Here is a 115,343-nt window from a genome sequence, read left to right as displayed (position 1 = left end):
CGGCTGCTTTTATGAAGTACGAAGATTTCTTTAACAATGGCACCGAAGAAGAGTTACGCGAAATATTAAATACGCTGTTAAAAAATAAAATAAATTCTGGCGAAATGTATTACGATTGTTGGGCAATTTCTGCCGACGATTTCTTTAACGCAAAAAACAACTTTGTTATTAACGACGATGTGGTAGAATACTATTTCGACGATTGTATTATCTGTCCTTCCTACACGGGTACGTATTCTATTCAAATTCCGTTGGAAATGTTGATGCCTGTTTTAAGAAAATATAAAAAGAACCCACTTCTTGGCTAAAACCTATTATTATGAAAAGCAATTTTAAAGAAATAATAAACTCCGAAACCCCAGTGTTAGTAGATTTCTTCGCAGATTGGTGCGGCCCGTGTAAAATGCTGGCGCCGATTCTAAAACAAGTAAAAGAAGAATTAGGCGAAAATGTGAAAATCGTAAAAATAGACGTTGATAAAAACCAACCGTTATCGGCGCAATATCAAGTGCGCGGTGTTCCTACAATGATTTTGTTTAAAGACGGAAAACAGCTTTGGCGACAGAGTGGTGTTCTGCAAAAAAACGAAATAGTTGCTATCATTAATCAACACAAAAATTGACGAAACTTAGTAGCTATATCGACCACACTTTATTAAAAGCTACTGCTACACCCGAGGACATTATAAAGCTTTGCAACGAAGCGAAAGAATATAACTTTTATGCGGTTTGCGTAAATAGCTGCTACGTTTTATTGGCTGCAAATGAATTAAAAAACAACGCTGTAAAAGTTGCAGCGGTTGTTGGTTTTCCACTTGGAGCAAACAGTTCTAACGCCAAAGTTTGCGAAGCAAAACAGTGCGTAAAAGACGGCGCAGACGAAATAGACATGGTGCTAAACATAGGTTTGCTAAAGGCAAAATCGTACAAATTAGTACGCGATGAAATTGCTGCGGTTAAAGCAGCAATAGGCAGCCGAACTTTAAAAGTAATTCTCGAAACCTGCTATTTAACCGACGTCGAAATAAAACTAGCCTGCCAAATAGCCGAAGATGCGGGCGCAGATTTTGTAAAAACCTCCACTGGTTTTGGAACAAACGGCGCTACGGCACACGCAGTAAAAATAATGGTTGACGAAGTAGGCAACACTTTAAAGATAAAAGCCTCCGGCGGAATAAAAGATACCGAAACTGCTAAAAAATATATTGAAATGGGCGTTAGCAGAATTGGCACTTCTTCAGGAATTGAGATTGTAACTTCCACAAAAAAAGATACAGATGAGCACACATATTGAAGCCAAAGCTGGAGAAATTGCAGAATCGGTTCTCCTTCCTGGCGACCCAATGCGCGCCAAGTGGATTGCAGAAACTTTTCTTGAAAACGCAAAATGTTATAACGACGTTCGCGGTATGTTGGGCTATACGGGCACTTTCCAAGGAAAACAAATCTCGGTGCAGGGAACTGGAATGGGCATTCCTTCGGCTCTAATTTATTGTCACGAGCTTATAAAGGATTATGGGGTAAAAAACCTAATTCGTGTGGGTTCTGCGGGTAGCTATCAAAAAGATATAAACTTGCGCGATATTGTTATTGCAATGGCAGCCTCCTCTACTTCGGGAATTAATAATACACGCTTTGTAAATTGCGACTACTCGCCTACTGCAGATTTTGATTTATTTATGAAAGCTTCAATGTATGCGAAGGAAAATAACATTCCTATAAAAGCTGGCAACGTACTTTCCAGCGATCAGTTTTATGAAGATGATTTCAATAGTTATAAAAAATGGGCAGATTTTGGCGTGCTTTGCGTAGAAATGGAAGCCGCTGGACTTTACACGATTGCAGCAAAATTTAATGTGAAAGCGTTAGCTATTTTAACTATTTCAGATTCTTTAGTAACTGGTGAAACCACTACTGCCGATGAACGTGAAGGAAGTTTTTCAAAAATGATTGAAATTGCGCTAAACACAGTAGTTTAGAAATAAAAAAGCAGGAACTCAAAATTGAAGCTCCTGCCTTTACGTTAATTGATGTCGATAGCAATTAACTATACTTTAAATGTGATTACTGGCAAATCTGAGTGGTTTACCACATCTTCCCCAATACTTCCACTGAAGAAATGAGCTAAGCCCTGACGCCCTTGTGTAGGCAACGAAATAATATCTGCATTGCTTACTTGGCTATAACCGAAAATTCCAGCTTCAACAGAATATTCATTGTATTGAACAACTTTGTTCAAGCATTCCAACGGATTTACTTCACCTGCGATTTTCAAGAAGTTGAGAATTCGTTTTTCAATTTCGCGTGTACTACGGAAATCGCCAGCAAGATTTATATAGAGCATTTGCATGTTAATACCCAAAGCAGCAAACAATTTTTGCGCGCGTCTGTACGGCCCAACTGAGTTCTCTAAAAAGTCGCAAGCAAAAACTCCAAATTCTGGATTAAATTTTTCGTGACGATGCTTAATTACTAGCACAGGAATTTCAGAAGTACGCACTACTTTTTCAGTGTTACTACCTACAAATACTTCCTTTAGGCCAGAACTTCCGTGAGATCCCATTACAATCAAATCTGCTTTAAAATCGATTGCTAAGTCGTTAATTTCACTGAAAATTTTATAATTGTGCACAGTTTCGGTAATCTTAATTCCCTCCAAATAATCTTTGTCTAGGAATTCCGCAAAACGTTTTTCTGCCAATCGCATATAAAACATTGCCTCAAAAACCTCTTTGCTTTCATCTCGAGTTACAACAGAATCTGTTAGACCCATCATGTGTACCGCAATTATTTCGGCATTTTGCTTTTTGGCAATCGATGCGGCTACTTCTAAAGCGTATTCAGAATGTTCGGAAAAATCTACGGGTACTAATATTTTTTTCATCATTTTTTAATTTTAATGAGTTGTGAATTTTGCTTTGCGTTTTTTAAGCTGCTTTTCTAAATCGGAAACAGTTTCTTTTGCTGCCGCTTCAAAGGTTGCTTCTGTAGAAGTTGCAAAAATTTTGGGCCCGGGAAGGCTTAGTTCCATTTCGCAAATGTTGCCTTTTCCGTAAACATTATTCTCCATTTTAAAGCTAACATCGGCTCTAATTAGCCACTCATATTTTTCAGCAATTTTCTGAAGTTTTTGCTCCACATATTCATTCATCGCCTCACTCGTAGGCATCTTCACGTATTGAATGTTTATAGTCATAATACTTTTGATTGGTTAATAATTCAAATATATCCAGAATTTGTGAAATTTAAAATGATTAAAGTCATATTGCAATAGTATTGCAAGCATCGTTGTTTTAAACGCACAAAAAATCCCGCTTACAATTATTTGTAGCGGGATTTTTTTTAATTAATATGAAGTTAGTCAGCAGTTATGCACAACAACTCTCTCCTTCGTCTTTTACGCCAAGCTTTTTTAATATCTTCTCCATCAAACACCATTTTGTAAATGATGATTGTAGTAAGTTGACACCCACAAAACCTGTGAACCACAACCAATTTATATTTACATAAACAGCCAAAATAAGACTGATTATAATAAAAATTCCGGCAATTGCTCTAATATATCTGTTAATCATAATTTTTAATTTTTTGAATTATATACTTCGTTCTATTGGCACCACAACCGCATGAATGGGATTGTTAGTTTCTATTTCTTTATTAAATTTCGTAACCAAGTCGAAAAACACATCTATCTTTTCGTCTTCAGTGAAAGAGAAGAACATAATGCTTTCTGCTCCACTTTTTTGTGATGGAAACCAACTGGTATCCATCATAAATGAAGAAGTTCCGTTTTTATAGCCCTCAATTTCAGAACCACTAAAACTTTCAATTTCGGACTTTTTAAAAAGCTGCAGCATGTCCTTCTGAAATTCGTCTACAACAGTTACAATTAATAGTTTCATTGGGATATTTTTTAATGGTTATTATTATTTTTTATTGGCTCCTAATTATTCCTTTTTCAGTCTCAGATTCTTCCTCACATCTCACGTCTAAAATCATAAGTCTACTTAAAATTCTTCTTTTCTATCATATAATAAACCAACGGCACCACAAGCAATGTAAGTACTGTGGAAACAATAGTTCCGCCCATTAGCGAAATTGCCAATCCTTGGAAAATTGGATCGAAAAGAATTACGAAAGCACCAATTACAACCGTTCCTGCTGTTAACAAAATTGGGGTTGTTCGCACTGCTCCCGCTTCAATAACAGCTTGTTTTAATGGTACACCTTCATCGGTTCTAATGTTTACAAAATCAATTAAAAGCACTGAGTTTCGCACCATAATTCCCGCTAAAGCAATCATTCCAATAAATGAAGTTGCAGTAAAAAACGCACCCATAATCCAGTGACCGAGTACAATACCAATCAATGAAAGTGGAATTGCAACCATCATTACGATTGGCGCTCTAAAGTTCTGGAACCAGCCGACAATTAAGATGTATATGATTATAATTACTCCTAAAAATGCAATTCCCAAATCGCGGAATACTTCCAGCGTAATCTGCCATTCTCCATCCCATTTCACTGTAAAATCGTCTTCAAATTCTGGCTGCTGTAAATACAGTTCGTTCATTTCATATCCTGCTGGCAACTTAATTTCATTAAGCTTTTCTGTCATACCCAAAATAGCATAAACAGGGCTTTCAAGTTCTCCAGCCATATCTGCCAAAACATAAACCACCCGTTTTTGATTTTTGCGATAGATGCTTTTGGCGCTCGTACTTTCTTTAATATTCACCAAATCGCCTACCGATACCATATTGCCTTGTTTAGAGGCAATTTTCAATTGTGAAATATCTTGAATTGTAGATTTCTCCTTTTCATCTAAAGCAAGTAATATGCCTACTTGTACGGCTGCATTTTCATCGTAAAGATGTGTTACTGGTTTATCTGAAAGTGCCATATTCATTGTGTAAACAATCTGCTGCGGGGCTACTCCGTAACGCATCGCTTTCTCTTTGTCTATTACAAATTCATATTCCTTTTGGTCAGCTTCTACCATCCAATCTACATCTACAACATCTTGAGTTTCATTGAGAATATTTTCAACTTGTTTTGCTACAGCAATCTGTTGATCATAATCTGGTCCGTAAACTTCAGCTACAATGGTTGAAAGAACTGGGGGGCCTGGTGGAACTTCAACCAGTTTTATATTAGCTCCAAACTTCTTTCCAATTTCTTGAATATGCGGACGCATTTGTTTTGCTATGTCGTGACTTTGTGCGTCTCGATTTTCCTTGCCAACAAAATTCACTTGAATATCGGCCATATTGCTCCCTCCTCGAAGATCGTAATGGCGTACTAAACCGTTAAAAGTTATCGGTGCTGAAGTACCCACATAATTTTGATAATTCACTACGAGTGGTTGTGTAGAAAGATATTGCCCAACTTCACGGGCAACTACGGCTGTACGCTCCAAGGTTGTTCCTTCGGGCATATCGATCACCACTTGCATTTCGTTTTTATTATCGAAAGGAAGCATTTTTACTGCAACCGAGTTTGTGAAAAACAACATTACAGAACCTAAAAGCAATACTATGGTAGTTCCTAAGAACAACCAACGTGTTCTTTTGTTTTCAATTAAAGGAGTTTCAAATTTTGAATAAATTCGATAGATTAAAGTACTTTCCAAAGGCTTTTCGGGCTTCGGTGCTTTTCCTTTTTTATCTTTTTCACGCAAAAATATATAACCCAAATAAGGGGTAATTGTCAACGCTACGAACAATGATAATATCATCGCAATAGAAGCACCAATTGGCATTGGCGACATATATGGCCCCATCAATCCAGAAACAAATGCCATTGGCAATACGGAGGCAATTACAGTAAGAGTAGCCAAAATTGTTGGGTTACCCACTTCGTTTATTGCGTAAATAGCAGCTTGCTTAAACGGCAAACGTTTCATCTTGAAATGCCGGTGCATGTTTTCGGCAATAATAATGGAGTCATCGACGACAATTCCTGTAACAAAAACCAAAGCGAAAAGTGTGATTCTGTTCAACGTATAATCGAGCAGGTAGTAACTTAATAGCGTTAATGCAAAGGTAATTGGCACTGAAAGAAATACTACCAAGCCACCTCTCCAGCCCATTGCGAGCATTACAACTAAGGTTACCGCAATGATAGCACCCATAAGGTGCATTAATAATTCGGCAACTTTGTGAGAAGCGGTTTCGCCGTAATTACGAGTAATTTCCACGTGAACATCATCAGGAATAAGATTGCTTCTTAAATGATCTACTTTGTCGATAATTACATCTGCGATTTTCATTGCATCGGCACCTTTTCTTTTTGCTACTGAAATGGTAACTGCAGGATATTCGGAAGGGTAATTAGACACATTTTCACTAGCGCCTCCAAAGCCGAAAGACACATAATTACGTGGAATTTCGGGACCGTCAAAAATACTGGCAATCTGCTTTAAGTAAATGGGTTGATTTTGCTGAATGCCTACTACCAAGTTTTCAACATCGGCTGCAGATTTTAAGAAATTTCCAGTGGTAACCAAAAACTCGGTATCATTTTTATCAAAACTTCCAGAATTGAGCTGTTTGTTATTTGCCTTTATCATTTCGGCAACACTCAAAAAGTCCAATCCACTTGCAGCTAATTTGTTTTTATCTAATACAATGCGAACTTGTCTATTTCGCCCTCCAACTTTTTGTGTGGTGGAAACTTGATTCACCTTTTCAATTTCTTGGGTGAGTTCGTCTGCAATTTGTTTTAGTTGAAAATCATTATAAGTTTCGCTCCAAAGTGTAACACCCAACATCGGCACATCGTCGATAGCTCGCGGTTTAACAAGCGGCATGGTAACACCCGGAGGCATTTTGTCCATGTTCTTGTTCATTTCATTATAAAGTTTTACGAAAGAACGCTCAATGTCCTCACCCACATAAAACTGAACAATTACCATTGCACCTTCATTGGAAGAAGTAGAATACACATATTCCACCCCTGGAATGTTTGAAACTATCTTTTCCAAAGGTTTTACAACTCGCGATTCAACTTCGGTTGGGGAAGCGCCGGGGTAACCCACAAATATGTCGGCCATAGCCACATCAATTTGCGGTTCTTCCTCGCGCGGTATTAAAAAAGAGCTCCACACACCTACGACCATAAACACGATCATCAACAGTACTGTAAGCTTTGAGCCTATAAATAACTTGGCAATTTTGCCTGCTAATCCGTCCTTCATGTTTATTGTTTAATGGTTATTTTCGCACCGTTGAAAAGTTTTTCATCGGCAGAAATAATATAATTTTCATCTGCATTTAAGCCAGAGAGCACTTCCACATTTTCGCCGAAAGTACGACCCAATCGCAACCAACGAAGTATTGCAGTATTACTTTCACTTACGGTGTAAATTCCGGTTAATTGTCCGCGTTTAACTAAAGCGTCTTGCGGCACCAAAACTGTAGTAGCATCAGTTGTTTTTTCTATCGGAAACTGCACCGTGGCATACATTCCCGAAAGAATGCTAGCATCAGTTTTATCTAAAACCACTTTTACCAAAAATTGGCCGCCAGTAGTATTCGCTGAAGTACTAACTTCGGTAACTGTTCCAGGCAATATTTTATCAGACGATTTTACAACTACTTGCACTTCTGTGCCCGATTTTATTTTCGAAATTTCACCTTCCGGAACTGATGCAACCACTTCAAAATTTCCAGGGCCTTCCACAGAAATTAATGGCACACCGGGATTAGCCATATCACCTGCATCAATATTTTTACTGGTTATAACGCCATTAAAAGGCGCACGAAGATTTACATACGCAAATTGCGATTGCACTTCGTTTTTCATTTGTCGTGCGCCTTCTAATCTGGCTTTAGCCATTTCGAAACGGGCACGCTGATCGTCAAGTTCTTTTTGACTTGCACTGTTTTCTGCAAATAGATTTTGAAAACGTTGGTAATCTTTTTCCGCATTATTGAAAGCAGCTTGGGCTTCAGTAATTCCAGCAGTTGTCTGCGCTTGTTTTGCAGAAAGATCAGCATTGTTGATGCTTATTAAGAGTTGACCTTTTGAAACTTTATCGCCCACATTAACGTGAACTTTATCTACAAAGCCCATCATTCGGGTGCTGAGAGTCGCGCTATTTGCGGCTTCTATTTTTCCGCTTGCGGTTAAATAAGGCGTGTTGTTTTCCGCAGCTACAGAACTTACGGTAACAGAAACTGGTGGCGTTTTATCTATGATTTTTTCTTCGGAAGAATTATTACAGGCGGTAAAACTTAGAACTGCCGATAAAAGAAGAAGGGTATATATTTTTTTCATTACTGATTAGTTTTTTGTTAAAAATTGTAAGTAAGCCAAAGCGTAATTATGTTGAAAAATAGTATTGAAATATTCCAACTGCTTTTGCGAATATTGAGTCTCGGCCATTAGCAAATCGGTGGTTTTTTCTAAACCTTCCGTAAATCTGTTGATGCGAATTCTAAGCGCTTCTTTGGATTGTTCGAGTGATAATTTTGTTAAGTTCAAATTATTTTTCGCATCTTGAAGCATACGTTTCGCCTTGTTCAATTCTAACTGACTTTCGGCTTTGTATTGCTCTAATTCAAGATTCGCTTTGTTGAATTCTGCTTTGCTTTTTTGTGTTTTCCCGAAGCGTTTTGAACCTTCAAAAAGACTCCATGATAATGATGCTCCCACCAAATATCCGCTCGCATCAGCCTGAAAAATTTGATCGTCGTAAAGTTCGTAGCTTCCGAAAGCGTTCAAACGCGGCAAAAACGTCATTTTATCTGCTTTGTAATTTTGTTTGTAAGCTTCCGCAGCAAACTCCATTGCTTGAATATCTGCTCTTGAATTTGAAAGGTTTTCAAATGAATTTAATTCTGATAAAACCATAAGTGAATCCGTTGGCTTCAAAACCCCAGAAACCTCTTCGTTCATAAGCAAGGCAAGATATTCCGAAGCATTTATAATATTACTTTTTGCGTATTGCAACTGATTTTCAACTTCGGTAACGCGCACTTTCACTGCCAAAACATCGCTTTGCTGCAGATAACCTTGTTTAAAACTATTATTCGCCAAACGCAGATTTTCATTAGCAGATTTGTAGGCAGTTTCAATAACCTCAACACTTTTATAAGCTAATTGCAATTGCATATATGCTTTTTCAGTTTCAAGGCCAAGATAGTCGCCCGTGCGCGCCAATTGCATCTGAGATGCGTTCCACTTTGCTCTCGCAGCTTTTCGCTGAAAAATTCCATCGACGTTTATAATTGGTTGCTGCACTTCAATTTTTGTAGTGAACATTTGAATCTGTGAAGGGTTATTCAGATTATTTGGGTCAAAATCTGCTTGGGTAACTATTTCTTCATTCAATTTAAAACCAAAAGCCATCAACGGATTGGTGGTCGTCATTCCGGTATGCGAAGCAGTAATGTTCGGCAGAAAGACGGCATTTGTTTGGTTAAAATCACCTTTTGCAGAAAGTACTTGCTGCTCGCCAATCTTTAATTTATTATTTTGTTGAATCACCTTTTCCAGCACTTCTGCTTTGGTAATAGGTACCGTTTGCTGCGCAAATACCATTGCGGGCAACAATCCAATAAGTGTAAGTATGTTTTTAATCTTCATTGCTACATTAAATTTGATGCAAAAATACATTAGATAATAAGGCTAGTCAGTAACTAATGTTACCAAAGCCACGCTTATAAGTTACTTAAAAAAAAGCACCTCTTTCGAGATGCTTTTTACTAACCAAATAAATCGGCAACCTTTAGGAGCATACCAACCAAGAAACGCTCCTAAATACTTTAAAACCCTTGGTCACATTTTTATATATCGCTATGTTTCCTTTAAAAATTAATCATTGGAACCACGTACTATTCTTGAAATTATCCCTTTATCATTTGTGAATTCTGCAATTAATATTCCTCCTATATGCAATACAATAAATGCTATTAGATAATAAATACCAAGTACATGAATTTCCTCCATTGGTTCTTTCAAAGTTTTTGGTCCCCAAACTATTATAAGTCCTGTAACCAAAGAAACTACAACACATACATAAAAAATGATGTACGTCCATTTCTGGAATTTTTGTTTTATAGTTAAGTCTTTTGTTAATGGATTTTGAAATTTCATACTTCCGAAAAAAGGAAGCAGAAAACGTAAACTGAATAAACCAGTTAAAACATATCCCAAATAAATATGCCAGTCCCACATGGGCTTTCTAATCTGTTTAGCTAAAACGATGAGTTCTTCGCGAGTTAACGATTGATCAGTCCCTGCTAGATAAGTTTGGATAATATCTGCCATATTATTTTTATTCATCCAAGTTAATCTCAGAAAAATAGTAATCAATAAAAGCAGGAAACTAACCGCAATTGCCCAGTGGATAATTCTATAGATTTTGGAATAGTTTACAATTTCCATGGTGTATCTATAAACTATTAATAACCTTAGTCAATTGCTTTTTAACATCTTTTGCAATTTCTCCTAAGGAATCATTTTCCACTGCTCCCATTGAAGCTGTTGGATCTACTGCCGAAACCTCAATCATCCCTGGTTCGCGTTCCTGAACAATTACGTTGCAGGGTAACATGGTTCCAATTTTGTTTTCAGCTTGTAGCGCTTGGTGCGCCATATGCGGGTTGCAGGCACCAAGAATAGTGTAATTGTAAAAATCTGCGTCCAACTTCTTTTTCAAGGTTGCTTTAATATCAATTTCGGTTAATACGCCAAAACCTTCTTCTTTTAAAGCCGCTGTTGTTTTTTCAATAGCATCTTGAAAAGTTGTGTTTTTTAATGTAGTGCTGATATAGTATTTCATAACTTCTTTATTTTTGGATGAATAACTTGAAACAAATTTAAGAATGTTAATTGAATACTACTGTAACATAGATTACATATAGCATAAATTATCGACTGCGTTTTTCACCTATTTAGTCTCTTTGTAACTTATGTTACATTCTAATGCTACAATTTTATTAAATTTGCCTTCAATGAACTCGAAGAACCTAATAGTCTTTTTTCTGACTGGCCTTTTTGTGATGAATCTTATGGCAGCCCAATCTGGTGCGCTGTTACAAGTTTTAACAGGAAAAGAGGTTACTGTTGTTCATCCTTTTTGTAAAAAATCAAAAAGTAATTCTAAAACAGGCGATGCACTAAAAATTGACAACACTTCTGTAAATTCTGCTCAAATTCAAGCAATTTGCTCAACTGTTTTCGACATTAAAACCGCTTCCTTTTCATTTATTTCTGTTGAAGACAACTATAAGGTTTACACTTTTTCAGAAATTCTGCATTCAAATCTTTTTGCAGAACGCTTAGAAATTCCTCCTCGGGTTTAACATTTCTCTTTAGTTAAATCGAAATTGGTCAATTCAATAGAATTCAAGGGTGAATTCGGTTGTTTTAGACTAGTAAATCACACACTATTTTTTAAATTTTTAAATTATGACACCAAATATAACGGTGAGCAAGCGTTCTGTACAGCTGCTCCGTATTATGGTGAGCGCAATTTTTTTGACTGCCGGATTTAGTCATCTGGTAAATGTTGAAAAAACCGTTCAACGAATTGAAATGGCACAATTTAAAGGGTTTGCGAACTTTTTCGGAAATCTTGAATTACTAGTAATCCTTTCCGGTATTATAATGCTAACAGCTGGTTTTAGCTTTTTAATAGGTTTTAAAACCCGTTGGTCTGCCATTGTATTACTTCTTATTCTTTTACCAATTACAATCACTATTCAAGTTGGGCAAATAGCAAGTCTAGGCCCATTATTTAAAAATATCGCCATCGCTGGAGGGCTGTTATTTTTTATTCTAAACGATATAAAAACCTTTAAAAACGAAACATTATGAAAGCAATCATTTCAACCTTAGTATTATCAATTTTATTAATTGTGGGAAATTCACAACAATCATTTTCACAAGAAAACACTACGCAAAACTACGTGGTGCTTACAAAAAAAGTAGCTCAATTAAAACCAATATTACTAGCTGCAAAAGCACTTGCAGAAGAGGACGGAACAAACTTCGGTAAGTTTGAAATTATAGTTTGTGGCAAGGAAATTGGCGACTTATCCGATATTGAAAAATTACAACCACACCTTGCCGAAGCTGAAAAAATAGGCGCAACTATTATCGCCTGCGGCTTCTCATTAAAGAAGTTTAAAGTGGAGCAAAATAAACTTCCAAAGGACGTGAAAGTTGTTGATAATGGAATTTTATACAATTACCAACTTCAGAAAAAGGGGTATATAAGTTTGGCACTTTAAAAATAAATGATGAAAAAAATATCCAAATATATACTACCAATTTTGAGCCTTATTGCAATCTTGGCGTGGAAAATCCCAACGATTGCAAGCAGTTATGAAAGCGGTAAGACAACAAACGACACTTTGAAAATTACAATTCTCCAGACAGCCGATATACATGGGCAAATGGACCCGCATCCCGAACTGTTTTGGGAAAATGGAAAAATTGTGTTTAAAGAACGGGGCGGGCTGGCGCATATAAAAACTTTGTTTGATAAAGAACGTGCCAAAAACCCCGGAAAAACTGTAATCGTTGATGGAGGCGATTTAATACAAGGCAGCGGCTATGTAGCTTTTTCAGAAGGTGAAGTCATGACAGATGTTATAAAAAACATGAATTACGACCTGTTGGTTCCCGGCAATTGGGAAGTAATTTATGGAAAAAAGCGAATGCTGGAAGTCTATAAAAAATTTGAAACGCCAATAATTGTTCAAAATATGTTGGACGATAAAACTGATGAAAATCTGTATCCATCATATATGGTTAAGGAAATTAATGGCGTTCGCCTTGGTTTTGTTGGCATTAATGATCCAGACGTGCCCATAAGGCAAAACCCTATTTTCAGCAAAGGAATAAATTTCACCCCAATAGACGAGGCAGTGAAAAACCTGATTGATAAAATCAAGATGCAGGAAAAGATAGATGTAATGTTCCTGATAACCCATTTAGGAATTTATAAGCAAGTAACCTTGGCCAACAGTCCCATTGCCGAAAATGTGGATTATATTTTAGGAAACGACACCCATGAAAGGGTGCGCCAACCTATACAAGGAAAATACGCTAAGGTTACCGAACCAGGAGCTTTTGGTTCTTTTGTGGGGAAGCTGAACCTTTATTTTGTAAATAATAAATTGGTAAAGGACGATTATGAATTAATGGATGTAGATCCACAGGTTTATGCCGCCGATCCAAAAATTCAGGCTATTATAGATAAGAACAAAGCTCCCTACAAAGAAAATTTGGAAACCATTGTTGGCTACACCAATACGCCCATGTATAGATATCTTACTGTGGAAAACCCGATGGACAATCTAATTACTGACGCGGCCCGTTGGAAAACAGGTGCCGATATTTCCATATCGAATGGGTTTCGATTCGGGAATCCCATAGTGCCCGAGAATGGAAAACCAGCGCCAATTACCCGCGCAAATCTCTGGAATTTAATGCCTGTAAACGAGCCTGTAAAAACAGGAAAAGCTACCGGAATACAAATATTGCTCTGGCTGGAAAAAGAAATGCACAATGCATTTGCACAAAATGCCACAGAACGTTTTGGTGGCTGGCTCGTTCGTTTCTCCGGGATGAAAGTTGAATTTAATAGTCAGAATAAAAAAAACCAACGTATAAAATCTATTGAAATAAATGGCAAGCCCTTAGACGAAAACCGCTATTATACAATTTCGGCCTGTGAGCGCCCGGGCGATCCGGAAGATCTGCTTTGCAGAATGCCAAATGTGATAGATGTAGAAACAAAGGAATACACAATTCACGAAGTGGTAGAAGAATATTTAAAACTGCATTCGCCTATAAGTCCAACAACAGATAAGCGTGCTTACTGCGATTATTTAGGTGAAAATTCCTTTTCCACCGTACCTGGGACAGAATATATTTTCGAATAGAAAAACTTAAAATATAGTATTATGAATAAAAAACTCAAAAAACATATAATTGAATACGGCGTCTTTTTCGTTATAATTCTCGGAGTGTATTTCTCTGGCTTGCATACCGAAATCATTAGTTTTGCGCAACGCGGACTTTTAGCAACTGGCGCAATGAATCCAGATGTGGAACAAATTCAAGAAAATTCCGAAGCAGAAGACATTGCTACAACAAAAGCAGATTTCAGTATGAAATTGATGAACTCTAAAGGCGAAAAGGTTTCTATGGAACAGTATCGCGGAAAAGTAATATTTATAAACTTTTGGGCTACTTGGTGTCCGCCTTGTGTTGCCGAAATGCCTGGAATAAACGATATGTACAACGATATTGATAAAGATAAAATTGAAGTGCTAATGGTTTCTTTCGACCAAAAATTTGATAAAGCAATTCAATATAAAACCAAAAACAATTTCGATTTTGAAGTTTATGCTCCAGCGGCTGCAATTCCAGCTATGTACGAATCGCAGAGCATTCCGACTACGTATGTAATAAATTCCAATGGCGAATTGGTTTTTACACACAAAGGTATGGCCGATTATAACCGACAAGATTTTAAAGATTTTTTGAAAAGTCTTTAAAATTTAATCACGTTGTAAATTGAAAAAACCATCTTCTATTTTGAAGATGGTTTTTTAGTTTTAGAATAACTGTGCAGTAATTAACGTATTTTACATATCATAAATACATTCTGCAGTTACAAAAATCATGGTAGACCATTTAGACCAGCCATTTAAAGCCCTTGTGTAATCTGAATCTAAATCTGATTTATTCAAGGTAATTGTTCTTTTAATGATGCCGCCATCATTAAATTCTGAATTCGATAAATTAAGTTGTTCACCTCCTCTGAAATTAATCTTAATTCCGTTGTAAGCCTTTACTCTTGTATCAATACCTCCATTTATAGGTTCAACTTGAGCTTCTACCGTTATAGTCGTATCGTTTTCAGATATTCTACAAATGCGCGTTCTTATTGCAGCTTCAGATGAGCCTGTTCCGTCAGAAACATTGCTGAGACATTCGGTTTTATAATAATCCCACTCTGTACAATCGCTTGTTTGTTGCGATGTCGCGGTATAGCTAGCTGTTATTAATAGTACTACTAAAAGTAATTTTTCCATAATTTATTATTTAAAGGTTAATTCAAAAATAAATTATATAGAAACTCGCGCCAATACCCACAATTAGGTATATATCACTTTTTAATTTGCTAACTGTACCGAAAACTGCAACTGCCTATTAATTTTCTGGTGTAATCATAATATGCGAACGATGTGTGCCAGCATCCATTAACCACGGCATTCCGGGAGCTTGGGGTTTTGTTGGCAGTCCTGTGCTTTCGCCAGTCATATACGGTTTGTAGATTACGTAACGTATTTTGCTGTTTTGGAGTTCGCCAGTTTCAGGGTTGTAGTCTGATTCTTCGCCAGCCAAAATGTAAACCATCGATGGTTCTGCAGGCATTGTTAAAGTACCAGTCTTTATTTCGTTTTTTCTAACCTCACGCTTTGCTTCATTAGATTTCCCTTCAGCAGCCAAAGCTCTACCTCGTGCCATAAAAGGTTCTAATTCGGCGCCGTAACAGGCTACGCTTATTCCTTCTTTGTTAGGGTCGTCTGCCAAACAAACCATGCTATTGGTACCTTCTCTTAAAGTAATAAGTTTTCCTTCGGGATTATAACCTAGAACGGTTGCATCATCGCGGTACATCTCGGGTGCTGCTAGCATTGCAGTTTTAATCTGTATGTTTTTTGGTAAAATTTTACTTTGTGAAAATGCTGAAAACGCAAATGCAAAAACGAAGACAAATAGTAATTTTTTCATAGTTAAGCTTTTTTAAAATTGGAAGTTTAAGATACGTAATTTTGGGAGATTGCAAGTGCGTTTTGGGAGTCGTGAAATTGTATTCAACAAATCATTAACAAACGGTGTTGTCCATTATTTTCTTTTGGGGCACGATGAAGGCAAGGAAGAACTTTGCTTTCAGGATGATCAATCGCTAACCTCCATAAATGACCGATGCCTAAACTAATTGGTTGCGCTTGCGGTAAAGCTTGATAGTGAAGATCAAAGAAATATTCACTTAAAAAAGCTTCAAAACCATCGTCTGCGCCGTCATATAATTTTTTGAGTTCTTCGCGTATTTCGGGAATATGCACTTTTTGCTTGCCTTGTGCGTTGGGCAATATATCGCTCGGTTCACCATAATAAGTGCATAAATAGGTGTCGGTTGGTACGGGAGAGCGATCTACATGAAACGAATAAACATCTGTTGGAAAGAACGGGAAGGCATCATCTCTGTCATAGTATTTAATCACATTTAGCGTTGGAGATGCCCCGTGATCTTTCAATATTTTCAAGTCATTTAGAAGTATTTCACGAGCCAACTGCCCTTGTTCACTCAACTGTAACGCACGCAGCTCTTCTTGATCAAGTGTTGCTATATTTTCGTTTAGTGCTACTTGTTTAACAATCTCAGAAAAGTCGCCCGTTAGTTTTCGCTTCCAACAAATTGCATTTATTTCTCCTTTAAAAGGCGTAGAAACCAAGTCGTAAAAATTTGTAACCTGATGAATTTGATTTGAAGTTTTAGAGAAATCTAGCATGCGGCAAAGATAGCGTAATTGGGTAATGGTTTTTAATAGCTAATCTAGCAATTTGCAACGATAACGCGCGGATTTCGCGGATGCCTTAAATGTTTTGAAACTAGCTTTTGGCGGGACACGGGCAAGACGCCCCGCACCCGCTTGGATTTACAGCCTATTAAGCCACTTTAAATTCATCGAAGTATTTTTGAATTAAACTATATAATACTTCCCTGTTTATTGGTTTGGAAATAAAATCGTTACATCCCTCTTCAATTATCTTTAATTTATCGTCTGAGAGCACAGAAGCTGTTTGGGCTATTATAATAACGTCTTTGTTAAATTGACGGATTTGTCGAGTTGCATCAAACCCGTTTAGCTTAGGCATTTGGATGTCCATAAAAATTAAATCGATGTCAGGATTATTTTTAGCTAAAGCTACAGCCTCAACGCCTGTTTTTGCAACAAGAATTTTCGAGCTGTAATCTTTTACTAGAGCAGATAAAAGCATTGATGATATTTTGTCGTCTTCGGCAATTAATATTTTAAGTCTATACGATTTAGGACTTTGATTATTTGCAGCCTTATTTGAATAGACTAAATTTTTAACTTGGAAATTTTCTAATTGATCAAACTTATAATACGGAATGGTAAAATAAAATATTGCGCCTTTCCCTTCTTCACTTTCTACCCAAATTTTGCCACCAAGCATTTTCACATATGCTTTAGAAATGGCCAAACCCAGCCCTGCTCCTTCATTGGCTAGCACTTCTGAATTATCAGCCTGCACAAAACGTTGAAATATTGCATGATGTTTACTTTTGGCGATCCCAACACCGGTATCCTTCACATAAAATTCCAATTCACTTGGCTCGCTTTCTGTTTTTACAACATAGCCCAGTTCAATAGTACCTTTTTCAGTATATTTTATAGCGTTCTTAACAAGATTTGTAAGTATGGAATAGATTTTTTCGCTGTCAGATTTTATAAAAGCGTCATTCCCTAATAAGGCAGTTTTAATTGAAAACAGCATACCTTTCTTTTTAACTTCGGGAGTAAAAAAGGTTTGAATAAACTCCACTTGCCTATTGATATTAGTTTCCTTTATACTAAGATCTATCAGTCCCGATTCAATTTTTGAAATGCTTATTATATCGTTGATGATATTGAGCATGCGTTTACCACTTGTAGTAATAATACCTATATATTTTTGCTGCAGTTCACCTTTAAGTTCGGGTTCTTTCAGCAAATCGGCAAAACCGAGAATACCGTTCATAGGTGTTCTTATTTCGTGACTCATATTGGCTAAAAAGGCTGTTTTTAACAAGTCGCTGTGCTCTGCCTTTTCCTTTGCCAGGATTAATTCTTCGGCACGTTTTTCTTTCTCATGATTTTGAAAGATAAGTTCTCTGTTTGCTATTATTAACTCTGCGGCGCGTTTGGCCTTTTCTTCGTTTTGATAAACAAGTTCTTTATTGGCGATAATTAATTCGGCGGCGCGTTCTGATTTTTCCCTATTTTGGAAGACAAGCTCAATATTTGCTACAACCAACTCTGCGGCGCGCTTAGCTTTTTCTTGGTTTTGAAAAACGAGTTCTTTGTTTGCTATAATCAATTCGGCGGCACGTTTGGCCTTTTCTTCATTTTGATAAATATGTTCTTTATTGGCGATAATCAATTCGGCGGCGCGTTTTGATTTTTCCTTATTTTGGAAGACAAGTTCAATATTTGCAACCACTAACTCGGCCGCGCGTTTGGCCTTTTCTTCATTTTGAAAAACGAGTTCTTTATTGGCGATAATCAATTCGGCTGCGCGTTTCGATTTTTCATTATTTTGAAAAACAAGTTCAATATTTGCTATAACCAGCTCTGCTGCGCGCTGGGCTTTTTCTTCATTTAAGAATTTAAGCTCCAAATTGGCTATTATTAATTGGGCGGCTCGTTTTGCCTTTTCTTCGTTTTGCAAAGAAACGCCTTGAATAGCAATTTTTAATTCTTGCTCGAGACGCGTACGCCTTTTAGGTTCAATGTCTTTTATAGAACTTAAGAACTCTTGCTGTAATTCCACTAACTCCTTCCTAATTTCCTTTCTCGACTTATCCTGCTCGCTCATAACTATATTATTTTTTGGGGAGCTATTTTTAATAGTATAATTTGATTATGAAATGCTCTATTCTTTTTAACCATTTTTATTCTGTGCTATTGAAAATTATAGATTTGTTTTATGAGCTGAATTTTCTAAATCAGCACTAATAGTTGTAATTATTGATATAAAACCACTCTTTTAGAAGTAATTTATACGGGATGTATTTAATTGATATTTAAGCTATTGTCGCGCTTAATCTGAAGGCAAATTGTGCAGTGACAATTGGTCTGCAACCCATTCCATTTATTAAATTTAACCGAAGGTCTCACGGTTTATATAGCTGACAAAGATGTAGAAGCAGTCTTTGCCTGTCCTGAAGTGAACAAGAGAATTCTAATAATTTTTTGAACCTTAATAATTATAATACTATCCATATTGAATTTTAAAACCTGACCCCAATAAATCAAAAATATGGGCCAATATACTCTAACAGATGTATTTCGGGTAACGCAAATACTTATATTTTTAACAAAATACGTTATTTTTCAGACACTTAGAAAGTAATTATAATTAATTAACAGGAAAATTGATATTTAAAGTGCTTTTCTGAATTCTTGGTGATATTCTGAAAATAACCCCACAGGTTTTGAAAACCTATGGGGTTATATAACATATTTGGACGTGACATAAGCTCAGGGTGAATAGTGTATTTATAAAGTTTCACAAACATTTAATATATACTTTGAAATAAGCCGTATTAAAATGATTAAATTTTCATTCAAAAAAATAAATGTTATGATAACTCCAAAAGAACAAGCACCAGAATTAGAAATTAATTTAGTAGGCGGAGACACTTGGAAACTTTCAAGTCAAAAACCAGAAAACTTCACGATGATGGTTTTTTACAGGGGATTACACTGCCCTGTTTGTAAAAGTTATACTGAAGAATTACAAAACCTAACGACAAAATTTGAAGCAATTGGCGTGAACATTATTGCTTTAAGTATGGATACGGAGAAGCGCGCTAAAATATCGAAAATCGAATGGGATGTTGACGATATTCCTATTGGTTATGGACTTTCTGAGGCAGAAGCCAAAGCTTGGGGTTTATATCTAAGCAAAGGCGTAAAAGATGGCGAACCCGAACTGTTTTCGGAACCTGGCCTGTTTTTAATTCGACCAAATAATGAGGTCTATTATGTAGCTCTTAATTCTGAACCTTTTGGGCGCCCTCATTTGCGTTCTTTTATTAAATCTATAGAATATATTATAGATAACAAATATCCTGCGAGAGGGGAAGTAAATTATAGAAAGTAAAAATAAACTTCAGGAGTCATTAGTGTTTATTTACTTGTCCTGAGTATAGACGAAGGGAGTTGTTATTGCGAGCAAAGTGAGGCAACTTCATGAGGCTACTTTGTCCCAGGTTTAAACTTATTCTTGTTTTGGAGCTGGGTTTATTGCTGGGGTGAATTATTGAATGGACACGGGTGAGACGCCTAAGCCATTGGGATTGCAAAACATTTAGCCTGTTTGCGCTAGTTATTGAATCTTTTCATCATCTCAAGTTCAGTAGTTGCCATATTTGCAATTAAAGAATATCCTTTTGGAATGGACACACTATTACTTAATAGTTCCTTAAGTTTGTCAAGTGCTTCTTGTGCCTTTATCAGGTCATTATTCAAAAGCCAATATTCCCCTAAATATAAATAACCGTAAAGTTTCTCTATGTCGTCCTTATCGGAGGCGAGTAATTCATCTAATAGTGGTTTAACTTTCTCATCATTTTCGAAATTGTCATCAAAAAGATACATTCCTATTAAGGAATATGAATTGCTTTCTCGATTTTCTTTTTCTGCTTCTTTTGAGTACAAATCTTTTCGATAAACCAATTTCCCTTGATCTATTTTATACCATCTATAGATAGATTGTTCTGAATCCACTTCTTCTTCAAAAACGCGACTCTTGTTATTAAAATTGGTAGCAAGAACCAAAATGTCTCCCAGATTTTCTGTATTACCAATGAATTTGAAGGCTAAGCGAGCAGCCGGGCCAGTTGGCTGTTCTATCATAACCAATACCCTTTGATCTTTTGTAACTGAATAATATGCATTGTGCAAAATTGAGAACATTTCATCATCACTTAGCTGCTTGTATAAATCCGTCATATAAAAGGCATCTGCAAATGTTTGATGCACAAAATAAAATTTATCTATCCCTAATTGATTTTCTGAAAAGAGTTTCCCTTTTTCATAGGTAATTTGGCTTTGCGCAAATGAATTGAAGGATATAATTAGCAAGCTTAACGTTACAAGTAAATTTTTCATAGATTTTAGTGACTAATTTTTATTTTAATGAGATTACGTGATTGTATTTTTTTTTGTGATTAGAGCAATTGTTAGCCGTTCGCCTTTTTTAAATCTTTATTAATTTTTATTACTAATGTTTAGTCGGAATAAAATCAATTTTGAATTTGTTTCCTCAACACTATCTATTCGCGCAAATTTCAATTCTTTAAGCAGATTGGTAGAACTTTGGTTGTCCTTATGTGTATATGCATCAATTGTTTTTAGACCAAGTGTTTGAACTGAATATTCAATTATTTTTTTTGCTGCCTCTGTCATAATACCTTTTCCTTGATGCTCCGTTAAAAGTTCATATCCAATTTCGCATTTTTTCAGCTCTTCTGAAACATCAAAAAGACAAATTGTACCTAGAAGTTTATCGTTTTCTTTTTGCGCAATTGCCCAATAAGTAAAGCTATTGGTTTTTATCTTCTCAATAAAATCCAATGCGTCTTTCAATGTTTTACATGGCTGTCTGTCAAGATATTTGTTTATTAAAGTGTCTGAACGAAGTAGAAATATTTCCTGAACATCGCTGTCTAATAATTGTCGGAGAATCAACCTTTCAGTTGTTAATATAGGGAAGGTTTTCAAATTTCTATGTTGCATTATGGCTTATACTATTTTTAACTGATTTTGCTCTTAGCCTTACTGCTAACGGTTACGTAAATTGAAAGTTGCGTGTTTGTGTGCGAGGATTTTCCAAAAAAATCAGAGGCAGCAAAACAGCAACGACCATTGGTTAAGTATTAACACAGCAATTAGTTTTATGCGGTGTTGGTGGTTCGTTTTTTATGAGTCATATTAAAAATACAATTTATATTTTAGGAAGTTTATAGCTAACAAACAAATTATAATTCTTTTACTTTATCATTCAAAAATACTTCCGATTTTTTGTGGATATCATAGGCTTTTTCATACAAGCCTTTCAAACTTTCATATTTACCATTTTTAACTCCATTTTCAATCTCAATTAAAATATTTTTTAAAGATTCAATTCCCATATAATCAGTCTGAGGTTTAATCGAGTGTGCATTTATTGCCAAACCTGTCCAATTTTCTTGAGCAACATTTTCATTCATTCGCTCAAAAATTTCTGGGGCAGTTGAAAGATACATAGTTATGTATCTTTTCATTTTGGACGTGTTCCCATTAGTGAATTTCTCTAAAAATGATAAATCAATCATATTTTATAATGCTTAGATATTGGCTTCAATTAATTTTTGAATTTCATCAAATGCTTCTTGCCCCTTTATTACATAATGTATAGCTCCTAAACCTATAGTTTGTGCTGCCTTCGTATAACTTTCTTGACTGGAAAGCATAATTACAGGGATGGACTTGTTTTTTCGTTTTATTTCTTTGAGGATATCAATCCCGTCAGCAGCATTTTTCTCTTTTGAATTTAAATGATAATCCAAAACAATGATTGCCGGTTCTTCATAAAGATTCTTCAGACAATCTTCACCTGTAGGAAATGAGGTAATGTTTAAATTTGGATGATGGGCTATTAAATAATCGGTTAACATTTCTGATAATAATGGTTCGTCATCTACAATAAATACTTTTGGGTTTTGATTGGACATAATATTAAGTTTTTATGAGTTTATGAATTAATTCTTGTGTGTCAAATGGCTTGCCTATAAAATCATCCATTCCGGCATCAAAACAATTTTTAACCTCTTCTTTCATTACATTGGCAGTCATTGCAATAATTGGAATGTTGGATTTTTCGCCAGCTATAGCTCTAATAACGATTGTTGCCTCATAACCATTCATTATTGGCATTTGAACATCCATTAATATAACGTCAAAATTGCCAATTTTAATTTGTTCTAAGGCTATAGATCCATTTTCTGCAACTATAACAGTTACATTTTCAATGGCATCTTCCAACTCTTCTTGGGCTACAATCGCGTTAAAAGTATTGTCCTCTACTAATAAAATAGATATCCCTCTCAATTGCTCTGCATAATTTTCTAATTCATCACCGACTCTGTTTGTACCAAAATTTTCTTTTGAATCACTAATAAAATATGGAATAGTAAAATGAAACTGACTTCCTTTTCCCTTTTCACTTTCCACCCAAATTTCACCTTTTTGAAGTGTGATTAACTTTTTGGAAATACTCAATCCTAAGCCGGTTCCACCAAATTTTCTACTGGTATCGGAATAGGCCTGTTCAAAAGAATTGAATATTTTATCAATACTTTCTTTTTCTATGCCAACACCTGTATCAGAAATTGTAAAGTGTACATTTATGGTTCCATTTTCTTCTTCAGATTCCATCAATTTAAGAGCGGTAGTAACTGAACCATTTTCGGTAAACTTAATGGCATTACTAACCAAATTGATTACTATTTGACGCAGCCTGTTAGGGTCTCCAATAACTTCTGGGATATTTTTTGGAATACTTGTTTTTAATTCTAAGCCTTTTTCCTCAGTCTTAAACTTCATGATGGTATTCACATTCATTATTACTTCTGCAATGGAAAAGGGAATACTTTCTAGATCAATCTTATCGGCTTCAATCTTTGAAATATCAAGAATATCGTTAATAATAATTAATAACGAAGCTGAAGATTCTTTAATACCATTTAAGTACTCTATTTGTTCTTTTTTCGGTTTTCTTCGTATTAGGATATCTGTCATCCCTTTAATGGCATTCATAGGTGTCCTAATTTCATGGCTCATATTAGCAAGAAATTGATGCTTTGCATTTTCAGAGGCTTTTGCTTTTTCTTTTTCAGCTTCAATCACTACGTTTTTTTCTTTCAATAGTTTTTCTGTTTTACGCATATATCGTAAACGAGAGAAAAGCGCAAGAACAGAGATTAATGCAAAAATTCCGAAGGCAATGAGTATATTTCTACTAGTCATTTCTTTGTTTAACTTTTCTTGAAATCCCAATTGGTTAATGAGGCGTTCTTCTTTAAAGTTGCTTTCTAGCTCTATTCGTGTTACTTCCTGGCCATTACGTAAAACAGCCATCGAGTCCTTAACTGTAATTAACTTTTGATAGGCTTCAAAGGCTTTAGGATAGTTACCTAATTGTTCCCATGCCTGATACAAAATTTCATATTTCTTTTTAGATTCACTTAAGCCCATATTAGGTAAGGCAAGCCCATTTTCTGCTGACTCAATGGCCAATTTGTATTTTTTCAAACCCAAGTAAGAAGATCCCAGTTCAGAATGAAAATAAGCATTGGTAAAATCTTGATTAAACAGATTATTGGTATCATAATACGCTTTAATCTTCAATAATTCTTCTAAAGCTTCTTTATAACGTTTTTGTAAATTATACACCCCAGCTTTATCTGTATAAGCCACGTGTAAACATAGCTCGCATTGCTCGTTATCATTGGAACTTGGTTTTAAAATAAAAATAGCAGAGTCTATATATTTCAATGCCAACTCTGGATCTTTTTTGCGTAAATTTAGCCGTGATAATGACATATAACCTTGACCTATACGAATTGAGTCCTTTATAGTTTTAGCTATATCTAATGCCTTTCTAAAATAGTTGTCAGCTTCACTGTAGTTTCCAATATCACTGTGTATTGAACCCAAGTCAGCTAATCCACTTGCAAGGCGCTCTTGGTCATTTTGATTTTTAGCAAGTTCAATTAATTTTTTTAAGTGAATTAAAGCTTCAGGATATTTTGAGTTATTAAATAATATATCTGAATAAATAAATTCCAATTGTAACAATTCCTTTTCATTGGTTATATTAATACTTAAGTTGTCTAGTAATTTTTGTAGAGCGGCTTTATTATATTTAAAATTTTCCTGTGGACAAGGAGGAAAGAAATCAATAAACCTAATTAATTGTAATTGACTTGAATAATCTTTAAACTCAATAGCCTTATCCATAGCATTTGTAATATTTGCACAAACTAAAGTGCTGTTTTTTATTTCAAATCCTTGGTAGACCAACTGAAATAATAGTAATCTAGGTGTAAAAGATTCATTTTGAGTGCTTTTGGCTAAATCAATAACCCTATCTACTTCTTTATACCATATAGCAATTGTATCCATTGAAGGAGGAGGGCCTTGTTGTTCTTGATCAAGGTTAACTAATTCATAAAAAGATTCCAATCTGTCTTTGGTAGTTGCTGTACTATCTTTCCACTTAATCAAAAGCTTCTCGTAATCTGTTTTTTGAGCAAAAACAGAGATGGGCATCAAAATAAGAAAAAGATAGAGTACTACTATTTTTGATTTTTTCATTTTTATTTTGGCTTTGCAAACAAACATAAATGCTAGTGGTTGTCTAATATAAAGCTTAACTAGTTAGTGGGTGTTTATTAGTTATCAGAAGGTAGTTCAATTATCAAACGGTCATATGTAAGCTGTATCATTTATTGTTTACCTTGCTTGTGCTTATAACTTTTGGACCAAGCCTTCCAAGAATGCCTCAAAAATGAAGATAAAATCGATATTAATTGATGACAATGAATTTATTACAAGAGTTTTATGCGATCAACTGAAGGAAAATCATCCGGAGATAGAAGTAATGGCGTTTGCCAAAAATGGAAAAGAAGGCTTAGAAAAAATAAAACTCCTAAAACCAGATTTAATCTTTCTTGATGTAGAAATGCCCGATATGACTGGCTTTGAAATGCTTAGTCGGCTCGATAGTATTAATTTTAAAACCATCTTTATTACCTCACATAGTCACTATGCAATTAAGGCTTTTCGGTTTAATGCTTTGGATTATTTGGTAAAACCGATTGATGGAAAAGAATTGGCAAGTGCTATCAGAAAACTACCAGTTTATAAAGATGTATCGAGTAATCAAATTAAAATTCAACTTGCTTTAGAAAATATAAAAGCTAAAAATGTATCCGATCAAATTTTGTATTTACAAACTCAAAATGGAATGAATCGCCTTCCTTTAAAACGAATTGTAAAAATTGAAGGAAACAGAAACTACAGCGATATCTACTTGTCTGATAGCACTAAATTACTTTCCTCTAAAACACTAGGTTTTTTTGAGGAAATCTTATCCGACAAGCATTTTTTTAGATGTCATCATTCCTATATTGTGAATGGAACTTTTATAAAGGGAGTAAAAAATCCATCTCAATTTTTATTAAAAAATGATACTGAGGTACCTATTTCTAGAAGGAAAAAGAGTGCGGCTAAAAGCTGGTTGCAAAGTTTAAATTCCTAAGGAATTAATAATAATATAATGGGTTCTATATTCTATGAGTAATCTAAAATGACCGCAACATGTGGAAAAACGCCACAATAGTATAGTAATACTGCAGAACCTGGGAGACTAGAAAAGCAGTTATCCAAATGATAAATAACTTACCTAATTTATTATCTGTGAATAATCTCTGAAATTTTATGGAACGAAGTGCGATTATACCAAGTAAAATATAAACTACAAACAGTAAAAATTCTGTAATCCAATAATTTAGAAGTGGCTCCTGATTTAACCAAATTTGTATATCGCGAATTACAATGCGGGCAAAATATGTAAATCCCAAAAGCGATGCCATTATAAATGCTCCAATACCAATAAAATAGAAGATTTGTTTTTTGCTAATTTCAATCATTGGTAGGTTTTAAATTTATAGAGAATTTGAGTGTGAAAGAACTAAACCTCTATTCTCGGCATTTATAATTGCTTTTAATTTAAATCAATTTTTTATTTCTTTAGGTGAAAAATGAAGACTGATAATTTTAGTATCTGGATTCATTTTTAGCGTACCAATTTGGTGATTTTCACAGAACTCATTAAAATTCATTTTACATTCTTATCAAATTGTAGTTAACGGTCCGGCTATGAGCAGTGCGCCAAAAATAGAATGATTTTCGGTTTTGCTGCAAGCCAAAATTTTTGTTCTTTAAAATTTCATTTCGCCAAAAAGTTTTGGCGACCTCGTAAATATACAATTGCTTTTGGATTAAACACAAACCCAGCATTGCTTATAGCCGATGTTGCCTGACGTTGCTGTTCGCTGTTTCCAATATTATTCCGCAATCTGGCTAAAATTTCGGCGTTGCTCCGCTCTGTTGCTCAAGGCATCGAACCGATTCCGCCCTGCTTGCGTATTGATTGGAAGGCTTTTTACACGATTCCGCTATGTTTTGAGAATCCGATTAATTGCTCGAAAAATTGTGTGGGGAGAAGGGGATTTGTCCTTTAATGATTTATCTTTTTAATGGCAGGCAACATGTGGAAAAACGCCACATTAGTATTTAATACCATTAAAACTTTGTTATTAAATTTTGAAGAATAAATATAGTTTTAATTTTTTTTAAAGCGCAATAAGCTGTCTTCTTTGAGCCGAAAACTTTGAACAATATATCTAATCTAAATTTCTACGAACAATCTCTTCGCCTATTTCCCCAAAATACTCAGAAATAACTTTATGCCATAAAACCATTCCGTTTTCTGAATTTGAAAATAATACCAACCCTTGTTTTGAGTTCTTCAAAACTATAGCTAAAGTTTTGGTGCCATAATCGCCGCCGGTATGCATAAATGCAGTTTCATTATTTGGTAAATTGGGCAGCATTTGCATTCCTAAACTCCAATCTATCCCCTCCTTTTCGTGTGCTTGAATTTTTAAAAATTCAGAATATAACTTTTCTGATAATCCAGCTCCGTTTAAAATATGAACCAAGAATTTAGAGTAGTCTTCAACTGTTGTCAGTAAGTTGCCAGCGGCATTGGCATTGGTATATTTTTTATAATCTAATAGCTTGCCATTCTCATCGTGTTCAACTGCATATAGATTTTCATCAATCTTGTCTGACCAATAAAAATAGGTGTTATTCATCCCAAGCGGATTAAATAATTTTTCTTGCGCGATTTCTTCAAAAGGACGAGCAAACTTTTTTTCGATCGCTTTTCGCAAGTATTCAAAGCCTTCTCCAGAATATTGCCACTTTGTTCCAGGTTCAAATTGAAAGGATAATTTGGTGTCATCTTCCAAATACCTCCAATTAGGAAAACCTGATTGATGCGATAAAATATGCCTTGTTGTTAATTTGTTTAAATATTTACTGCTCTTTATATCTTCATCTATAAAGTAATTTACTACAGGCTCATCCAAACTCCAACTGCCTTCATCAATCAGTTTTAATACTAAAAATGCAACAATAGGCTTGGTTAGAGAAGCAACCTTATAAATACTATTATTAGCAATGGGCTCTCCTATTTTTTTATTGCCAAAAGTTCGTATTTGTTGAAGTTCACCATTTCTAATTAAGCCTATTGCAATAGAAGGTATTTTATGTTTTTGAAGTAATTTTTCTATTTCTACGTCATTGTCAAAAAGTTTGAGTGCATAATCAGCGTTAAACTTGGGACCGTATTCTTTGTCTACGGCATGATGGTCATAACTTATAATTCTCTTGGCTTTCCATTCACCGTTAACTAAAATCCAAGTAGTAATAAATTTTGCTTTTCCGGTAATATAGATTTCCTTATTAGGTTCTTTAATGTAGAATTTATGATCTCCGGTTTGCACAGCGCCATACAACACCCCATTATTTTCTAAGGGAAATACCTCAAGGGTTTCATCTACTAATTTCCGGATGGGTTTGTAATTAGAATCACCACAGATATTCTGGGAGAAGACTTCATAAAATTGCGCTAAATCTTGTGCGCCTCCTTTGTCGTGAAGAAACTCCAAATCTTCATGAAGCACCTGTTTTAGTGCTTCGAAATTGCACTTATTAAAGCCTTCAATAAACGTAAGGCTATCGGCTTTTTTAAGCGCTATAAATAAGGCTGAAGTTTTTTCTACTTGTGCTAAACCAAGGTTAGATGTAATAACGAATAGTAATGCGAAAATTAATTTGTGCGATTTCATTTGTAGTTTCGATTAAAATATGGAAAGCACAAATCTCTTTAGGATTTTGAAAAAAACAACATAATATTACACGACAATAATGCGACAATGAGCTGACAATATTTATAAAATACTGAAGTTTAGCTTAATACAAAGCTTTTGTTTTTTGTCTAACGCTATAGTGTTTCTAATAATTATAAACACATTAAGCACCACAAAAGTGATCATTGAAATTAATACAAGCTGTTTTGTAACTCCAAACCACCTGCTAATAAATGGCGTTAATCCAATTGTGAAAAAAGCAACGATGGTATATAAAATTTGAAGTGAAACTATTTGCTTGGTTATTTCATTTTCTTGTTTTCGAACCTTCATAATTACCCAAGGAAGCAAAATATTGATTGGCGGAAAAATTACGCCTAAAACCGAAGAGAGATTAATTAGTTTTACGAGCTGGTAGTTTATAGTATCATTTTCTACACTCGGTTCGTTTTCTTTTAAATCATCTTCAGAAACCGCCAATGCCTTTGCCAAAAGTCTTAACGAATGTCCTTTTAGTTCTGCACCTTTTTCAATTCGCTGAATAGTTCGTGCAGACACTCCTGCCCTTGCTGCCAACTCCTCTTGCGTGAGATTTAGTTTTTCTCGGTGGTATAAAATTTTATTCAATTTTTAAATGTTTCTTTAGTATAGTAGTTGGTTACGCCTTGCTAAGTCTATTTCTAAAAATTCAGTAGAAAAATGTTTGCTAGCCTTTATGTGGTTCGAATAAATGTTGGGTACAATTCTTAGCATTATTAATATATTGTTCGTTTTATTATTTTCGTTCTGTTTCGTTAAAAATTTGAGAGAACACACAGCTACTTATAGTCATTGTTGGCAAACGATTTTAATTAATTGTAAAAGTTTCATCTGTATTAAAATTGTCAAATTATCATTTTGAATACTCTATATAACTAACAATAAACCACCCAGGCAGTAAATTTTCATTAACACTACAATCTTGAAATTCTAATTTTAAAATTCCTATTGAACGTTCATTTTCCCACTCTATTAATTTGTTTTTTGGTTTGTTTTCTAAAACAGATTTTTTTCCTTCAGCGTACCTATCACTAATTATTTTTTCCAATTCTGAAAATAATTTAGAATAAGTTTCGAGTTCACCACATTCTTTTTCAACTAATTCTTGCAGTTTTTTCTTGTCAAAGAGGGTATTATCGTCAACCTTGTTTAAAAAATCCCATTTATAAGAGGTATACTTTATTTCTCGAGAATTTTTATCATAGTAATATTCAACATTGGCAGGTAGGTTTATAGGTAAAACTCTTGAAATTTGTTTTGGATTATTTAGTTCGTATTTATCTACAAATGGATAAAGTTCAGGAGATAATACTATCGTCGCATAATTTTCTCCAATTTTTGAATTAATACTTGTTTCAAATTCGATTGCATCTTCAATTGAATTTCCAGTAAAAATTAGACTCTCCTTTTGTGACTCCTGTGAACAGGAATAAAAAATTGAAATGAAACTAAAAATAATAGTAATAACTTTATTCATAATTAGTGTTTTTCTGTAATGTTTTGCTAACGTTTATTTTTAAAAATAGTGCGGAATGCTGTGCGAGAGTTTTCAGCTGGAAAATCAACAACTAGTAAACGCGCAACTAACTATTGTTCTAGCTATAACTAACAACTTTTTATTCCGTTCTAAATTTCGCCCATAGTTTTGAAAACTTACTTTTTAAATCGTTTTCGTCTTCTTCCCATTCTTCTCCAGTAATTTCAAAATTCTCTTGAATTCCCAGGGGCATATCATTTCCAGTCTTTTTTTCATAAACATTCGTTGGCACATAACTCAAACCTTCCCAATCGCCACCATTTGTTTCATTGAGTTCTGCAAGTGTTTCAATATTTTGAATTGCACTTTCAAATATGGATTTGCCTTGCCCAATTAACCACCCTCGAAAATCAGAGAAACAGTCATCAGAGCATCCTCCATTTATTATATATGCAGCAGCCCAAAAATCCCAATTATAAATTTCTCCTCTTAATGTTCTAAAGGTATTGTCAAATTCCAAAACTTCGTTTGCTGTAAGTTTCAGCAATTCTTTTTCAAGTTGAGCTTGTTGTTTTTCATAATCTCCAGAGCTTTCAGATTTTGTAATCTCAATAATTTTCCAAAACTTTTCAGATTCCATTATTTCTTTAGAATCTGAAATTGATTCTGTAGTTTCTCCATTTTGAAATTTAAAAAACGCTTTAAAGCTTTTAGCAAAACCAAAATGATAAATAGCCATTGAATAGACAGAAGTCATAACTAATAAAGGGACTTTATTTACGATGGGTGTATCTAAAGTTCCTAAACCAACTAATGCACCTAAAAGCGCAATTGAAAATAAAACTATTGAAACAACTTTCGCCCAATTCTTTCCTTTATAAACCATTATTAAAAGTGCGATAGTCAATGAAAATCTTATTATTTGTTGGATAAGCTTTAGTGACTCAATTTCTGATCTTACGGAATGATAAAAATATATTGTGTGAATGGAAACTAACAAAATACTTATTGAAATTAGTATTGTTCTATTTTTTCCAATATTAGCTAATTCGTTCATTTTTTGGTTTAATTATGGCTGACGGTTAGTATATGAAGAGCGTGCGATATCTGATTATACTAAGGTTTCTATAAGTTTCGGTTTAGGTAAAAATAGAATATTTTTTAAGAATATTATTTTTTTAAAATAAAGGTAAAAATCATTGTGTCGCAACTAGTATTTATGTTAACCAGATTAGATTTTGTTGTAACTTTGATTGAATATTAACTAATATTCTGCTTATAGTTTAATTGATTATATACATATCTCTTTTGTACAAACAAGAACTAATTACTGATGCAATTTTAAAAACTTAAAATAATGAGAAATATATTGGTCACTTTTTTGTTGATTTTATTTACTATGAGCAGCCAAAACATAGATGCTCAAACATTAACTGAAAAAGAAACGATAGAAAAAATATGCAAAAACAAGTGGTTTCTTCGCAGGTATGAGTCTAAAACTCAATTTTATACTGTTCCGAAAGAATATCAAAGTACTTATATGGCTTTTTCACCCAGTGGAAAAGTATATTACTACAAAAAAGGAGAGAATGAAGTCACCAAAACGAGATACGATTATAAAATTTCTAATGGGAAAATAGCAATCATGTCTCACGAAGGCACGCAAGAAGTTTTCGATTTTGAATATCGTGGTTACAATATTTATTTTCTAATTAGAAGTGGAGATTATGCGGGAATAAGATATGTTTGGGAAGTAGCCGAAGAAAATTTACAAATACCAGAAAGCACTGTAACGACCTCTACCACTGCATCTACCACAGATAACTCCGAGTATAAATTTAACAATGTAGATGATTTGGCGACGGCATTGAACAAAGGTATTAGATCTGCTAGAATCAACTTTCAAGACCCATCTTATTCTTTTAATATTACGGGAACCACCAGTTATACCTATTCTTCAATAGAATTTTTTACCCAAGACAACCAAATGTTTATAAAAATGAACATTCCCCAAAATGGAACTTGCAATTATGGTCAGAAAGAAACAAAGGCTATTCTAACCGGACAATATGGAACAGGTGGAAATAGATTTTATATCGCGTTTAAATATAAATATTCTTGTAATTCTGAAACCTACGAAACCATTTACGCCAATTTTTATATGAAAAACAAAGCACATTTTGAAGCAACCCAAGAAGCGGCTAAAAGATTATTAAAGTAGGCGTTTTGTTGTTCAGCGAAGAAGCGACCAAGTGCGTTTCGGAGCAATGCAAAGCCGTTAGTTTATATTTTTCGCTTAGTTAAATCTAGGTTATTTGTTAGAGAGATCATTGCTTTGCAAAACAAAGTAATGGTTTTTATTTTGAATAAGCGCCTGAAGAATATGTCAGCTCATAACTATGTGTGTAGATTTCGAATACAATTCCAAATGGATCTTCAACATAGCACATTTTGAAAGGCTTGTTATTCGGATAGTATTCCCGGATTGGCATTCTTTGTTTTCCTCCATAAAACAGTATTTTATCAATGAGTTCTTCAATATTTGGGTCTTGTACACAAAAATGAAATAGACCCGTATTGAAAGGATTAAATTCTGGCGCTTCTTTAATTCCATTCGGAAAAGAAAATAATTCAATTCCAATGCCGTCTGAAGTTGATAAATGAGCAATTTCGAATTCCTCCCAATCCTCTCCAAAAACATCAATGCACATTTGTCCAATTGCAGTTTCCTTTTCCTTTTTAACCTTTGAAGGCTTCATAATTATATACCAGCCCATTATTTCTGAATAGAATTTTACTGCTTCTTTTATATTCGGGACTGTTAATCCGATATGCGAAAATGATTTTGGATAATTTTTATTTGTTGTCATGAGTTATATTTTAAAATGCAAAATTAAACTATATTTGCCTAATCGGCAATAACTTACTAAAAAGTAGTATAGTTACCAAAACGAGTAAAATTATGATAATCAATAATATAAAGTTGATATTTTGAATAAAGATAACAGTTGTCCATTACACTACACAATGAATTTAATAGGCACTAAATGGAAACCTTTAATTCTATTTCATTTATTGGAAGGCGATTTGCGTTCAGGAATATTACAAAAGAAAATTCTAGGGATTTCAAATAAAATGTTTACCCAAACAGTAAGAGATTTAGAAAAAGATGGCCTTATTTCTAGAAAAGTTTATCCTGTAGTTCCTCCTAAAGTGGAATACAGATTAAGCACTAGAGGGAAATCGCTTGAGGAAATTTTAAGAAGTTTGGATAAATGGGGTTTGGAAGATAGCCCGAAATAATTAAATATGCTCGATTATAAACTAGGTGGCTCCGGTTTCGTATATCCATCAGTTATTGAATTAAAATTACTCTTTTTCGGATAAGCACAGGTGTTAGAAATTGATACCAGCCCAACAAAGTCTCATTGGCTGAGTGGATTCAAGAGCAGTCCAATCTGCCAACGCGAGCGCAGCGAACTGGCAAAGCACATTGCGGTTATGCACTATTCTACGTAGTTTTCTATTCAGTTTCTTTTATTTCTATGTCATTCATATTGTCTATTTCGACAATTTCAACTCCATAAATATCATTCTTATTTTCGGGAAATAACCTTTTCATAGTTTCATAGTAATCAGCCAAAAACCTATTTAAGTCTACTAAACCTTTTGTGAAATAATGAACTTTAATTCCGTTGTGCGAAACTTGAAGAATTCCGTATTCTTTTTCTTCAGATTTCTGTCGTTCAATATTCCGGTTAAAGAATTCCTCAATTTTCCATATTGTATCAGTAATCGGTATTCTCTTTTCGTAAACAACTTTCCATTCAGGATTTTCTTCGAAAGTATCTTCTTTAAATTCTGTTCGAATTTTTATTAAATCGGATTCTTTTGTGATTTCAATTCGTTCAGCTCCTTCATAAGTACAAACAGAATGGTCAAACCAGATTTTAATTGTGTCCAATTCAGTCATTTTTTTCTTAAAATCGGTTAAATCCGTTTTGAGATTAAAGTTAGATTTAGGTATTTCCGTTTTGTTTTCAGTCCCCTTTTTACAAGAAGCCAAAATCAAGGTCAGAATTAGTATTTTAAGTAAATTTTTCAAATTGCGTAGAACGTGTTTGTGTATGATTTCGTTACTCGTTTCAGCGACCAATTTAGCAAATACAAACCGAATAGAAAATCTGCAAGTCCCAACGCTTCGGGATTCGTGAGTAGTCTTGCACTAGCAATTAATTTTATAAGGTGATAGCAATTGCTCCTTTTCTATTCATTTTTTAAATCTATTTGAAATAAACAAGCAGGTACATTGTGGCAATGAACTGTTGTAAACAGTTTTTTTTACAGCGTATAACTCAATCCAAGTTGAAGAACTGAACTTCTGTTGTCATCTCTTTTTGTAATTCCGTAGTTGTATCTAATTCCAATTCTGAAATTTTCTTTGAAACTATAACCTGCACCTAAATTCATAGCAATTTCGAACTTGTCATAATCGCCATTTCCATAATTAAATTCATCGTCATTATCTGATACATCTTGGTTAACGACATATCCAAGTTGCGGCCCAATTTCCAAATCAAAGTTGTCGTTCAAATAATAATCAATCATAATTGGTACTAGTATTAAGCTTTCTTTAATCTCCGCTTTAAAGCTGTTCCCAAAAGAAGGGTTATTTGGATCGTCTATATTAATATTTTCGGAATATTCTATTTCCGCATTTTGTGTAGAAAAAAGTAATTCAGGTTTTAGTCTTAAATTATCTGTTAATCCAATACTTAAAAATCCGCCAAGGTGAAATCCAATTTTGGAATTTGCCTCTGCCGGAATATTAGTATCGATAATTAAACTGGAATAATTCAAACCCGCTTTTAATCCGAATTCGATTGATTCATTTTGGGATACCGCATTGAAGTTTATTAGCAGAGTCATTATTCCGATTAGTAATGTGGTTTTTTTCATTTTTTTATTTTGTTTTTAAATTGTTTGCAACGCTTATTTTCATGAGCTGTAACGCGTATCGGCACGAACCTCTCCAGATATAAACTGGTTTTTAAAATCTGCAGTCCCGACACTTCGGGATTCCAAGCTGGCAATGTGTTAACTGCTAGTTTTTATCAATTCAGTTTTTGAAGTTCGCTATCAATCTGCATATGTATTTGCTCCAATTGTTCGGCATATATATCTGTATCCTCTTTAATTGCCTTTCTGAATAACTCAAATGCTTGAATTCTAAGTTCTGAATATTTTAATAAAATTTCGTTTTGTTTAATTAGTTCGGAAGGTAAATCTTCGAAATGATTTGTTTTATTAATAATCTCAATATTTTCCTTCCATTTTGGAATCGTTTTTTCATCCAATTCTTTAAGTAATGAATACTTGGTTCCCGAATTTAAATTATCGTAAAAGACTAAAGTTTCATTTTCGTTTATTGAAAATCGAGCAAATTCTGTGTCATATTTATCATACAACTCGTTATCTGTGGAGAGATATACATAGCCAAATATTCCAATTCCGAGAATTATTAAAGCAATAAATCCTATTCCAGCCGCTCTCCAACCAGAAAAAAATGTATTATTATTTTCTTTATGAGCTTTAAGAATATCGCCTTGCTTCCACTCAACGATTCCCCAAATAATTCCGGTGTAGATAAGTGGTATAATTTGTTGAGGAATTTTGTCAATTATATTTTCAGGAATCATAAATAGCCCTCCAAAAAGGACTACCGTAGAAACTACTCCTAGTATCAAAGCATTTCGACCTTCTGTAGGTTTATCTATTGCTTTATAATTCTCTCCAATTAAATATCCTGCAGCAAGCGGTCCTCCTAAAAATGTTGCTCCACCTATTGCTTTGGAGGAATACAGCTTTATGCCTTTTGTATTGTTTTCTGTTTTCAATTCTGTTTCAATCATTTTTTTCTGCTTGTAGGTTACGGTTATGTGCATTGTGCGTATTCCGAAGGGTATGCACTATAACCTTATTGTAAGCCGTTATTTTTTTGTCATATAATAAAATTCACGATCTAAGTCGTGCTTCATTCTCCTGGTGCTTCTCCTCATTATAAAGTATGGTATTCCAAACATAAATGCAGCGTGAATAAAAATAAATGGTAGGGCAAATCCAGCTCCATTTCCTTCAAAATTATCAGCCATAAAAAATGCTCCAATAAAGATGGTATAAAAGACAATTACGAATAAATAAAAGGGAATCATCATTCCACTAAATCCATTGATTTCAGTCTCAATTACTAACTTTTCACTTTTCTGTCTATAAGTTCCAGTTGCTACTGCGAAGTTCATATGTGTGTCAAACAATTTTCTTCTTCTTTTTATTTTGAATCCGTCATATCCAACTTGCCCTTTGTATTCATTCTTGCTTGACGAAAAAACATCAAAAGTATCAGAAAAAATTCCTGTACCTCCTTCATCTACGTGCTTCTTGAAATTTGAAATAAATTCACTTTTCTGAATTTCAATTTCGGTTGTCAAATGTTCAAGCAGACTTATTTTTATTAAAAATTCCTTCACGTTCTATTTTTAATGGATTACGGTCTTGTATATGAAAAGTAGCGCTGAAAATAAGCGAGAATTTTCGGATGAAATACAAGCCGAATTTTTAAATTTCACTAATTATTTTATTTTTGGGAATTTGTCAAATTTAAAAATTTGGCTACTTCCTAAAAATGCCCGAACCATTGTGTTCGCAACGACTCGCGCTATTTTTTATATACGGTGTTGTAAAACGTTTTTTCTTTTAAATATCAGCTTTACTTAAATTATAGCCTTGTATATATGGAACAACAAATTCAATTAATTCTATAAATCTGCTATATTCAACGTCAAAATCTTTAGTCTTTATTTTTCCTGAAGAGTTCATCACGTCAATTTGTCTAACGACTTTATAGTTAAAGCCTTCTTTATCTATATTCCGTTTTGGGTCAATATATACGTAAGGATTATTATGAACAACTGCGTTTCTGATTCTTGATATTTCGCCTAAATTGTGAATAGATTTATCACTATCAAAATCTTCCATATTGGCCAAAATTTTGATTTTTTGTCCCATTCCTATTACTGTTCCATTTAATAATATTTTATGGAAATCTTTTTCATTTTTACTTGGCGAAAAGTATTGAGCAATAACATGATTTATCAATAATTCTAAATCATTATATTTATTTATCAAGTCGCCTATTTTTTCTTCATTATTTAAAAACTCCATATTAAATTATAAAATGTGTTTAACTCAGTTTTGCTTTTAATCTGTCCCAAAAAGTAATTTTTTCGTTTAATTCTCCTTCTTTCGTAAACTTTATTTTATTCCAATGTTTGTCTAAATCCTTAACCGTTTTTAATTTCAATCCTTGAATATTCATTTCAGCCAATCCAGTTTCTAAATCGGCTTTCATACTATTGTACCAAGTTTCATTTGCTTTTTCATTATTGGTAATTACAACGTTCTTAATTTGTGAACTGAACTCAGCTGTTAGCTTCTTCCATAATTCCGAATCTTTTTCGTCAGCATTGTAAGAGATTGTTGGTTTTTCGATGTCTTTTTGATTTACGAATTGAATAATTTCCATAAACATTTTAGTCTTTTGGTTTTCATTCAAATTAGTATCGCTTAAATCTCTCAAACAAATATTTATTCCACCAATCCAAGTTGAATCAAAACCAAATTCCTTTCCATTCAGATTATAATAGATTCCTTCTCCACGAGAACCAAATTTAATATGATAAAATTCGTTTGTTTTATCTGTGTTCATTGGTTTTGTCAAATGTTTTACAACATGCACATATACCCCATAACTATTACGTATATCCCGCACATATGCGCTATTATTTTTATTTATAAATTTTAAAACATACCAAACCTCCAGCAAGCCTAAGCCGGCGCACGAGTTTTTAATAAGTGGGGAGAAAAAAGCACAAAGCTTAATTTCAAATATAGGATATTATTTTAAAAGGACAACTAGAGGGTAGGGATTAGAAAGTTTGGGGGCAAGTAGCAGCGAAGAAACAGGCGGTAAGTTTGTGCCAGAGGGGTGCTGCTAGTTTAATTATTATACTAATATTCATATGAGAATGGATTGACTTCGTTGATATTGTAAGGAATATCATTTGTAAATCCATCAGTTTCGACACCGTTCTTTTTCTTATACCATCTAATTTTAAAGTGTTCAGCGGTTTCGGATACAGGAATTTTCCAAATAAGCAATCGTCAAAACAATTAATTATTTACGTTGTTGGCAACAGGTTTTTTATTTTTCAGAATCATATCCGTGAACATTCCAAGCTTTTAAAAAATCGTAACCTTTATGTCTTAAATATGTCTTTCCATCTATTTTGAATCTCGTTTTAGATAAAGATTCTATTTCAGTTGTACCTGAACCTCCTAAACCAACAAATTTTAGTTGGACTTGACCATTCAATTTTATTAGTCCAGCAATTGTTGAGCACGAAGAAAATGGTAGTTTTTCTGTTCGTTCAATTTCTTCATTATAAAGTATTGTTTCCCAAGTCGCAGAATTTTTCTTTTTATGAAAGTCCAACCACAATATTCTTTCTCCGCTAACATCATTTTCAGGAATCCAAAATCCGTTTAGATTTTCACGTACAGAATCCAAATTTGTTAAGTCAATTTCATAGTCATTAGCAACCAGTATCAAATTCGGATTAAAACTCTTTCCGATATCTTTTTTTACTCCTTTGGCAAAGTCAAACATTGGAAGTCCGAAATACCCAGTTCCGATAATTATAATTCCAATTATTGTTATTACAATTCCTTTTTTCATTGATTAGTTCAAATGTGTGGAAACTGTTCGGCTATGCCAAGTAGGTCAGGCAAGTGAACATTTCGTTTCCGTCTGCACTTTTAGCCGGAGTCTTTTGTTTTGTTTTTATCTTTTTTATTTTAAAGCGAAATAAAAAAATTTGGCGGACTACGCAAACACGTATAAGTCAATGGATTCAGCACTTACTGCCCTATTTGCTTTAGCCATTGTTTGCATACGTTTTTAAGTATTTATAACATAAGTCTTAGAAATTAAATCGTGCCAACCTCTATCCGATAATAAAAAAGAGAGCGCATCAAATGGAATCAATCTGCAAAGGTTGCGAATAAGTAAAGTCTTGAAATCTGGTTTATTACCATTATAGTCAATAACCTTAGTTCCTGTTATAAATTTTCCTGGTGTTTTGCCAAAAGCATATTCAAAAAGCAAATGATACAAGACGTATAGAACAAAAAAATATAATATGAACCAATCAGAACCATCTTCAGGCATTATTCCAAACCAGCCATCAAGAACCATTGCATTCAAAAAAATAACAAAGTAGAATCCTATCGTATCAATAAAATTGTTTCCAAAACGAGTTCCCTTACTTGCGTAATCAATTATTAATTCATTATTCATTTCTAATATTTTTAATGTATGCTAATGATAAGTGTAAAATGCGTTTCAATTTATTTTACCACGTTGTTAGCTTTCGTTTTTTATTGTAGTATTACTAGATTGATTCATTATCAAATTATATGCTAACTGCAATAGGTTTTCTTTTTCTTTTATAGATAATGAAACATCTAATTGTGCTAAACCAATCAATCTGCGCATAATTTCAATACCTGTTGTTTGAGCTAAGAGTTCAGTATCTATTTCATTAGGGTATGTTTCCGCAATGATGGAAAAAACCATTTTGTTTTGTTGTATTAAAATAGAGTGAGCGGCAAGTACACCAAGATCAAACTCAGGAAAACCTAAAAAGCTAAATTCTGGGTCGATAATATAAATATGATTGTTTTTTGTAATCCAACTACCAGGGTAATAATCACCGTGCAATAAAGTTGTTCCATCAGATAAATATTTACTTCCTATCTCTTTAATTTTTTCTTTCAATAGCGCGTCTTTTTTGTAGGGTGTAGAAAGTGCTTCTAACCCTGGTTGGATGTCATTTAAAGAAAAACCATTATTTGTTATAAAGGGAAGTTCAAAAATATGTTGATAGTTCAATGCACGTAACTCTTTATTTTTTGGGTAAGCTTTAGGTGCTTTTGAATTATGAATATTGGCAGCAATACTAATCAGTAATTCCAGTTGGCTTAATCCAATATCATCACACTTATATAAACTAGTCATGTCTTCACAGTCACCTAAATCTTCTAAAATCAATAAATAATTGTCAGCATTATACTTTAAGACTTTAGGGAAGTGTTTGTTTAGTAGCTCATTATTTGAAATAGTCTTGTAAAATTGATATTCGACACCAATACGATTTATTGGAGCTTCTATATTTTTATATTTTTGAACAAATGGGCGAGATTGTTTTAAAATAAACGAACGTAAATTAGTTTCAATACGCAACACCACATTCATATTGCCTTCGCCAGGTTTGCTTACTTTGAATATGTATTCACTTTCATTATTAAAGAAACCAATTTTTTGCAGTAGTTTTCTTATTTCCTCTATAGGAGTTTGTTGGTCAATAAACATAAAAATAGCTGGTTATAAGTTGATTAATATACTCCAAAAATCCTTGGCCATTTTATCCGCATCTATATTTGTGTGTATGCCTATTTTACGTTGCGTATTTTCAGGAGGAGTTAAAAAATATGCTACTGTAGAGAATTCTGGTTGTGCTAAAGCTTCAATAATTGCAACATCCCACATAGTCCATTTTTCCTTTTCTGGGTCATCTTTAGTCCACCAACGATCGTAAGTTTCCCACCTATTTATTAAATAACTAGCAATGCCTTCTTTGTTTTTTAAATGCATATCTACTTCTTGTTTTGTAAATACTAATTTTTGACTAGTTGTAGCCGTCATTACATTAAGGTCAAGCATTTTAGTATTCAATAAAACTTCTACGGCAATAGGGTCATTTCCTGAATTGAATTCTTTTTTATTATAAACATTTGTAGCTGGAGTGTGCCAAAAACCAAGATAATGCACTTTTATTTTAGGAATTATTGAAGGATCTTCTAAAATGGCAGAAGCTACATTAGTGCATGAGCCTAAAATAACGACATTTAATTTTTGATTGCTTTTCATTTTATGTGCTGCTTCAATAATAAAACGAGAAGCTTCGGAAGAAACAGCTTGGCCATACTCGTTTAAAGGAGTGTTGCTTCCCAACGGAAGTGAAATTCCTTTCACATTCATTAATCGAATAATTTCTTCATTAATTTGTTGGCTTTCATTAACTGTGTTTTCCGAAGCCAATGGAGAGGTATGGAATTGAGCCGAACTTATAGCTAATAAATTGAATTTAGGTTCTAATATGGCTCTAACAATGGCATATACATCATCAACTTCATTTGCTGTATCAGCATCAATAATTAAATCTAAGCGTTGGGTAGTATCCTTTGGATTTATAGCAACCGACCAAGAAATGAAAAGACCACAAATAAAGAAAAGACTGATTTTTGCGGTAATATTTAGAGATAAATATTTCATTTCAGGAAGTTAGTTTTTTAGGGACTTTAAACTCTGTAGTTATTAATTATATTTTCAATAATTGTAAAATATAATTAGAATATGAGTAGGGAAAATCTATATATCATTACAGATTTTGGATTCATTTTTTTAAATAAAAGCTAACGGCCCGTATAACCGTCAGTAACGGGATTAATGTTACTATTTTTCAGGATAAGCATTGACGGTAGCAATTGCGACTAGTCCAACAAAATATTTCTAGCGGGGTGGATTCAGACCCAGTGAAATCATCCAACACGAGCGCCGCGAACTGGCGAAACTATTGCGGTTATGTTGTGTTGCCAATAGTTTTTTTCATTCGGTTTAATTCAGAGGTTAAATCACTCCAAGGTTCAGCGTTGAGATATAGTTTTTTGCTTACAGTACCATTAGTTCCATTATATTTAAATGTCAGATTGTGAGATTTAAATATTGAATTTTGGTTATAAAGTATATCAATAAGTTGTGATTCAGGAATCCTGAATTCTTCTTTTTGCGTTATAATTGAGTAAGTCTCAAAAATGTATAAATCGTCGTTCTTTTTAATATTAGTCAACAATTTTGCATTTTGTGCAATTCCGATAAAAAGAATAAAGGCTAACACCCCAATTCGAATAATATCAGAATCCACAAAGAGGTAAATTCCGATTAACCATACTGTTCCAATTGTCAATTGAACTATTTTCTGATATCTATATATTTTTATCAATCCTATTCCTTTTTTAAATCACCTCTAACGTGCTTGTAAATAAATAGTTGCGTGTTTGCGCGCGAGGATTTTCCGAAGAAAAATTAAACGTAGTAAACGTGCAACAGCCTTGTGTTTAGCCTAAAATAAACATTTTTTTAAATACGTAGTCAGCACCAATTTTTCTTTCTTTCGTTAATTGGTTTGTTTTATTCTGCAAGAACATTCGTGATTCTCGTTAATGTATTTAATTGATTCTATGCAGAGTTCTTTTAAAACCGAAATATTGATGTCAGAAAGTTTTTTTACATAAATACAGGCTTTCCCCATTTTGAATTTACCGAGTTCGGCTAATAATAATTTACTTCTTTCCGTATCAGAATAAACGTAGAGCGAGAATGCTGCTTTTCTAGGTGAAAATCCAAGAACTGGCGCATCGCCTTCATGTCCGCTAGCATATTTGTAATGGTAGTTGTCGAATCCGATAATTGTCGGTCCCCACATTTTAGGTTCAGCACTAGACCATTCCTGCATCAATTCAATTAAACGAAAACTGTCAGCTTTTTTCTGCTCATTGTCAACATATGAGTTTATGAAATCTGTTACATTTCCCCCAGTGTAAGTTGTCTTTGTTGTTGCCATAATTCCTATTTTGATTATTGCCTTAAAATCTTTTCCACCTTTCTACCTTTCGCCAATTCATCAATGAGCTTTTCCATACGTCTGCATTGTTTATACAATTCAAATTCATCCTCTATTTCTTCAATTCGATAACCACAAACCACTCCTTTAATCAAGTGTGCGTTAGGATGTATTTTAGCTTTTTGAAAAAATGTTCTAAAAGTTACTTTCTCTTCAATAAATGCTTGTAATTTACCTTCATCAAATCCAGTTAACCATTCTATTACTTGGTTTAGTTCTTCCTTGGTTCTTCCGTTTTTCACCAATCTATTCAAGTAAAGTGGATAAATAGATGCAAATATCATATTAGCGACTTTTTCATTTTTTTCAGCAGTAACTTTCATCTTATTTGTTTTTGAATTAATTGGTGCCAACGGTCCCTCATAACCGTCAGTTACGGGATTAAAGTTACTATTTTTCAGGATAAGCATCGACGGTAGCAATTACGACCTGCCCGACAAAGTCTTTCTGGCGGGGTGGATTCGGACATAGTCGAAATGGCGACACGAGCGCAGCGAACTGGCGAAGCAAAGCGAGCGAGCGAGATTCACGAGCACCTATAATTAAAATATATAAGTACGAGTAAATTGCGGTTATGCTTCGTTACTACCAATTTTTCCTCAGTTTTTCTTCAATCAAATAATTTTCAGTTGCACTAATTACTTTTTTGAAAGATACTTTTTCAATTCCGTTACTGTCTTTCATAAATCTCAAAGTTGCCTTATAATCAGATATTTTCAAATCACTTTTTAAATCGAGATCAATGAAATAACTTGTAAACTTACCTAAATTATCATTTTCTATTCGGTATTCCGCCAAAGGTCCATCAGATATTTTGAAGGAACTAGGTATTGGAGAAATCCGCACAGTTTTTTTTCCGATTCTAATATTTATGTTTTCAATTTTATGGTTTACATTATAATCCCCTAAAGAACGAATTCTAGAAGGATCACATAGAAAGTGATAATTCCTGACGATTGAACTTTGATTATTTCTGAGAAAATTAGAAATATTAGACATTATTATACTGTCTTTTCTGTATTCTTTTTCTGAAGAAGTTAGTTCAAAACTGACAGATTTAATATCATTCTTGCATCCAAATAATAAGCTTAAAATTATTAAAATTTGCAGATGTGATTTAATTCTCAAATGTATTTTTTAGATTGTGCCTAACAATAGGATATGGAAAGTTGCGTGTTTACTTACGAGAATTTTCCGAAGGAAAAGCAGACGTAATAAACTTGCAACAACCTTTGCTTAAGCCCAAAATAGAGCAATTATGCTTTTATATTGTGTGCCGTTTTCCGGTTACAAATTTTGTTTGTTAATTTCAGTTTCTATTGTTGAGGAATTTAACCCTTTTATTATTAGCCAAAGCGGAAGAATTAGTTGAATTAATCCTGTGGGCAGAAGCATATTCATACTTATACTATGTCCGAAAATTGAAAATAATTCTTCAATGAACATAAGAACTATTGCTATTATTCCAAAAATGGTAATTATTCTTGGGACAAGCTTAGATACGTACAATATGTAGTACAAAACAAAAACTGGAAAGCAAGAAATTAATAGATAAAGATAGTGTGTCCACCAATGTTTTTGATATACGAGAGTCTCTAATATTTTCGAAGAACTTTCATTTCCATTTATCACAAATTCTTTACTTAATTCTAACATAGATATCACACTAACATTATCAATCATAAGGGTGATAAAATTTAGAATGCAAAATGCAAGGTATAAATATGCTAAGCTTATACTATATCTTTTAAAAATCGGTAACAGCATTGTTGCAACAACTATAGTTGCTATTCCGCTAAAAATTCCGAGTACAACTGAACCTATGATTTGAGTTGAGTTTTCGGATGCGGTTGTAAGATAATTGTCTGAAAAAAGCACAGAGCCTTGTAAAAATTGAAATATTACGACGCCTGAAATAAAAATGAACAATAATAATACGCCAGCAATTCTACCGACTTTTTGATTTGAATACATAGAGGTGTTTTTGATTGGTGCTAAATTTAGAGGGTATCCCTATGTATAAAGACGTATATATGTTACAAATGGTTGCCTAGAATTTGATAAAATTCCTCTTTTTAAATTATTGCCAATCTTGCATTTTCTTTCTCGTTTTATAAATTCCGAGATAATTTTCTACGTTTAAATTACCCATCTATCGAAACTCCAACCTGTTTATTCTTCTCAAAATGAACATTGAAAAAGTAGTTTTGTCCTTCCTTTTCCTGAAAAGCCATTTCAAATCCTTCATCGCGCACCGATATTCCTGTGAGCTCGAAATGCTCTTCAATGGACACAAATTCCATTTCCGCGTTTTCAAATTGTTCTTTAAGTGCTTTTTCCGATTCAGATTTTATTACCGTTTCGTTATTAAGTGCATTGATTAAAATCCGTTTTTGATTTTCAGATATTCCATCTTTATCTCCTGCGATTAAAATTTCAATATCAGAATTCAAAAATCTTTTATTTACTTGCCAACCAACATCATTTCCGCTAGTACTAAAACTCTTAATTTCTCCAAAATCTGAGTCCGTCATTTTTAAATTTTTACTTCTAAATAGATTTCCAAATATTCCCATTCAGTTTGTTTTTTAGTTCGGTTGCTCAAATTACACACAAACATGGGGATAAAGGCCACAATAGCATTTAATACTATTAAAATTTGGTTTTTAATTTTTGAAGGAGATTATAATTTTAGCGAATGTTGGTTTCTATTTCTTTTTCAAATGTTGCATAACATTTACTTATAATATAAAATGTGGTTCTGTATAGAAGGATTTTCCGAAGAAAAATTAGCTATAACAAAACAGCCCTAACCTTTAATTAAGCAGTAACTACCGTATAATTTTAAACATTTTTGCCAACCTTCTTATTGCGGATCATCTGCTGCAATTTCTACTACATTTTTCCATTCTCCATCTTTATTTTTTTTCCAAATAGTAACTGCTCTACCTGTCGAAATAATCGGATTTCCAATGGAGTCGTTAATAGTCATCGTATTTTTTTCAATCATATATGCCATATCTCCACTTTCTGATACAGATACACTAATTGGTTCCCAGCTAATCGTAAAACCAGGTACTTTAGACATAGCCTCGACCATTTGTTTAATACTCTGTTTTCCTTCAAGTGTTGGTTGTCAAGACGAAATAAAAATGGCATCATCAGACCAATAACTTACTGTTTTGTCAATATTATTAGTTGCAGCAGATTTAGACCATTCTCTACTCAATTGCATCAGTTTTTGACCTTCCTTTTCAGTGTCAACTTTTTCTTGGTTACAAGAAATCAATAAAATTAAAGCGAATAAAAGTGATAATCTATTCATAATTTTAGAATTAAAAGTTTGCAATATTAGTTTTTCTTTCTTTTTAATTTTTGCCCACGATTATGTATAAAAATAGTTGCGGGTTTACTTACGAGGCTTTTCCGAAGGAAAATTAGCTATAACAAAATAGCCCTAGACTTTCATTCAGCAATAACTACCACATTATTTTAAACATTGCTGGCAGTAGTATATTTTTTATTCGAGGTTTTTACTCTACAGCTACAGACTTTGCTGGGGTTTCAGAAGCGTGTTCGTACACAATTTTCCATTCATTGTCTACTTTGCTATAAAGTAAACTTGCAGTATGAACGTCATTCTTAAAGCGCTCACCAGTTTTAAGCTCAACTTCAACAGTTCCTATCCAAGTACAAAGCACAGAAGTATCAGAGATAAATAGAAAATCCTCACTTACTTTCGTCAGAGAGAATGAATTTAAACCGCCAAATGCCTCTTTTAAGCCATTTTCCAAAGCTTGATAATCTGAAGTCGCACCCATTACACTCACACTCGTAACATCCTTAAAATATCCCTGCATTGCAGCCTCAACATTAAGAGCATTCAAATTTGAAACGATTTGGGTATTGGTATTCGAAATTTCTGTTTTTGCCGTTTCCTTTTCGGCAGCTGTCATTTCTGTTTTTTCAGTTGCAGTTACTTGGGGTTCAGCCGTATCCTTACAGCCGATACATAAAATCGATGCGAAAAAAACTAAGACCCCTAAAAATTTGATTTGTTTCATTTTTTTAAATTTATTTTTTTCGCTTACTCTGTTCAGTTTTCAGCTTCCCTGTTATTAATATTAAGTTTGTTTACACGGTTGTATTACAATACTGTAAACAAATGCATATTCGCTTACAACTATTACGTTTATCTCACACATATGAGCTGTGATTCTTATTTATTTTTACAACAAAATTTTAAAGCATTCCAAGTCCCAGGCTACGCAGGGGTTTAAATTAAAAGGGGGAGAATAGCGCCTTAAGCACTAACCCAAATATATTAAAAAAATTTTATTATCATCTATGTATCAGACGCTTATTAGATCAATAGACTAGCTGACACCCAAACGTTTTACAAAAGCCACCACGCCCTTGCCTTTCACACTTCGAGATTTCAAGCTCGTACTTCTCAGAGTAAAACTTCCAGTAAAAACTGATTGTGTTTAAAACAAAAAAAAAGCCTACAGATCTATTTTTTCAATCTGTAAGCCTAGAATAATAATGTCAAAAATTAATGAAGAAATTAGTTGTTTTTCACCTCAGTTCTTAGTTGGTCACTGGCATTTCTTTCACGTTATATTGAATGTCCGTTATTTTTAATTTCAACCAAGTCCATTTACCACTCTCCAATTCCCAACTTGCAATGCACTCAACAGGTATTTTTATTCCATTCCTTTCTTCGGTCTTAGTCGCAGTCACAGTCCATTCGGTAGGTTCGGTATCATTTGAATTTTGATAGCGCATTGCTACGAATTTTTCAAAATTCCCGTCTTTATCAAAGTGAAATTCGCCTGAACCTTTGGTTCCTTTATATTCCATTATGGCTCTGGCAGAATAGTCATCAATAGTTTCCCATTTTATGTAGTGACTTAAAGCCGCTGAAGGAAACCAAACGATTTCAGCCAAATATCGTTGCAAAGTTGCTTGGTTTACCTTTTCGTCATTTTTTACATTTGCAACTGGAATAAGTGATAGTAGTTTAATTATCATTTCGCCTTTACCATCTTCAAATTTGTCTCTACCTACTACACTTAAAATTGAATTCATTTCAGTATTAATATTCCAATTGAACGCTGGCGGTTGAATAGTAAAATATTGTTCTGCCGTACCATTATTCCAACTTGTTTGTTCGGGTTTCATTTTGAGCTGTAGTTCTTGAACTAAATGCACATTTGTAATCAATTTCTTTCCTATTATTCCGCTATTAGTCAACCATGTTTGAACAATTGGTGGTAAGCCAAGCATTGCTTTTTCGGTAACAATCTCTTGATTTTTGAGTTGCGAATTTTCAAACAGCCTTATTCTTTCTTCTTTTATTTTATGGTTAAAGTTGAAACTTGAATAACCAATTATTGTCGCCAATAGAATAATTAAATTGGCTACTGTACCAAATTTTGCGTCAGACCAATAATTAAAAATCAACAGCTGCGAAATAATCACAGCCAAAAAACCACTTAACCACCAATAGTCCGAATGAACAAGCATTAAAATGATTGTAATAGCAAAAAGTAGAAATGTCAAGAACCAAAATATTCCATAAGTTTTTGAAATAGGTTCTGAAATCGCATTAAATTCAGAGATACCAAAGGCTTTGAAAAATCCGAATAAATGGATAATTCCGTGTATTCCAATCAATATGGTTAGGGCTATTCGCATTGTTTTTTTTGCGGTTTGGCTAGGAGCAGCAGCGTTCCGTGGGGCTCCATTGATTATAGGTTTTGTTAGCAGAAGCTCCTATGTTGTTCATCATGGGGTGAATTTTTCAAATGTTGTCCCATTAAATTTAAATGCTCCATTTTCGTGTGTTCCAAGCCAAAGGTCGCCATTGTTGTCTTTGTAAATGCTGAATAAAGTAATGTCTTTAGAATTATCTTGAACTACATAATGCGTAATTTTCGTTCCATCATATTTCCAAACGCCACTTCGATAGGTTACAAACCACAAATTATTATTGTTGTCTCTTACTGTTGATAGATACTCGTCCAAATCGCTGTCCATTTTCCCATCTAAACCGCCTATGCTTTCGTGTCTTGTGTAAAATTTATTGCTTTTTAAGGTTGCGCTGTCGTAAACACTATACCTATATTCGGTATTGAACCAAAAGTCGCCATTTTTGTCTTCCGTAATTGAACGCACTCCGTTTGCACCCTCGTTGCGAAATTCTGTTACATCTTCTTCTGTAATCCATTCAAACGATTTTCCATCGTATCGGCAAACTCCAACAGGGTTTGTACCAAACCAAATGTTTTCTTTCTTGTCTTTATAAATGCTATAGATTTCAAAAGGAGTATAGAGGTCTGGTGGTTTAGGTAACTGCAATTCATTTAAAGTTATACCGTCATACCGATATACTTTCTCATTTTGATAAGCATGTTTAAACCATATATCTGTGGATTTAAGTTTCCAATCATTACTGGGTATGGCAGTTAATATCGTAAATGTATTTCCGTCAAACTTAGATATCGTAGAATTTGGGTGGCAACTGGTGAAGTATATGTTGCCAGATTTATCTTCTTTTATTTCATCAACTCTATTGTTTGGCAAACCATGCTTGGTAGTAAAATTAATCAATGTCTTTCCATCATATCTATACACTCCCGTTTCCCAACTTCCAAACCAATAAATATTCTTTTTGTCTTGATAAACAACCATTATACTGCTTCCAAGTTCTGTTATAGTATCGCCTTTTACAATGTTATCTGTTTTAACTTGTTGTTTATTGGTCTGTCCATTACAAGATATCAATAACATCAATGCGTTGAAAAATATAAATATGTTCAATTTTATTGTCATCTGTTTAAAAATTGTACTGTCATCATAGCGTTAAAACTAACCGGGTTTGGACATGAAAAGTTGCGAGTTGAAGCCGAAATTTTCCAATGTTTGTTAATTAGTTTAAAAGAACTAAAATTTTCCTATTTACTAAAATTAAGCATTTTTATGTGCGATGTTGCAATTTAGTGGTATGTGTCTACGGTGTGTAATCCTCTCAAAAAAAGTATAATGATTAATGAATTTAGGAGTTGTTTTTTGAAATTGAAAACACCGGATCCTGAATATTAAATTTTTGACAAATAATTATAAGCACGGTAGAAATAGTCATATGAAAAACCGGTAAAAGTAGTAATGCATATAATGGGACACCTAAAACTTGATATGGCCAATTATACGTCCATACGTCCAGATAAATGGTAATGACTTCCCCAAATGCAGGAAAAAAGGTCGAAATCAATAAAACTATCAGAAACTTTCTTTTTAAAGAGGTCACTTTTTGTAAGGTAATAATTGTTCGTTCCACCTTGTAAAGAAAAATAAAAGCAAGCATCCATGCGAAGGGTAACCAATAAGGAAAAGTTCTGCCAGCGTCTAAATCGTGATACTTCCAATGATTATTTTCAATCCCCCAGTTTTCTACCAATATTCCCAAAATAGCTGATAAAAACATACCTGCCATAAAAACCCATTTTTGAGTACTCTTTTGTTTGAGTGTTTTTATAAATACTTTTACGCATACCACAGCTAATATAATTGCAATTATAAAATCATATGAATGATAAAAACCAATTAATGCCCCCACAAAAGACAATTTCAAGAGTTCAAAGAGAATTTTACTGAACAACATTAACATACTACCAATGGTTAGCGAATCTATTAGGCCGATTTCGTGAGTGAAAATATTAAATTACGTGTGGCGAAACAAATAAAAGATAAATTTATGTCGTCGTGAAATGTTTTACTCAAGAAAAACACAATAGGCTGAAAGTCCTTTAGACTCACTCGCATTTGCCCGTGAGCACATAAATCCGATTGAGTACCTTTTTCAGATATCCAATTCGTCTTTAGAAGTTCAATTTTGAATTTATTCGAGATCATTTTTTAATTGTTGCCAACGTTAAATATTTGGCGACTTTGTAATTAAACAACTATCTTTCGATTAGGCACTAATCGCCCTATTTGCTAACCACAGTGTTACTCACCGTATTTATTTTTCAGGTCGATTACTAAATTCTTAAATACATAATCGTGTTCTTGTTCAATTCCAATTTTTTCTAAAGGTTGCCAATAAAACCGAGGGTATAATTCAGATGTATAAGTTGTTATTCTTGTCATTTTGGTCTGTCCGTTTCCTAACTCGTCAAATAGATAAATAGCTTCTTTAAATCCAAGCCATTTTCTACCAGTCAATTGATAGTCTATTACGTCCATTTTAAGAATTTTTCCTTTTTCAAGTTCCGTTATTTTTTCGACTATTAAACCACCCTCAAAATAACAAGTTCTTATTCCTCCGACTTTTTCTTCTTCCAAAATACATTTTTGAGGAATTGGAAGGTCAAGTTTCATTAAAAAAGGCTTTTCAGCATTTAATGTGTCAACTGATTTAATTGTTTCGTAAACTTTCATTGAAGAATAGGGAAGAATTATTTCCGACTTGATTTCAATAATATTAGTGTCGTTTTCTGTTAGTTTAGTCTCTACAAATCCAAATGTTAAGAATAGACACAATGGAAGAATAGAACTTTTTATTAAATTTTCTTTCTTACCCTTTTTGTTAGTCAAGTATTTAACCAGTGCTCCTAGAGCTACCGCTCCAATTATTAAAGGCATTGCCAATAAAATACAAACCATTCCTTCAAGTCCACCAGCAAAAAGTAATATAAAGAATATTACAAGTGAGATAATCAATCCCCATAAACTTGCCGACTTTAATGTCGATTTCCCTAAAATATATCCGAGTGCAAATGGTAGAAATACAAAGAAAGATATTCCATATCCGAATAATTCGTAATGAAGTAATAGAAAGCCAAGAGACAAAAATGTCAGACTAATGATTAGTGAAATTACGAACTCTTTTTTCATATGGTGGTAACGTTGTTATGTATGGTTTGTTCCGTGTTTAAGTACTTAATTAGCAAATAATAACCGAACCCGCCAGAACGACTCTGTCGGGCTAGTTGAGAATCCGCGAGTCCCGATTGTTATTGGGATTCGTAAGTAAGCTAGAACTAGCAATAAATTATATACGGTTTGTTGTAAAACGTTATTAATTCAACGGAAAGGTTAGTCCAACTGCAAATGCTCCAGCGTACTGTTCAACAGATGGCTGAAAATAATAGGTCAATCCTAAATCAACATTATTAGTGCTACCTAATTCTAATCCCAATGAAAAAGGTATATGGTAAATTATTCCACTTTTATCAATATTATGGTAAGCTGTAAATGTTTCGAATTTTCCAATTGAAGTTCCTATTCCAATTTCTACATATGGTGCTACATAAGGTATAGGTGCTCTTACTCTTACTTTCCCTCCTAATAAAAACGCTTTAGATTCGGCTTTTTCATCTGTTGGTTTATCATTCAAATCTTTCCCGTTTGAATAAGTTAAAATTAAACCTGCATATGGCCTCAATTCAAGCCAGGATTTGACTTTAAGGACTAGTTCGCCTTGGCCAAAAAAGCCATCAGCTACAATTTCGTCTATGCTGTTATTAGGTGCGCTAAGGCCGTATCCTATTTGTACGTTAATCGACTTTTCCTTTATAAATTGGGCATTAACTAAATTAGATGTCAGAATTATTACAATTAATATGAATGTTTTTCTCATAATGTTTTACAACAAGTGTATATTCAAAACAACAATTGCATATATCCGGCAATGTGCGTTATGATTTTAATTTTTTTCAATACCCAAGCATTCGAAAACCAAGCCAGCCATAGCCTACAAGGATTAATTAAGTGGGGAGAATATGGCGAGGAAGCAAAGCTTCAAATATATTAAAAAACCCATGTGTCTTGCGTTTCTTTAGGCTTTTTATGTGAAGAAAAAACAAAGCCGCTTAAAGCGGCTTATATTGGTTCGGTTTTTAAAAATTAAGGGGTTGTGCAACGGTTACCTGTGTTAGCTACAGTTTTTGTTCGGTATATAATTCCGCTTTATTTATGTCAATAAATATTCTTTTTCTCCCAAAACAAAGTCGAAATAGAACGTTTTATCAATACATTCCACTTCGTCTGGCAAACAGTAATTCATATTCACTCTGATGATTTCTAAATCTCCAATATTTTCCTTTTTACTATCTGTTATCACAAATGAAAAATCCGTGTCAATATTTCCAGTTCGAGGCTTTATTTTGTAACACTTATTTATGATATTTTGCAAAGATAAAAAGTATCGAAGATTCATTTCTTTCTCCGATTCAGATTTTATGTCAAGGTGAGTTTTTAGATGTTTGCTTTTGTCAGTTCCGTGATAAGCAATCAATTTCGCCAAAGCTTCTTTATTTTCAGTTTCTACCAAGTGCAATAGGTCAATAACTTGGATTTCTGCATCATCATATCTTTGTTCCATTTTGATTTTTTCCGAAATATTTTCATTCGGACATTTTTCCGAAATCCATTTATCCCATTTGTCAATATCCGCTTGCCTAACCATCATTTTTCCAATTAGATTTCCTTGGTCTTGATTCATTATTCCTGAAATAGATTCCAATGCTTCTATATTACGTGTAATCTCACTTATAGACCTCTCTTTGTTATTGGGTTCGATATATTCCTTAAGATAAGTCAGACTTTCCTTAAATTCAGGATAACATTTATCTTTTTGTTTACAAGACAAAATGCTGAAAATTATTAGTATGATGAATGTTTGTCTCAAATTGTAGCTAATGGAAAAGTGTGATTTTAATCTATTTGGTAGATGGTAAAAAACGTTATAATGAACTCCATAAACTCATATCTACTATCACTGAACGCACCTTAAGTTTGCAATTAAAACAATTGGAACACGATGGATTAATAACCCGAAAGGTTCACACCAAAAAACCACCATTAAAGGTTGAATATGCCTTAACACCTTTTGGTGAAAGTCTAACTCCTGTACTTACATCTATTGCGAATTGGGGAAAGATTGTTGCTGAAGAAAAAGGCGAAATTTTAGAATAAACCCCCTCGCAAAAGTTGAAAAACAGCTACTGTACGTTCCGTTTATTATATTTGAAGGTATATGAATTGTTATTTCGTTGCTTTCACTAATAATATATAAAAGAAAAAACTAAATGGCTGGAGAAACAAATTTATCTGAATTAATAAAAGGAATGACGCCAAAACTGAACGAGGGAGCGTATGTGTTTTCAACCTTAAAAGACGTTAGTATCGTTGACCGAAAAGATACTATTTGTGAATTCAAAGAGGAAGAAGGAACAACGATTGTTATTGCGAAAGCAAAGCAGACGCGCTAAACTTGACCTATGAATATATTGCTTCTTGGATAACGCTTACGGTTCACTCCTCTCTGGATGCTGTAGGCTTGACAGCGGCATTTTCAACCGAATTATCAAAAAATGATATTAGCTGTAATGTAATTGCTGGGTATTACCACGATCATATTTTCGTCGATAAAAAAGACGCTGAGAAAGCAGTTAAGGTTTTGACGGCCTTATCTAAAAATCAATGATGAAACAAGTTGCTATTCCCTTAAACTAGTCGTCTCTCCCTCGCAAAGACCCCAAAGGTTTTAAAAACCTTTGGGGTCTAGAAACTATTCAATTTTATAAAATCTAGATTTATTTACCCGATCTTCCTCAAAACTTCCAGCGGCGAGCTTCTCAAAACCTCTCGAATATTACTCAACCCAATCCCCAAAACCAATAGGGAAATTCCAGGTAGAAAAACCAAGAATGGGATTAGCGAAGGAGTAAATGGTTCTTCAAATACAAATACTGCCAAGAGCAAGCTGCTAATCAGTGCCAAAAGGATTCCCAAGAGGCTGCCCAAAATTCCTAGAAATAGATATTCTAGGGCGGTAATGGTTAGGATCTGTTTGTTTTTTGCGCCCAAAGTCCGCAATAAAACACTTTCCTTTATTCGCTGATATTTGCTGGTACGCACAGAGCCTATCAAAACAATAATCCCTGTAAGTATGCTGAAAAACGCCATAAAATTAATAATCCAAGAAACCTTATTCAAAATATCTTCTACTACGGTGTACATCTGCCGTAAATCTATAACCGACACATTGGGGAATTTAGTTACCAAAGCGCGTTGCAACTTAGCCGAGCTGGCTTCTGTGGGCGCATAGGTTGTTAGTACATTAAACTGTGGCGCGCTTTCCAAAACGCCGCTAGGGAAAAGCACTGTAAAATTAGGTTGCAGATTTGCCCAATCCACTTTTCGGATGCTTTTAATTACGGTTGGCATCAGTACGCCTTGCACATTAAAAACAATAGAATCGCCAACACTAACATCAGCATCTACAGAAAGATTATCGGAAATGGAAACAGGAACAATCTCGCCTGCCTTTTGCGTTGCCACCCACTCCCCTTCCATAATTTCTTCGGAATCTATAAGATTTGCGCGGTAGGTGGTTCTAAATTCGTGACTTAAAACCCAGCCTTTTATTTGGATAGTACTATCGGTTCGCAAGCTGTTTACCAATTCATTTTTGATGCTGTGCATTCGCATAGTAACCAGCGGAATATTGTCTAAAACTGGCAAATCATTCGCTTTAAAAGTGTTTACAACCTCAGCTAATTGATCTGGTTGCACGTCTAAAGTTATCAGGTTCGCACTTTCTGAGGTTTGTCCTAAAGCAGTTTTATCCAGTAGAATATCCTTTGTAAAATATAGCGTACTGATTAAAAATGTACCTAAACCAATAGCTACAAGCAACACGATAGTTTGGTTGTTGGGACGAAATAAATTGAGCAGACTTTGCCGTGTAGTAAATCCTGCTCCTTTCGGAAAATAGGTTTTAACCAATTTCATGCTACCAATTGCAATTCCTGAAAGTATCCCGAAGGTTACCATAATTCCACCGATAAAGGCTAGCGCAAATAACCAATCTTGCAGCAACCAAAAGGAAAAGGCGTATAAAAACAAGACAATTACGGCAATAACAGCATATTTGGCCAACTGTGATTGCTTTGAAGATTCGCCACTAAATCGTAGCACTTCTAATGGCGAAACGTACCAAGTGCGCAATAAAGGCAGTAAAGCAAACAAAACCGACATTACTAAGCCCAAGAAAACGCCCATAATTAATGGTTGGGCGGTAATGCTAATTGTAAGATCGAAAGGTAAAAACTCTTTTAATACTATGGGGAAAAGTTCTTGAAGCCCTACTCCTATTGCGGTTCCTATAATTCCTCCTAAGATTCCTATTCCCGCAATCTGTATTAAGAAAATTAAAAAGCTTTGTTTTCTGGACGCGCCTAAACATTTTAAAACTGCAATAGCCTTTATTTTTTCTTTGATGTAAATATTCACCGAACTGGCAATACCTACACAGCCTAGCAATAGCGCAATAAAAGCGGTTAGATTTAAGAACGATCCTACATTGTCATAACGTCGCCCCAATCTGCTACTGGTGCTGGTGTGCGTATCTAAGTCGGCATCTTCTGCCTCGAGCATCGGTTGTAACTGTGCTTCCAAAGCCACCAAATCTGTATTGGGTTGCTTGTAAAAAAACTGATATTCTTTTCGACTTCCGAATTGTAACAATTCTGTGGCCTCAATAAACTGAAAAGGTATAATTACCAAGGGTGCAATAGAACTTGAAACCGCCGTATTGCCCGGTATAGCTTTTAATGCCCCCGCAATGGGCAAGGTTATTTCGCCTATTTTAATCGAGTCGCCAGCTTGAAGATTATATTGCAACATTAAAGTTGCATCTACTAAAACTCCCCCAGAAACTTGATAGGTAGTTGCTGCGCTAACAGGTGCTGTTTCAAGGGTGCCATAAAATGGAAAATCGCCTTGCAAACCACGAACACGCACTAATTTAGTACCGTCGTTTTTCGGAAAAGCAACCATGGACACAAAATTTACTTCGGAAGCATCGGGTTTTAGAGAATCAATAATTGCTTGAGCGCGCTCATTAGGAAGCTGCTTAGTATCAATAATAAAATCGGCACCCATCAAAGATTTTGATTGCCGTTGAATATTGGCTGTTAGGTTTTGGCTGAAAAGTTGAATGGAAACTACGGCAGCAATTCCTAAGATAATGGAAGCCATAAAAAGCAGTAATCGCGCCCTACTTGCCTTTGCATCGCGCCAGGCCATTTTAAAAAGCCAGGCGGTGTTGCTATTCGATTTTAACGGTGACTTGTTCAAATTTTTACAGTTGTTTCGTTCGTTAAAATCTTACCGCCTTTTAATCTTAAAATTTGCTGTGTTCTTGCAGCTAAATCTAAATCGTGGGTAATAATCACCAGCGTTGTTCCTGTCTCTTCATTAAGGTTGAAAAGCAACTGAATTACTTTCTCGCCAGTTTCTTCATCTAGATTCCCGGTAGGTTCGTCTGCAAATAAAATTGAAGGGCTATTGGAAAATGCTCTTGCTACAGCAACACGCTGCTGCTCACCACCAGATAATTGTGAAGGGTAATGATGCACACGATCGCCCAATCCAACCTTTTCTAAAAGTTCTTTTGCTCTGCTATTTGCGTTTTCGGCGCCTTGCAGCTCTAAAGGCACACTTACATTTTCTAGGGCCGTTAATGTTGGCAATAATTGAAAGTCTTGAAAAATGAAACCCACTTCTTCATTTCGAAGATGGGCGCGTTCGTCCTCATTTAGCGTGTTTAAAATATGACCGCATAATTCAACCGTGCCAGCGCTAGGGGTGTCTAAGCCTGCCGCTAATCCTAATAGTGTGGTTTTTCCACTACCTGAGGGACCGACGATGGAGAATGTTTGTCCTTTTTCAACGTCGAAAGAAACATTTTGAAGGACTGTTAATTGTTTAGAACCACTTTTATAAGTCTTCTCCAGCCCGTTAATCTTTAATATCTTTGCCATTTAAATTTTATAATAATTACCGACCTTATGCCGAAGCCCAAAATTAAAGAAACCCTTTTGAATAGTACAGTTTACAAATACCGAAACCTCATAAAGTTTTGTTATTTCGTACTGGTTTTTGTGGTGATATCCTGTGGAAATGACACAAAATCAAAAGCAACTGTAGTTACTGACGAAAATGCTACTACTGAAAATGAGACTACAGAAAACACTTCAAGCAAAACCATATTGTTTTTTGGCGATAGCATTACTGCCGGTTATGGCTTAAATGATACTAATGATGCCTTTCCCGGAATTATACAGTCTAAAATTGATTCTTTAGAGTTGAATTATGTAGTTGTAAATTCTGGAGTGAGTGGTGAAACTTCCGCTGGCGGAAAAAGTAGAATCGATTGGATTCTAAACCAAGATATTGATGTATTCGTTTTAGAACTTGGCGCAAATGACGGGTTGCGAGGTGTAGCTATAACTGAAACTAAAGCTAATTTACAAGCAATTATAGATGCGGTAAAAGCGAAAAGCCCCAGTACAAAAATTGTTTTGGCGGGAATGCAATTGCCACCCAATATGGGACAGGAATATACAACACAATTTAAAGCTATTTTCGTTGATCTTGCTTCAGAAAACAGTCTTGAGTTTATTCCTTTTATTTTGAAAGATGTAGGCGGCATTAAAGAATTAAATCAGAATGACGGGATACATCCCACGGCTGAGGGGCATAAAATATTAGCGAATACCGTTTGGGAAGTACTGGCTCCTGTGCTTAATTCTGAATCCTAAATTTTAAAATTCATTTATTGAAATCAATGTTGCCATTGTTCGCGTATTGTTCGCAAAAAGCACCTTTTCACGAACAATACCTGAACAATTAAAAAACACTCAAACTTCGAGTTTCAGCCCAATTTCGATTTCACTTTCGATTTCGATTTCGATTTCATCAGTGACTATGTCCTCCGCCACCTTCTTCCTTCAATAACACAAAAGCACCTTTAATTAAAAACCTGCTGTCGGGTTTAATTTCGGAACTGTTTTCAATAGCTGTAAAACCGCGATATGTGGGTCCTATTTTAACTTCCATTTGGTGGATTTCAAACTCTTCGTCATTTTCGTTTTCAATTATCAAAACATATTTTTTGCCATCCATTTCAACAATAGCATTTTCGGGAAGCGCCATTTGGTTTTTCGTGCCCGTAATAATCTGTGCTTCCACAAACATTCCGGCTGTAAAGTTATGCTCGTCTTTCTCCTCAATATGACCGTGAATTAAAGCCACGCGCGAAGTTGGGTCTATGGAAGTGCCAACTAAATGCACTCCGCCATTAAAGGTTTCTTTTGAAGCTTCGGGCACCGTAAATAGTATTTCCTGTTCCTTTTTAAGTTGCATTAAATCCTTTTCAAAAACTTTCAGTTCTAAGTGAATATGGTCGGTATTCATAATTTCCATAATCTTATCGGCTGGCGAAACATAGGTGCCCGTATTCACAAAAACTTGGGTTACATTGCCGTCAATAGGGCTGTAAATATTTACTTGCGAAACAATATTGCCCGCTTGCACCGAAGCAGCATTTATATTCAACATTTCTAGGTTTTTCTTCAAGCTGTTGTAACGCGCCAAATTAGATCTATATTCACTTTCGGCCTTTAAAAAACTCTTTTGTGAAGTAATTTTTTCATCCATCATTATTTTCTGTCGGTCGTACTCAGATTTTAAATACGAAAGCTTCTCTGCGGTTTCTAAAAAATTCTGCTGCATCGTTATAAATTCAGGATTTTCCAGCGTTACCAAACGCTGTCCTTTACTAACTTTACTGCCAATTAATAAGGGCGTGTTTTTAATATATCCGCCAGCAAACGCGCTTATAATCGCTCTGCTCTGTGGCGGCACGTCAATCATTCCGCTGGTTTGCACTATTTCTGCAAAAGGTTGTTCGGTGAGTTGGCCGATTTCCATTTTTGCGTTTTCGAATTGCGCTTTGGAAAGATGAATATTCCCAGAATCGGTTACTTCTTTACTGATTTCTGAGGAAGCTTCTTCTTTATTTGAATTGTTGCAGGACACCGAAACAAGTACCAAAAGCAACAAAAGTGATTTTATATATTTCATAATTATTATTTTATAGAATTAAATAGTTGATTGCGATAACCGCTTGATTGTATTTATTGAGGTTTTCTAGATGTTGCAATTCAATTTCGTAAGCGTTTTCAAGACTTAAGATGTATTGAAAAAAGTCTATTTCACCATTTTTGAAACTGATATTTGCCGTTTTTAGAATTTCTTCGGAAAGTGATTTTCCTTCGGTTTCATAATATAGAAGTGCTTCTTCATATTTTGAAACTTCATTCAGCAATTGAACTCTCCGCGAATTCAAATGAATTTTATAATCTTCCGTTTGCTGCAGACTTACTTCCGAAGCAATTTTCGAAGCTTTTATTTTTGAAGCATTCCCACTAAAAAGCAACGGAATTTTTAGACCAATTTGGTATCCATACAGATTCTCGTTCAATCCAGAATTACTTCCCAGCGAATAAGTAAGGCTAATGTCTGGCAGCAAATGTTGCTTTTCGAGACTTTGTTTTGCTTGATAAAATTCATTTCTGTTTTCGTAATAATCTATCGCCGGATGTGCTTGCAAATCTGAAAGCGATAGTTGCAATTTCTCCAATGGCTGCGCCGCAATCAGCAAACTATCCTTAGATTGAACGACTGTTTTTAAACGCGACATTGCAATTTTCACATCCTCTTTACTCTGCCTGTAATCGGTTTCTAATTGTCGTTGTTTGGCGCGGGCGGTTATTTTTTCTAAATAATTGGTTTCTCCCAATTCAAAACGACGCTGGGCAGCGTGGGCAAAATTTTGATACAAACTGTCCAAACTTTCGTAAACGCGTTCTCTATTTTTCTCAAATTGAAATTGATAATATGCAGCTGCAACCACCCCATCAGTTTTGCGTTTCTGAATTTCGTATTGGCTGCTTTGCATTTCAAACTGGCGTTTATTTACATTTTTCTCTGCGAAATAAACCGTTGGAAATAGGAAGTTTTGCTGCACGCCAAAAATCTTAAGCGGCTCATTGTTTGGCCCCATATTATTTTCGTCAAACTCATAAAACACATTGGTTTTATCGAAGTTGAAAGCACTTCCTATCAAAGCGTCTGCTTCATCAACCTGAAGTGAAGATGCTTTTAAACCTGCATTATTTTCCAAAGCCATTTGCTGCAAATCGTTCAAATTATTCGACTTTTCTTGCGCTATTCCCGAAAAACCGAGGAAAAACAAAATAGTTATCATCGGTAAAGTCTTTCTTTTAGATTTCCGAATCTTTATCTTTTTATCCGAATCGAAAATTGAAAACAGCACCGGCAACACAACCAAAGTTAAAATGGTTGCAGTTACTAAACCGCCAATTACAACAGTTGCCAAAGGTCTTTGTACTTCGGCACCTGCATTGGTTGAAATAGCCATTGGTAAAAAGCCGAGCGCCGCAGCGGAAGCCGTTAGCAAAACCGCTCGTAGACGATTTTTAGCGCCGTGCACGATAAGTTCGTTTTTATCTGTCATTCCCTCTTTTTTAAGTTCTTTAAAATGTTCTATTAAAACAATTCCGTTGAGGACGGCAATCCCGAAAAGAGCAATAAATCCAACCCCAGCCGAAATACTAAAAGGCATATCGCGAATCCACAGTAACAATACACCACCTACTGCAGCTAGTGGAATTGCGGAATAAATCATCAATGCTTCCTTTACAGAATTAAAGGCGAAATAAAGCAAGAAGAAAATTAGCACTAATGCCACTGGCACCGCAAACAGTAATCTATCTTTCGCGCTTTGAAGATTTTCAAACTGCCCGCCATAATCTATACTGTAGCCCACGGGGAGCTTTACATTATCGTCAATCAATTTTTGCACATCGTCTACAACACTTTGCAAGTCGCGACTACGTACGTTGATGCCAACTACAATCCGGCGTTTGGTATCGTCTCGCGATATTTTTGCCGCGCCTTTGGTATATTTTATTTCAGCAAGTTCGCGCAACGGAACCTTTTCGCCAGTAGGTGTATCTACATACAGATTTTGCAGATTTGAAAGATCGCGACGGTTGTTTTCGTCAAGCCGCACCACGAGATCGAAGCGTTTTTCTCCTTCAAAAATGCTTCCCACAGATTTACCTGCAAAACCCATTGCAATCATTTCGTTTAAATCTTCAATATTGAGGCCGTAACGAGCAATTTTAGCTCGATCGAATTTCACATTCATCTCTGGCAGACCCACTACTTTTTCCACTGTAATATCATCGGCGCCATCAACATTTTCAACAAGACTCTTTATTTCATTAGCCTTATTGTTAAGCACATCCAAATCTTCACCAAAAATTTTGATTGCAATATCTGCCCGCACCCCTGTAATAAGCTCGTTAAAACGCATTTCAATGGGTTGGGTGAATTCCACTTCCATTCCCGGGATTATCGCCAAAGCTTCTTTAAATTTATCTGCCAATTCATTTTTACTGCTTGCCGAAACCCATTCGCTTTTTGGTTTAAGAGTAACAATAACATCACTTTCTTCCATAGACATAGGGTCTGTGGGAACCTCGGCAGCTCCAATGCGGCTTACCACCTGATCTACTTCTGGGAAATTTTCTAAAAGGATTTTTTCAATATGCGTCGTTATAGCAATCGTATTACTGAGAGAAGTACCCGTTTTTAGTACAGGTTGAATTACAAAATCGCCTTCATCGAGCGTTGGCACAAACTCGCCGCCCATAGTTGTGAAAAGATAAATTGTTGAAATAAGAATTAAAACCGCAACGCCTAAAACCAACTTTTTAGCACCCAATGCCCAACGAATTGTTGGTTCGTAAAAACGGTTTAGGAAAGTCATTATTCTAACTGAAATATTTCTTTTTGAAACTTCGGTAGGTTTTAAAAATACCGCTGCTGCCACAGGCACATACGTAAAGCAAAGCAACATTGCCCCCAACAATGCGAAGCTAAAAGTCATCGCCATTGGTTTAAACATTTTGCCCTCTACCCCGCTAAGTGATAGGATTGGAATAAAAACAATCAAAATAATAAGCTGCCCGAAAATGGCAGAATTCATCATTTTTGAAGAACTTTTTGCTGTGAGATTATCTTTTGCTATTTGTTTTTCTTCGGAAGAAAGTGCGTTTAGTTTTGAAGCATTTGTACTTATTTGAAACGCTACAAACTCAACTATAATAACCGCTCCGTCAATAATAATTCCGAAGTCAATCGCGCCAAGACTCATTAAATTTGCATCTACGCCGAAAATATACATTAACGATAAAGTGAAAAGCAAAGACAACGGTATAACCGAAGCTACAACGAGTCCCGAGCGGAGATTTCCTAATAAAAGCACCACTACAAAAATTACGATAAGCACTCCCAGAATAAGGTTTTCGGCAATGGTGAACGTGGTTTTACCAATTAGCACGCTACGGTCTAAAACTGGATTGATGTAAACACCTTCGGGCAGGGATTCTGCAATTTCAGCCACACGTTTTTTTACATCTTCGATTACTTGGTTTGAGTTGCCGTCTTTCAACATCATAATTTGTCCCAAGACTTTTTCACCTTCACCGTTTCCGGTAATTGCGCCAAAGCGAGGGGCACTTCCAAATTGTACCTTTGCGATATTTTTCACATAAATTGGAAAGCCATTATCGTTTTTCACAACGATGTTCCCGATATCTTCCAAAGAAGAAGCTAAACCCTCTCCGCGAATAAAATAGGCCTGATTTTCCTTTTCAATATAACCGCCGCCAGAAACGCTATTGTTCTTCTCCAAAGCTGTAAATACCTCCTGCGCCGTAATATCCATTGCGTTGAGTTTGTGCGTATTTATTGCAACTTCATATTGCTTTAAATGACCGCCCCAAGTGTTTACTTCTACTACCCCAGGAATTCCGGAAAGCTGCCTTTTTACAATCCAATCCTGAATTGTGCGAAGTTCCATGTTTGAATATCGATCTTCAAACCCAGGTTTTACATCTAGAATATATTGATAAATTTCGCCCAGTCCGGTGGTTATTGGACCCATCTGCGGAGTGCCAAAACCTTCGGGAATATTCTCTGCCGCAGACTGAATTTTTTCTGCAATAAGCTGTCTTGGCAAATAGGTGCCCATGCTTTCTTCAAAAACTATGGTAACTACTGAAAGTCCAAATTTTGAGGTGGAACGAATTGCCGTCACTCCTGGCAAATTCGCCATTTCGAGTTCCACGGGATAGGTTATAAATTGCTCCATATCCTGAGTAGACAGGTTACGCGAAGTGGTAATTACTTGTACTTGATTATTGGTAACATCAGGAACCGCACCAATAGATAATTGGGTAAGTGAAAACACGCCAAAGCCTATTAACACAAGCGTAAACAACCCAATAATGAGTTTGTTTGCAATGCTAAATTGAATGATTTTTGAGAGCATAACTAATTAAAGATTTATCCTTTTCAACGAAAATATTCGCTGAAAAATGAAATACTAAAAATTGATTTTATCCGCTTTAAAAAAAACGGTAAATAGTGACCATAGAAGTAATTGGAAATTTATATTTCCAAAGTGGTCTATTTAGTTATGCAAATTTTGGGGGTTGGAAAATAGAAACCTTTTCCAAAGAAGAATATAAATTTTGGTAATAGAAAGTGTGAGAATGGGCAATGAACAAATCGTCTTTTATAATAGCAATTTCAAAAGGTACAATTACAATATCAGTTGTAATGTGATGGCAAGAAATATGCTGAAAAGGTAGCTCTTGGTGTTCTTGCTCTTCTTCGTTATGATTTTTTTGATGTTCTGTTTTTAAAGAGCCATAATGTTTTTGGAAAAAGGTCGCGAAGTCGTCGCCGTAATTATCTGAATGATATTCAGCGTGCTCCATAAACCTGCCGAAAAGAAAAATATCTGACATACCAAGCCCTGCGCTTTGGAAAAAAACGAGAAAAGAGAGCGATATGGTTAGTAATATTTTCACTAAGGCAAAACTATTGAATTATATCGAGATAAATTATGATAAACATCAATTTAGCTGTTAACTCTATTTGCCCCTTAACGCAATAGTAAAAATAGCACAGTTTTAGAAATTTGAAAATATAGTGAATTCAAAAAATATAGGCTGAATTATTCCGTTCGTCAACAAGAAATTTTAACTTCGTACCAATTCACTCAAAGTATATGATAATACACGATTTCAGTAACGAAAAATCAATCCTCAATCAGTTTATTTTGGAGATGCGCGATGTTTCCATCCAGAAAGATTCGATGCGCTTTCGAAAAAACATTGAACGCATTGGTGAAATTCTCAGTTACGAAATGAGTAAAACGCTTGTTTATAAAACTGAAGTTATAACAACACCTTTGGGAGAAAAGGAAATGCAAGTACCCGAAAATGATATGGTGGTTTGCTCCATTTTAAGAGCTGCATTGCCACTCCACAATGGAATAATTAATTTTTTCGATCGTGCGGAAAATGCTTTTGTTTCTGCGTATCGCCACCATCCAAATGATAGCGACGACTTTGAAGTAATTGTAAATTATTTAGCTTCTCCCTCTATTGAAGGAAAAACTTTAGTGCTTACCGACCCAATGCTGGCCACGGGTAAAACTTTGGAAAATGTGCTTAAAGCATTTGAAAGTCACGGTACACCGAAACAAATTCATATACTTTCAATTATTGGCGCCAAACCCGGAATTGAATACATAGAAAATATCTTTCCAGAAAACACCCATCTTTGGATTGCAACCGTGGACGATAAATTAGATAATCGCGGCTACATTCTTCCCGGACTTGGCGATGCCGGTGACCTTTGTTTTGGTCAAAAACTGTGATTATTTAAAATCCTCGACGTTATCGCTCAGGTCAAAAACTTTTTTCGATTTCAGAACTTTCGCAAGAATACTATATCCAGCTGCACTGCGATAACCGCCCGCACAATGCACTACTATTGGTTTGCCTGTTGGTATTTCATCAGCCTTTTCGCGTAATTGGTGTAGCGGAATAGCAATTGCACTATCGAAAAATTTACCTTCGGCAACCTCGCTATCATTGCGAATATCTACAATAGTATAATTTTCAGTATTGTTTTTGAAATCTTCTAAATTGAAATTATCAGATTTTTCTAAATCCTTTACTTCTATGGTGAATACAGATTTTACATTTACTTCATAGCCAATTTTTGCTGTGCGTTGCAGGATGTTTTCGGCATTTTCTATAGAATCTACGACTAAATGAAACTTTTCCTCCGGTCGAATAATGGAACCCAACCAAGTTTCAAACTTCGAAGTTGCAGAAATGGCCATAATATTTATACTGCCTGGTAAATGATGCTTTTTAAAATCTTCTTCATCCCTAGTATCTACTATTAAAACTTCGTTTTTTATCGTGCTAATAGCTACCTTATATTCAATTTCACCTAAAGTAGCACGCAAGTTTTTTGCACCGTTTTTGTTTACGTCCACATTATACCCAAAATAATGGGGAATAAAAGGTTGGGAGTCTAACAAATGGTTTACAAATTGTTCTTCGGTTTGCTTTTTGAAAGCCCAGTTACCCACTCGCTCATTTCCAAGGGTGCTGGACGAAGCGTCTGCGCTCATCCCTTTTCCGCAGAGTGAACCTGCCCCGTGCGCGGGATACACATAAGCAGTATCTGGCAAATCAGAGAATTTATTTTGAATAGAATCATACATCATTTTCGCCAAATCCTCGCGTTTTGCTATTTCATGACCTGCCTTTTCACGTAAATCTGGACGGCCAACGTCTCCTACAAAAAGCGTATCACCCGTAAAAAGTGCGGTTTTATTTTCTGCTGAGGCAACTATTGTAATGCTGTCTGGGGAATGGCCTGGGGTATTAATTGCCCTAAATGTGCTGTTTCCCATTATAATTTCATCGCCATCATCAAAAGGTTCATGCGGATAATCTGCACCAGTTTTTTCGCTGCAATATAGTTTAGCTCCGGTTTCATTATGAATTTGAAGATGCGAACTCACAAAATCGGCATGTGGATGCGTTTCAAAAACAGCGACAATTTTAGCGTCATTTTCTTCGGCATATTTATAATACTGAATTGGGTTTCTTTCGGGATCAACCAGAGCCATTTTTCCATCACAAATAATTGCGTACGAATAATGTGAAAGTGGCTTATATTCAAATTGTTTGATTTTCATAACTATATTTTTTTATGAATTTATGAAAGTCTTCTTAGACCTTAAAAAGAAGTGCAGAATTATAACAAAATTTTAAAACTATTGCTTTCTAATTTTAAAGAATAGCTCGTTTCCTTCCCTCTCTGGGATTGAATTATAAGCCGTCTCCATTTTTTCAATTTTGAATTTAGTTTCAAAAAGCGAACGGTATTCCTCTTTATTTCCTCCAAAAGGTGGCTTATCATTATTGAGTGGAATATTGAAAAGGAGCCCAACAAGTTTCCCGTTGGGTTTTAGTAATTGGTGTATTTTTTTTACATAATCTTCGCGAAGTGATGGATTTAATGCACAAAAAAAGGTTTGTTCCAAAATAAGATCGAATGTATTATCTAATTCAAAAAAATCTGAGTGTAGTAGATTTTCCTTTGGAAACAATGGCACGCGTTCTTTTAAATTTTTTAGCGGAATTGAAGAAAGATCGACCACCGAAACATTGGTAAAACCATTGTTTACAAGATATTCGGCTTCATAAGAGCTCCCTCCTCCTGGAATCAAAATCTTTAAATTTTTATCTGAAAGTTGATCGATGTATTCTTTTAAGGGTGTTGAAACATAGCCAATATCCCAGCCCATTTCGCCCGAAATGTATCTCCCACTCCAAAACGATTCGTCTAAATTTTTGCTATCCATATATTTATCGAGCAGGTTTTGTATAGTTACTCTCTATCCTTTTTCATTCCAGAACCTTTACCGTGCATTTTACCGAAATGCTCTTGAAACCATTCTGGCTCTTCTACTTCATTATCATATATATAATCGGCAATTTCTCGAATCGTATTCTCTGGAAAGAATTGGTAAGGCATCATTCCAAATTTTTTAATCGCCCCGGGCATTTTAGATATTTCTTCGGAAGGTTTTTTAGACCAAGCAACCATAGACTCTATAAATTCTTCTTTTGAAGTATCGTCAGTAATATAATGCATTTTCACAGCTACCATAGGCGGGGCCATCATTTGGTCTTCAGAAGATTTCGGATTGTGGCAAACATAACAGTTATTCTCCATCAATTTCTTTCCTGGATGCTCTTGAAATTCAGCAAATGCCAAATCTTTCGAGTCATTGTTTATACTGGAATATTTCTCTTTGGATTGCGTATTGCAAGCAAATAAAATACTTCCTAAAATAGCTAATGCGATTAATTTCATAAGTTTACTTTTAAGAATCAATTAAAAATTAAAGTGATTTTTTCGCCAAATAAAAATCGATTTTTTCTACTGAATCATCATTTATTCGTGCTTCCATCTCTTTTAAAGTTTTTGGCGGTGGAACGATAACTTTATCACCTTTTTTCCAATCTAAAGGCATTGCAACACCAAATTTATCTGAAGTTTGCAGAGCTTCTAGTGCTCTCAAAATTTCATTCATATTACGACCCACATTTAACGGGTAATACATAATCAACCTTATTTTCTTGTTTGGATCTATGAAGAAAACTGCCCTAACGGCCGCGGTTTCACTTTCATTGGGCTGTAGCATGCCATAAAGTTTGGCAACTTTCATATCTATATCGGCAATGATTGGGAAGTTAAAATAGACTCCAGTTTTTTCGCGCACATTGCTTACCCACCCTAAGTGAGAGTGAATGCTGTCAATACTCAATCCTAACAATTCGGTATTTAAATCGTCAAATTCGGGTTTACGAGTAGCAAAACCACTTAACTCAGTAGTACAAACAGGTGTGAAATCGGCTGGATGCGAAAACATAAGTATCCACTTATCTTTTGCGAATTCTGAAAGTTTTATTTCGCCCGTAGTTGTTTTGGCTGTAAAATCTGGCGCAATATCGCCAATTCTGGGCATTGACGTTGTTTCTTTGGTATCTTGATTCTCCATAATTTATTTACATAATTTTGAATTATAAAGGTAACCAATGACAACCCGCCTGGCAGTAACAATAGTTACATTTCAAACAAAATTTTTAAAAATTAGAGTATGAAATTAAAGCGAAATGATCTTAATACTGTTTCTAAAAAGTTCGATTTTACCTAGCGTTTCTAATTTTTTCAATAAACGCGAAACCACCACGCGCGAAGTGTGAAGTTCGTAAGCTATTTCCTGATGTGTAGAATTAATCACAGAATCATTCGTAACCTTTTGTTTGTTCTGAAGATATTTTACCAAACGTTCATCCATATTGTAAAAGGCAATACTATCAATGGTTTCGAGCATCTCAGTAAGGCGTTCTTGGTAACTTTGGAATACAAAATTACGCCAGCTTTTATACTTACCCGTCCACTCTTCCATTTTTTGGATGGGTATCATTATTAAGGTAGTATCAAGTTCTGCAATGGCGCGAATTTCACTTTTCTTTTGTCCCAAACAACAGGTTAAAGTCATGGCGCAAGTGTCTCCACGCTCCAAGAAATAAAGCAATAATTCATCGCCATTTTCATCTTCCCTCAAAATTTTTACGGCGCCCGAAATCAAAAGTGGCATAGACCGCACATAATCGCCGATTTCGATTAATTTTTCACCTTCTTTTATTTCTTTTAAAGTCCCTACTTGATTTATTTCCTCGATGAGGGCTTCTTCAAAAATATTGGAAAAATTTTCTTTTAAATTATTGAGCATGCCACATTTATTTTGGTTGGATTTAAAAGAACGAAAATACCGAAATAAAACTAATTTTTCTTGGCTTCTCGCCTTTGCTGTCGCTCCAGTTTGTTGAAATATCCTCGAAAAAGAAAATTATGCTTTAATGCTTCCATATTTTCATTCAATTTCTCGGCTGCCTCCTTTACGTTAACCATTGTAGAATCAATATTTTTCACCAGAACTTCATCTTGAGTAATTTGATTTAATGCTCCTTTTCCAGATTTAATTTCGTTAATATATTCTTCCAAAATTTTTGTTACTTCTGTAATATTATCACTAGATTTTTCAAGATTTCCAAATACTTTCTGAAGTTGATTTTTTGAAACTGTATCGCTCAAAAGCACGGCTGCGGCGCTTTCGTCATAATTTATTTTGGAAATAATAGTCTTGATTTGAGTAATTATCTCGGTTGCTCCCGAAGTCATATTTTTAAGTTCTTCCGCAGATTGCTGTATATCTTTTGCCATCAAACTATCGTTCACCAATGCACCCAAAGTACCTTTACCTGCAACTATTTGGTTTGTTATCTTCAATAAATCAGCAGTTAATAAGGCGGCATTTTCATTGGTAGTGTTTAGCGTAGAAAGCATTTCATCTGTACTAACTTTATTGTAGATTTTAATTGTATCACCAGAAACCACCTGTCTTGCATGCTCCTCTTTCCCTGGAATGATGTTTACCACCATGCTACCAACCAACCCGTCTGAACTGATTGAAGCAATAGCATCTGTTTTAATGAATTTTGAAGTTTTCTCTTCCACTGTCATTTGGAAGGTGATGTTACCTTCATTTACCATTTCTATATTGCTTACTGTACCGATGTTAATTCCTGAATAACGCACGTTGTTACCCAAGGTTAACCCGTTTACGTTCGAGAACGTGGCATAGATTTCAATATTTTTACTGAACATTTGCTGCTTGCTTCCAATAAAATAAAGAGCAGCTATAAGAAGTACTGTGCCGATGACTACAAAAACACCGACCTTTATTTTTTGTGAAGTTGATTTTTCCATACTATTAGTTTTTAAAAAATGCTTGTACTTGAGGATCTTTAGATTGTGAAAGCTCCTCGAAAGTACCTTCTGCATAATTGATTCCATCCACCAATAAAATCATTCTATTTGAGATTACTCTCGCACAATCCACATCGTGCGTGATAATAAGGGAGGAGGTATTATATTTTTCTTGAATACTTCGCATTAGCTCAATAATTTCCTTTGCCGTAATCGGGTCCAAACCCGTTGTAGGCTCATCGTACATTATAATTTTTGGTTTCAGAATTAATGCTCTAGCCAAAGCAACACGTCGCTGCATTCCGCCAGAAAGTTCGGCGGGCATTAAATCTATAGCCTTTGATAAGCCAACATTTTCCAAAGCTTCTTTTACTAAAATTTCAGTTCCTTGAAAATTTTCAATTTTATCTTTATGACGCCGCAATGGAAATTCCAGATTTTCGCGCACAGTCATAGAATCGTATAATGCGCTTCCCTGAAAAAGAAAGCCTATTTCGGTTCTAAGAATGTCCAATTCCTTATGTCCCATTGTAATAATATCTTGATCTTTTATTCTGATACTACCGCTGTCGGGCTGAATTAAACCCACCAAACATTTTACCATGACCGATTTTCCCGAACCCGATTTTCCCATAACTACCAAGTTTTCTCCTTTAAAAAGTTTTAGGTTGAAACCTTTGAGGACGTGAATGTCTCCAAAACTTTTTTGAAGGTTTTTTAACTCGAGTACTGGTTTTATGTTTTCTTCAGAATTCATTTATATTTCAAAAAAGATATCGGTTACAAAAACAGCAATAAAATCGATAATAAATAGTAGCATCGAGATATAAACTACTGCACTATTTGATGCCTCTCCCACCCCAACGGTTCCTTTTGCACAATTATAGCCTTTATAACATCCTACCAAGCCAATGGCAAAACCGAAAAAAACCGATTTTACGGTTGCCGGAATTATATCGCCAAATTTTAAGGCATCGAAAACCTGATTAAAATAGAGCAAAAAGGAAACATCTCCTTTTAAATTTTCGATTAAAGCAGAGCCAAAAAGTGCAATTGCATCTCCCATAATTATTAATAATGGCAGCATTAATGTAGTGGCTACAACACGCGTAACTACTAAATATTTAAAGGGATTAGTGCCTGAAACTTCCATGGCATCTATCTGCTCTGTAACACGCATAGAGCCAAGCTCGGCGCCAATTCCGGAACCAATCCTGCCCGCGCAAATAAGTGCGATTATTACGGGCCCTATTTCGCGAACTATGGAAAGACTCACCATGGAAGCCATCCAAGATTGTGCGCCAAACTGCATTAAAGTAGGCCGTGACTGCAGTGTAAATACCAACCCTAAAATAAAACCAGTTACACCCACCAAAAGCAAGGAGCGATTGCCCATGTTGTAACACTGGCGAAGTAATTCCTTAAATTCAAATGGCGGACTAAATACTTCCCTGAAAAAACGCCCAGCAAACAAAGTCATATCGCCGATTTCGGCAAAGAATGATTTCGTGTTGGATACTACAGAAGTGGATTTATTCATAAAAAGTAAAATTCAAATGTAGTGTTCGTTATGTGCTATAAATATGATTTTAGTCAGCATATCAAGTCTTTAACAGATGAACTCATCTAAAAAGAAATAGCCCTAAACTGACTAATGTCATACCATTTTGATTAATAACTGCTTAGGTTTGACTTTTAATAAAGCTGAACTAATTTACTGTAAATGAATTAGTTTCGCAAAAAGAAACAACGAATCTAACAAATGAAAAATATCTTATTACTCACTTTCTCTTTCTTACTTATTGGCTGCTTAAATAGCAATAAAGTGATCAATGATGCGAAATCTGTTGACCAAAACACGTCAATTGAAACGGATAGTGAGTTAGTTGAAATTAACAGTATTATTCAACAAAATATTCCAATACCGATTGAAATAGTCGTGAATAAAGATGTGCCTATTCGCAAATATTTTAAGTGGATGGATAGTATTGTTGCCGATTATAATGAAAACCACAACTATGCTATTGATGAGTATATTATCGTGCATAACAACAAGTGGATTATGGACACGCTGGCACATACAGATTATTATTACTTAATGGATAGAGGAATTTTCAACGAAGATTCTCAAGCATTGAATGCACTTTATGAAGGACAAACACTGCTGATTCCAGATTCTGTACAAACTCAAAATATTAGAAAAGTTATGGCAAACACCTATCTAGATATAAATATTCCGGAGTATAAACTTCGTATTATAGAAGATGGAAAGGTTATAAAGAAGTTTCCTGTTAGAGTTGGCCAAAATAACAAGCGTTACTTAGCCATGGCAAAGGGCGTTGTAGATATGCGTACAAAACCTGGCATAGGAAAAATCGTTAGAGTTAATAAAAAACCATGGTTTATCAATCCGAAGGACAACCATAGGTATTTCAAAACAAATCGGGATGATAAGAAGGTTACGGAGCTTCCTGCAATTCCTTGGATAGAACCAGAAATTGACGGTCGCCGTTTTGGGCAACTTATTCACCCTACCACCAATTTGGAGACCTTGGGTAAAGCCTATTCCAATGGTTGTATTGGCTTACGAGAATCTGATGCTTGGATTGTGTATTACTATGCTCCTTTAGAAACGAAAGTGGTTATTAGATACGATTTATCGGGAAAAGATGCGGATGGGAAAGACGTTCAATTCGAAAATATTTATCCTGGTTTTGAGAATAAAACGTACAGAAGAGAAACCATTGAAGCTGCATTTGAAGCTATGGATGGAAAAACTGTAAACGTTTGCGATTGTGGCGATTTAAACAACTAATAGTTAAAGTGAAACATTAAAACTAATATTTATTGAATCGAAATATTATCGTGCTAATACAGCGAATGAGCGAAACATTTCAAAATTTAAAAATCCCACGCCAACCCTATTCCAAAAGAAATATAATTAAGCTTTAGTTCCGTTGAAACATTTGCAATTTCCAAATCTCTTGACAGCGAGCGGTACCGAAACATTGGGCGTAAAGATAGATTAGCGGTAAACTCATAATCAACGCCCACTGCAAGCTGCCATCCTAAGCCGTAGCTGGTTTCTTCGGAAATGGTGCCAGCATTATTTTCCAATTCTATAAGGTTGTAAATCACGCCAGCCCTTGCCAAATACGAATATGAAGAAGTACCAATGGGCCGGATAATCTGAAGCCCAAACATATATCCAGATTCCTGAAAAGTAATTTCTTCTGTTGAGAAATTATCTTCTCCTTTAAACTCATTCCATCCCCAACCCGCATAAGCAGACAAGTGTGGCATAATTTTATAAGCGCCAGTTAATTCAAATCCGAAACCGACTTTCGCATCAATATTTCCCATATTACTAGTAGGAAAATTAAGCGCCGGCCTAAATTCTACGGTCCATTTTTCCTGTGCGTTCACAGTAAATGAAATTAGCAGAATTGTCGCCGCGATTATAAAACTAGATCTCTTCATATTAGAATATTAGTTGTAATTCAAAATTAGCTTGAATATAAATTCTACGGAATGACAAAAATCATTTAAACATTGTTTCCCAATAACTTAACACACACTATTGTGTTAAGTTAGAATTATTCGCGAGTTGTTGACGTTTCCACCATTTTACTATTTCGTACCATAACGCGCTTAAAAAACCAATCCCAACGCTAATGCTTAACTGATTTAGACCAAGTCTTTCAAATTGAAAAAATCTAGTAAATGATGGTATAAAAAGAAGCGCCAAAGTTATACCTGCGGTTATTCCAATGATAATAGGCACCAAGTTATTTTTGTATTTAAAAGTGGTGAAAATTGAATTTATAAAAGAACGGTTTACGAATGTTAAAGCAATGTTTGCGCTTATTAGTGCCGTAAATACCATTGTGCGAGTAACCGCTTCATTGGCGCCGTTATTGACCGCAATTTGGTAAACAATGAGTATAGCTGCAGTTATTACCAATCCTTGAATTATACTTGTAAAAAGTTCATTCCAATTGAAAAACGTACTAGAAAAAGGTCTCGGTTTTTGAAGCATGGAATTCTTTTCCAGCGGTTCGTTTTCGTAGACTATAGAACAAGTTGGTCCCATTATTAGCTCCAACAAAATAACGTGTACTGGTGTGAAAATATTGGGGTAAACCCATCCCAACACTAGTGGAATAAAGACAGTAAGAATAATAGGAATATGTATTGAAATTATATATTGAATGGCTTTTTTTAAATTTGAATAGATTTTTCTACCCATCGCCACTGCCGCTACCATCTTGGAAAGATCGTCGTCTACAAGTATGAGCGACGCAGATTGTTTTGCTATTTCAGTTCCCTTTTTTCCCATCGCCACGCCAATATTAGCAGCTTTTAGCGCGGGACCATCATTAACGCCATCGCCAGTCATCGCAACGATGTGACCTTGTGCTTTAAGCGAATTGATTATTTTCAACTTTGCTTCGGGAAACATTCGTGCAAATATGTTTCTTTCTGAAGTAATTTTCTGCAGTTCAGCAGTATTCAATTTTACAAGTTCATCGCCCGAAACAACTTCTTCGGAACCTCTGAAATTCACTTTTTTAGCAATGGCAGCAGTAGTTTCAGCGATATCTCCAGTAATAATTTTTACTTCTATTCCCGCATTGTAAAAATCTTGAAACACCTTTGAAATGTTTTTCTTTGGAGGATCATAAAAACCGATTAATCCCTTAAACTCAAATTTAAAATCTTGCTGCTTTTTGGGCCAATTGGTTCCTTCAAAATGCGAAGTTCCAACCCCCAAAACACGATACCCTTGGGTAGCCAAAATCTCTATTTTTTGTTTGAGAAGTTCCTTTTGTACTTCACTTAAATTTGAAACAGCAATCAATGCCTCGGGTGCGCCTTTTGCAGCAATTATACGATTACCCGATTCATTTTCAAAAATATGGGTCATCATTGGGGGTTTACCGCTCAACGGATATTCATGAACCATTTTAAAATTTGGCCTTTCATCCTTTTAAACAATGGAACCGTAAAACTTGTGCAGCGACTGCTCCATCGTATCGAAAGGAATAGGCTCACTTGCCCACATTGCAATTGTGGTTAGCTCTTTTTCACTTCCAGATAGGGTTTCTTCAACTGATGTAATTTTATCAGTTTCTAAGGTATAAAACCTATCGAGAGTCATTTTGTTTTCTGTAATTGTACCCGTTTTGTCTACACAAATTACCGTGGCACTTCCTAATGATTCTACAGTTTTCATCTGTTTTACGATCACGCCCATATTCATAAGTCGCCACGCACCAAGCGCCATAAATGTGGTAAAAGCAACAGGAATTTCTTCTGGCAAAACGCTCATTGCAAGTGTGAGTGCTTTTAAAAGACTGTCCAAAACATCTCCAGAGTTGAAGTAATTAATTCCCCAAACCAATAAAAAAATAATCGCTCCCGCAATTACCATTTTCTTCACAAAATTGTTTATTTGAAGTTCTAATGTGGATTTTTCGGTAGAAATTTCTTCAATGCTTTTACCTATTTTCCCAACCTTTGTTTGATTTCCAACGGCAGATATTTCAGCAATTGCGAGTCCGCCCCCAACTTGGGTGCCCATAAATATTTTATTGTCTTCAGAAGTGGCATTTTTTTCCACCGAAAAGGATTCTCCTGTCAAAATGGATTCGTTAACCGAGAAATCATTGGAATGAACAATAGTTCCATCTGCAACTATTGTGGCACCTTCTTCCACCATTAAAAAATCGCCAACTACAACGTCTTGACTTTTTATTTCAACAACCTTCCCATTTCGAATTACCTTGCAATTTGGTTGAGAAAGTTCTTTCAGCTTGTCTAGTGCATCGTGCGTTTTAGCATCTTGATAGAGGGATATTGCAGCAACTAAAAGAATTGCCGCTGCGAGAAAAATTCCGTCACCCGTATTTCCCGTAAAAAAATACAGCGTAGCGGCAACCAATAACAAAATAACCATTGGTTCTTTTATTAGCCCCTTTACTGCTTCGAAAAACGGATTCCTTTTCTTGGATTCAAGAACGTTTACACCAAATTTTTCACGTGAAGCTACTACCTCAGAATCAGAGAGACCCTGAATATCAAAATTTTCAATCGCCATATTTAAATATTACTGCCAATTTATTGGGAGGTAAAGTATTAATACTCCTCATTAATTTCTATGATTAATATCAATTGGAAAAACTAATGAACTTTTAATCTTCACAAAAAGTAAAAATTCAACAAAAAGTAACCTTCAATTTTTTAAAATAATGGTTAACCTTGTAGTAAACATTCTAAAAATAAAATCCTTTTATGGAATTCACTGAAATATTAGGTTACTTTGGCGCACTTATGGTTGGTGTTGTTCTTGGTCTAATAGGCGGTGGTGGATCAATCTTAACTGTTCCGGTACTAGTTTATCTTTTTGCATTAAATCCAGTTGTAGCAACTGCATATTCGTTATTTGTAGTAGGAATTTCGGCACTTGTAGGCGCTATTCGCAATATGAAAAAAAAGCTAGTCGATTTTAAAACAGCTTTTATTTTTGCTACTCCAGCCTTTATTTCTGTGTATTTAACAAGAAGATTTGTGCTTCCTGCAATTCCTGAAAACATATGGGTTTTAGGCAATTTTACGCTTACAAAGGACATTGCAATAATGTTGTTTTTTGCAATAGTTATGCTTGCAGCTTCTATTACAATGATTGTAAACAAAAGGCCCGAGCCAGAAACTGGTGCAAAAGTTTCATACAACTATCCATTAATTATTCTCCAAGGAATTTTTCTCGGTTTTGTAACTGGCGCAGTGGGCGCTGGTGGTGGATTTTTAATTATTCCAGCTTTGGTTTTATTGGCTAAAATACCAATGAAAAAAGCCGTCGCAACCTCATTGCTTATTATTGCCGTAAACTCGTTGGTAGGCTTTACTGGCGACCTTTCAACTCTTGAAATTCACTGGAAATTCCTATTAACTTTCACCGCAATTTCAGTAGTCGGAATATTTATAGGAATTAAACTGAATACCTTTGTTGACGGCAAAAAGCTCAAAAAAGGATTCGGTTGGTTTGTACTGCTAATGGGTATCTATATTATTTTTAAAGAGTTTTCAAATTAGTTCCTTTTGCTACTATTATAGAGGAATGTTCCCATGTTTTCTATTAGGTCGTGGCGCATCTTTGGTTTCTAACATTGCGAAAGTCTTCAGCAATTTTCGGCGTGTTTCCCTAGGTTGAATAACCTCATCAATAAATCCGCGTTGCGCAGCTTTAAAGGGATTGGCAAATTTTTCGGCATATTCAGCTTCTTTTTCTGAAAGCTTTAATTCAGGATTTTCAGAAGCAGCGATTTCTTTTTTGAAAATAATTTCACTTGCTCCCTTTGCTCCCATTACCGCAATTTCCGCAGTTGGCCAAGCGTAATTCATATCTGCGCCAATGTGTTTGCTGTTCATAACATCGTACGCGCCACCGTATGCCTTTCGAGTAATTACTGTAACTCGCGGCACAGTTGCTTCGCTTAAAGCATAAAGCAGTTTTGCACCATTTAAAATAATACCATTCCATTCTTGATCGGTTCCCGGAAGAAAGCCAGGTACATCCACCAAAACCAAAAGAGGGATATTAAAACAATCGCAAAAGCGAGTAAAACGCGCGCCTTTTTTAGAACTGTCCACGTCCAAAACACCCGCCAAACTCATTGGCTGATTTGCAACAATACCAATGCTTCTGCCTCCCAATCTAGCAAAACCAACAATAATATTATCTGCGTAATCTTTATGTACTTCAAAAAAGGAATCTTGGTCTATAATCCCCTTAATAACGTCGTGCATATCGTAGGGTTTGTTTGCAGAATCTGGAATAATAGTTTCCAATTCTTCCCTAAATTCATCACCCGTTTCAAAAGGTAGTTTATCTGTAACCATTTTGTTATTCTGGGGAAGGTAGCTTAGCAAGGTTTTAATCTGTTCTAAACACACAATGTCGTTTGAAGCTGTAAAGTGCGTCACACCGCTTTTAGTTGCGTGTGTTCGCGCGCCACCCAATTCTTCGGAAGTAACATTTTCATTGGTAACGGTCTTTACAACACTTGGGCCCGTTACAAACATATAACTACTGTCTTGCACCATTAATGTGAAATCGGTCATCGCCGGAGAATAAACTGCCCCTCCAGCACATGGCCCCATAATTGCCGAAATCTGCGGAATTACGCCCGAAGCTTGTACATTTCTGTAAAAAATATCTGCATAACCACCCAAAGACCGCACACCTTCCTGAATACGTGCGCCACCAGAATCGTTTAAACCGATAATTGGAGCGCCAACACTCACCGCGTGATCCATTATTTTACAAATTTTCTCGGCATGTGTTTCAGAAAGCGCACCGCCAAAAACCGTGAAATCTTGTGCGAAAACATACACCAAACGTGCGTTAATTGTACCGTAACCGGTAACAACGCCATCGCCGTAATACACTTCTTTTTGCATATCAAAATCGGTGGTTCGGTGGGTTACGAGAATGCCCATTTCTTCAAAAGAACCTTCATCGAGTAGGTATTCCACGCGTTCGCGAGCGGTAAGTTTTTTCTTTTCGTGCTGTTTTGCAATTCGTTTTTCTCCGCCGCCCATTTTTGCTTCGGAAATAATTTGGTGCAGTTTTTTATTGTTGTCGGTCATAGTTTTACTTATTTCTCCGCGTAACTCTTTATTTTTCTCTGTGCCACTCTGTGAAATCGCAATTACGCAGAGTGGTACAGAGAACCGCAGAGGTTCACAAAGGTTTTAGTTAATAGGTAATCGAAGCTTTTCTGAATCTTTTAAATATTGTTTTAATGCGAAAAGCGCCGCAACCTTTGCTTCTTTTTCATTGATTGCATTTAACTTTTCTTCGGAATAGTATTTCTTTACAAAATTTGTATCGAAATTTCCGCTTCGGAAGGCTTCGTGTTCAAAGACGAATTTTCCAAAAGGAAGCGTTGTACTTACGCCTTCAATATGGTATTCTGAAATTGCTTCCAGCATTATTTGCATCGCCTCATTTCTATCTTTTCCGTAGGTAATCAATTTAGAAAGCATCGGATCGTACTGAATTGGAACTTGCATTCCTTCAGTAAATCCATCATCAACACGTATATTTTTCCCGCTCGGCGGACGATAAACTTCTAATTTACCGACGCTCGGCATAAAATTATTAAGAGAATCTTCCGCATATACACGAACTTCAAAAGCGTGTCCTTTAATTTTTAAATCTTCCTGCGAAAAGGAAAGTTTTTCATTATTGGCAACTTTTATCTGTTGTTCAACCAAATCGAGCCCAGTAATAAGTTCGGTAACGGGGTGCTCAACTTGAAGGCGGGTGTTCATTTCGAGGAAGTAGAAATTGAGTTCATCATCCAAAAGAAATTCTACCGTTCCAGCGCCCACATAATCGCATGCTTTTGCAACTTTCACGGCTGCCTCGCCCATTTGTTGGCGCAATTCTGGCGTTAATACTGACGATGGAGCTTCTTCCACAACTTTTTGGTGACGACGCTGAATGCTGCATTCGCGTTCGAAAAGATGAACCGTGTTTCCAAAATTGTCTGCCAAAATTTGAATTTCAATGTGCCTTGGTGAAGTAACATATTTTTCAATAAAAACCGAGCCGTCGCCAAAAGCATTTTCAGCTTCACTGATAGCGCGTTTCATTTGGTCTTCAAATTCTTCTGAATTTTCAACGATGCGCATTCCTTTTCCGCCACCGCCGGCAGAAGCTTTTATTAAAATTGGGAAGCCTATTTCTTTGGCAATTTCCTTGGCTGCATTAACATCAGTAATGGCTTCAGCAGTTCCCGGAACCATGGGAATGTTGTATTCTTTTACGGCGTCTTTTGCCGCAAGTTTGCTTCCCATAATACGAATGGCATGCGACTTTGGACCGATAAAAAGCATTCCACTTTTTTCAACAAGTTCGCCGAAATCTGCATTTTCACTCAAAAATCCGTAGCCGGGATGGATAGCATCCACGTTCAGCTCCATTGCAACTTTTATAATTTTATCCCCCAACAAATACGATTCGTTTGATGGTGGTGGACCTATGCAAACAGCTTCATCGGCAAATTTTACGTGCGGTGCATTTCTATCTGCTTCGGAATAAACTGCAACCGTTTTAATGCCCATATTACGGGCGGTTTTCATTATTCGCAAAGCTATTTCGCCTCGGTTGGCAATTAATATTTTTTTAATCATTTTTTTCAAATTCAATTAACAAAGCTCCTTTATCTACAGTTTCACCTTTGGAAATATTTACTGATTTGATAATCCCGTCGCGGGGTGCGGTTAAAGTGTTTTCCATTTTCATCGCTTCCAAAACGCAGAGAAAATCACCTTTTTTTATAGTATCTCCCGCAAAAACATTTACCTCTAAAATTAAGCCCGGCATTGGAGCATGCACTTCGTCTTTCTCCGAAACATTCCCCAACGAAAGTCCCATTTTGGAAATAAGGGCGTCAAGTTGGTTTTCTATCTTAACTTGATAGCGGTTACCATTAATTGAAACAGTATATGTTTTTTTATTAAAATCTGAGTGAAGGGTTTCAACAGAAATGGATTTATTGTTAATTATAATATTGGATTTATCTGTATCGGAAATTACATCGAGTGTTTCCAAATCTTTCGAATTCAATGAAAATTCAAAATTCTCATTGACAATCGCTTTATATTCTTCTTCCATAAATAGAAATTTTGCTAAAGGTAATATTTGTGGAAAGATAATGCCAATAGGATTTCCTTATAAATGAAAAAGGTGTTTAAAAAGTAGTATTTCTGTCGGTTCTGACGCAGTCGAGAACTTCTAGTTTTGGTTAATACTTTTTAGACACCTTTATTTGAAAAAAGAATGTTACAACTATTTTTTAGGTTTGTCTGGTGCCGATTTATCTGGCTTTTCTTTTAGTTCAGCTTCAGACTTTATTTTTTTCCGTATTCCACTTAGGGCAGTTCTTAATTCGTTTATACGGGTTTCTAAATCTTTATTTGGCTTATAGTCTTCTCCTTTTGAACCGGCCTCAATATTAATTGATTTGGTTAAAAAATCGAGATGCTCCAATTCTGCTACCTTTTTTGCTTTGGAACCTGCTTTTCGCCAGATTTTCTTAAAATTCTGATTAACCTCATCCCATTTGTTATCAATTTTTTCATCTTCAAGAATTAAGAGCAGGCACAAATCTATATTCAAAAATGCGATCATATCCCAATAGTCAAGATCTTCAGCCTCAGATTTTTCATTTAAATTATTTTGCTGCTCTTCAAGTAGCTGTTGAGCATCGATAACCGATCTAAGTTTATATTTTTCTTTATCTATTGTAAATTCACTTCCGTGATTTGTAGTACCACTAAAAGCCAATAAACACGCGATTTCTATAGAATTTACAAGCGAGTAAATTTTGTTTGTGTTACCGTCATTTTCATATGCTCTTTCGTAATGAGAAATTGCATTTTTATAGGCAGTTGTTCGTTTCTTACTATCTGGTGCAAGCAGGGCCAAACGTTTGTAGGCACTTCCCAAGAGATTGTGACGCTCCGCAGTATTGCCCGCAAAAAGCAATATATCAAGCTCGTTAATTACACGTTCGCTGTTTTTATACGCCGCCGCTATCAAATCTGGAGTAACATTTTCATTTTCGAAAATTTCCTTGATATACAACTTTGAGCGCGTGTTGCAATATTTTTCCATACAGGAAAATGAGAATTCAGCATTTTCTCTTTTTAAAAGCTCTTCATAATTTGCGACAGCTTCAACGTACATAGCTAGTTCTTGGTAAATTTTCGATACTCTTTCAATAATTTGCGGAGTTCTAAAAACGTCCCTATCTACCGCCGTCATAATAATATCCAATTCAGCCAAATGGTCATTATCTGCACTAGTTGCCATTTGTAATTGATTGAGCAGATTATCGAGATGAATTTCGGCCTCTTGTGGCACAATATAACTTGGCGACCAAGAACCTTTACTGCCAGATATTCCTTTTAGTTTAAAGAACGGATCTCCATAACATTGATATGCACCCCACGTATTGTTACCTGGGTGTTTTTCATAAATAAAATTACGCGCATTTTTTACGGCATCGCCAAAATTATCGCCAGAGAACATACTGCTGTAAAAAACCTGCGCAAAATCTAGCGCCGCGGCATCGTTCACTGCCCATCCAGCAGCTATTACAGCTTTTACACCTATGCTAATTAATTCGGTGCCGATATTTGCCGCCAGTTTGTAGCGATCGCGATAAAATCTTTCATCTTCGGCATTGCTATATCCAAGGTGGCAGCAGTTTACAAAAACGAGTTCTGGCACCACTGGCATCTGTTGAATTTCGAATACAGTAAGAAAAATATCCTTCCCGATAACCATTCCAGATTGTCGTGGAGATTTTGGATTGAAAACTCCGTGACCGGCTAAATGTATTATGGTATAATCGTTACAGAAAAAATTCTTGACAATGCTTTCGGCATTAGAACCTATAAGTTCGGTTGTAGGATAACCCACGTTTTCCAAAGTATCTTTCACCATTATTCCTTCTTCTTTTGCACCGGGCAATTGAGAGATAAAACCATCTAATATAGGATCTGCAATTATTAAAGCTCCTTTATTGGCAACTCGTTTAATATTAATTCTATAATCTTTTGTGGATAGTTGCCGTATCATTCCCGCATTTATGCATAATGGTTTAGAATTGGTAGTATTATCTTGAAGCAGTTCCCAAGGATAGGAAGCAGTTTTAGCATCGAGAATCCACGAAATATTTCCTTTTCGTTTTAGTTTCTCTTTTAAATTATTTGGAATTAATAACTCGAAGAGCGTTTTGGCAGTGCAAGCAGACCATTGGTTGCTGCTGGAAACTTCAGAAATAAATAAGTCTATTAGCGGTGTACTGCTGAAAAGTTCATTTTCTTCTTCTCTGGAATCGCCCGTAGATGAACCAAAAACCATACTTGCAGGTTCGCCCGTTTGCTCATTAGCCGCTTTATATTTTATGGTAATTCGGTTCCACCATCCTTCAGATGTGTCTAGTGGCGTTCTTTTTTGAATTCCCAATAAATTTTTAATTCGTTTATTACCTATAATTATATTGTAAGTTGAATTTTCCTTATTGGCTATTTTATTGAGCACATACATACAGTTTAAAGCTCTGTCTGCGTAAAGTTCAATAATTTCAATATTTTGAACGGTTCTATACCCTTCATCAGACAACATTTTTACTTTGTCGTTTGCACGGTTTACCCCGTCAATAATGGCTTTAAGAGAACCTTCAACAGAAAGCCCTCCATAACCAGTGGCCACAATTAAAGAGGAAACGCCAATCCCTTTTTTAGGAATTGCCGCACCACGAATGCTAAGCAAATAATTTAATACTCCTTGCTCTACAGATTTCGACAATTGAAAAGAGGTTAGTTGGTCTGGCTCTCCCAGCCCAACTATAATGGCACCTTCAAGATCGCTACCTTCCATCTTGTGGAAAACTGCATTGGTGCCAATTTCACCCGGATAAAGTCCCAATCTATGTTTGGAAGTTAGGCTACCGGCGAGATAATTATCTATGGACCTTTCGGCATAAAGTACTCCATCATTTAAAAAATGACCGGCTATAATTGGGTATGAAGAGTACAATAAATCGCCATTACTTACGCTTACCGTTACCGGAATTTGGCTGCTAACTGCTTCTGTTTCTTCGTCAAGTCCTAGGATTGTTCTTTCTAATCCAGTTTCTGAAAGGTCAAAATCAATGTCTGGTTCTGCTCTAAATATTTTTTCTTCGCCACGTAAAAGTGGTTTTGTATTACGAAGTAATTTTGTTTGCCCTGTTGAAAGTATTTCTTCTATGGCATTAAACATATCGGGTTCGTTAGCCAGTGCACCGTGAGTAACAGTTGAATAATAAACGTCATTGCTTTCAACAAGCTGTTTTGGTATGCCCAATGCCCAAGTTACACTTTGATCGCCTTCACTGGTGTAAAGGAAATAGAGTTGTTTTTTCGGAGGAATTTCATCAAGGTAATAACCACAAGGAGTCATTTTATCTTTTCCAGCAATATATACCATACTTGAATAATCTATTTCGTCCCTTTTCTTCAATATATTATCGCGGTAATTTTTGAAATATTCTAAATCTGATTTAAGCGGAAGTGGCCAATCTGGTTTTCCGAAGTATTTCCGCATATTTTCCCAAGTTTCCATTTTCGCAAAATCATTCTTAGCATCAGTAGTTAAAGGCAACAAAGCCAATAGCCCCGGAAGTTTAGAGAACATTTTAAGCAGTCCTTCTTTAGTATGGAAAAGATCTAATTTGCTCAGCTTTTTAATAATGGCGTCTTCCCCAAACAAAACAGTAGGAATTCTAAATGAACCACCAAGAGGCGATCCCAAATAGAGTATTCTAAAACCTTTTGAAGCTTTTAAATCTTGCCAAGTATCATCGTGATTCAGAATAAAATCGCGCACCAAAAGTCCACCCATGGAGTGTCCAATAATTTTTATAGGTTGCCCAATTTTAAGCAAACTTTTAATTTTTGTATTGAATTCACTCGCACATTCAGGCAATGGTTTGCGCCAATCAAAAGGATAAACAACTACATCATATTTAGCAGATAACCATTTATAAAGTTTGTAATACGAAGTTTTTACAACAGAATCTGCCACAATCTTGTTAACATTGGAATACCCAAGATTTATCAATCCACCGGAAAGAATACGGCCGTAATGAAGCCATATTTCCTTGTCTTTTTGTGAAAGGTTGGAACCCATAATTCCGGGAAGCATAATCACGATAGGCTTTAAGCCTGAAGGTGGCAATTCGGAAGGATACAATTCGCCACATTCCAAAAGTGCTCTATCGCTGCCTGGGATTTGATTTTGTGGTATAGATTTAAAGCCGGGTATCAATTGACCTTCGGCAGTTTTAAGCACTAGCTCTATCGCTTCCCGCGTTTTATCATTTATAAAATATTTTACGTGATTTACCTCTGCACCTTGGTCAAAGAAATACTGAATATTGTTTTTGCGTTTTGCACCCAAATACATGGAATCTGTATTCACAACCAAATCATTACGCTGCCAATAGAACAATTTTCCTAAGATTACAAAAAGTCCCTGTCCTGAAAAACTTACTCTTCCGTTCCCCGAAATAATTGCCAACGGCTTACCGTCAATAGCAGATTCTGGGGCGGGATCGTTCAAGATTTTTATAAAGGGCGATTCTGGTCTTTGCGCCTCCAAGCCCGGAAGTACGTTTATATCGTCTTTACTTTCTACGGCTGCTGAGAGGAGTTCTTTCAGAATATCTCCAAATGCACCTCCTACAACATTCAATAAATTGAAGAATACGTTTAGAATATGATCTAATCTTTTTGAAGCCAATTTGGTTCCTGCCGCGGGACAGCCTACCCTAATAAACTTGGCAACGGTAATCTTTTTATCCTTAAATATTTTATTAAGTGCTTCTATATTATCAATATCAGCTTGCCTGTCGCCTTCCTTTTCAAGTAACGCAATGTGGCGATTATTAAACCCAATGGAAGTTTCGTCGTTACTATTACTGTATTTATTTAAAATGTCGCCTACAATTCCTCCTCTAGAATGGGTGAGCATATGCACCACAGAATTATCGGGGAGCATTTGAGCGAGTTTCACAACATTCTCCAACGGACTTTCAGTAAGTGTTCTGTGCTGAAATGCGAGTACATTTTTACCGTAAAGTTGGTGAAGCGTGCTCCAAACGGGAGTAGCTTTTAAATCTTGAAAGGCCCCAAATGTGTCTGAATTTGTACCGTGTATAAATAGAAAAAACGGACTGCTAGAAGCTTTACCGTCAAAGGTTCCGAATTTAAAATTTGAATCTACAGTAAATAAAGCCGCTCCAGTAGCCAGAAAGTCTTTTGGAATTACGGTAGGGTCAATTTCATTTTGCAAATGTTTGTCTTCCAGTTTTTTTGAAAGATCTGCCACGCCTTTGCTTATGGTTTTTTTTGCTAAAACTTTCAAAAGTTTTAGTGCAATTTTTCCTATTATTCCCCTTTCTGTTGAAGGCGCTTCCACAGAATGTGGCAGTACAAAAACATCTGAATGTAAATCGCGACTTCCGGGCGGTTTCAATGCTGGATCGAGCTCAGGAAATACTTCGTGCATCGTGGAGGCATCGCACATCCAAGTGGTGCCATCGTCAAGAACTAACTCCAGCAACTTATCATTAGCCTCCAGATGTATTTCGTGTTGGTTAGAAACATCTCTATTGCTTGCCTGTAAATTATAAACTACAGCTCCTTCATCATCGGTTTCCTTTTTGCCATAAACCACCAGTTTTTTAATTGGATCCATATTATTGGGTATTAGGTTATTTGAAAAAATTGATTCATTTATTTAATTTAAAAATCACACATCAAGCATATATCGCTTAAAAACAGCAACTTAAATAAATAGTTGCAGACTGATTGAAGCACTACTAAAAGTGTATTCTTCTGAAAATGAGCTAATTAAATAAAGGGGAATTCTATTTTGAGGAGTTTAAAAAGTTACAATAATTTTTCAAACTTCAAAGGATTTTTACGTGACGTATTTTAAACGGCGGAATTAGAAATGATTTTTTGAAAATATCTTTTAGCTTTAATATCTTTAGATAAAATGAATAGATATGAAAAAGTATATTTTTTTGGCCACCGTTTTTGTTTTTTTCACTTCCTGTGCTCAGCAGAAAAAGAAAAGCGATGTAGCACTAAAAACAGAGCCGCAAACCTATAAAATTGAAGAAGTAGTTAAAGACCTCAATAACCCATGGGGAATGACTTGGCTTCCCGATGGCAGCATACTCATTACGGAAAAAGAAGGTAGATTAATTCATTTTAAAAATGGCGAAAAGACCGCGATAGCAAACGTACCAAAGGTTTACAATAGTGGACAAGGTGGTTTACTCGATATTGAATTGCATCCCAACTATAAAGTAAATGGGTGGATTTATATTACGTATGCTTCAGAAGAAGGTCCGGGTAATGGTGGCCACACAGCTTTAATGCGGTGTAAATTAGAAGGCAATTCGCTTATAAATATTGAAACACTTTATAAAGCGACACCCAATACTACTGCTGGGCAACATTTTGGGTCACGGATAGAATTTGATAATGATGGATTTGTGTATTTCTCAGTCGGCGAACGTGGCGAACGAGAAGTAAATCCGCAAGATATAACACGTGATGGCGGAAAGATTTACAGGTTGAATGATGACGGCAGCATCCCAACAGACAATCCTTTTTACAACGAACCAAATGCTAAAAAAGCAATTTACACCTACGGAAACCGAAATCCACAAGGCATGGCGAAACATCCCGAAACCGGGAAAATCTGGATGCACGAGCACGGACCAAAAGGAGGCGACGAAATAAACATCGTTAAAAAAGGCGCTAATTACGGCTGGATGACGGTTACTTATGGAGTAAATTACAGCGGTACAAAAATTACTGATGAAACTACAAAAGAAGGAATTGAGCCACCTGTTTATTATTGGGTTCCATCAATTGCACCTTGTGGGATGGCGTTTGTAACAGGCGATAAATACCCACAATGGAAAGGCAAGTTATTAGTGGGCTCGTTGAAATTTGCTTATGTGGAATTGCTTACCCTTGATGGTGAAAAAGTAATAAACCGTGAAAAAATCGCGCAAGATATAGGTCGCGTACGCAATGTAAAAATAGGTCCCGATGGGTTAATTTATATAGCTGTAGAAGGGCAAGGAATATTTAGATTAATTCCTGAATAATCGAACATAAATTGTCCGGTTTAGCGCAGTCGAAACCTAATTAGTTTCGACTGCGCTAATAGTTCTCGACTGCGCTCGAACAGACAGGGCTTTTACTTTTTAGTTCCTTTTTTCTTTTTTCTGAAAAAATCAAAAGCGAACCAACCTATTAAAACAATTACAAAATACATTAAATATGAAACTGGTTTTCCGCTACCACCAACGGTTGTGAAAAGGCGTTCCCAACGTACTCTTTTATTGATTCCATCCCAGCTCATCCACACAAAAACAGGTTTCCCTACCACGTGGTTAAAAGGCACAAAACCCCAAGTACGAGCATCTTCACTGTTGTTGCGGTTATCCCCCATCATCCAGTAGTAATCCATTTTAAAAGTATAATCTGTAATAGCTTTTCCGTTCAATAAAATTTCAGTTCCAGATTGGGTGATTTTGTTTTCTATGCCAATCTCACTTCCTTCGTAAACTTCAATTACGCGTTTGTACAGTGGCAATGTTTCGGGAGTGATGGCAACTGTTGCGCCTTTCTTCGGAATATACATAGGTCCGAAGAAATCGTTATTCCAAGGATAATTTTGATTGTTTGGAAAAATACCTTCGTTCCATTCACCTTTTTCACTTCTAAGACGAGAAACACTAACCACATTTGGGTTATTTTTCAGCATATTCAAAGATTCGTCCGAGATTGCACCAAAACGATATGTGTTGTTTCCAAAACCATAACGGTCGGTAATGTCATAACGATTATGCAACATTTCAGGATTTAGCTGGCCGCTTACTTGAACGTCATAAGAAAATTGAAGTCGCGCTCTATCTGGCAACTCATTCTTTTTTCCGTTTATATATACATAGCCATCGCGTACTTCCAATGAATCGCCCGGAAGCCCAACACAACGCTTAACATAATTAGATTTTTTGTCGATTGGTTTATAATAATATTTACCATCGCCGTACTGCTGAAAAGCATTCACCGTATCTACAGGCCAGTTGAAAACTACAATATCATTATGCTTTATATCTTGAAAACCTGGAATTCTGAAATATGGTATTTGAGGCTCTGGCAGATAAGATTTTTTATGAACCACAGGAATAGTATCGTGAACCATAGGAAACGATACAGGGGTCATAGGCGTGCGAGCCCCGTAGTGGAATTTGCTCACAAAAAGGAAATCGCCAACCAAAAGTGTTTTTTCCAACGAAGAAGTTGGAATGGTAAAAGGCTGCATAAAATACGTATGCACAATGGTTGCAGCAACCACGGCAAAAAGAATAGAACTAACCCACTCGCCAGTAGAAGTGCGGGGCTTTAGGCTCCTATCTGCTATATACGTAACCTTTTGTGTGTAGTTGATGTAATAAATATAAAGGCCAAAAGTTACAATCCCCAAAATAGTATCGGTTGTAGAATTGCGACCAAAACTGCGCAATGTTTCCACCCATACAACTGGAAACATAATTAAGTTTACAATTGGAACAAAAAGTAAAATCGTCCACCACCACGGACGATTAATAATCTTCATTAAAACCACCGAATTGTAAACTGGCACAGCGGCCTCCCAAGCTTTTCTACCTGCTATTTGATATAACTTCCATGTTCCAGCAAAATGGATTACCTGAACTATCAAAAAAAATATAAACCATTCTGTCCAACTCATCGTTTTATTCTTTATTACTATTTTTTATTCTTTATTGATGTTTACGTTTAAATTCCCAAAACATCTTTCATCGTAAAAACACCTTTATTATCCTTTAAAAATTCTGCGGCTAAAATAGCACCTTTTGCAAAACCTTCGCGACTGTGTGCTTCGTGTTTAAACGATATAGCGTCTATCTCAGAATCATACGAAACTACATGTGTTCCTTTTACGTCCTTTTCTCTTTTAGCGGATATCTTCAAACTATTTTTATCTGAAGTATTTAGTTTCCAATCCTTTTTATCACTGTATTTTAAAATTCCTTCAGCAATAGTAATTGCTGTCCCGCTTGGCGCATCCTTCTTTTCAAGGTGATGAATTTCCTCTACCGAAACATTGTATTCCTTCCAAGGTGCCATCAACTTTGCAGCGTATTCATTTATACTGAAAAAGAGATTTACTCCAACACTGAAGTTGGACGCATAAATGAAACTTCCGTTACGCTTTTCACATAAATTTACCATTTCATCATAACTGTCCAGCCAACCAGTAGTGCCCGAAATTATCGGAATACCGGCTTCAAATGCCTTTGAAATATTTGCAATGGCAGCCTCTGGAGAAGAAAATTCAATAGCAACCTCTGCATCTTCAAGATTTCCTTCGGAAGAATTGCTGCTGCTTTTAAAAACAATTTCATGACCTTTTTCCAAAGCTATCTTTTCAATGATTTTACCCATTTTCCCATAACCTAAGAGTGCTATTTTCATAGTAAATTTATTTGAAACGATAGGTTAACGACATTCCATACTGCGGTTTTGCCGTAAATTGATTGTAATCAAAATTAGGCTCGAACGATAGATCTTCACTCACTTCATATTGTTTAAGATGCGCATCTACATTGGCATCTACAACGTTCAACAAATAAAATACAACAGTTACAATTACGCTAAGGCCTTTGTTTTTTTGTGCAGATTTTTGAGCGTTTATCAAACGGTCGTCTGATATTCCTTGAAATTCATCATCGCTAAAACCCGCAAGTCTGCGTTTATAAGCATTTCTGAAGCGTTGGTATTCATCATCTTGTTGCTTATAAAAATAAACTCCTGTTGCCATTCCGGCATAAATAACTGGAATTTTCCAGTATTTTTTATTGTAAGCCTGCCCCAGTCCTGGCAACACGGCAGAATAAAATGCAGCTTTGGCCGGAGCCAGTGGCTGGTATTCTTCCTGTGGCAAAATAGTATCGTTTACAACAATTACCCTTTCTTCCTTTTTTACAGTCAAAGAATCAGGAGTCTGCGCAAACATTGATGTAGCGAAGATTAGAAATAAAATATATAGGAAATTACTTTTCACTTTTTATGAGCTTCAAAATACGTTCGAAGTCTTCTTGACTTTTAAAAGGAACAACCAATTGACCTTTACCAGATTTTGTAACCTTTACATCAACTGAAGTTTCAAAAAGATCTGTTAACTCTTTTTTTGCTTTTTTGGCGAAAGTTGGAGCTGCCGGTTTCTGTGGAGCCGCTTTTTGATTGGGATTTTTAAAATTTCGAACCAAAGCTTCTGTGTCGCGAACAGAGAGATTCTGACTTAAAATCTTTTCGTAAATATCAAGCTGATCGCTTAAATCGTCAACATTTATCAACGCTCTACCGTGCCCCATTGTAATGAAACCATCGCGCATTCCGGTTTGGATAATAGGATCTAATTTCAGCAAACGCAGATAGTTAGCGATTGTGGAACGGTTCTTCCCTACTCTGTCGCTCAGTTCTTCCTGAGTAACGCTAATTTCTTCAATTAATCGTTGGTACGAAAGTGCAATTTCAATAGGATCTAAATCTTGCCTCTGAATATTTTCAACCAAAGCCATTTCTAAAGACTCTTGGTCATTTGCAATACGAATGTATGCTGGAATGGTTTCTAAACCCACCAATTTTGAAGCACGGAAACGACGTTCCCCACTTACTAATTGGTATTTATTGAAATCTAATTTACGAACCGTTATTGGCTGAATTACGCCAAGTTCTCTAATAGACGAAGCCAATTCGCGAAGCGATTCTTCATTAAAACTGGTTCGCGGCTGAAAAGGGTTTACTTCAATACTTCCCAAATCTAGCTCGACAATACTCCCAACAACTTTGTCGGCATTTTTGTCTGCTACAGATTTTATATCATTGGACGGGTCTTTCAACAAAGCTGAAAGTCCGCGGCCTAAGGCTTGTTTTTTGGTCGCTTTCGCCATTTATTCTTTTTCGTTTTTCTTAATTAATTCGTGCGCAAGGCTTAAATAATTATCGGCTCCTTTGCTGGAAGCATCGTAACTAATAATGCTTTCGCCATAACTGGGCGCTTCACTTAAACGTACATTGCGTTGAATGATTGTTTCAAAAACCATTTCATCAAAATGCTTTTTAACCTCATCAACAACTTGGTTTGAAAGGCGTAAACGCTGATCGTACATTGTTAGCAACAAGCCTTCAATATCTAGGTTTGGATTGTGGATTTTCTGAACGCTTTTAATCGTATTTAAAAGCTTTCCAAGACCTTCCAAAGCAAAGTATTCACATTGAATTGGGATAATTACAGAATCTGCTGCCGTTAATGCATTCAGTGTTAATAAACCCAATGATGGGGCGCAATCTATAAGTATATAATCATAATCTGCTTTTAGGTCTTCAATGGCCTTTTTCAGCATATATTCGCGGTTTTCTACATCTACCAATTCAATTTCAATAGCCACCAAATCTATGTGCGATGGTATTAAATCTAGGTTTGGTGAATTTGTGGAAATTATAGCATCCTTTGCAGTAGCACTGTGCTCAAGTAATTGGTATGTGCCAATTTCAACGCCTTCTACATCTACACCCAATCCCGAGGTAGCATTTGCCTGCGGATCTGCGTCTATGAGCAGTACTTTTTTCTCAAGAACGCCTAAAGAGGCTGCTAAATTTACTGAGGTCGTGGTCTTGCCTACGCCTCCTTTTTGGTTTGCAATTGCAATTATTTTACCCATTAATTTGCTTGAGATTTTAGCAGATAAAAGTACAATTAATTATGAGGATAGAAAATCATTTTTGTTAACAGGAACCCCTCCTTCAAAATAATTAGGTTTCTGGCAAATGCAGAAACCTATTATTTTGACACCTCCCCTTAAAAAAAAGGGGAGGAACCATTTTTAGTTTTATTTGGAGTTTTTTACTTGGATTTTTGTGAACGAATCATTTCTTCAAGCATATCCCACATTTTTTGAGGTACTTCTTCCAGCTGATTCATTTGGCCTGCGCCTTTTAACCATTCGCCACCGTCAATAACTACTACTTCGCCGTTAATGTATGCTGAAAAGTCTGAAACTAAATAAGCGGCGAGATTAGCCAATTCTTGGTGTTCGCCAACACGTTTTACCGGTACTTTTTTAGCAGGATCGAATTTTTCTTTTAAATCGCCCGGAAGTAATCTGTCCCAAGCTCCTTTTGTTGGGAATGGACCCGGAGCAATCGCATTAAAACGAATGCCGTATTTTGCCCATTCTACCGCCAAAGAGCGCGTCATTGCCAACACGCCAGCTTTTGCCGTTGCACTTGGCACAACATAAGCTGAGCCTGTAAAAGCATAAGTTGTAACAATATTTAAAACGGTTTTATTGATTTCTTTTTTATCTATCCAATGTTTTCCGAAAGCGAGTGTACAGTTTTTTGTTCCTTTTAAAACAATGTCGATTATAGTGTCGAAAGCATTTGCAGAAAGTCTTTCGGTTGGTGAAATAAAGTTGCCTGCAGCGTTATTCAAAAGAACATCAACGCTACCAAATTCTTTTACCGAAGCTTCAACCATTGCTTCTACTTCGTCATAATTACGAACATCGCATTGCACGGGCAATACTTTTCCGCCGGTAGATTCTTCAAGTTCTTTTTTTACGGATTGTAGTTTTTCTATATTTCGCGAAGTAATAACCACATTGGCGCCCAATTCTAAAAAGTAGGTCGTCATTGCTTTACCAAGGCCGCTTCCGCCGCCAGTTACTACTATTGTTTTTCCTTTTAATGCGTCGTCACGCAGCATTTTTGCAGTGTAGTCCATTTTTTTCTAAATAATGATGTTGTACAAATATACGCAGACTTAAAGGAGCACAATTTATATTACGAAAGTTTTTAAATCTGCTCTAATACAGAATAGCTATTTCAAAATAAGGATTGTAAAAGGCGATGCTTTCAGAAAAAAATCATAATTTTATAAACGCCACTCATTCAGCATAATAAAGCTATCCCCTCCCCAATTTTAATCTTTTAATAGTTACTGTATGGAACCATTATGTAAAATTTCAGTGAAAATGCTATTGCTCGTTTTTACTTTTTGCCTTTTAACATCCTGTTATTCGGTTCGAATTGTAAGCACTAAAGGAGCTCCCATGCCGCCGGATGAAATGACGCGAGATGATTGGTACAGAGATAAAATGGTGTTTGAGCTGGATACCGTTATAAAAGCTGGAATAACTACAGACGATATTACTTTCCGTGTTTTAAAGGATAAATGTGAAACCGGAAAATTGTTTTCGGTTGAATATAAAAACACCTTCAGCGGCAGCCTACTTTTCCTTGTTTCTTTCGGCAACAAACGCAAAGTGAAGCTTAAATATGTATGTATGAAACCTGAAAATTAAAACTATGGCTACAACTACCGTTTTCAATAAAACCGAATGGGATACACTTCATAAAAATGGACCCTTCCCATTAAAGAAACTCTATATAACTAGGCTTGAAGGGAAGGCGAACATGCCGTCCACAATAGATCGTTACAACGATGTTGCCCTTGAAATACAAAGGCTTCTGAAAGATAGCAGCGATAACAACGAAGGGTTTAGAGCCTACGGATCGCGCTGGTCTATGTCTAGCATTGCACATCAAAAAGACCGTGTGCACCAAAACAATTTAATGAATTTAGACATTAATATTTTCCCTACAGACTTGCATCCTCAATCTCCTTTTGATGCGGAAAATCTATATTTCTTTGAATGCGGAAATACAATTAAAGAAATTTCCCAAAAGCTGGAAGAACACGGTAAATCGCTAAAAACTACTGGCGCCAGTAATGGGCAGACAATTGTTGGCTGTATATCAACAGGGGTTCACGGTTCAGCTTTAGATGTTGGGTCTGTACAAGATTACGTGGTTGGGCTCAATTTAATAATCGGACCAAAGCCAGAAGACAATATTTATTTGGAACGGCACACCAAGCCAGGTCTTAACAATGCTTTTGCGCAAAAATTAAACTCAAAAGTAATTCGCAATGATGATTTATTTAACGCAGCCTTGGTGGGATTGGGCTCCTTCGGCTTTATACACGGCGTGCTGCTTGAAGCCGAAAATATTTTTCTATTAAAAAGATATGTGCGTAAAATAGATAAAAATGTAGCCTTGGAGCTGGCGAGAACAATGGATTTTAAAAATTCTACTTTTAAAATTAATGGCGAAGTTGATGCAGCCGGAAAGCCTTTGCGCCCTTATCATTACAAGGTTTTTATGAATCCATACACCGATGAAAGTAAATATGTGGTGGAAGTAATGTATAAAAAACCTTATAAATTACCCTATCCCGATCCGTTTACAAAAATACAGCAATCTATCTATCGAGATTTGATTTATCTATTGATAAAAATAAGTGAAAGCTTTCCCGCAAGTATTCCGTGGTTTATAAAAAGACTGGAGAAAACAATTCTTCCAGCAGTCGACGAAGAAACCATTGGAACTTTATACGAAACTTTTTGGGATGCTGCCTATCAAGGCCCCGCCTTCGCGTGTTCCGTAGGCGTAGATATTAAAGATAGTGCGAAAGCGTTGGAGGTTGTTAGCGCGATGACTAAAAAAGAGGGGCCAATACCCGGAATTTTTGCGATGCGTTTTGTGAAAAAATCTGATGCCACGTTGGCCTTTTCTAGATTTCCTATTACGTGTATGCTAGAAATAGACGGCGTGCTTTGGACCGAATCTGGCAATCTTATGAGTCTCGAAAATTATGGAAAACGAATTATCGAAACTCTTCAAAAAAACAATATCCCTTTCACTTTACATTGGGGGAAAAATGCAAATTGGGCATTTCCCGGACTGGCAACGAAAATGTACGGTACTAATGTAAAAGTTTGGAAAGAGCATCGAAGCAGTTTTTTATCCAAAGAAATGGCGAAAGTTTTTACAAATGATTTTCTGAATACTTTGGGTTTAGCAGATTTTGAGGAAAACGCCGACCAAGATTTAATTGCTTCAAGGCTGTAGTAAGTTAACAAAGCTATAAAAGATGGCTTTTTAAGGGTTAAAGAATGTGAAATATTATAACTACGCGTTAATCTAGCTATATATTGTAGCTATGGAAAAAATATTAGTAGCAGGTGCCAACGGTACCACGGGGAAAAAGATAATTTCAATTTTAAAGAATTCTGATAAATATGAACCTGTTGCAATGGTTCGAAATGAAGAACAAGTTTCGCATTTCAAAAATGAAGGTGTAAAAACTATTCTTGCAGATCTTGAAAAAGATGTAAGCCAAACAACAAAAGGCATAGATCGCGTAATCTTTGCAGCTGGCTCAGGCGGAAACAAAGTTAAAGAAGTAGATCAGGACGGTGCAAAAAAGCTAATGGATGCATCTAAAAAATACGGAGTAAAGAAATTTGTAATGCTAAGCTCTATGGGAGCTGATAATCCCGAAGAAGCTTCAGATTTAAAAGATTATTTAAAGGCCAAACACAACGCAGACGAACATCTGAAACAATTAGGTATGGAATACACGATTGTACGTCCCGGTGCTCTGACAAATGACGATGGAAACGGAAAAATTGAAATAGCCGATAAACTCAATAAAAGCGGTGAAATTTCCCGTCGCGATGTAGCTGAAACATTAGTGGGCTCGCTGGAAGATTCAGTTGCAAAAAATAAAACCTTCGAAATTTTGAAAGGTGACACTTTTATTAAAGCAGCACTCGAAAAAATTTAAAAAGTAAGATTACATAAATACCAAAAAAGCACGTGAGTTTTATCACGTGCTTTTTTTATGAAAAATGTGGAATAATGATCATTTCGAAGTCCAAAGTAATTTCTGCGCCGTACCGTGATCGCCTAATTGGTATACGCTCATAGAAGCTGCTTTAAATTGTATCGCTTTGAAAACATTTTGTGCTAAGCTGTCTAAAAGTATTGTTTGCGCCACCCCAAGACTTATGTGTGGGTCAAAATTTTCATAACTGTATTTCTCCACAAAATTTGGAACATATTCTACGGTAGATTCACTTATCGAACTGCCATCAGGGTTTTGTACAAACGATTTTTCGGTGCCGTTACTTACATTAAAAGGTTTTAAAAGTTCGATTGTTTTTTTGTGAATTTCCATCAATGGCGCTGAATTTTCAACGCGAATCATCGAAAAACTTTCTGCTTTGTCTTCGTAATAAAAAAGACTTTCTGCCTTTAAACTGTCATCTTTAATATTTTCAAACAAACCTTCCAAAGCTGTATTCACTTTCGACAAATCGCTTTCATTTATAAAACACTGCAATAATGTAATATGCGGCACATGCTTTTCGTCCAGCCTAATTGTTTCAGGATTGTTGTTTTTAATAAGTGAATTAAGCTGAAGCGCCTGCACATTCATTTCTTCCGAAGGGATTAATAACACATCAATCGCAATAACATTCTGTTTTTTTGGAGCACACGATAGAAGCCCGAAACCAATAGCCGCGGCTAAAAAATATTTCTTCATAAATTAAAACTGATTACTCAACGATCATTTTTATGGTTTGCACAAAAGTACCTTCTTCCAGTTTCAACAAATAAATTCCTTGAGATAGATTATGATTCCAAGTTATTTTTCCGCTTGCGTTCGCCCAAGTATTTTGCATAAGTTTTTGCCCAGTAATACTGAAAACCGTGGTTGTTAGATTTTTTGCTGAAGTGTTATTCGGAATTACAATATTGATAGTTTTTTCAACAGGGTTTTGCGCAAGAATAAATTGATTGATAAATTGATTTTCGCCAACCGATAATACACCATTTCGTATTTCGTCTAAAGCAAATTGGGCACTTGCCGCAGTTACGGTTACGTGGTCTTCATTTTCGGTGGGAATGTAAAAATTCACAAAAGGTGAATCGCTTAAATTTGGAATTGCAAACCAATCTGGATTATCAATCGCCAAAGAACTCATTGTAGGTATAAAAGAATATAAATCTTGTTGCAGTGCGTCAATAAAATCTATCAGCACTGGGTTGCCGCCACCATCGCCAAGGGCATCGCTGATGCTACCCGTCCCACCTGGTGCGCTGTCCACACCATCTGTATTAGTTGGTGCCCGCGACGTTGTTTGGTAAGTGTCAACTGGAGCGCCAAAAAAGTTTACAGTAACATCGGTAACCGTGTTGGTCTGATTTGCCAATGGCGTAAATTTAAGCGCAACATCTACATCTGTAAAAGCATCTATTTCGAGGTTGGTATCAACAATCGTGATACCGGGGCTAGCAGTAGTAGTACCATTTCCGCTGCCGTTAATCATTGTTACATTTCTTACGGAACTGGGGAAACCAAGTGCATCGAGTTCAGCCTGAAATTCATTTCTAAAACCGGGAGCTCCCAAGGGCAATACTTTTGTTGGGTCCTGCTCATAAGTGGATCCCGCCAAAAGATGGCCAAGCAAATGATCTGTAAGCATTTCTTTAGCAGCTGGCGAATTTAATAATTGGTCAACAACCTGTTGTGCGGTGGGATCACCCACTTGTTCTGCAAAATAGTTTATCAAATACTGAACACTTATCGGAATATTTGCGCCGCGATGTGGCGAATCAAACGAAATATAAAGTCTTGTTTCAGGGTCGAGGCTATTGCTTTCCATATACGAAAGCGCATAGCGCGCAATCAGCCCACCCATACTTGGGCCAAGTACTACGAGTTCGTTATCGCCAACTTTGTCTGCATTTAATTGCTCAATCATAGCAACTAGAACCATGGCGTTACGCAGAATATAATCACCGCCGCCGTCAATGGTTTTACCATCAGTGGTATAAACCGGAGCGTTTAGAATTACAATATCATAACCCTCATTTCGTAAAATGTCTGCCATGTTTTGTCCACCAAAACTTAAGCTCGCATAAAGGCCAGGAATATCTCGACCGTCACCCGGATCGAAGCCATCCAATACAATAATGGGATTATCTAAAATGCCATCAACATTATCTAAATAGATTTCATATTCACCTTGGCCAAAATAAGCTTGGGTTTCTTCATAACCTTGATAGGCTATGTTTGCAGTAATTGTTTCAACTGCTAAACTCTCGGGATATACTGCGTTTTCAGGGATATTTTGAAAACGTATTTGAGCGAAAGCGAATTGTGTGCTGAGGATTAATAGAAATATGTAAAACTTTTTCATTGGTAGTGGGTTTGTGATTCTGCTCGGTAAGTTAGTGAAATTTAAAAAGATAGCTTTTGCTTAAAAAATGAATTTCACATTTAAAACTTCAAAAACCAGCGCATCAACTTCAATCTAAAAGGGGTATGCGGAGAATAACGAATGGATGGATCAAGCCAAGTTGGTTTATCCATCACGCTTTTGTAATGTGTAAAAGTTTTGAAACCTGCCTCGCCGTGGTAGTTGCCAATACCACTATTTCCTACCCCACCAAAAGGTAAGTTGGAGTTAGTAATATGCATCACAGTTTCGTTAATGGCGCCACCACCAAAAGAGATTTCTTTTAAAATTTTCTTTTTTATAGAACTGCTTTTAGTGAAAAGATAGCACGATAAAGGTTTGGGAAGGCTGTTTACAATGGCGATAGCATCTTCAATAGTTTCATAAGTGAGAATCGGAAGGATTGGGCCGAAGATTTCTTCCTGCATAACCGCATCGTCCATCCTTACATTTTGCATTATTGTAGGCTGAATGTAACGAGATTGCGCATTTGTTTCGCCGCCGAAATAAATTTTTTCCGGCTGAAGCATTTTGGTGAGCCGCTCAAAATTAGCGTCGTTTATAATTTGAAGATAATTATCATTTTCAAATGCAAAATGCTGACTTTTAATTTCTTGCTTCGTTTGTTCAAGAAATTCCTTCTCAATACTTTTATGAACCAAAACATAATCTGGTGCAATACATGTTTGCCCTGCATTTAGAAATTTTCCCCAAACAATTCGTTTTACTGAAACTTTTAAATTGCAGCTTTCCGTTACTATTGCTGGGCTTTTTCCGCCGAGTTCTAAAGTTACGGGAGTTAAGTTTTCGGCGGCAGCTTTGTAGACTATCTTGCCTACTTTAGTGCTTCCCGTGAAAAATATCTTGTCGAATTTTTGCTTTAATAGTTCTTGGGTTTCTGCTACGCCACCTTCAACCACAGTGAAAAAAGCTGGGTCGAAATTTTCCTTTACAATTTTAGCCATTGCAGCTGCAGTGTGCGTTGGTAGTTCACTAGGTTTTAAAACTACTGTATTTCCAGCAGCTATTGCCGCAATTACTGGGGCGAAAGAAAGTTGGTACGGATAATTCCACGCGCCTATAACTAAGCAAACGCCCAATGGTTCTGGAATAATATAGCTGGAAGCAGGAAAATTTAGAATTCCTGTAGGAACCTTTTTCTTAGCTGCCCATTTAAAAATATTGCTTCTGGCTTCTTTAATGTCTTTATAAAGAAGCGAAATTTCTGTGGAATAATTATCGAATACTGACTTTTTGAAGTCTTTGTAAATGGCTTCGTGCAGCAAATCTTCATTTTGCTCCAAAGCCTGTTGAAGGGTTTTGAGTTGCGCTCTTCTAAAGTGTAGATTTTTAGTTTTGTGCGTGTTGAAGAAATTGCGCTGGATAGTAATAATTTCTTTCATGGAATCAATTTTCATTAAAAATACTTTTAATGAAATTGAATCTTGTTAAAGAAAGTAGAAAGTTACTATTTATCCCTATTCAAAATCTTGTATTCTTCATAACAACCACTAATTGCATCGAGAATTTGAAGATCGTTTGCCGTGCGAATAAAGTCTTTAGAATAGCTGCATTTGTTCAGTATTTCATCAATGTCTGCACGTTCTAGTTGCAATACGGCCATTAATGTTTCACGATCGAACTTGCTTTGAAGAAGGTTTCTAATTTCGTCGTCTTCCTTCATTTGGCGGAGTTTTTTCATCTGTCGCGGTCGTTTTCCGAAGACATTATAAAGAAAATCTGCAGGATTGAAAATGGAACTTAAAACTTTGCTAACTGCGCCAGGTTGGTTACTTCCGCCTTCGTAGCCGGTACTAAGCCCAGAAATTCGGTAACGGTAATTGTCGTAAATAGGTATTAATTTTGCGTCAATTTCTACATAACCCGTAAGTTGTACAGGTCTAATCACGACTTCTTCCAACGCAATACCAAGCTCAGTCATCTTCACTTTAATGTCGCCAAATTTTAACCAGTCATTTGTTACGCGAACGCGAAGTGATTTAAAACCAAGGTACGAGAAAAACAGGGTGTCGTTTACTGCCGCCATAATTTCGAATTCTCCTTTTTCGTTGGTCGTGGTTCCTTTTACCTGATTCAGATTTACGATGTTCACGTTTTCCATAAGCTTGTCGTCCGCATCGTTCATTACGGTTCCTTTAATAAGATTATTATCTTGCGCAAAGGAATTTACGGCAATTGCAAGTAGGGCAATAAAGAGAATATACTTTTTCATAAAATGTTTAATATACAGAAAAATTTATTGGAACGATATGTTTGATTCTTTTTCAATTTTAGCCTTCAAGGTTTCTTTTACCCCGCCGAACCATTCGTTTTTTAAAATACTTAATACAATACTGTCTCTTCTGCCATTGGGAGCGGTACAATTGCTGCGCAAAATTCCTTCTACGGTGCAACCTATACTTTTTATTGCGGCTATACTGCGTTCGTTGTTAGCATCTGCACGAAATTCTACACGATCTAGTTCAAGATTTTCAAAAGCAAAATCCAGCATTAGCATTTTGCACTGTTTGTTTAGCCCGGTGCCTTGAAAAGCATTGCCGTACCAAGTGTAGCCAAGTTGAATTGTGTTGTTGTTTTTCTGAAAATCGTAGAAACGCGTACTTCCTGCAATTTGTTGGGTGCGTTTGTCGAAAACTAGAAAAGGATATGTTACTTCCTCTTTTCTTCCGCGCAATGCCAAATCTATGTAGATTTTTAAATTTTCCAAACCATTTGCTGGTTGCAGCGAATACTTCCAAATTTCTGGCTCATTCTCTGAGAAATGCAGAATTTTATCCATATCGTGATAGTGTAGCGGAATTAGCCGCACACGCTCGTTTTCCAATATGTATTCCTGCAGAAAATTGAAGGTTGCCATAAGTTTTAACAAAAAACGGGCCTCGTTATAAAAGGCCCGTAAATATACTTATATAGACTCAAAAGATGAACGAAAGTTTAATCTTTTGAGATTGAATGCGAATGCGTAGAGTAATAACGAATAGTATATTTAAAACTAAACTTAAAAACTCATAAGCTTCTTACTCTTTTCTTCTGCGTCTGCCGCCAGTTCCTTTGCTATCTGGACGGTCGCTACTTCTGCGACTTTTACCTTTAAAAGCTGGTTTGTCTCCACCACTAGCACCACTGCTACGTTTTTTGAAGCCACCTTTTCTGTCTCCTCTGTCTCCGCGATCACCACGGTCTCCACTTCTATCGCCTCGGTCGCTTCTTTCGCCTCTTCTTTTGCTACGGTCTCTTCCGCCGCCGCCACCGCCGCTGCTTCTGCCGCCACGACCGGTATCTTTAGAAATTTCAATGTTGATTTGTCTTCCTTCGAGTTTAAAGTCTTTAAAAATACCCATCACCACTTCTTGGTGTGTTGTATCAGTATTAAAGAATGAGAAACTGTCTTTTACATCAACTTTATAAACATCATCTTTTCCTAGTTGAAGTAAATCGCGAAGGAAATCCTTCAAACTCATCCAATCAAAATCGTCTTTGCTACCGATGTTTAAGAAATAACGCGTACTATCTTTTGAACCTTCATCTGAGAAGTTGCGTTCGCCAGAAATATTTAAATCTTTACTATTCTTGTAGTAATTCAAGAAACGTGTAAATTCTACTGAAAACACTTTTTTAATAAGTTCCTCTTTAGAAAAATCTTCCAATACTTCGTTTATATTTGGAAGGTATGGGTTTATCTCAGGATTTATTGCAGTGTCTTTAATGTTGTTTGCTAAATGAAACATCTGTACTTCACAGATTTCCATTCCTGAAGGAATTTCCTTAGAAACGAATTTCTTTTGGATCATCTTTTCGATAGTGTGTATTTTACGCACTTCACTTTTCGAAACGATTACCATAGAAACTCCAGTCTTTCCTGCACGTCCTGTACGACCACTACGGTGCGTATAGATTTCAGTTTCGTCTGGCAATTGGTAGTTTATTACGTGTGTAATATCGTCTACATCAATTCCACGTGCGGCAACATCTGTTGCAACAAGCATCTGTATTTGGCGTGAACGGAAAGATTTCATTACCATATCGCGCTGACCTTGGCTTAAATCGCCGTGTAGTGCAGCTGCGTTGTAGCCATCTTCAATAAGTAGTTCAGCAACTTTTTGAGTATCGCGTTTTGTTCTACAGAAAATTACTGAGAATATATTTGGGTTCGCATCTGCTAAACGCTTTAAAGCGCTATAACGGTCGCGAGCATTCACTAAATAATACTCGTGTGAAACTTGATCAGAACCTACGTTTTTGGTTCCAACCGTGATTTCAACGGGCGTATTCATAAATTTTTTCGCAATTGAAGAAACTTCTTTCGGCATCGTTGCGCTAAAAAGCCAGGTGCTTTTATCTTTTGGCGAATGTGAAAGAATTTCAGTGATGTCTTCATAAAAGCCCATGTTGAGCATTTCATCGGCCTCATCAAGCACGCAGTATTCAATTTTTGAAATATCAACCAAACCACGGCCAATCATATCTTTCATACGACCAGGAGTGGCAACAATTATTTGCGAGCCTCTTTTAATTTGACGCGCTTGGTCTGTTATACTCGCACCACCATAAACAGCGGTAACGTTAAGGCCTGGCATATATTTACCATAAGCAATCATTTCATTTGTAATCTGAAGACAAAGTTCGCGTGTTGGCGAAAGGATAAGACCTTGAGTTGTACGACTGTTTACATCAATTTTTTGCAACATTGGGAAACCAAATGCTGCAGTTTTACCTGTTCCTGTTTGCGCTAGTGAAACCATATCGGTTTCGCGATCTAAAAGAATTGGAATTGCTTTTGCCTGTACTTCTGATGGGGTTTCAAAACCCAAGTCGGCGATGGCTTTTAGAAGATTCTCTTCTAAGCCGAGTGCTTTAAATGCTGTCATTTTTTATAATATTATTTTTTATATGTGTGCTAACGGGAAGCGACTGGACATATAAAAAATCGGACAGCTTCACTATAACACTCCTCACCCTGAGGACTTTCTTTGAAATCTAATGTCGTTCGACCTAAGATTTTTCAAGGGCGCAAAAGTAACGTAAAGTTTTCATTCAACAGTTATAGTTGGCAATTTATTTTGAAACTGAAAAAATCTTGTATCAAATCGGCAATTTAAATGACAATATTCAGTCATTAAAAAAATATCTAAATAATACCTTTAGTATTTCTATTTTTGAACAAAAACCGATTCATTTAAATTGTAATTATGATAAAGCGTATAATAATGCTAGGGATTGTTTTAAATTCTCTTTTGGCCATTTCCCAAACTTTTGAAATTGGACCTTTGGTGCAGTATCACCGTACAGCCTTTACTTTTGAGGACAGAAGCAAAATTGTTGTGGGTGACAATAATACAGATTATGGAACAACAACCACCGAAAGCAACAGCCATATTGCCTTTGGGGGTTATGCGGCTTATTATACCGAGAATACATTTTCCTATGCCGCAGATCTTTTTTATGTGGCTACCTCCTCTCCAAATTATGGCGATAATACTTTTCAAAGCATTAATTTAATCCCAACTGTTGGGGTAGAAATAGGTAATTCAAACTTGCATTTTAATTTGGGAATCGGCGTTGGTTTTATTTTGAACAAACCGTCTTTTGAAGGTGTAAATGATGTGGAACCAATAAACTATAAGGCAATAGATGGTCTAGTAAAACTTGCAATACAATACAGAATTAGAGAAATATTGAGTATTGACGGCGGCGTTCTTTACGGTGCAAATAACATAGTAGACGAACAACGTCGATTTCATTTTTATTTAGGAACCCGAGTGCCTTTAAATTTGTTTTTGGATTAACGTATTAGAAAATTTTGGGGTTTCTAACTTTGTACTGCAACTGCCACTTATTTTGAGAGGTAATCAATCAACTGTCGCATGGCCTTGCCACGGTGACCTATTTCGCTTTTTTGCTGCAACGTCATTTCTGCGAAAGTTGTTTCAAAACCTTTAGGTTGGAAGATTGGGTCGTAGCCGAATCCAGATTCTCCGCGAAGATCTTTGGTGATTTCACCTTCACAAATTCCTAAAAACATAATTTCTGAATGGTTCATAGAAAGCGCGATGGCTGTTTTAAAACGTGCGCTTCTGTCCTCTTTCCCTTGTAGATTTTTCAGTAACTTTTTAATATTTTCTTCAGAATTGTTTGATGCACCCGCGTAACGCGCGCTGTAAACTCCGGGTTCATTATTGAGCGAATTTACTTCCAATCCAGTATCATCTGCAAAGCAATCTAGTTTATAATTATCGCGCACATAGTTTGCTTTCAGAATGGCGTTCCCCTCGATAGTGTCTGCAGTTTCTTCAATGTCTTCATTGCAGCCAATATCGTCCAGACTTAGTAATTCTAAGTGGTGCGGAAGCATGGCTTTTACTTCTATAAATTTGTTTTTGTTATGGGTGGCGAAGACGAGTTTCATTTATTTAGATATTAGATTTTAGATGTGTGACGTGAGATTTGAGATTTGAGATAATAATTTTTAAATTTTGAACATTGAATTTTTCATTTGGATTTTTCAAGATTATACCTCTCAATAATCTCATCAGAAGCCTTAATAGTTTTCTTCATCCACTCCATTTCAATTTCAAATACTTCTTCTTCAGAAAGTTGCCAGTTTACATCACTCTGTTTCATTTTTGAAACCACGCTTTGCAAAATAATTGCTGCGGAAACCGAAATATTCAAACTCTCAGTGAAACCATACATTGGAATTTTCAAAAAACCGTCTGCTGCATTCATCAGTGTATCGCTCAAACCATCGCTCTCTTTTCCGAAGAAAAAGGCACTCTTTTTTGAAACATCAAACTCGTGGAGCATTGTAGAGTTTTCGTGTGGCGTTGTTGCGATAATTTGGTAACCGGAACTTTTCAAGGTTTTTATGCAATCATTTATTGAATGGTATCTTTTAAAATCGACCCATTTTTGTGCCCCCATCGCAATTTCTTTATCGATGCGCTTACTCACTTTTTCTTCCACCACATGCAGATCCTGAATACCAAAAACATCGCAGGTACGCATAACGGCGCTGGTATTGTGAAGTTGGTAAACATCTTCGGTAACTACTGTAAAATGACGCGTCCGCTCCGAAAGTACCTTTTGAAAACGAGTATTGCGGTTTTCGGTAAGGTAGGTTTTAAGATGTTCTAAAAGTTTTAAATCCAAGTTGAGTAAGTTATTGAGTTATTCGAAAAAATCGATTTCCTTTTCGATTTCGATTTCACTCGGCTAAGATAAAAGTTATTAGTTTAATGGTTTGTTTCTGAAATGAGCAATTTTGAATAACTTAGTCACTAAATATTTTGAAAATGAAAATTGCAGTATTAACAGGCGCTGGCGTAAGCGCCGAAAGCGGAATTAAAACTTTTAGAGATAGCGATGGTTTGTGGGAAGGCCACGATGTTATGGAGGTTGCTTCGCCCGAAGGTTTTGCGCGCAATCCCGCTGCAGTGCTCGATTTTTACAATCAGAGGCGACGACAACTATTAACCGTGCAACCAAACGCCGCACATATTGCTTTGGCAGAGCTTGAGAAAACCCACGATCTAACTATTATTACTCAAAATGTAGACGATCTGCACGAAAGGGCGGGCAGCACAAATGTTATTCATCTTCACGGTGAGCTATTAAAAGTAAGAAGCACATTTGATGAAGATTTGGTTTTTGATTGGAAAAAAGATTTGAATCTCGGCGATTTTTGCGAACACCACCATCAATTGAGACCGCATATAGTCTGGTTTGGCGAAATGGTGCCAATGATTGAAGTTGCAGCCGAAGTGGTAGAAAAAGCAGACGCAATTATTATTGTAGGAACTTCGATGCAAGTTTATCCAGCTGCAGGCTTGGTACAATATGCAAAACAGGATGCGAAAATATATTTTGTTGATCCAAAACCTACAATTTCAGAAAATAAAAGAATCATCGTTTTTGCTGAAAAAGCTTCCACCGGTGTTCCAAAGGTTGTTGAACTTTTAAAATAAAGATTATGCTACCCGAAGATTTAAAAGAAAAATTGATGGAGGTTGATAGTCGCAGCAAAAAGCGATTGGAAATTGCTTTTTGGATAACCAAAAAACCACACTACGTTCGTGAAACCTTGCAATGGTGTTTTAATGAGGAAAGCGAACTTTTAGTTCAGTCTGCCTATGTTATAGAAATTATCTGCCAGTATAAACCTAAATATTTTTTTAAGTACAAAAGGCTGTTTTTTGAACAACTTCCCAATATTAAAAACCACTCGGCACTACGGTCTTCTGCAAAAATTTGCGAAATGCTTTGCCATTATCATTTTATGAAAACCTTCGGCATTGTATCAAATATTTTAATCGAAGAACAACTGAAAATAATTACCGAGTGCAGTTTTGATTGGCTAATCACCGAACAAAAAGTTGCCTGCCAAGTTCCCGCTATGCAGTGTCTTTATTATTTGGGAAAGGATAATGACAAAAAATGGATTTACCCAGAATTAAAAAATATTTTAGTGCAAAGCGCACCTAACAAAAGTGCTGGTTATCAAGCCAGAGCTCGTAAAATCTTAAAGCGAATTTGATAAAAATTTCCTGAAATAGTTAAAATTAAGTTTATCATTTTAAATAAAACCTGATATTTTTTAGCTTTACATAAATTTAAAAACTACCAAAATGAACTACAGATTATTACTCGTACCAATTTTCTCTCTAATTATTGCAACTTCCTGTAAAGAACCAAATAATAAAACTGCCGAACCCATCGTCCCTGCTGATACTCGAGCAACAATGGAGTACAACGAAAATCAATTAGATACCGCCGCCAAACAAACTAAAGATGAAAAATCTTTTACCTTTAGTGGCGGAGGAATTGATCCATTTTGGAGCGTAGATTTTGTCAACGGACAAATTCACTTTAAAGCCCCTAGTGCAAAGCTCAGATCTTATGTTGCTCCAATCCCAGAACCAGAAGTTTCAGGAAATTCTACAAAGTATATTGCAAAATCGCACCGAGTTATTATGGAGGTTTTAATTACAAAAGAAGAATGTGTAAATGCCTCTAGCAGTAAAAAGAATTCGCATAAAGTGAAAGTTTCAATTAAGCCAGTTTCTGAAGAAAATTATAATGTTTATGAGGGCTGCGGCTCTTAGAAGGGAATTTAAAAGTGAAACAATTTAAAGCACTACTATGAAAAATCGACTATTAATTATCACCTTTTTAAGTGCGATAGCATTTACATCCTGCAAAAATGAAACTAAAAAAGCTGCGACTGAAGACACTAATTTAGAAGAAACAGATATTCTTGAAAATGAAATAGATTCACCTGAAAATGTGTGTTATAGTTTTATTTCTGAAAAAGATTCTGTTCTCCTAAAAATGAATAAAATAAATGATAACGTTGCCGGAACCTTGAGCTATAATTATTTTGAAAAGGATAAAAATGAAGGCACTTTTGAAGGCACAATGGTTGGCGACACCCTTCGCGCAGATTACACTTTTAATTCTGAAGGAACCAAATCTGTGCGTGAAATTTTATTTGTTCAAAAAGGAAACAATTTAATTGAGGGTTTTGGCGATGTTGAAGAAGTGAAAGGTAAAATGAAATTTAAAAAAGACGCTAAATTTTCACTAAACAAAAATATGCCGCTAAAGCAAGTTGATTGCGGAAAAAATTAATTAAAATTGAATAATTTCAAGTATTCTCGGAAACATAATAAACTATAAAATGCCAACTTTTATAGTTTGGTTGAAACGATAAATCACGAAACATTCAACTGCTAATCAAAACTTTCAAATAGAATTAACAGCTAACGTTGTACATCTTCTAGCAGAAAATCTTCTACCTTAACATTTTCATCTTTGCTGTGTAGCACCGCAATATCGCCTGTAGATTCAAAAATTACAGCTCGCACTTGCGATAGTTCCAAAACGTTTGCCTCCCGAAGTTTAGACCTAAGATCTGCCTCAGTAACCCTGGCTTTTACCAAATTATCCTGTAGAATCTTTTCGCCATCCATTAATAGCAACGGCTGATTGTCTATTAGTTTTTGCACAAATTTATAACGCCGAATCATTGCCACTGAAATTTGAAGTATATAAACTGCCGCCAATCCAACAACTCCCTGCAACAAACTCACCGATTTCGATAAAACTGTAGTGGCAATAATAGAACCAATGGCAACTGTCATCGCAAAGTCGAAACTGCTCATTTTTGAAAAACTCCTTTTTCCTGCCAGTCGGGTAAATATGATTGTCGCAACATAAATTCCTGCCGCTGTTAATACTATGGCGATTATTGAGGTTGTGGATGCTTCAAACCATTTAATCATAACTTCTGTTTTTAATTAATACTAAATTTCTATCTATTGAATTTATAATATTCTAAATGTGGATGAGGTGTCTTGTTGATGGAATGTACAATAGCTTCCATTCCCATTACGCTAAAGGTGATACCGTTTCCGCCAAATCCTAAAATATAATGCTCGTTCTTTTTAGGGTCTGGTTTGCCGAAATAAGGCAATCCATCTTTTGTTTCACCAAAAGTTCCCGCCCACGAATAATCTAACACAAAAGGAATATCTGGAAAACACTTTGAAAAACTTTTAGTCAGTTGTTTTTCCTTTTTAGGAAGCAAAGCATCGCGACGAATAGCATTTTTGAAATCGCTATCGCCACCGCCCATAACTATACGTCCGTCATCGGTACTTCTGAAATATAGATATGGCGAGTCAGTATTCCAATAAATATGTTTTTTGAATGCGTGCGGTATTTTTTCGAATGCTTCGGATGCCAGCGCGAATGTGCTTTTCAAATCTACGATGTTTTCTTTTATTGTCTCAGTACTCTCGTAACCTGTACAACGCACAACATCTTCCACTTCAATAGTAAGTCCGTTTTTTGTTTTGGCTATAAGCTTTTCATTGTTAGATTTTATTTCATCAATATCTGTTCGATCATAAATTTGTAAGCCACGATCTGAGCAGTATTTTAAAAGATCGTTCGCCAATTTATAAACATCCATCACCGCGCCCGACTTCGATTCGATGGCGGCATGAGCTTTAAGTCCGAGTTTTTCTAATTCTGTTTTTGAAAGCCACTTCACCTTAAAACCATGTTGTTTGCGGGCATCAAATTCATCTTTCAAAAAAGCTTCATCTTTTTTAGAAGAAGCAAAATAGACACTATATTTCTGTTGAAAACCACAATCGCTTTTCACTTCAGCTATAATTTTCTTTAAATCAGTAATCGATTTTTCACAATTCTGGTAACTGGAAACTGCGCAGGTCAACCCTACTTGCTCGATTAACTTATGCAGCGGCACGTCTATTTCATATTGCAGCATTGAGGTGCTAGCGGCAGTGCTCCCGTTGCAAATGTCGCGACGATCCACCATTACTACTTTTTTTCCTTCCTCTAAAAGTTTGTAGGCAATGAGTGCTCCGGTAATGCCAGCACCTATAATTAATACTTCAGAAGAATTTTTTTGTTGAAGTGAAGGATAGCTTTGTGCTAGCGAATTTTTGATGAGCCAAAAAGGCTCATTAGAGCGAACATCCATAGTTGAAATTTTTCTTAAAGTTAAAAAATCGCTTGCCTTAAGTAATACCCTTTAATATTTATTTAATGTTTTCAATATTGAAATTTTAAAACCCATTAACACTTTTCGTTAAACAGTTCTCAATTGTGAAATTGCTAAGAAAGTATTTGGCTTTATAAATTTAATTTTATTGAAAATTGTAAAACAAAAACTATGAAAACTACAAACGAAAAAGCCAAAGAACACAACCACGATAAACTTGTAAGCAACTTACAAGAGCTGTTGGAAAAAAATTATGACGCCCAAAAGGGTTTTACAAAGGCGATGGAAGATGCTAAAAACACTAGTTTAAAAAGTTTTTTACAGCATCAAGCCGCACAACGTAACCGATTTGCTACGGAGCTCGATCTTGAAATTCGTAATTTAAATGAAAAACCAAAAGAAAGCGGAAGCTTTACGGGCGATTTACATAGAACTTGGATAGATATTAAAAGTGCTGTTGCTGGAAATACAGACGAAGCGGTTTTGGAAGAATGTATTAGAGGCGAAAAAGCTAGTTGGAATGAATATGAAGAAAAGTTGAAAGAAGAAAACTTCCCTCCAAATATTTCAAGTGTGCTTCAAAAACAAGCTACTGAAATTCACCAAACACTTAATCGTGTTAAAACATTAGAAGACCTTGCCGATGTTGAATAAATCAGCACTATGAAGAAGAAAAAGGCAGGAAATAAGCCCTGAAACTTAATTGTTTCGGGGCTTTCCGATTTAATATATTCGTCAAAGTTTAAGACTCCACTGGAATACCTGCATTTTTAATAGCCGCAAATCCGCCAGCTACATCTACCACATTATGAATTCCTCTACTTTTCAATATTGAAGCCGCAATTACGGAACGATACCCGCCCGCGCAATGCACGTAGAATTTTTCATTTGCTGGAAAATCGTTTAAATAGTCATTCAAAAAACCAAGCGGTGCAAGCTTTGCATTTTGAAGGTGTGCGACAGTATATTCACCATCATTGCGGACATCAAAAACTGGAATGTCGCTTTGCAATTTCTTCTTAAAAGTTTCGGCATCTACAGACTCCAAAGTATCAATTTCTTTTCCAGCTTCTTTCCAAGCTTCAATACTACCATTTAAATAACCCAAAGTTCTATCAAAACCAACACGAGATAATCTCGTTATTGCTTCTTCTTCCCTTCCTGGGGAAACAACCAATAATATTTTTTGCGAAACATCTGCCAATAGAGCGCCTACCCACGGAGCGAAACCACCGTCTAAGCCAATAAATATTGAACGTGGTATATGTGCTTCAATAAACTCTTTTTGATTTCGAACATCTAACACAATTGCACCAGTTTCATTCGCCATCTGCTCAAACGCTTCAGGATTTAAAGGTGTTGAACCTTGGGCAACAACTTCATCAAAAGCTGTGTAACCTTCTCTGTTCATTTTAACATTCATGGGGAAGTACAGGGGTGGTGGCGTTAAACCATCGGTTACTTCATTTATAAATTCATTGCGGGTCATATCTGCGCGAAGCGCGTAATTCATTTTCTTTTGGTTACCCAAAGTGTCTACCGTTTCCTTCATCATATTTTTTCCGCAAGCGGAACCGGCGCCATGAGCAGGATATACAATAACAGCGTCGGCAAGTGGCATAATTTTATTCCGAAGACTGTCAAATAAAATTCCAGCGAGATCTTCTTGTGTAATTTCATTCGATTTTTGCGCAAGGTCCGGACGGCCCACATCGCCTAAAAACAGTGTGTCGCCACTGAAAATTGCATAATCTTTTCCCTTTTCATCTTTTAGCAAATAGGTAGTACTTTCCATAGTATGTCCAGGCGTGTGTAATGCAGTAATAGTAACTTCGCCCACTTTAAATACCTCTCCATCTTTTGCTATAATAGTTTCAAAAGAAGGATTTGCATTTGGCCCAAAAACTATAGCAGCATCGGTTTTTTGTGCGAGTGTTACGTGACCGCTAACAAAATCTGCGTGAAAGTGCGTTTCAAAAATATATTTAATTTTTGCGTTGTCGTTTTTAGCACGTTCCAAATATGGTTTTGTTTCGCGCAATGGGTCAATGATTGCGGCCTCGCCGTTGCTTTCTATATAATAAGCACCTTGCGAAAGGCAACCTGTATAAATCTGTTCAACCTTCATCTTTTCCTGTTTTCGGCAAATATAAGGATAGTATTTACTTTAATAAAAAACGAATAATTTAAAGTTTTCATTTTCACATATTATTTGCATTTAGACTTCTAACTTATTTTATCTTTACCAGTTAACTTAATAAACCAGTTATGAAAAAACTTATCTTTATTCTATTGTCAGTTTTTATTGTCTCTTGTGCTACAGAGAATAATCAAGAAGTAGTAATTCGTGAATTAGCTAAAAAAGATGCCATTGAAAAGTTACAACTTCCCGAAGGCACAATGTTTAATGACGACAATGTAGAAGTAACCGAAACGGAAACAGGCGAAGCCAACCTTGGCGTTACTTATTTGGTTAAAGTTACTATTAAGTCGCAAGACCGCGATGGCAAAGAAATCGTTAAAACTCATACTTTTAATTATAAAAAAGTAGGCGAAGGCGGCTTGTCACCACAGGATTACGAACTCACTTCTTTTGAATAACCCAGCTAAACTATCTATGAAAATATTATTTATTGCAGCTATTTCGTCGTTTATATTTTCGTGTAATTCTACACAGAATACAACCGATTCGAAAATACAAAGCGTTGAATACGCAAATACAATAACCGCAGCGGAATTAAAAACCCTTTTATACGTTTATGCAGGCGACGAAATGGAGGGCAGAATGACTGGCTCCAAAGGTCAAAGAAAGGCTGCTGAATTTATCCGCGATTTTTACAAAAAAGAAGGAATTGCTGCCGCTCCAGGAACTGTTGATTATTACCAAGATGTGCCATCAATTTTTTTCGAGGGCCGAAGAGATCCACTGGCTTCTGAAAATGTGGTCGCCTATATTAAAGGTTCTGAAAAACCGGATGAGATTATTGTAATTTCTGCCCATTTAGACCATGTAGGTACAGATAATAGCGGTAATGTTTTTAACGGCGCAGATGACGACGGCAGTGGTACGGTTTCAATTTTAGAAATAGCCCAAGCCTTTAAACAGGCTGTTAAAGATGGTCATCCTCCAAAAAGATCGATTCTTTTTCTGCACGTAACTGGTGAAGAAATTGGGCTTTACGGTTCGCGTTATTATACCGAAAACCCGTTATTTCCATTAGCAAATACGGTATGTAATCTAAACATAGATATGATTGGAAGAATTGATCCCGATAAAAAGGACAATCCAAATTATATTTATTTAATAGGAAGCAATAAATTGAGCCAAGAATTGCAAGATGTATCTTCCGCAATGAACGATAAATACACACAATTAGAGTTGGATTATAAATATGACGATCCAAACGATCCGAACCGTTTTTATTACCGAAGCGACCATTATAACTTCGCGAAAAACGATGTTCCAATTATTTTCTATTTCAACGGTGTACACGAAGATTATCACAAAATGACTGATACGCCAGATAAAATTGAATACGATTTAATGGCTAAACGCGCTCAATTAATATTCTATACAGCTTGGGAAATTGCCAATCGTGAAAATAGAATTGTTATAGATAAGAAATAAGGGAAACTGGATGGTTTGAAACAGTATTAAAAAGAAACATAGAAACCAAAAACTTGATTTGAAAAAATCCTCCTCAAAAAGGGAGGCTTTTTTTTTGAGTGTAAATCAATTAGCTCAGAATAAGTCCACAAAAAAAGCCTCTCTAATAAAAGAGAGGCTTTGTTTTTGGGTGGAAGACCGGGTTCGAACCGGCGACCCTCGGTACCACAAACCGATGCTCTAACCAGCTGAGCTACAACCACCATTTATTGTGTTATAAAAAACACAACTTCGCTAAGCGGATGCAAATATAAATCAAATCTTACGGTTCCGCAATACTCTTTCAAAGAATATTAAATTAAATCGAAAATAGAATCTACTGCGGGGTATCGCTCGGTAGTAAAACCTTCGCCATATTCAGTACCAATAAGCCTTCCCAAGTCTTGAGCTCGGTAAGTTATGCTATCCCTGAAATTTGTAGAAGTAATTGGAGTCT

General features: G+C 35.7%; 117 protein-coding genes, 1 tRNA gene and 2 pseudogenes (2 of these 120 cut by a window edge). 32 read left to right on the top strand and 88 right to left on the bottom strand.

Translation table 11 applies throughout. The features are described 5' to 3' along the window. The 4 genes in view from AC3RVG_RS07980 to deoD are tightly spaced (at most 11 nt apart) and all read left to right on the top strand, a layout consistent with a single transcriptional unit that may run on beyond the window. On the top strand, positions 1 to 308 hold the 3' end of the coding sequence (locus AC3RVG_RS07980) for a DUF3298 and DUF4163 domain-containing protein (protein WP_489690921.1). 562 nt of this gene lie to the left of the window's left edge; only the last 308 of its 870 coding nucleotides appear in the window; its start codon lies beyond the left edge, outside the window; it ends in the stop codon at positions 306 to 308. An 11-nt stretch (positions 309 to 319) separates the two neighbouring features. Next, entirely contained in the window at positions 320 to 622 is a 303-nt protein-coding gene (gene trxA, locus AC3RVG_RS07975; protein WP_489690920.1) for a thioredoxin, read from the top strand. Then, positions 619 to 1,293, top strand: coding sequence for a deoxyribose-phosphate aldolase (gene deoC / locus AC3RVG_RS07970; RefSeq protein ID WP_489690919.1), 675 nt, complete (start codon positions 619 to 621; stop codon positions 1,291 to 1,293). Before trxA ends, deoC begins: the two co-directional genes overlap by 4 nt. Continuing rightward, on the top strand, positions 1,277 to 1,978 hold the full coding sequence (gene deoD, locus AC3RVG_RS07965) for a purine-nucleoside phosphorylase (protein ID WP_489690918.1): 702 nt from the start codon (positions 1,277 to 1,279) through the stop codon (positions 1,976 to 1,978). Before deoC ends, deoD begins: the two co-directional genes overlap by 17 nt. A gap of 68 nt (positions 1,979 to 2,046) precedes the next feature. Here the strand turns inward: deoD and AC3RVG_RS07960 are convergent, their stop codons facing one another. From AC3RVG_RS07960 to AC3RVG_RS07920, 9 genes are all read right to left on the bottom strand, one after another. Next, entirely contained in the window at positions 2,047 to 2,886 is an 840-nt protein-coding gene (locus tag AC3RVG_RS07960; RefSeq protein WP_489690917.1) for a universal stress protein, read from the bottom strand. A gap of 9 nt (positions 2,887 to 2,895) precedes the next feature. Next, on the bottom strand, positions 2,896 to 3,195 hold the full coding sequence (gene hpf / locus AC3RVG_RS07955; RefSeq protein WP_489690916.1) for a ribosome hibernation-promoting factor, HPF/YfiA family: 300 nt from the start codon (positions 3,193 to 3,195) through the stop codon (positions 2,896 to 2,898). Between the two features lie 172 nt (positions 3,196 to 3,367). After that, positions 3,368 to 3,574 (bottom strand): YgaP family membrane protein, encoded by a 207-nt coding sequence (locus AC3RVG_RS07950; RefSeq protein WP_489690915.1) that lies wholly within the window; start codon positions 3,572 to 3,574, stop codon positions 3,368 to 3,370. An 18-nt stretch (positions 3,575 to 3,592) separates the two neighbouring features. After that, on the bottom strand, positions 3,593 to 3,901 hold the full coding sequence (locus AC3RVG_RS07945; RefSeq protein ID WP_489690914.1) for a hypothetical protein: 309 nt from the start codon (positions 3,899 to 3,901) through the stop codon (positions 3,593 to 3,595). 101 nt (positions 3,902 to 4,002) lie between these two features. Continuing rightward, positions 4,003 to 7,197, bottom strand: coding sequence for an efflux RND transporter permease subunit (locus AC3RVG_RS07940; RefSeq protein ID WP_489690913.1), 3,195 nt, complete (start codon positions 7,195 to 7,197; stop codon positions 4,003 to 4,005). 2 nt (positions 7,198 to 7,199) lie between these two features. Continuing rightward, positions 7,200 to 8,279, bottom strand: coding sequence for an efflux RND transporter periplasmic adaptor subunit (locus AC3RVG_RS07935; RefSeq protein ID WP_489690912.1), 1,080 nt, complete (start codon positions 8,277 to 8,279; stop codon positions 7,200 to 7,202). A 6-nt stretch (positions 8,280 to 8,285) separates the two neighbouring features. Beyond that, entirely contained in the window at positions 8,286 to 9,590 is a 1,305-nt protein-coding gene (locus tag AC3RVG_RS07930; RefSeq protein WP_489690911.1) for a TolC family protein, read from the bottom strand. A 228-nt stretch (positions 9,591 to 9,818) separates the two neighbouring features. Further along, a complete protein-coding gene (locus AC3RVG_RS07925) occupies positions 9,819 to 10,391 on the bottom strand; it encodes a cytochrome b/b6 domain-containing protein (protein WP_489690910.1) in 573 nt (190 codons plus the stop codon). Between the two features lie 7 nt (positions 10,392 to 10,398). After that, positions 10,399 to 10,788: a DUF302 domain-containing protein gene (locus tag AC3RVG_RS07920; RefSeq protein ID WP_489690909.1), complete on the bottom strand. Its 390-nt coding sequence runs from the start codon at positions 10,786 to 10,788 to the stop codon at positions 10,399 to 10,401. Between the two features lie 172 nt (positions 10,789 to 10,960). Between AC3RVG_RS07920 and AC3RVG_RS07915 the strand changes: the two genes are divergently transcribed. The 5 genes from AC3RVG_RS07915 to AC3RVG_RS07895 all read left to right on the top strand — a co-directional run bounded on the left by AC3RVG_RS07915 (position 10,961) and on the right by AC3RVG_RS07895 (position 14,518). Continuing rightward, on the top strand, positions 10,961 to 11,311 hold the full coding sequence (locus AC3RVG_RS07915) for a hypothetical protein (RefSeq protein WP_489690908.1): 351 nt from the start codon (positions 10,961 to 10,963) through the stop codon (positions 11,309 to 11,311). 106 nt (positions 11,312 to 11,417) lie between these two features. Further along, complete coding sequence (locus AC3RVG_RS07910; protein WP_489690907.1) at positions 11,418 to 11,825, top strand: DoxX family protein; 408 nt, start codon at positions 11,418 to 11,420, stop codon at positions 11,823 to 11,825. Next, positions 11,822 to 12,241 (top strand): sulfur reduction protein DsrE, encoded by a 420-nt coding sequence (locus AC3RVG_RS07905; protein WP_489690906.1) that lies wholly within the window; start codon positions 11,822 to 11,824, stop codon positions 12,239 to 12,241. The genes AC3RVG_RS07910 and AC3RVG_RS07905 overlap by 4 nt, the downstream gene beginning before the upstream one ends. A gap of 9 nt (positions 12,242 to 12,250) precedes the next feature. After that, on the top strand, positions 12,251 to 13,900 hold the full coding sequence (locus AC3RVG_RS07900) for a bifunctional metallophosphatase/5'-nucleotidase (RefSeq protein ID WP_489691208.1): 1,650 nt from the start codon (positions 12,251 to 12,253) through the stop codon (positions 13,898 to 13,900). Between the two features lie 21 nt (positions 13,901 to 13,921). Continuing rightward, positions 13,922 to 14,518, top strand: coding sequence for a TlpA family protein disulfide reductase (locus tag AC3RVG_RS07895; protein WP_489690905.1), 597 nt, complete (start codon positions 13,922 to 13,924; stop codon positions 14,516 to 14,518). 90 nt (positions 14,519 to 14,608) lie between these two features. On the opposite strand, the gene AC3RVG_RS07890 is transcribed toward AC3RVG_RS07895, so the two are convergent. From AC3RVG_RS07890 to AC3RVG_RS07875, 4 genes are all read right to left on the bottom strand, one after another. Further along, positions 14,609 to 15,058, bottom strand: coding sequence for a hypothetical protein (locus AC3RVG_RS07890; protein WP_489690904.1), 450 nt, complete (start codon positions 15,056 to 15,058; stop codon positions 14,609 to 14,611). Positions 15,059 to 15,176: 118 nt separating this feature from the next. Beyond that, positions 15,177 to 15,761: a hypothetical protein gene (locus AC3RVG_RS07885; RefSeq protein WP_489690903.1), complete on the bottom strand. Its 585-nt coding sequence runs from the start codon at positions 15,759 to 15,761 to the stop codon at positions 15,177 to 15,179. An 83-nt stretch (positions 15,762 to 15,844) separates the two neighbouring features. Then, on the bottom strand, positions 15,845 to 16,543 hold the full coding sequence (locus AC3RVG_RS07880; protein ID WP_489690902.1) for a hypothetical protein: 699 nt from the start codon (positions 16,541 to 16,543) through the stop codon (positions 15,845 to 15,847). Positions 16,544 to 16,700: 157 nt separating this feature from the next. Continuing rightward, complete coding sequence (locus AC3RVG_RS07875; RefSeq protein WP_489690901.1) at positions 16,701 to 18,635, bottom strand: ATP-binding protein; 1,935 nt, start codon at positions 18,633 to 18,635, stop codon at positions 16,701 to 16,703. 768 nt (positions 18,636 to 19,403) lie between these two features. On the opposite strand from AC3RVG_RS07875, the gene AC3RVG_RS07870 reads away from it, so the two are divergent. Continuing rightward, complete coding sequence (locus AC3RVG_RS07870) at positions 19,404 to 19,925, top strand: redoxin domain-containing protein (RefSeq protein WP_489690900.1); 522 nt, start codon at positions 19,404 to 19,406, stop codon at positions 19,923 to 19,925. Positions 19,926 to 20,146: 221 nt separating this feature from the next. On the opposite strand, the gene AC3RVG_RS07865 is transcribed toward AC3RVG_RS07870, so the two are convergent. The 5 genes from AC3RVG_RS07865 to AC3RVG_RS07845 all read right to left on the bottom strand — a co-directional run bounded on the left by AC3RVG_RS07865 (position 20,147) and on the right by AC3RVG_RS07845 (position 25,183). Continuing rightward, entirely contained in the window at positions 20,147 to 20,935 is a 789-nt protein-coding gene (locus tag AC3RVG_RS07865; protein ID WP_489690899.1) for a hypothetical protein, read from the bottom strand. A gap of 99 nt (positions 20,936 to 21,034) precedes the next feature. Beyond that, positions 21,035 to 21,562, bottom strand: a complete 528-nt coding sequence (locus AC3RVG_RS07860; RefSeq protein WP_489690898.1) for a GNAT family N-acetyltransferase — start codon at positions 21,560 to 21,562, stop codon at positions 21,035 to 21,037. 242 nt (positions 21,563 to 21,804) lie between these two features. Further along, positions 21,805 to 22,089 carry an Hpt domain-containing protein gene (locus AC3RVG_RS07855; RefSeq protein WP_489690897.1) on the bottom strand — a complete coding sequence of 95 codons (285 nt, stop codon included), beginning with the start codon at positions 22,087 to 22,089 and terminating at the stop codon, positions 21,805 to 21,807. A 63-nt stretch (positions 22,090 to 22,152) separates the two neighbouring features. Continuing rightward, the gene (locus AC3RVG_RS07850; protein ID WP_489690896.1) at positions 22,153 to 22,539 is read right to left on the bottom strand and encodes a response regulator; all 387 of its coding nucleotides are present in this window, start codon (positions 22,537 to 22,539) and stop codon (positions 22,153 to 22,155) included. 4 nt (positions 22,540 to 22,543) lie between these two features. Then, positions 22,544 to 25,183, bottom strand: a complete 2,640-nt coding sequence (locus AC3RVG_RS07845) for an ATP-binding protein (protein ID WP_489690895.1) — start codon at positions 25,181 to 25,183, stop codon at positions 22,544 to 22,546. A gap of 193 nt (positions 25,184 to 25,376) precedes the next feature. Between AC3RVG_RS07845 and AC3RVG_RS07840 the strand changes: the two genes are divergently transcribed. Further along, the gene (locus AC3RVG_RS07840) at positions 25,377 to 26,129 is read left to right on the top strand and encodes a LytR/AlgR family response regulator transcription factor (protein ID WP_489690894.1); all 753 of its coding nucleotides are present in this window, start codon (positions 25,377 to 25,379) and stop codon (positions 26,127 to 26,129) included. Between the two features lie 43 nt (positions 26,130 to 26,172). On the opposite strand, the gene AC3RVG_RS07835 is transcribed toward AC3RVG_RS07840, so the two are convergent. The 5 genes from AC3RVG_RS07835 to AC3RVG_RS07815 all read right to left on the bottom strand — a co-directional run bounded on the left by AC3RVG_RS07835 (position 26,173) and on the right by AC3RVG_RS07815 (position 31,382). Further along, positions 26,173 to 26,520 carry a hypothetical protein gene (locus AC3RVG_RS07835; protein ID WP_489690893.1) on the bottom strand — a complete coding sequence of 116 codons (348 nt, stop codon included), beginning with the start codon at positions 26,518 to 26,520 and terminating at the stop codon, positions 26,173 to 26,175. 756 nt (positions 26,521 to 27,276) lie between these two features. Beyond that, positions 27,277 to 28,788, bottom strand: coding sequence for a serine hydrolase domain-containing protein (locus tag AC3RVG_RS07830; RefSeq protein ID WP_489690892.1), 1,512 nt, complete (start codon positions 28,786 to 28,788; stop codon positions 27,277 to 27,279). 102 nt (positions 28,789 to 28,890) lie between these two features. Continuing rightward, the gene (locus AC3RVG_RS07825) at positions 28,891 to 29,436 is read right to left on the bottom strand and encodes a helix-turn-helix domain-containing protein (RefSeq protein ID WP_489690891.1); all 546 of its coding nucleotides are present in this window, start codon (positions 29,434 to 29,436) and stop codon (positions 28,891 to 28,893) included. 265 nt (positions 29,437 to 29,701) lie between these two features. After that, complete coding sequence (locus AC3RVG_RS07820) at positions 29,702 to 30,325, bottom strand: hypothetical protein (RefSeq protein WP_489690890.1); 624 nt, start codon at positions 30,323 to 30,325, stop codon at positions 29,702 to 29,704. Positions 30,326 to 30,464: 139 nt separating this feature from the next. Then, entirely contained in the window at positions 30,465 to 31,382 is a 918-nt protein-coding gene (locus AC3RVG_RS07815) for a DUF4240 domain-containing protein (protein WP_489690889.1), read from the bottom strand. A gap of 300 nt (positions 31,383 to 31,682) precedes the next feature. Here AC3RVG_RS07815 and AC3RVG_RS07810 point away from each other — a divergent pair, with 300 nt between their 5' ends. Continuing rightward, positions 31,683 to 32,546: a hypothetical protein gene (locus tag AC3RVG_RS07810; RefSeq protein WP_489690888.1), complete on the top strand. Its 864-nt coding sequence runs from the start codon at positions 31,683 to 31,685 to the stop codon at positions 32,544 to 32,546. Between the two features lie 136 nt (positions 32,547 to 32,682). Here the strand turns inward: AC3RVG_RS07810 and AC3RVG_RS07805 are convergent, their stop codons facing one another. After that, positions 32,683 to 33,195 (bottom strand): VOC family protein, encoded by a 513-nt coding sequence (locus AC3RVG_RS07805; protein WP_489690887.1) that lies wholly within the window; start codon positions 33,193 to 33,195, stop codon positions 32,683 to 32,685. A gap of 157 nt (positions 33,196 to 33,352) precedes the next feature. Here AC3RVG_RS07805 and AC3RVG_RS07800 point away from each other — a divergent pair, with 157 nt between their 5' ends. After that, positions 33,353 to 33,628 carry a winged helix-turn-helix transcriptional regulator gene (locus AC3RVG_RS07800; protein ID WP_489691207.1) on the top strand — a complete coding sequence of 92 codons (276 nt, stop codon included), beginning with the start codon at positions 33,353 to 33,355 and terminating at the stop codon, positions 33,626 to 33,628. A gap of 220 nt (positions 33,629 to 33,848) precedes the next feature. On the opposite strand, the gene AC3RVG_RS07795 is transcribed toward AC3RVG_RS07800, so the two are convergent. The 25 genes from AC3RVG_RS07795 to AC3RVG_RS07675 form a co-directional block, all read right to left on the bottom strand. After that, positions 33,849 to 34,430 (bottom strand): hypothetical protein, encoded by a 582-nt coding sequence (locus AC3RVG_RS07795; RefSeq protein ID WP_489690886.1) that lies wholly within the window; start codon positions 34,428 to 34,430, stop codon positions 33,849 to 33,851. 236 nt (positions 34,431 to 34,666) lie between these two features. Then, complete coding sequence (locus tag AC3RVG_RS07790; RefSeq protein ID WP_489690885.1) at positions 34,667 to 35,284, bottom strand: porin family protein; 618 nt, start codon at positions 35,282 to 35,284, stop codon at positions 34,667 to 34,669. 155 nt (positions 35,285 to 35,439) lie between these two features. After that, a complete protein-coding gene (locus tag AC3RVG_RS07785) occupies positions 35,440 to 36,237 on the bottom strand; it encodes a hypothetical protein (protein ID WP_489690884.1) in 798 nt (265 codons plus the stop codon). A 78-nt stretch (positions 36,238 to 36,315) separates the two neighbouring features. Beyond that, entirely contained in the window at positions 36,316 to 36,852 is a 537-nt protein-coding gene (locus AC3RVG_RS07780; RefSeq protein WP_489690883.1) for a hypothetical protein, read from the bottom strand. A 226-nt stretch (positions 36,853 to 37,078) separates the two neighbouring features. Continuing rightward, the gene (locus AC3RVG_RS07775) at positions 37,079 to 37,546 is read right to left on the bottom strand and encodes a hypothetical protein (protein ID WP_489690882.1); all 468 of its coding nucleotides are present in this window, start codon (positions 37,544 to 37,546) and stop codon (positions 37,079 to 37,081) included. 19 nt (positions 37,547 to 37,565) lie between these two features. After that, positions 37,566 to 38,090, bottom strand: coding sequence for a hypothetical protein (locus AC3RVG_RS07770; RefSeq protein ID WP_489690881.1), 525 nt, complete (start codon positions 38,088 to 38,090; stop codon positions 37,566 to 37,568). A gap of 495 nt (positions 38,091 to 38,585) precedes the next feature. Continuing rightward, positions 38,586 to 39,119, bottom strand: a complete 534-nt coding sequence (locus AC3RVG_RS07765) for a hypothetical protein (protein ID WP_489690880.1) — start codon at positions 39,117 to 39,119, stop codon at positions 38,586 to 38,588. Between the two features lie 222 nt (positions 39,120 to 39,341). Continuing rightward, entirely contained in the window at positions 39,342 to 39,740 is a 399-nt protein-coding gene (locus AC3RVG_RS07760; protein ID WP_489690879.1) for an RDD family protein, read from the bottom strand. Between the two features lie 66 nt (positions 39,741 to 39,806). Then, positions 39,807 to 40,814 (bottom strand): phosphotransferase, encoded by a 1,008-nt coding sequence (locus AC3RVG_RS07755; protein ID WP_489690878.1) that lies wholly within the window; start codon positions 40,812 to 40,814, stop codon positions 39,807 to 39,809. Positions 40,815 to 40,826: 12 nt separating this feature from the next. Then, the gene (locus AC3RVG_RS07750) at positions 40,827 to 41,777 is read right to left on the bottom strand and encodes a nucleoside hydrolase (RefSeq protein ID WP_489690877.1); all 951 of its coding nucleotides are present in this window, start codon (positions 41,775 to 41,777) and stop codon (positions 40,827 to 40,829) included. A 307-nt stretch (positions 41,778 to 42,084) separates the two neighbouring features. Beyond that, positions 42,085 to 42,504 (bottom strand): hypothetical protein, encoded by a 420-nt coding sequence (locus AC3RVG_RS07745; RefSeq protein ID WP_489690876.1) that lies wholly within the window; start codon positions 42,502 to 42,504, stop codon positions 42,085 to 42,087. 174 nt (positions 42,505 to 42,678) lie between these two features. Then, on the bottom strand, positions 42,679 to 43,125 hold the full coding sequence (locus AC3RVG_RS07740; protein WP_489690875.1) for a DUF1801 domain-containing protein: 447 nt from the start codon (positions 43,123 to 43,125) through the stop codon (positions 42,679 to 42,681). A gap of 14 nt (positions 43,126 to 43,139) precedes the next feature. Continuing rightward, positions 43,140 to 43,508, bottom strand: a complete 369-nt coding sequence (locus tag AC3RVG_RS07735; RefSeq protein WP_489690874.1) for a DUF2200 domain-containing protein — start codon at positions 43,506 to 43,508, stop codon at positions 43,140 to 43,142. A gap of 262 nt (positions 43,509 to 43,770) precedes the next feature. After that, the gene (locus tag AC3RVG_RS07730) at positions 43,771 to 44,313 is read right to left on the bottom strand and encodes a hypothetical protein (RefSeq protein WP_489690873.1); all 543 of its coding nucleotides are present in this window, start codon (positions 44,311 to 44,313) and stop codon (positions 43,771 to 43,773) included. A 159-nt stretch (positions 44,314 to 44,472) separates the two neighbouring features. Next, on the bottom strand, positions 44,473 to 45,159 hold the full coding sequence (locus tag AC3RVG_RS07725) for a DUF4386 domain-containing protein (RefSeq protein ID WP_489690872.1): 687 nt from the start codon (positions 45,157 to 45,159) through the stop codon (positions 44,473 to 44,475). 170 nt (positions 45,160 to 45,329) lie between these two features. Further along, positions 45,330 to 45,761: a hypothetical protein gene (locus AC3RVG_RS07720; RefSeq protein ID WP_489690871.1), complete on the bottom strand. Its 432-nt coding sequence runs from the start codon at positions 45,759 to 45,761 to the stop codon at positions 45,330 to 45,332. A 290-nt stretch (positions 45,762 to 46,051) separates the two neighbouring features. Next, on the bottom strand, positions 46,052 to 46,294 hold the full coding sequence (locus AC3RVG_RS07715) for a YybH family protein (RefSeq protein ID WP_489691206.1): 243 nt from the start codon (positions 46,292 to 46,294) through the stop codon (positions 46,052 to 46,054). A 27-nt stretch (positions 46,295 to 46,321) separates the two neighbouring features. Beyond that, on the bottom strand, positions 46,322 to 46,510 hold the full coding sequence (locus AC3RVG_RS07710; RefSeq protein WP_489690870.1) for a hypothetical protein: 189 nt from the start codon (positions 46,508 to 46,510) through the stop codon (positions 46,322 to 46,324). 208 nt (positions 46,511 to 46,718) lie between these two features. After that, positions 46,719 to 47,249, bottom strand: a complete 531-nt coding sequence (locus AC3RVG_RS07705) for a YybH family protein (RefSeq protein ID WP_489690869.1) — start codon at positions 47,247 to 47,249, stop codon at positions 46,719 to 46,721. A gap of 526 nt (positions 47,250 to 47,775) precedes the next feature. Beyond that, a complete protein-coding gene (locus tag AC3RVG_RS07700; RefSeq protein WP_489690868.1) occupies positions 47,776 to 48,885 on the bottom strand; it encodes a DUF6920 family protein in 1,110 nt (369 codons plus the stop codon). Between the two features lie 90 nt (positions 48,886 to 48,975). Further along, positions 48,976 to 50,022, bottom strand: coding sequence for a ligand-binding sensor domain-containing protein (locus AC3RVG_RS07695; protein WP_489690867.1), 1,047 nt, complete (start codon positions 50,020 to 50,022; stop codon positions 48,976 to 48,978). 223 nt (positions 50,023 to 50,245) lie between these two features. Beyond that, the gene (locus AC3RVG_RS07690; protein WP_489690866.1) at positions 50,246 to 50,806 is read right to left on the bottom strand and encodes a hypothetical protein; all 561 of its coding nucleotides are present in this window, start codon (positions 50,804 to 50,806) and stop codon (positions 50,246 to 50,248) included. Between the two features lie 392 nt (positions 50,807 to 51,198). Further along, entirely contained in the window at positions 51,199 to 52,086 is an 888-nt protein-coding gene (locus AC3RVG_RS07685; protein ID WP_489690865.1) for a hypothetical protein, read from the bottom strand. Positions 52,087 to 52,270: 184 nt separating this feature from the next. Then, positions 52,271 to 52,831 carry a hypothetical protein gene (locus AC3RVG_RS07680; protein WP_489690864.1) on the bottom strand — a complete coding sequence of 187 codons (561 nt, stop codon included), beginning with the start codon at positions 52,829 to 52,831 and terminating at the stop codon, positions 52,271 to 52,273. A gap of 333 nt (positions 52,832 to 53,164) precedes the next feature. Next, positions 53,165 to 53,842, bottom strand: coding sequence for a hypothetical protein (locus AC3RVG_RS07675; RefSeq protein ID WP_489690863.1), 678 nt, complete (start codon positions 53,840 to 53,842; stop codon positions 53,165 to 53,167). Between the two features lie 50 nt (positions 53,843 to 53,892). On the opposite strand from AC3RVG_RS07675, the pseudogene AC3RVG_RS07670 reads away from it, so the two are divergent. From AC3RVG_RS07670 to AC3RVG_RS07660, 3 genes and pseudogenes are all read left to right on the top strand, one after another. Beyond that, positions 53,893 to 54,168: pseudogene (locus AC3RVG_RS07670) on the top strand (winged helix-turn-helix transcriptional regulator); the annotation flags it as partial. Positions 54,169 to 54,281: 113 nt separating this feature from the next. Then, positions 54,282 to 54,464, top strand: coding sequence for an ACT domain-containing protein (locus tag AC3RVG_RS07665; protein ID WP_489690862.1), 183 nt, complete (start codon positions 54,282 to 54,284; stop codon positions 54,462 to 54,464). A 2-nt stretch (positions 54,465 to 54,466) separates the two neighbouring features. Next, positions 54,467 to 54,679, top strand: coding sequence for an ACT domain-containing protein (locus tag AC3RVG_RS07660; protein WP_489690861.1), 213 nt, complete (start codon positions 54,467 to 54,469; stop codon positions 54,677 to 54,679). Between the two features lie 113 nt (positions 54,680 to 54,792). Here the strand turns inward: AC3RVG_RS07660 and AC3RVG_RS07655 are convergent, their stop codons facing one another. Further along, positions 54,793 to 57,285, bottom strand: a complete 2,493-nt coding sequence (locus AC3RVG_RS07655; RefSeq protein ID WP_489691205.1) for an ABC transporter permease — start codon at positions 57,283 to 57,285, stop codon at positions 54,793 to 54,795. Between the two features lie 47 nt (positions 57,286 to 57,332). Next, on the bottom strand, positions 57,333 to 58,022 hold the full coding sequence (locus AC3RVG_RS07650; RefSeq protein WP_489690860.1) for an ABC transporter ATP-binding protein: 690 nt from the start codon (positions 58,020 to 58,022) through the stop codon (positions 57,333 to 57,335). Positions 58,023 to 58,049: 27 nt separating this feature from the next. Between AC3RVG_RS07650 and AC3RVG_RS07645 the strand changes: the two genes are divergently transcribed. Continuing rightward, positions 58,050 to 58,802, top strand: a complete 753-nt coding sequence (locus AC3RVG_RS07645) for an arylesterase (RefSeq protein WP_489690859.1) — start codon at positions 58,050 to 58,052, stop codon at positions 58,800 to 58,802. A 157-nt stretch (positions 58,803 to 58,959) separates the two neighbouring features. Here the strand turns inward: AC3RVG_RS07645 and AC3RVG_RS07640 are convergent, their stop codons facing one another. The 3 genes from AC3RVG_RS07640 to AC3RVG_RS07630 form a co-directional block, all read right to left on the bottom strand. Beyond that, entirely contained in the window at positions 58,960 to 60,126 is a 1,167-nt protein-coding gene (locus tag AC3RVG_RS07640) for an efflux RND transporter periplasmic adaptor subunit (RefSeq protein WP_489690858.1), read from the bottom strand. 10 nt (positions 60,127 to 60,136) lie between these two features. Next, positions 60,137 to 64,468: a CusA/CzcA family heavy metal efflux RND transporter gene (locus AC3RVG_RS07635; protein ID WP_489690857.1), complete on the bottom strand. Its 4,332-nt coding sequence runs from the start codon at positions 64,466 to 64,468 to the stop codon at positions 60,137 to 60,139. A gap of 145 nt (positions 64,469 to 64,613) precedes the next feature. Continuing rightward, entirely contained in the window at positions 64,614 to 64,949 is a 336-nt protein-coding gene (locus AC3RVG_RS07630; RefSeq protein WP_489690856.1) for a hypothetical protein, read from the bottom strand. A 263-nt stretch (positions 64,950 to 65,212) separates the two neighbouring features. Here AC3RVG_RS07630 and upp point away from each other — a divergent pair, with 263 nt between their 5' ends. Continuing rightward, positions 65,213 to 65,866 (top strand): uracil phosphoribosyltransferase, encoded by a 654-nt coding sequence (upp, locus tag AC3RVG_RS07625; protein ID WP_489690855.1) that lies wholly within the window; start codon positions 65,213 to 65,215, stop codon positions 65,864 to 65,866. Here the strand turns inward: upp and AC3RVG_RS07620 are convergent, their stop codons facing one another. The 8 genes from AC3RVG_RS07620 to AC3RVG_RS07585 form a co-directional block, all read right to left on the bottom strand. Continuing rightward, positions 65,867 to 67,207: an MBL fold metallo-hydrolase gene (locus AC3RVG_RS07620; RefSeq protein WP_489690854.1), complete on the bottom strand. Its 1,341-nt coding sequence runs from the start codon at positions 67,205 to 67,207 to the stop codon at positions 65,867 to 65,869. A 78-nt stretch (positions 67,208 to 67,285) separates the two neighbouring features. Next, positions 67,286 to 67,876, bottom strand: a complete 591-nt coding sequence (locus AC3RVG_RS07615) for a methyltransferase domain-containing protein (protein ID WP_489690853.1) — start codon at positions 67,874 to 67,876, stop codon at positions 67,286 to 67,288. Positions 67,877 to 67,902: 26 nt separating this feature from the next. Next, on the bottom strand, positions 67,903 to 68,391 hold the full coding sequence (locus AC3RVG_RS07610) for a c-type cytochrome (protein ID WP_489690852.1): 489 nt from the start codon (positions 68,389 to 68,391) through the stop codon (positions 67,903 to 67,905). Between the two features lie 28 nt (positions 68,392 to 68,419). Continuing rightward, positions 68,420 to 69,079, bottom strand: coding sequence for a peroxiredoxin (locus AC3RVG_RS07605; protein ID WP_489690851.1), 660 nt, complete (start codon positions 69,077 to 69,079; stop codon positions 68,420 to 68,422). Between the two features lie 105 nt (positions 69,080 to 69,184). Next, positions 69,185 to 69,817, bottom strand: coding sequence for a Crp/Fnr family transcriptional regulator (locus tag AC3RVG_RS07600; protein WP_489690850.1), 633 nt, complete (start codon positions 69,815 to 69,817; stop codon positions 69,185 to 69,187). Positions 69,818 to 69,867: 50 nt separating this feature from the next. Then, positions 69,868 to 70,854, bottom strand: a complete 987-nt coding sequence (locus AC3RVG_RS07595) for an MlaD family protein (protein WP_489690849.1) — start codon at positions 70,852 to 70,854, stop codon at positions 69,868 to 69,870. Positions 70,855 to 70,858: 4 nt separating this feature from the next. After that, positions 70,859 to 71,611: an ABC transporter ATP-binding protein gene (locus AC3RVG_RS07590; protein WP_489690848.1), complete on the bottom strand. Its 753-nt coding sequence runs from the start codon at positions 71,609 to 71,611 to the stop codon at positions 70,859 to 70,861. Then, complete coding sequence (locus AC3RVG_RS07585; protein WP_489690847.1) at positions 71,612 to 72,394, bottom strand: MlaE family ABC transporter permease; 783 nt, start codon at positions 72,392 to 72,394, stop codon at positions 71,612 to 71,614. A 222-nt stretch (positions 72,395 to 72,616) separates the two neighbouring features. On the opposite strand from AC3RVG_RS07585, the gene AC3RVG_RS07580 reads away from it, so the two are divergent. Beyond that, the gene (locus tag AC3RVG_RS07580; RefSeq protein WP_489690846.1) at positions 72,617 to 73,669 is read left to right on the top strand and encodes a L,D-transpeptidase; all 1,053 of its coding nucleotides are present in this window, start codon (positions 72,617 to 72,619) and stop codon (positions 73,667 to 73,669) included. 86 nt (positions 73,670 to 73,755) lie between these two features. Here the strand turns inward: AC3RVG_RS07580 and AC3RVG_RS07575 are convergent, their stop codons facing one another. From AC3RVG_RS07575 to AC3RVG_RS07565, 3 genes and pseudogenes are all read right to left on the bottom strand, one after another. Next, positions 73,756 to 74,334: an outer membrane beta-barrel protein gene (locus AC3RVG_RS07575; RefSeq protein WP_489690845.1), complete on the bottom strand. Its 579-nt coding sequence runs from the start codon at positions 74,332 to 74,334 to the stop codon at positions 73,756 to 73,758. A 97-nt stretch (positions 74,335 to 74,431) separates the two neighbouring features. Continuing rightward, positions 74,432 to 75,829: pseudogene (locus AC3RVG_RS07570) on the bottom strand (cation-translocating P-type ATPase); the annotation flags it as partial. A 15-nt stretch (positions 75,830 to 75,844) separates the two neighbouring features. Then, positions 75,845 to 76,954, bottom strand: a complete 1,110-nt coding sequence (locus AC3RVG_RS07565; protein WP_489690844.1) for an HAD-IC family P-type ATPase — start codon at positions 76,952 to 76,954, stop codon at positions 75,845 to 75,847. A gap of 194 nt (positions 76,955 to 77,148) precedes the next feature. Here AC3RVG_RS07565 and AC3RVG_RS07560 point away from each other — a divergent pair, with 194 nt between their 5' ends. After that, complete coding sequence (locus tag AC3RVG_RS07560) at positions 77,149 to 77,949, top strand: sulfite exporter TauE/SafE family protein (RefSeq protein WP_489690843.1); 801 nt, start codon at positions 77,149 to 77,151, stop codon at positions 77,947 to 77,949. Between the two features lie 15 nt (positions 77,950 to 77,964). Here the strand turns inward: AC3RVG_RS07560 and AC3RVG_RS07555 are convergent, their stop codons facing one another. The 4 genes from AC3RVG_RS07555 to AC3RVG_RS07540 form a co-directional block, all read right to left on the bottom strand. After that, positions 77,965 to 79,506 carry an acyl-CoA carboxylase subunit beta gene (locus tag AC3RVG_RS07555; protein WP_489690842.1) on the bottom strand — a complete coding sequence of 514 codons (1,542 nt, stop codon included), beginning with the start codon at positions 79,504 to 79,506 and terminating at the stop codon, positions 77,965 to 77,967. 105 nt (positions 79,507 to 79,611) lie between these two features. Continuing rightward, complete coding sequence (accC, locus tag AC3RVG_RS07550) at positions 79,612 to 81,054, bottom strand: acetyl-CoA carboxylase biotin carboxylase subunit (RefSeq protein ID WP_489691204.1); 1,443 nt, start codon at positions 81,052 to 81,054, stop codon at positions 79,612 to 79,614. After that, positions 81,050 to 81,541 carry an acyl-CoA carboxylase biotin carboxyl carrier protein subunit gene (locus tag AC3RVG_RS07545; RefSeq protein ID WP_489690841.1) on the bottom strand — a complete coding sequence of 164 codons (492 nt, stop codon included), beginning with the start codon at positions 81,539 to 81,541 and terminating at the stop codon, positions 81,050 to 81,052. The genes accC and AC3RVG_RS07545 overlap by 5 nt, the downstream gene beginning before the upstream one ends. Positions 81,542 to 81,715: 174 nt before the next feature. Further along, positions 81,716 to 87,178: a DUF7379 domain-containing protein gene (locus AC3RVG_RS07540; RefSeq protein ID WP_489690840.1), complete on the bottom strand. Its 5,463-nt coding sequence runs from the start codon at positions 87,176 to 87,178 to the stop codon at positions 81,716 to 81,718. A gap of 313 nt (positions 87,179 to 87,491) precedes the next feature. Between AC3RVG_RS07540 and AC3RVG_RS07535 the strand changes: the two genes are divergently transcribed. Continuing rightward, positions 87,492 to 88,610, top strand: a complete 1,119-nt coding sequence (locus tag AC3RVG_RS07535) for a PQQ-dependent sugar dehydrogenase (protein ID WP_489690839.1) — start codon at positions 87,492 to 87,494, stop codon at positions 88,608 to 88,610. Between the two features lie 92 nt (positions 88,611 to 88,702). On the opposite strand, the gene lepB is transcribed toward AC3RVG_RS07535, so the two are convergent. The 6 genes from lepB to AC3RVG_RS07505 form a co-directional block, all read right to left on the bottom strand. Next, positions 88,703 to 90,262: a signal peptidase I gene (gene lepB, locus AC3RVG_RS07530; protein ID WP_489690838.1), complete on the bottom strand. Its 1,560-nt coding sequence runs from the start codon at positions 90,260 to 90,262 to the stop codon at positions 88,703 to 88,705. A gap of 47 nt (positions 90,263 to 90,309) precedes the next feature. Then, positions 90,310 to 91,008: a 4-hydroxy-tetrahydrodipicolinate reductase gene (gene dapB, locus AC3RVG_RS07525; protein ID WP_489690837.1), complete on the bottom strand. Its 699-nt coding sequence runs from the start codon at positions 91,006 to 91,008 to the stop codon at positions 90,310 to 90,312. Positions 91,009 to 91,015: 7 nt separating this feature from the next. Next, complete coding sequence (locus tag AC3RVG_RS07520) at positions 91,016 to 91,597, bottom strand: DUF5683 domain-containing protein (RefSeq protein ID WP_489690836.1); 582 nt, start codon at positions 91,595 to 91,597, stop codon at positions 91,016 to 91,018. Beyond that, positions 91,587 to 92,486 carry a ParB/RepB/Spo0J family partition protein gene (locus AC3RVG_RS07515; RefSeq protein ID WP_489690835.1) on the bottom strand — a complete coding sequence of 300 codons (900 nt, stop codon included), beginning with the start codon at positions 92,484 to 92,486 and terminating at the stop codon, positions 91,587 to 91,589. The genes AC3RVG_RS07520 and AC3RVG_RS07515 overlap by 11 nt, the downstream gene beginning before the upstream one ends. After that, positions 92,487 to 93,257 carry a ParA family protein gene (locus AC3RVG_RS07510; RefSeq protein ID WP_489690834.1) on the bottom strand — a complete coding sequence of 257 codons (771 nt, stop codon included), beginning with the start codon at positions 93,255 to 93,257 and terminating at the stop codon, positions 92,487 to 92,489. 182 nt (positions 93,258 to 93,439) lie between these two features. Beyond that, positions 93,440 to 94,321 (bottom strand): SDR family oxidoreductase, encoded by an 882-nt coding sequence (locus AC3RVG_RS07505; RefSeq protein ID WP_489690833.1) that lies wholly within the window; start codon positions 94,319 to 94,321, stop codon positions 93,440 to 93,442. Between the two features lie 220 nt (positions 94,322 to 94,541). Here AC3RVG_RS07505 and AC3RVG_RS07500 point away from each other — a divergent pair, with 220 nt between their 5' ends. From AC3RVG_RS07500 to AC3RVG_RS07490, 3 genes are all read left to right on the top strand, one after another. Further along, a complete protein-coding gene (locus tag AC3RVG_RS07500) occupies positions 94,542 to 94,901 on the top strand; it encodes a hypothetical protein (protein ID WP_489690832.1) in 360 nt (119 codons plus the stop codon). Between the two features lie 4 nt (positions 94,902 to 94,905). Further along, positions 94,906 to 96,510 carry an FAD-linked oxidase gene (locus AC3RVG_RS07495; RefSeq protein ID WP_489690831.1) on the top strand — a complete coding sequence of 535 codons (1,605 nt, stop codon included), beginning with the start codon at positions 94,906 to 94,908 and terminating at the stop codon, positions 96,508 to 96,510. A gap of 91 nt (positions 96,511 to 96,601) precedes the next feature. Then, entirely contained in the window at positions 96,602 to 97,228 is a 627-nt protein-coding gene (locus AC3RVG_RS07490) for an SDR family oxidoreductase (RefSeq protein ID WP_489690830.1), read from the top strand. Between the two features lie 78 nt (positions 97,229 to 97,306). Here the strand turns inward: AC3RVG_RS07490 and AC3RVG_RS07485 are convergent, their stop codons facing one another. From AC3RVG_RS07485 to AC3RVG_RS07460, 6 genes are all read right to left on the bottom strand, one after another. Continuing rightward, positions 97,307 to 97,990: a 2'-5' RNA ligase family protein gene (locus tag AC3RVG_RS07485; protein ID WP_489690829.1), complete on the bottom strand. Its 684-nt coding sequence runs from the start codon at positions 97,988 to 97,990 to the stop codon at positions 97,307 to 97,309. A gap of 13 nt (positions 97,991 to 98,003) precedes the next feature. Beyond that, complete coding sequence (locus tag AC3RVG_RS07480; protein WP_489690828.1) at positions 98,004 to 99,650, bottom strand: T9SS type A sorting domain-containing protein; 1,647 nt, start codon at positions 99,648 to 99,650, stop codon at positions 98,004 to 98,006. 80 nt (positions 99,651 to 99,730) lie between these two features. After that, positions 99,731 to 101,107: an aldehyde dehydrogenase gene (locus AC3RVG_RS07475; protein ID WP_489690827.1), complete on the bottom strand. Its 1,377-nt coding sequence runs from the start codon at positions 101,105 to 101,107 to the stop codon at positions 99,731 to 99,733. A 50-nt stretch (positions 101,108 to 101,157) separates the two neighbouring features. Then, positions 101,158 to 101,922, bottom strand: coding sequence for a carboxypeptidase-like regulatory domain-containing protein (locus AC3RVG_RS07470; RefSeq protein ID WP_489690826.1), 765 nt, complete (start codon positions 101,920 to 101,922; stop codon positions 101,158 to 101,160). Between the two features lie 24 nt (positions 101,923 to 101,946). Further along, the gene (locus AC3RVG_RS07465; RefSeq protein WP_489690825.1) at positions 101,947 to 102,567 is read right to left on the bottom strand and encodes a GNAT family N-acetyltransferase; all 621 of its coding nucleotides are present in this window, start codon (positions 102,565 to 102,567) and stop codon (positions 101,947 to 101,949) included. 160 nt (positions 102,568 to 102,727) lie between these two features. Next, complete coding sequence (locus AC3RVG_RS07460; protein ID WP_489690824.1) at positions 102,728 to 104,578, bottom strand: DEAD/DEAH box helicase; 1,851 nt, start codon at positions 104,576 to 104,578, stop codon at positions 102,728 to 102,730. A 321-nt stretch (positions 104,579 to 104,899) separates the two neighbouring features. Between AC3RVG_RS07460 and AC3RVG_RS07455 the strand changes: the two genes are divergently transcribed. Continuing rightward, positions 104,900 to 105,496, top strand: coding sequence for a hypothetical protein (locus AC3RVG_RS07455; RefSeq protein ID WP_489690823.1), 597 nt, complete (start codon positions 104,900 to 104,902; stop codon positions 105,494 to 105,496). 47 nt (positions 105,497 to 105,543) lie between these two features. Here the strand turns inward: AC3RVG_RS07455 and AC3RVG_RS07450 are convergent, their stop codons facing one another. Together AC3RVG_RS07450 and AC3RVG_RS07445 are read right to left on the bottom strand one after the other, a co-directional pair. Then, the gene (locus AC3RVG_RS07450) at positions 105,544 to 106,116 is read right to left on the bottom strand and encodes a non-canonical purine NTP diphosphatase (protein ID WP_489690822.1); all 573 of its coding nucleotides are present in this window, start codon (positions 106,114 to 106,116) and stop codon (positions 105,544 to 105,546) included. An 83-nt stretch (positions 106,117 to 106,199) separates the two neighbouring features. Next, on the bottom strand, positions 106,200 to 106,859 hold the full coding sequence (locus AC3RVG_RS07445; protein WP_489690821.1) for a TrmH family RNA methyltransferase: 660 nt from the start codon (positions 106,857 to 106,859) through the stop codon (positions 106,200 to 106,202). A gap of 143 nt (positions 106,860 to 107,002) precedes the next feature. Between AC3RVG_RS07445 and AC3RVG_RS07440 the strand changes: the two genes are divergently transcribed. The 4 genes from AC3RVG_RS07440 (at position 107,003) to AC3RVG_RS07425 (ending at position 109,337) form a co-directional block, all read left to right on the top strand. Beyond that, positions 107,003 to 107,674 (top strand): SIR2 family NAD-dependent protein deacylase, encoded by a 672-nt coding sequence (locus AC3RVG_RS07440; RefSeq protein WP_489690820.1) that lies wholly within the window; start codon positions 107,003 to 107,005, stop codon positions 107,672 to 107,674. 5 nt (positions 107,675 to 107,679) lie between these two features. Next, positions 107,680 to 108,243, top strand: a complete 564-nt coding sequence (locus AC3RVG_RS07435) for a hypothetical protein (RefSeq protein WP_489690819.1) — start codon at positions 107,680 to 107,682, stop codon at positions 108,241 to 108,243. 91 nt (positions 108,244 to 108,334) lie between these two features. Beyond that, positions 108,335 to 108,811, top strand: coding sequence for a hypothetical protein (locus tag AC3RVG_RS07430; protein ID WP_489690818.1), 477 nt, complete (start codon positions 108,335 to 108,337; stop codon positions 108,809 to 108,811). 37 nt (positions 108,812 to 108,848) lie between these two features. Continuing rightward, positions 108,849 to 109,337 carry a hypothetical protein gene (locus AC3RVG_RS07425; RefSeq protein WP_489690817.1) on the top strand — a complete coding sequence of 163 codons (489 nt, stop codon included), beginning with the start codon at positions 108,849 to 108,851 and terminating at the stop codon, positions 109,335 to 109,337. A 131-nt stretch (positions 109,338 to 109,468) separates the two neighbouring features. Here the strand turns inward: AC3RVG_RS07425 and AC3RVG_RS07420 are convergent, their stop codons facing one another. Together AC3RVG_RS07420 and AC3RVG_RS07415 are read right to left on the bottom strand one after the other, a co-directional pair. Next, entirely contained in the window at positions 109,469 to 109,990 is a 522-nt protein-coding gene (locus AC3RVG_RS07420; protein WP_489690816.1) for a DUF421 domain-containing protein, read from the bottom strand. 29 nt (positions 109,991 to 110,019) lie between these two features. Next, positions 110,020 to 111,219: an NAD(P)/FAD-dependent oxidoreductase gene (locus tag AC3RVG_RS07415; RefSeq protein WP_489690815.1), complete on the bottom strand. Its 1,200-nt coding sequence runs from the start codon at positions 111,217 to 111,219 to the stop codon at positions 110,020 to 110,022. A gap of 192 nt (positions 111,220 to 111,411) precedes the next feature. On the opposite strand from AC3RVG_RS07415, the gene AC3RVG_RS07410 reads away from it, so the two are divergent. Further along, positions 111,412 to 111,894, top strand: coding sequence for a ferritin-like domain-containing protein (locus tag AC3RVG_RS07410; RefSeq protein WP_489690814.1), 483 nt, complete (start codon positions 111,412 to 111,414; stop codon positions 111,892 to 111,894). Positions 111,895 to 111,982: 88 nt separating this feature from the next. Here the strand turns inward: AC3RVG_RS07410 and AC3RVG_RS07405 are convergent, their stop codons facing one another. Further along, positions 111,983 to 113,368, bottom strand: coding sequence for an MBL fold metallo-hydrolase (locus AC3RVG_RS07405; RefSeq protein WP_489690813.1), 1,386 nt, complete (start codon positions 113,366 to 113,368; stop codon positions 111,983 to 111,985). 140 nt (positions 113,369 to 113,508) lie between these two features. Here AC3RVG_RS07405 and AC3RVG_RS07400 point away from each other — a divergent pair, with 140 nt between their 5' ends. Together AC3RVG_RS07400 and AC3RVG_RS07395 are read left to right on the top strand one after the other, a co-directional pair. Next, on the top strand, positions 113,509 to 113,841 hold the full coding sequence (locus AC3RVG_RS07400) for a hypothetical protein (RefSeq protein ID WP_489690812.1): 333 nt from the start codon (positions 113,509 to 113,511) through the stop codon (positions 113,839 to 113,841). 16 nt (positions 113,842 to 113,857) lie between these two features. Further along, positions 113,858 to 114,868 (top strand): M28 family metallopeptidase, encoded by a 1,011-nt coding sequence (locus tag AC3RVG_RS07395; protein ID WP_489690811.1) that lies wholly within the window; start codon positions 113,858 to 113,860, stop codon positions 114,866 to 114,868. 167 nt (positions 114,869 to 115,035) lie between these two features. Here AC3RVG_RS07395 and AC3RVG_RS07390 read toward each other — a convergent pair. Beyond that, positions 115,036 to 115,111: transfer RNA gene (locus AC3RVG_RS07390), tRNA-His, on the bottom strand. Positions 115,112 to 115,200: 89 nt separating this feature from the next. Then, positions 115,201 to 115,343, bottom strand: partial view of a bacillithiol biosynthesis deacetylase BshB1 gene (gene bshB1, locus AC3RVG_RS07385; RefSeq protein WP_489690810.1) — the 3' end only. The gene runs 574 nt beyond the window's last position; the window shows 143 of its 717 coding nt (coding positions 575-717); the start codon falls outside the window, past its right edge; it ends in the stop codon at positions 115,201 to 115,203.

This window comes from Aequorivita sp. IT1282 (genome assembly GCF_058068205.1).
Note: the sequence above shows the minus strand (reverse complement) of the source record. Positions and strands in the feature narration are given on the sequence as shown.

Coding starts and splice junctions, on each gene's coding strand:
- trxA (WP_489690920.1), top strand. CDS start 320: ATGAAAAGCAATTTTAAAGAAATAATAAACTCCGAAACCCCAGTGTTA.
- deoD (WP_489690918.1), top strand. CDS start 1,277: ATGAGCACACATATTGAAGCCAAAGCTGGAGAAATTGCAGAATCGGTT.
- AC3RVG_RS07960 (WP_489690917.1), bottom strand. CDS start 2,886: ATGATGAAAAAAATATTAGTACCCGTAGATTTTTCCGAACATTCTGAA.
- hpf (WP_489690916.1), bottom strand. CDS start 3,195: ATGACTATAAACATTCAATACGTGAAGATGCCTACGAGTGAGGCGATG.
- AC3RVG_RS07950 (WP_489690915.1), bottom strand. CDS start 3,574: ATGATTAACAGATATATTAGAGCAATTGCCGGAATTTTTATTATAATC.
- AC3RVG_RS07945 (WP_489690914.1), bottom strand. CDS start 3,901: ATGAAACTATTAATTGTAACTGTTGTAGACGAATTTCAGAAGGACATG.
- AC3RVG_RS07940 (WP_489690913.1), bottom strand. CDS start 7,197: ATGAAGGACGGATTAGCAGGCAAAATTGCCAAGTTATTTATAGGCTCA.
- AC3RVG_RS07935 (WP_489690912.1), bottom strand. CDS start 8,279: ATGAAAAAAATATATACCCTTCTTCTTTTATCGGCAGTTCTAAGTTTT.
- AC3RVG_RS07930 (WP_489690911.1), bottom strand. CDS start 9,590: ATGAAGATTAAAAACATACTTACACTTATTGGATTGTTGCCCGCAATG.
- AC3RVG_RS07925 (WP_489690910.1), bottom strand. CDS start 10,391: ATGGAAATTGTAAACTATTCCAAAATCTATAGAATTATCCACTGGGCA.
- AC3RVG_RS07920 (WP_489690909.1), bottom strand. CDS start 10,788: ATGAAATACTATATCAGCACTACATTAAAAAACACAACTTTTCAAGAT.
- AC3RVG_RS07915 (WP_489690908.1), top strand. CDS start 10,961: ATGAACTCGAAGAACCTAATAGTCTTTTTTCTGACTGGCCTTTTTGTG.
- AC3RVG_RS07910 (WP_489690907.1), top strand. CDS start 11,418: ATGACACCAAATATAACGGTGAGCAAGCGTTCTGTACAGCTGCTCCGT.
- AC3RVG_RS07905 (WP_489690906.1), top strand. CDS start 11,822: ATGAAAGCAATCATTTCAACCTTAGTATTATCAATTTTATTAATTGTG.
- AC3RVG_RS07900 (WP_489691208.1), top strand. CDS start 12,251: ATGAAAAAAATATCCAAATATATACTACCAATTTTGAGCCTTATTGCA.
- AC3RVG_RS07895 (WP_489690905.1), top strand. CDS start 13,922: ATGAATAAAAAACTCAAAAAACATATAATTGAATACGGCGTCTTTTTC.
- AC3RVG_RS07890 (WP_489690904.1), bottom strand. CDS start 15,058: ATGGAAAAATTACTTTTAGTAGTACTATTAATAACAGCTAGCTATACC.
- AC3RVG_RS07885 (WP_489690903.1), bottom strand. CDS start 15,761: ATGAAAAAATTACTATTTGTCTTCGTTTTTGCATTTGCGTTTTCAGCA.
- AC3RVG_RS07880 (WP_489690902.1), bottom strand. CDS start 16,543: ATGCTAGATTTCTCTAAAACTTCAAATCAAATTCATCAGGTTACAAAT.
- AC3RVG_RS07875 (WP_489690901.1), bottom strand. CDS start 18,635: ATGAGCGAGCAGGATAAGTCGAGAAAGGAAATTAGGAAGGAGTTAGTG.
- AC3RVG_RS07870 (WP_489690900.1), top strand. CDS start 19,404: ATGATAACTCCAAAAGAACAAGCACCAGAATTAGAAATTAATTTAGTA.
- AC3RVG_RS07865 (WP_489690899.1), bottom strand. CDS start 20,935: ATGAAAAATTTACTTGTAACGTTAAGCTTGCTAATTATATCCTTCAAT.
- AC3RVG_RS07860 (WP_489690898.1), bottom strand. CDS start 21,562: ATGCAACATAGAAATTTGAAAACCTTCCCTATATTAACAACTGAAAGG.
- AC3RVG_RS07855 (WP_489690897.1), bottom strand. CDS start 22,089: ATGAAAAGATACATAACTATGTATCTTTCAACTGCCCCAGAAATTTTT.
- AC3RVG_RS07850 (WP_489690896.1), bottom strand. CDS start 22,539: ATGTCCAATCAAAACCCAAAAGTATTTATTGTAGATGACGAACCATTA.
- AC3RVG_RS07845 (WP_489690895.1), bottom strand. CDS start 25,183: ATGAAAAAATCAAAAATAGTAGTACTCTATCTTTTTCTTATTTTGATG.
- AC3RVG_RS07840 (WP_489690894.1), top strand. CDS start 25,377: ATGAAGATAAAATCGATATTAATTGATGACAATGAATTTATTACAAGA.
- AC3RVG_RS07835 (WP_489690893.1), bottom strand. CDS start 26,520: ATGATTGAAATTAGCAAAAAACAAATCTTCTATTTTATTGGTATTGGA.
- AC3RVG_RS07830 (WP_489690892.1), bottom strand. CDS start 28,788: ATGAAATCGCACAAATTAATTTTCGCATTACTATTCGTTATTACATCT.
- AC3RVG_RS07820 (WP_489690890.1), bottom strand. CDS start 30,325: ATGAATAAAGTTATTACTATTATTTTTAGTTTCATTTCAATTTTTTAT.
- AC3RVG_RS07815 (WP_489690889.1), bottom strand. CDS start 31,382: ATGAACGAATTAGCTAATATTGGAAAAAATAGAACAATACTAATTTCA.
- AC3RVG_RS07810 (WP_489690888.1), top strand. CDS start 31,683: ATGAGAAATATATTGGTCACTTTTTTGTTGATTTTATTTACTATGAGC.
- AC3RVG_RS07805 (WP_489690887.1), bottom strand. CDS start 33,195: ATGACAACAAATAAAAATTATCCAAAATCATTTTCGCATATCGGATTA.
- AC3RVG_RS07800 (WP_489691207.1), top strand. CDS start 33,353: ATGAATTTAATAGGCACTAAATGGAAACCTTTAATTCTATTTCATTTA.
- AC3RVG_RS07790 (WP_489690885.1), bottom strand. CDS start 35,284: ATGAAAAAAACCACATTACTAATCGGAATAATGACTCTGCTAATAAAC.
- AC3RVG_RS07785 (WP_489690884.1), bottom strand. CDS start 36,237: ATGATTGAAACAGAATTGAAAACAGAAAACAATACAAAAGGCATAAAG.
- AC3RVG_RS07775 (WP_489690882.1), bottom strand. CDS start 37,546: ATGGAGTTTTTAAATAATGAAGAAAAAATAGGCGACTTGATAAATAAA.
- AC3RVG_RS07770 (WP_489690881.1), bottom strand. CDS start 38,090: ATGAACACAGATAAAACAAACGAATTTTATCATATTAAATTTGGTTCT.
- AC3RVG_RS07765 (WP_489690880.1), bottom strand. CDS start 39,119: ATGAAAAAAGGAATTGTAATAACAATAATTGGAATTATAATTATCGGA.
- AC3RVG_RS07760 (WP_489690879.1), bottom strand. CDS start 39,740: ATGAATAATGAATTAATAATTGATTACGCAAGTAAGGGAACTCGTTTT.
- AC3RVG_RS07755 (WP_489690878.1), bottom strand. CDS start 40,814: ATGTTTATTGACCAACAAACTCCTATAGAGGAAATAAGAAAACTACTG.
- AC3RVG_RS07750 (WP_489690877.1), bottom strand. CDS start 41,777: ATGAAATATTTATCTCTAAATATTACCGCAAAAATCAGTCTTTTCTTT.
- AC3RVG_RS07740 (WP_489690875.1), bottom strand. CDS start 43,125: ATGGCAACAACAAAGACAACTTACACTGGGGGAAATGTAACAGATTTC.
- AC3RVG_RS07735 (WP_489690874.1), bottom strand. CDS start 43,508: ATGAAAGTTACTGCTGAAAAAAATGAAAAAGTCGCTAATATGATATTT.
- AC3RVG_RS07725 (WP_489690872.1), bottom strand. CDS start 45,159: ATGTATTCAAATCAAAAAGTCGGTAGAATTGCTGGCGTATTATTATTG.
- AC3RVG_RS07720 (WP_489690871.1), bottom strand. CDS start 45,761: ATGGGAATATTTGGAAATCTATTTAGAAGTAAAAATTTAAAAATGACG.
- AC3RVG_RS07710 (WP_489690870.1), bottom strand. CDS start 46,510: ATGAATAGATTATCACTTTTATTCGCTTTAATTTTATTGATTTCTTGT.
- AC3RVG_RS07705 (WP_489690869.1), bottom strand. CDS start 47,249: ATGAAACAAATCAAATTTTTAGGGGTCTTAGTTTTTTTCGCATCGATT.
- AC3RVG_RS07700 (WP_489690868.1), bottom strand. CDS start 48,885: ATGCGAATAGCCCTAACCATATTGATTGGAATACACGGAATTATCCAT.
- AC3RVG_RS07695 (WP_489690867.1), bottom strand. CDS start 50,022: ATGACAATAAAATTGAACATATTTATATTTTTCAACGCATTGATGTTA.
- AC3RVG_RS07685 (WP_489690865.1), bottom strand. CDS start 52,086: ATGAAAAAAGAGTTCGTAATTTCACTAATCATTAGTCTGACATTTTTG.
- AC3RVG_RS07680 (WP_489690864.1), bottom strand. CDS start 52,831: ATGAGAAAAACATTCATATTAATTGTAATAATTCTGACATCTAATTTA.
- AC3RVG_RS07665 (WP_489690862.1), top strand. CDS start 54,282: ATGGCTGGAGAAACAAATTTATCTGAATTAATAAAAGGAATGACGCCA.
- AC3RVG_RS07655 (WP_489691205.1), bottom strand. CDS start 57,285: ATGGCCTGGCGCGATGCAAAGGCAAGTAGGGCGCGATTACTGCTTTTT.
- AC3RVG_RS07650 (WP_489690860.1), bottom strand. CDS start 58,022: ATGGCAAAGATATTAAAGATTAACGGGCTGGAGAAGACTTATAAAAGT.
- AC3RVG_RS07645 (WP_489690859.1), top strand. CDS start 58,050: ATGCCGAAGCCCAAAATTAAAGAAACCCTTTTGAATAGTACAGTTTAC.
- AC3RVG_RS07640 (WP_489690858.1), bottom strand. CDS start 60,126: ATGAAATATATAAAATCACTTTTGTTGCTTTTGGTACTTGTTTCGGTG.
- AC3RVG_RS07635 (WP_489690857.1), bottom strand. CDS start 64,468: ATGCTCTCAAAAATCATTCAATTTAGCATTGCAAACAAACTCATTATT.
- AC3RVG_RS07630 (WP_489690856.1), bottom strand. CDS start 64,949: ATGTCAGATATTTTTCTTTTCGGCAGGTTTATGGAGCACGCTGAATAT.
- upp (WP_489690855.1), top strand. CDS start 65,213: ATGATAATACACGATTTCAGTAACGAAAAATCAATCCTCAATCAGTTT.
- AC3RVG_RS07620 (WP_489690854.1), bottom strand. CDS start 67,207: ATGAAAATCAAACAATTTGAATATAAGCCACTTTCACATTATTCGTAC.
- AC3RVG_RS07615 (WP_489690853.1), bottom strand. CDS start 67,876: ATGGATAGCAAAAATTTAGACGAATCGTTTTGGAGTGGGAGATACATT.
- AC3RVG_RS07610 (WP_489690852.1), bottom strand. CDS start 68,391: ATGAAATTAATCGCATTAGCTATTTTAGGAAGTATTTTATTTGCTTGC.
- AC3RVG_RS07605 (WP_489690851.1), bottom strand. CDS start 69,079: ATGGAGAATCAAGATACCAAAGAAACAACGTCAATGCCCAGAATTGGC.
- AC3RVG_RS07600 (WP_489690850.1), bottom strand. CDS start 69,817: ATGCTCAATAATTTAAAAGAAAATTTTTCCAATATTTTTGAAGAAGCC.
- AC3RVG_RS07595 (WP_489690849.1), bottom strand. CDS start 70,854: ATGGAAAAATCAACTTCACAAAAAATAAAGGTCGGTGTTTTTGTAGTC.
- AC3RVG_RS07590 (WP_489690848.1), bottom strand. CDS start 71,611: ATGAATTCTGAAGAAAACATAAAACCAGTACTCGAGTTAAAAAACCTT.
- AC3RVG_RS07585 (WP_489690847.1), bottom strand. CDS start 72,394: ATGAATAAATCCACTTCTGTAGTATCCAACACGAAATCATTCTTTGCC.
- AC3RVG_RS07580 (WP_489690846.1), top strand. CDS start 72,617: ATGAAAAATATCTTATTACTCACTTTCTCTTTCTTACTTATTGGCTGC.
- AC3RVG_RS07575 (WP_489690845.1), bottom strand. CDS start 74,334: ATGAAGAGATCTAGTTTTATAATCGCGGCGACAATTCTGCTAATTTCA.
- AC3RVG_RS07565 (WP_489690844.1), bottom strand. CDS start 76,954: ATGGCGATTGAAAATTTTGATATTCAGGGTCTCTCTGATTCTGAGGTA.
- AC3RVG_RS07560 (WP_489690843.1), top strand. CDS start 77,149: ATGGAATTCACTGAAATATTAGGTTACTTTGGCGCACTTATGGTTGGT.
- AC3RVG_RS07555 (WP_489690842.1), bottom strand. CDS start 79,506: ATGACCGACAACAATAAAAAACTGCACCAAATTATTTCCGAAGCAAAA.
- AC3RVG_RS07545 (WP_489690841.1), bottom strand. CDS start 81,541: ATGGAAGAAGAATATAAAGCGATTGTCAATGAGAATTTTGAATTTTCA.
- AC3RVG_RS07540 (WP_489690840.1), bottom strand. CDS start 87,178: ATGGATCCAATTAAAAAACTGGTGGTTTATGGCAAAAAGGAAACCGAT.
- AC3RVG_RS07535 (WP_489690839.1), top strand. CDS start 87,492: ATGAAAAAGTATATTTTTTTGGCCACCGTTTTTGTTTTTTTCACTTCC.
- lepB (WP_489690838.1), bottom strand. CDS start 90,262: ATGAGTTGGACAGAATGGTTTATATTTTTTTTGATAGTTCAGGTAATC.
- dapB (WP_489690837.1), bottom strand. CDS start 91,008: ATGAAAATAGCACTCTTAGGTTATGGGAAAATGGGTAAAATCATTGAA.
- AC3RVG_RS07515 (WP_489690835.1), bottom strand. CDS start 92,486: ATGGCGAAAGCGACCAAAAAACAAGCCTTAGGCCGCGGACTTTCAGCT.
- AC3RVG_RS07510 (WP_489690834.1), bottom strand. CDS start 93,257: ATGGGTAAAATAATTGCAATTGCAAACCAAAAAGGAGGCGTAGGCAAG.
- AC3RVG_RS07505 (WP_489690833.1), bottom strand. CDS start 94,321: ATGGACTACACTGCAAAAATGCTGCGTGACGACGCATTAAAAGGAAAA.
- AC3RVG_RS07500 (WP_489690832.1), top strand. CDS start 94,542: ATGGAACCATTATGTAAAATTTCAGTGAAAATGCTATTGCTCGTTTTT.
- AC3RVG_RS07495 (WP_489690831.1), top strand. CDS start 94,906: ATGGCTACAACTACCGTTTTCAATAAAACCGAATGGGATACACTTCAT.
- AC3RVG_RS07490 (WP_489690830.1), top strand. CDS start 96,602: ATGGAAAAAATATTAGTAGCAGGTGCCAACGGTACCACGGGGAAAAAG.
- AC3RVG_RS07485 (WP_489690829.1), bottom strand. CDS start 97,990: ATGAAGAAATATTTTTTAGCCGCGGCTATTGGTTTCGGGCTTCTATCG.
- AC3RVG_RS07480 (WP_489690828.1), bottom strand. CDS start 99,650: ATGAAAAAGTTTTACATATTTCTATTAATCCTCAGCACACAATTCGCT.
- AC3RVG_RS07475 (WP_489690827.1), bottom strand. CDS start 101,107: ATGAAAATTGATTCCATGAAAGAAATTATTACTATCCAGCGCAATTTC.
- AC3RVG_RS07470 (WP_489690826.1), bottom strand. CDS start 101,922: ATGAAAAAGTATATTCTCTTTATTGCCCTACTTGCAATTGCCGTAAAT.
- AC3RVG_RS07465 (WP_489690825.1), bottom strand. CDS start 102,567: ATGGCAACCTTCAATTTTCTGCAGGAATACATATTGGAAAACGAGCGT.
- AC3RVG_RS07460 (WP_489690824.1), bottom strand. CDS start 104,578: ATGACAGCATTTAAAGCACTCGGCTTAGAAGAGAATCTTCTAAAAGCC.
- AC3RVG_RS07455 (WP_489690823.1), top strand. CDS start 104,900: ATGATAAAGCGTATAATAATGCTAGGGATTGTTTTAAATTCTCTTTTG.
- AC3RVG_RS07450 (WP_489690822.1), bottom strand. CDS start 106,116: ATGAAACTCGTCTTCGCCACCCATAACAAAAACAAATTTATAGAAGTA.
- AC3RVG_RS07440 (WP_489690820.1), top strand. CDS start 107,003: ATGAAAATTGCAGTATTAACAGGCGCTGGCGTAAGCGCCGAAAGCGGA.
- AC3RVG_RS07435 (WP_489690819.1), top strand. CDS start 107,680: ATGCTACCCGAAGATTTAAAAGAAAAATTGATGGAGGTTGATAGTCGC.
- AC3RVG_RS07430 (WP_489690818.1), top strand. CDS start 108,335: ATGAACTACAGATTATTACTCGTACCAATTTTCTCTCTAATTATTGCA.
- AC3RVG_RS07425 (WP_489690817.1), top strand. CDS start 108,849: ATGAAAAATCGACTATTAATTATCACCTTTTTAAGTGCGATAGCATTT.
- AC3RVG_RS07420 (WP_489690816.1), bottom strand. CDS start 109,990: ATGATTAAATGGTTTGAAGCATCCACAACCTCAATAATCGCCATAGTA.
- AC3RVG_RS07415 (WP_489690815.1), bottom strand. CDS start 111,219: ATGGATGTTCGCTCTAATGAGCCTTTTTGGCTCATCAAAAATTCGCTA.
- AC3RVG_RS07410 (WP_489690814.1), top strand. CDS start 111,412: ATGAAAACTACAAACGAAAAAGCCAAAGAACACAACCACGATAAACTT.
- AC3RVG_RS07405 (WP_489690813.1), bottom strand. CDS start 113,368: ATGAAGGTTGAACAGATTTATACAGGTTGCCTTTCGCAAGGTGCTTAT.
- AC3RVG_RS07400 (WP_489690812.1), top strand. CDS start 113,509: ATGAAAAAACTTATCTTTATTCTATTGTCAGTTTTTATTGTCTCTTGT.
- AC3RVG_RS07395 (WP_489690811.1), top strand. CDS start 113,858: ATGAAAATATTATTTATTGCAGCTATTTCGTCGTTTATATTTTCGTGT.